Annotated in this window: 82 protein-coding genes and 2 pseudogenes (1 of these 84 only partly in view); 29 read left to right on the top strand and 55 right to left on the bottom strand. The window is 39.4% G+C overall.

Going from position 1 to position 102,653, the window contains the following annotated elements; genetic code table 11:
• The 3 genes from PL9631_RS08985 to PL9631_RS08975 form a co-directional block, all read right to left on the bottom strand.
• On the bottom strand, positions 1-749 hold a 749-nt coding region (locus PL9631_RS08985), incomplete at its 3' end, for an alpha/beta hydrolase (RefSeq protein ID WP_083619146.1).
• Positions 750-916: 167 nt separating this feature from the next.
• Positions 917-1,813: a type II secretion system F family protein gene (locus PL9631_RS08980; RefSeq protein ID WP_083619145.1), complete on the bottom strand. Its 897-nt coding sequence runs from the start codon at positions 1,811-1,813 to the stop codon at positions 917-919.
• Positions 1,814-2,047: 234 nt separating this feature from the next.
• Complete coding sequence (locus PL9631_RS08975) at positions 2,048-3,742, bottom strand: tetratricopeptide repeat protein (protein WP_083619143.1); 1,695 nt, start codon at positions 3,740-3,742, stop codon at positions 2,048-2,050.
• Between the two features lie 382 nt (positions 3,743-4,124).
• Between PL9631_RS08975 and PL9631_RS08970 the strand changes: the two genes are divergently transcribed.
• The gene (locus PL9631_RS08970; RefSeq protein WP_156090491.1) at positions 4,125-4,493 is read left to right on the top strand and encodes a Mo-dependent nitrogenase C-terminal domain-containing protein; all 369 of its coding nucleotides are present in this window, start codon (positions 4,125-4,127) and stop codon (positions 4,491-4,493) included.
• Between the two features lie 45 nt (positions 4,494-4,538).
• Here PL9631_RS08970 and PL9631_RS08965 read toward each other — a convergent pair whose 3' ends face one another.
• The 4 genes from PL9631_RS08965 to cbiD form a co-directional block, all read right to left on the bottom strand.
• Positions 4,539-4,892: a Dethiobiotin synthetase gene (locus PL9631_RS08965; protein ID WP_083619650.1), complete on the bottom strand. Its 354-nt coding sequence runs from the start codon at positions 4,890-4,892 to the stop codon at positions 4,539-4,541.
• A 153-nt stretch (positions 4,893-5,045) separates the two neighbouring features.
• Positions 5,046-6,632 (bottom strand): SDR family NAD(P)-dependent oxidoreductase, encoded by a 1,587-nt coding sequence (locus PL9631_RS08960; RefSeq protein ID WP_083619141.1) that lies wholly within the window; start codon positions 6,630-6,632, stop codon positions 5,046-5,048.
• A gap of 103 nt (positions 6,633-6,735) precedes the next feature.
• The gene (gene guaA / locus PL9631_RS08955; protein WP_083619139.1) at positions 6,736-8,355 is read right to left on the bottom strand and encodes a glutamine-hydrolyzing GMP synthase; all 1,620 of its coding nucleotides are present in this window, start codon (positions 8,353-8,355) and stop codon (positions 6,736-6,738) included.
• Between the two features lie 77 nt (positions 8,356-8,432).
• Positions 8,433-9,575, bottom strand: coding sequence for a cobalt-precorrin-5B (C(1))-methyltransferase CbiD (gene cbiD / locus PL9631_RS08950; RefSeq protein ID WP_083619136.1), 1,143 nt, complete (start codon positions 9,573-9,575; stop codon positions 8,433-8,435).
• Positions 9,576-9,677: 102 nt separating this feature from the next.
• On the opposite strand from cbiD, the gene PL9631_RS08945 reads away from it, so the two are divergent.
• The gene (locus PL9631_RS08945; protein ID WP_083619134.1) at positions 9,678-11,021 is read left to right on the top strand and encodes an FAD-binding oxidoreductase; all 1,344 of its coding nucleotides are present in this window, start codon (positions 9,678-9,680) and stop codon (positions 11,019-11,021) included.
• Between the two features lie 270 nt (positions 11,022-11,291).
• Here PL9631_RS08945 and PL9631_RS08940 read toward each other — a convergent pair whose 3' ends face one another.
• Together PL9631_RS08940 and PL9631_RS08935 are read right to left on the bottom strand one after the other, a co-directional pair.
• The gene (locus PL9631_RS08940; RefSeq protein WP_083619133.1) at positions 11,292-13,277 is read right to left on the bottom strand and encodes an FHA domain-containing protein; all 1,986 of its coding nucleotides are present in this window, start codon (positions 13,275-13,277) and stop codon (positions 11,292-11,294) included.
• Between the two features lie 33 nt (positions 13,278-13,310).
• Positions 13,311-13,823, bottom strand: coding sequence for an FHA domain-containing protein (locus PL9631_RS08935; protein WP_083619132.1), 513 nt, complete (start codon positions 13,821-13,823; stop codon positions 13,311-13,313).
• A 197-nt stretch (positions 13,824-14,020) separates the two neighbouring features.
• Between PL9631_RS08935 and PL9631_RS08930 the strand changes: the two genes are divergently transcribed.
• The 3 genes from PL9631_RS08930 (at position 14,021) to PL9631_RS08920 (ending at position 17,561) form a co-directional block, all read left to right on the top strand.
• Positions 14,021-14,887, top strand: coding sequence for an SDR family oxidoreductase (locus tag PL9631_RS08930; RefSeq protein ID WP_083619131.1), 867 nt, complete (start codon positions 14,021-14,023; stop codon positions 14,885-14,887).
• Positions 14,888-15,080: 193 nt separating this feature from the next.
• The gene (locus tag PL9631_RS27375; protein WP_083619130.1) at positions 15,081-17,060 is read left to right on the top strand and encodes an IS701 family transposase; all 1,980 of its coding nucleotides are present in this window, start codon (positions 15,081-15,083) and stop codon (positions 17,058-17,060) included.
• Positions 17,061-17,093: 33 nt separating this feature from the next.
• Positions 17,094-17,561 carry a hypothetical protein gene (locus PL9631_RS08920; protein WP_083619129.1) on the top strand — a complete coding sequence of 156 codons (468 nt, stop codon included), beginning with the start codon at positions 17,094-17,096 and terminating at the stop codon, positions 17,559-17,561.
• A 76-nt stretch (positions 17,562-17,637) separates the two neighbouring features.
• On the opposite strand, the gene PL9631_RS08915 is transcribed toward PL9631_RS08920, so the two are convergent.
• From PL9631_RS08915 to PL9631_RS08905, 3 genes are read right to left on the bottom strand one after another with little or no spacing between them, the layout of a single operon-like run.
• Positions 17,638-17,820: a hypothetical protein gene (locus tag PL9631_RS08915; RefSeq protein ID WP_156090490.1), complete on the bottom strand. Its 183-nt coding sequence runs from the start codon at positions 17,818-17,820 to the stop codon at positions 17,638-17,640.
• A gap of 16 nt (positions 17,821-17,836) precedes the next feature.
• A complete protein-coding gene (locus tag PL9631_RS08910) occupies positions 17,837-18,163 on the bottom strand; it encodes a hypothetical protein (protein ID WP_083619128.1) in 327 nt (108 codons plus the stop codon).
• Positions 18,160-18,621 (bottom strand): type IV pilin protein, encoded by a 462-nt coding sequence (locus PL9631_RS08905; RefSeq protein ID WP_083619127.1) that lies wholly within the window; start codon positions 18,619-18,621, stop codon positions 18,160-18,162. Before PL9631_RS08905 ends, PL9631_RS08910 begins: the two co-directional genes overlap by 4 nt.
• A 228-nt stretch (positions 18,622-18,849) precedes the next feature.
• On the opposite strand from PL9631_RS08905, the gene PL9631_RS08900 reads away from it, so the two are divergent.
• The 6 genes from PL9631_RS08900 (at position 18,850) to PL9631_RS08875 (ending at position 24,383) form a co-directional block, all read left to right on the top strand.
• Positions 18,850-20,217 carry an NB-ARC domain-containing protein gene (locus tag PL9631_RS08900; protein ID WP_083619126.1) on the top strand — a complete coding sequence of 456 codons (1,368 nt, stop codon included), beginning with the start codon at positions 18,850-18,852 and terminating at the stop codon, positions 20,215-20,217.
• A 138-nt stretch (positions 20,218-20,355) separates the two neighbouring features.
• The gene (locus PL9631_RS08895) at positions 20,356-21,450 is read left to right on the top strand and encodes an ATP-binding protein (protein WP_083619125.1); all 1,095 of its coding nucleotides are present in this window, start codon (positions 20,356-20,358) and stop codon (positions 21,448-21,450) included.
• 126 nt (positions 21,451-21,576) lie between these two features.
• A complete protein-coding gene (locus PL9631_RS08890) occupies positions 21,577-22,452 on the top strand; it encodes a hypothetical protein (protein ID WP_083619124.1) in 876 nt (291 codons plus the stop codon).
• Between the two features lie 72 nt (positions 22,453-22,524).
• Complete coding sequence (locus PL9631_RS08885; protein ID WP_083619123.1) at positions 22,525-22,818, top strand: DUF433 domain-containing protein; 294 nt, start codon at positions 22,525-22,527, stop codon at positions 22,816-22,818.
• Positions 22,815-23,159 carry a DUF5615 family PIN-like protein gene (locus PL9631_RS08880; protein WP_083619122.1) on the top strand — a complete coding sequence of 115 codons (345 nt, stop codon included), beginning with the start codon at positions 22,815-22,817 and terminating at the stop codon, positions 23,157-23,159. The genes PL9631_RS08885 and PL9631_RS08880 overlap by 4 nt, the downstream gene beginning before the upstream one ends.
• Before the next feature lie 69 nt (positions 23,160-23,228).
• The gene (locus tag PL9631_RS08875; protein WP_083619121.1) at positions 23,229-24,383 is read left to right on the top strand and encodes a DNA cytosine methyltransferase; all 1,155 of its coding nucleotides are present in this window, start codon (positions 23,229-23,231) and stop codon (positions 24,381-24,383) included.
• Here PL9631_RS08875 and PL9631_RS08870 read toward each other — a convergent pair.
• From PL9631_RS08870 to PL9631_RS08860, 3 genes are all read right to left on the bottom strand, one after another.
• Complete coding sequence (locus PL9631_RS08870) at positions 24,352-24,918, bottom strand: Uma2 family endonuclease (protein WP_083619118.1); 567 nt, start codon at positions 24,916-24,918, stop codon at positions 24,352-24,354. The genes PL9631_RS08875 and PL9631_RS08870 overlap by 32 nt on opposite strands.
• A 55-nt stretch (positions 24,919-24,973) precedes the next feature.
• Positions 24,974-26,368, bottom strand: coding sequence for a DUF1800 domain-containing protein (locus PL9631_RS08865; protein WP_083619116.1), 1,395 nt, complete (start codon positions 26,366-26,368; stop codon positions 24,974-24,976).
• A gap of 225 nt (positions 26,369-26,593) precedes the next feature.
• A complete protein-coding gene (locus tag PL9631_RS08860) occupies positions 26,594-28,243 on the bottom strand; it encodes a CHAT domain-containing protein (protein ID WP_083619114.1) in 1,650 nt (549 codons plus the stop codon).
• A 308-nt stretch (positions 28,244-28,551) separates the two neighbouring features.
• Here PL9631_RS08860 and glgX point away from each other — a divergent pair, with 308 nt between their 5' ends.
• On the top strand, positions 28,552-30,648 hold the full coding sequence (gene glgX / locus PL9631_RS08855) for a glycogen debranching protein GlgX (protein ID WP_156090498.1): 2,097 nt from the start codon (positions 28,552-28,554) through the stop codon (positions 30,646-30,648).
• A gap of 337 nt (positions 30,649-30,985) precedes the next feature.
• Here the strand turns inward: glgX and PL9631_RS08850 are convergent, their stop codons facing one another.
• The 7 genes from PL9631_RS08850 to pedR form a co-directional block, all read right to left on the bottom strand.
• The gene (locus PL9631_RS08850; RefSeq protein ID WP_083619110.1) at positions 30,986-31,762 is read right to left on the bottom strand and encodes an endonuclease/exonuclease/phosphatase family protein; all 777 of its coding nucleotides are present in this window, start codon (positions 31,760-31,762) and stop codon (positions 30,986-30,988) included.
• 9 nt (positions 31,763-31,771) lie between these two features.
• Complete coding sequence (locus tag PL9631_RS08845; protein WP_083619108.1) at positions 31,772-33,193, bottom strand: dihydrolipoyl dehydrogenase family protein; 1,422 nt, start codon at positions 33,191-33,193, stop codon at positions 31,772-31,774.
• 493 nt (positions 33,194-33,686) lie between these two features.
• Positions 33,687-35,453 carry a formylglycine-generating enzyme family protein gene (locus tag PL9631_RS26675; protein ID WP_231516681.1) on the bottom strand — a complete coding sequence of 589 codons (1,767 nt, stop codon included), beginning with the start codon at positions 35,451-35,453 and terminating at the stop codon, positions 33,687-33,689.
• 238 nt (positions 35,454-35,691) lie between these two features.
• Positions 35,692-36,156, bottom strand: coding sequence for an ABA4-like family protein (locus PL9631_RS08830; protein WP_197046302.1), 465 nt, complete (start codon positions 36,154-36,156; stop codon positions 35,692-35,694).
• A gap of 341 nt (positions 36,157-36,497) precedes the next feature.
• Positions 36,498-37,781, bottom strand: a complete 1,284-nt coding sequence (hisS, locus tag PL9631_RS08825; RefSeq protein ID WP_083619106.1) for a histidine--tRNA ligase — start codon at positions 37,779-37,781, stop codon at positions 36,498-36,500.
• Positions 37,782-37,799: 18 nt separating this feature from the next.
• Positions 37,800-38,111 carry a hypothetical protein gene (locus PL9631_RS08820; protein ID WP_083619104.1) on the bottom strand — a complete coding sequence of 104 codons (312 nt, stop codon included), beginning with the start codon at positions 38,109-38,111 and terminating at the stop codon, positions 37,800-37,802.
• Positions 38,112-38,134: 23 nt separating this feature from the next.
• Positions 38,135-38,437, bottom strand: a complete 303-nt coding sequence (pedR, locus tag PL9631_RS08815; RefSeq protein WP_083619639.1) for a photosynthetic electron transport-dependent transcriptional regulator PedR — start codon at positions 38,435-38,437, stop codon at positions 38,135-38,137.
• Positions 38,438-39,032: 595 nt separating this feature from the next.
• Here pedR and PL9631_RS08810 point away from each other — a divergent pair.
• On the top strand, positions 39,033-39,263 hold the full coding sequence (locus PL9631_RS08810) for a photosystem II protein, Psb35-related (RefSeq protein ID WP_083619102.1): 231 nt from the start codon (positions 39,033-39,035) through the stop codon (positions 39,261-39,263).
• 170 nt (positions 39,264-39,433) lie between these two features.
• Here the strand turns inward: PL9631_RS08810 and PL9631_RS08805 are convergent, their stop codons facing one another.
• The 4 genes from PL9631_RS08805 to PL9631_RS08790 all read right to left on the bottom strand — a co-directional run bounded on the left by PL9631_RS08805 (position 39,434) and on the right by PL9631_RS08790 (position 44,890).
• A complete protein-coding gene (locus PL9631_RS08805; protein WP_083619100.1) occupies positions 39,434-40,393 on the bottom strand; it encodes a F510_1955 family glycosylhydrolase in 960 nt (319 codons plus the stop codon).
• A 24-nt stretch (positions 40,394-40,417) separates the two neighbouring features.
• The gene (locus PL9631_RS08800; RefSeq protein ID WP_083619098.1) at positions 40,418-40,939 is read right to left on the bottom strand and encodes a cupredoxin domain-containing protein; all 522 of its coding nucleotides are present in this window, start codon (positions 40,937-40,939) and stop codon (positions 40,418-40,420) included.
• A gap of 101 nt (positions 40,940-41,040) precedes the next feature.
• Positions 41,041-43,311 carry a heavy metal translocating P-type ATPase gene (locus PL9631_RS08795; protein ID WP_083619096.1) on the bottom strand — a complete coding sequence of 757 codons (2,271 nt, stop codon included), beginning with the start codon at positions 43,309-43,311 and terminating at the stop codon, positions 41,041-41,043.
• A 139-nt stretch (positions 43,312-43,450) separates the two neighbouring features.
• Entirely contained in the window at positions 43,451-44,890 is a 1,440-nt protein-coding gene (locus PL9631_RS08790) for a sensor histidine kinase (RefSeq protein WP_083619094.1), read from the bottom strand.
• Between the two features lie 64 nt (positions 44,891-44,954).
• Here PL9631_RS08790 and PL9631_RS08785 point away from each other — a divergent pair, with 64 nt between their 5' ends.
• A complete protein-coding gene (locus tag PL9631_RS08785) occupies positions 44,955-45,530 on the top strand; it encodes a Uma2 family endonuclease (protein ID WP_083619092.1) in 576 nt (191 codons plus the stop codon).
• A gap of 103 nt (positions 45,531-45,633) precedes the next feature.
• Here PL9631_RS08785 and PL9631_RS08780 read toward each other — a convergent pair whose 3' ends face one another.
• From PL9631_RS08780 to PL9631_RS08725, 12 genes are all read right to left on the bottom strand, one after another.
• The gene (locus tag PL9631_RS08780) at positions 45,634-46,413 is read right to left on the bottom strand and encodes a hypothetical protein (RefSeq protein ID WP_156090489.1); all 780 of its coding nucleotides are present in this window, start codon (positions 46,411-46,413) and stop codon (positions 45,634-45,636) included.
• Positions 46,406-47,518, bottom strand: coding sequence for an AAA family ATPase (locus PL9631_RS08775; RefSeq protein ID WP_083619088.1), 1,113 nt, complete (start codon positions 47,516-47,518; stop codon positions 46,406-46,408). Before PL9631_RS08775 ends, PL9631_RS08780 begins: the two co-directional genes overlap by 8 nt.
• Positions 47,518-48,594, bottom strand: a complete 1,077-nt coding sequence (locus PL9631_RS08770; RefSeq protein WP_083619086.1) for a DUF262 domain-containing protein — start codon at positions 48,592-48,594, stop codon at positions 47,518-47,520. Before PL9631_RS08770 ends, PL9631_RS08775 begins: the two co-directional genes overlap by 1 nt.
• Before the next feature lie 20 nt (positions 48,595-48,614).
• Positions 48,615-48,839 carry a type II toxin-antitoxin system HicA family toxin gene (locus tag PL9631_RS08765; protein ID WP_083619083.1) on the bottom strand — a complete coding sequence of 75 codons (225 nt, stop codon included), beginning with the start codon at positions 48,837-48,839 and terminating at the stop codon, positions 48,615-48,617.
• Positions 48,836-49,051: a type II toxin-antitoxin system HicB family antitoxin gene (locus PL9631_RS08760; protein ID WP_079680165.1), complete on the bottom strand. Its 216-nt coding sequence runs from the start codon at positions 49,049-49,051 to the stop codon at positions 48,836-48,838. The genes PL9631_RS08765 and PL9631_RS08760 overlap by 4 nt, the downstream gene beginning before the upstream one ends.
• A gap of 83 nt (positions 49,052-49,134) precedes the next feature.
• Positions 49,135-50,541: a ferredoxin:protochlorophyllide reductase (ATP-dependent) subunit N gene (locus PL9631_RS08755; RefSeq protein WP_083619081.1), complete on the bottom strand. Its 1,407-nt coding sequence runs from the start codon at positions 50,539-50,541 to the stop codon at positions 49,135-49,137.
• A gap of 119 nt (positions 50,542-50,660) precedes the next feature.
• A complete protein-coding gene (locus tag PL9631_RS08750; RefSeq protein ID WP_083619079.1) occupies positions 50,661-52,130 on the bottom strand; it encodes a DUF5331 domain-containing protein in 1,470 nt (489 codons plus the stop codon).
• A 36-nt stretch (positions 52,131-52,166) separates the two neighbouring features.
• Positions 52,167-53,033, bottom strand: coding sequence for a ferredoxin:protochlorophyllide reductase (ATP-dependent) iron-sulfur ATP-binding protein (gene bchL, locus PL9631_RS08745; protein WP_083619077.1), 867 nt, complete (start codon positions 53,031-53,033; stop codon positions 52,167-52,169).
• A gap of 549 nt (positions 53,034-53,582) precedes the next feature.
• Positions 53,583-54,380: a ParB N-terminal domain-containing protein gene (locus PL9631_RS08740; protein WP_083619075.1), complete on the bottom strand. Its 798-nt coding sequence runs from the start codon at positions 54,378-54,380 to the stop codon at positions 53,583-53,585.
• Positions 54,373-55,725, bottom strand: coding sequence for an AAA family ATPase (locus tag PL9631_RS08735; protein WP_083619072.1), 1,353 nt, complete (start codon positions 55,723-55,725; stop codon positions 54,373-54,375). The genes PL9631_RS08740 and PL9631_RS08735 overlap by 8 nt, the downstream gene beginning before the upstream one ends.
• Before the next feature lie 430 nt (positions 55,726-56,155).
• Positions 56,156-58,108 carry a ShlB/FhaC/HecB family hemolysin secretion/activation protein gene (locus PL9631_RS08730; protein ID WP_083619070.1) on the bottom strand — a complete coding sequence of 651 codons (1,953 nt, stop codon included), beginning with the start codon at positions 58,106-58,108 and terminating at the stop codon, positions 56,156-56,158.
• A 134-nt stretch (positions 58,109-58,242) separates the two neighbouring features.
• Positions 58,243-59,163: a DUF928 domain-containing protein gene (locus PL9631_RS08725; protein ID WP_083619068.1), complete on the bottom strand. Its 921-nt coding sequence runs from the start codon at positions 59,161-59,163 to the stop codon at positions 58,243-58,245.
• 216 nt (positions 59,164-59,379) lie between these two features.
• Between PL9631_RS08725 and PL9631_RS08720 the strand changes: the two genes are divergently transcribed.
• From PL9631_RS08720 to PL9631_RS08705, 5 genes are all read left to right on the top strand, one after another.
• A complete protein-coding gene (locus PL9631_RS08720) occupies positions 59,380-61,071 on the top strand; it encodes a transglutaminase-like domain-containing protein (protein WP_083619065.1) in 1,692 nt (563 codons plus the stop codon).
• A gap of 131 nt (positions 61,072-61,202) precedes the next feature.
• Positions 61,203-61,352, top strand: a complete 150-nt coding sequence (locus PL9631_RS26055; RefSeq protein WP_197046301.1) for a hypothetical protein — start codon at positions 61,203-61,205, stop codon at positions 61,350-61,352.
• A gap of 318 nt (positions 61,353-61,670) precedes the next feature.
• Positions 61,671-62,213, top strand: coding sequence for an LptA/OstA family protein (locus PL9631_RS08715; RefSeq protein WP_083619063.1), 543 nt, complete (start codon positions 61,671-61,673; stop codon positions 62,211-62,213).
• Positions 62,214-62,235: 22 nt separating this feature from the next.
• Complete coding sequence (lptB, locus tag PL9631_RS08710; protein ID WP_083619061.1) at positions 62,236-62,964, top strand: LPS export ABC transporter ATP-binding protein; 729 nt, start codon at positions 62,236-62,238, stop codon at positions 62,962-62,964.
• Positions 62,961-64,139, top strand: coding sequence for an LptF/LptG family permease (locus PL9631_RS08705; RefSeq protein ID WP_083619059.1), 1,179 nt, complete (start codon positions 62,961-62,963; stop codon positions 64,137-64,139). Before lptB ends, PL9631_RS08705 begins: the two co-directional genes overlap by 4 nt.
• A gap of 305 nt (positions 64,140-64,444) precedes the next feature.
• Here the strand turns inward: PL9631_RS08705 and PL9631_RS08700 are convergent, their stop codons facing one another.
• Positions 64,445-72,763 carry a glycosyltransferase gene (locus tag PL9631_RS08700; protein WP_083619056.1) on the bottom strand — a complete coding sequence of 2,773 codons (8,319 nt, stop codon included), beginning with the start codon at positions 72,761-72,763 and terminating at the stop codon, positions 64,445-64,447.
• Positions 72,764-72,974: 211 nt separating this feature from the next.
• On the opposite strand from PL9631_RS08700, the gene ftsH3 reads away from it, so the two are divergent.
• Positions 72,975-74,813 carry an ATP-dependent zinc metalloprotease FtsH3 gene (gene ftsH3 / locus PL9631_RS08695; RefSeq protein ID WP_083619054.1) on the top strand — a complete coding sequence of 613 codons (1,839 nt, stop codon included), beginning with the start codon at positions 72,975-72,977 and terminating at the stop codon, positions 74,811-74,813.
• Positions 74,814-75,022: 209 nt separating this feature from the next.
• On the opposite strand, the gene PL9631_RS08690 is transcribed toward ftsH3, so the two are convergent.
• Both PL9631_RS08690 and pgeF read right to left on the bottom strand, forming a co-directional pair.
• A complete protein-coding gene (locus PL9631_RS08690; protein WP_083619052.1) occupies positions 75,023-75,628 on the bottom strand; it encodes a CPP1-like family protein in 606 nt (201 codons plus the stop codon).
• Between the two features lie 74 nt (positions 75,629-75,702).
• The gene (gene pgeF / locus PL9631_RS08685) at positions 75,703-76,473 is read right to left on the bottom strand and encodes a peptidoglycan editing factor PgeF (protein ID WP_083619050.1); all 771 of its coding nucleotides are present in this window, start codon (positions 76,471-76,473) and stop codon (positions 75,703-75,705) included.
• Between the two features lie 68 nt (positions 76,474-76,541).
• On the opposite strand from pgeF, the gene PL9631_RS08680 reads away from it, so the two are divergent.
• The 5 genes from PL9631_RS08680 (at position 76,542) to PL9631_RS08660 (ending at position 80,745) form a co-directional block, all read left to right on the top strand.
• Positions 76,542-77,363 (top strand): biotin--[acetyl-CoA-carboxylase] ligase, encoded by an 822-nt coding sequence (locus PL9631_RS08680; protein ID WP_083619048.1) that lies wholly within the window; start codon positions 76,542-76,544, stop codon positions 77,361-77,363.
• 30 nt (positions 77,364-77,393) lie between these two features.
• Positions 77,394-79,019: a M23 family metallopeptidase gene (locus PL9631_RS26670; protein WP_083619046.1), complete on the top strand. Its 1,626-nt coding sequence runs from the start codon at positions 77,394-77,396 to the stop codon at positions 79,017-79,019.
• 560 nt (positions 79,020-79,579) lie between these two features.
• Positions 79,580-79,801 (top strand): hypothetical protein, encoded by a 222-nt coding sequence (locus PL9631_RS08670; protein WP_083619043.1) that lies wholly within the window; start codon positions 79,580-79,582, stop codon positions 79,799-79,801.
• Positions 79,798-80,220, top strand: coding sequence for a type II toxin-antitoxin system VapC family toxin (locus tag PL9631_RS08665; RefSeq protein ID WP_083619041.1), 423 nt, complete (start codon positions 79,798-79,800; stop codon positions 80,218-80,220). Before PL9631_RS08670 ends, PL9631_RS08665 begins: the two co-directional genes overlap by 4 nt.
• Before the next feature lie 165 nt (positions 80,221-80,385).
• On the top strand, positions 80,386-80,745 hold the full coding sequence (locus PL9631_RS08660) for a hypothetical protein (RefSeq protein ID WP_083619039.1): 360 nt from the start codon (positions 80,386-80,388) through the stop codon (positions 80,743-80,745).
• Positions 80,746-80,811: 66 nt separating this feature from the next.
• On the opposite strand, the pseudogene PL9631_RS08655 reads toward PL9631_RS08660, so the two are convergent.
• From PL9631_RS08655 to PL9631_RS08640, 4 genes and pseudogenes are all read right to left on the bottom strand, one after another.
• Positions 80,812-81,862 (bottom strand): annotated as a pseudogene (locus tag PL9631_RS08655) (transposase).
• A gap of 248 nt (positions 81,863-82,110) precedes the next feature.
• A complete protein-coding gene (locus PL9631_RS08650; RefSeq protein ID WP_083619037.1) occupies positions 82,111-82,731 on the bottom strand; it encodes a J domain-containing protein in 621 nt (206 codons plus the stop codon).
• 120 nt (positions 82,732-82,851) lie between these two features.
• Positions 82,852-83,466 (bottom strand): ATP-dependent Clp protease proteolytic subunit, encoded by a 615-nt coding sequence (locus PL9631_RS08645; protein ID WP_083619035.1) that lies wholly within the window; start codon positions 83,464-83,466, stop codon positions 82,852-82,854.
• Between the two features lie 29 nt (positions 83,467-83,495).
• On the bottom strand, positions 83,496-84,182 hold the full coding sequence (locus PL9631_RS08640; protein WP_079676660.1) for an ATP-dependent Clp protease proteolytic subunit: 687 nt from the start codon (positions 84,180-84,182) through the stop codon (positions 83,496-83,498).
• A gap of 55 nt (positions 84,183-84,237) precedes the next feature.
• Between PL9631_RS08640 and PL9631_RS08635 the strand changes: the two genes are divergently transcribed.
• Both PL9631_RS08635 and PL9631_RS08630 read left to right on the top strand, forming a co-directional pair.
• Positions 84,238-85,476: a vWA domain-containing protein gene (locus PL9631_RS08635; RefSeq protein ID WP_083619033.1), complete on the top strand. Its 1,239-nt coding sequence runs from the start codon at positions 84,238-84,240 to the stop codon at positions 85,474-85,476.
• 97 nt (positions 85,477-85,573) lie between these two features.
• Positions 85,574-86,512 carry a DUF29 domain-containing protein gene (locus PL9631_RS08630; protein ID WP_083619032.1) on the top strand — a complete coding sequence of 313 codons (939 nt, stop codon included), beginning with the start codon at positions 85,574-85,576 and terminating at the stop codon, positions 86,510-86,512.
• Positions 86,513-86,568: 56 nt separating this feature from the next.
• Here PL9631_RS08630 and PL9631_RS08625 read toward each other — a convergent pair whose 3' ends face one another.
• The 4 genes and pseudogenes from PL9631_RS08625 to PL9631_RS08610 form a co-directional block, all read right to left on the bottom strand.
• Positions 86,569-87,069, bottom strand: a complete 501-nt coding sequence (locus PL9631_RS08625) for an MBL fold metallo-hydrolase (protein WP_083619030.1) — start codon at positions 87,067-87,069, stop codon at positions 86,569-86,571.
• A 28-nt stretch (positions 87,070-87,097) separates the two neighbouring features.
• Complete coding sequence (locus PL9631_RS08620) at positions 87,098-88,180, bottom strand: IS630 family transposase (protein ID WP_083616166.1); 1,083 nt, start codon at positions 88,178-88,180, stop codon at positions 87,098-87,100.
• A gap of 58 nt (positions 88,181-88,238) precedes the next feature.
• A pseudogene (locus PL9631_RS08615) lies at positions 88,239-88,532 on the bottom strand (MBL fold metallo-hydrolase); the annotation flags it as partial.
• A 119-nt stretch (positions 88,533-88,651) separates the two neighbouring features.
• Positions 88,652-90,721 (bottom strand): thioredoxin domain-containing protein, encoded by a 2,070-nt coding sequence (locus tag PL9631_RS08610; protein WP_083619027.1) that lies wholly within the window; start codon positions 90,719-90,721, stop codon positions 88,652-88,654.
• A 191-nt stretch (positions 90,722-90,912) separates the two neighbouring features.
• Between PL9631_RS08610 and PL9631_RS08605 the strand changes: the two genes are divergently transcribed.
• Positions 90,913-92,478: a hypothetical protein gene (locus PL9631_RS08605; RefSeq protein WP_083619024.1), complete on the top strand. Its 1,566-nt coding sequence runs from the start codon at positions 90,913-90,915 to the stop codon at positions 92,476-92,478.
• 33 nt (positions 92,479-92,511) lie between these two features.
• On the opposite strand, the gene PL9631_RS08600 is transcribed toward PL9631_RS08605, so the two are convergent.
• From PL9631_RS08600 to PL9631_RS08585, 4 genes are all read right to left on the bottom strand, one after another.
• Complete coding sequence (locus PL9631_RS08600; RefSeq protein ID WP_197046300.1) at positions 92,512-94,833, bottom strand: type ISP restriction/modification enzyme; 2,322 nt, start codon at positions 94,831-94,833, stop codon at positions 92,512-92,514.
• 29 nt (positions 94,834-94,862) lie between these two features.
• A complete protein-coding gene (locus PL9631_RS08595) occupies positions 94,863-95,945 on the bottom strand; it encodes an IS630 family transposase (protein ID WP_083616166.1) in 1,083 nt (360 codons plus the stop codon).
• 233 nt (positions 95,946-96,178) lie between these two features.
• Positions 96,179-96,589 carry a type II toxin-antitoxin system VapC family toxin gene (locus PL9631_RS08590; protein ID WP_083619022.1) on the bottom strand — a complete coding sequence of 137 codons (411 nt, stop codon included), beginning with the start codon at positions 96,587-96,589 and terminating at the stop codon, positions 96,179-96,181.
• Complete coding sequence (locus PL9631_RS08585; protein ID WP_083619633.1) at positions 96,576-96,839, bottom strand: AbrB/MazE/SpoVT family DNA-binding domain-containing protein; 264 nt, start codon at positions 96,837-96,839, stop codon at positions 96,576-96,578. The genes PL9631_RS08590 and PL9631_RS08585 overlap by 14 nt, the downstream gene beginning before the upstream one ends.
• 353 nt (positions 96,840-97,192) lie before the next feature.
• Between PL9631_RS08585 and PL9631_RS08580 the strand changes: the two genes are divergently transcribed.
• Complete coding sequence (locus PL9631_RS08580) at positions 97,193-99,730, top strand: glycogen/starch/alpha-glucan phosphorylase (protein WP_083619019.1); 2,538 nt, start codon at positions 97,193-97,195, stop codon at positions 99,728-99,730.
• 151 nt (positions 99,731-99,881) lie between these two features.
• Here the strand turns inward: PL9631_RS08580 and aspS are convergent, their stop codons facing one another.
• Both aspS and PL9631_RS08570 read right to left on the bottom strand, forming a co-directional pair.
• Positions 99,882-101,684, bottom strand: a complete 1,803-nt coding sequence (gene aspS / locus PL9631_RS08575; RefSeq protein ID WP_083619017.1) for an aspartate--tRNA ligase — start codon at positions 101,682-101,684, stop codon at positions 99,882-99,884.
• Positions 101,685-101,769: 85 nt separating this feature from the next.
• Positions 101,770-102,653, bottom strand: the 3' portion of a protein-coding gene (locus PL9631_RS08570; protein WP_083619015.1) for an ATP-binding response regulator. Its footprint extends 250 nt past the window's final position; only the last 884 of its 1,134 coding nucleotides appear in the window; its start codon lies beyond the right edge, outside the window; its stop codon occupies positions 101,770-101,772.

Raw genomic sequence — 102,653 nt, 5'->3', positions numbered from 1 at the left:
GGGGGTGGGAGTGGGGGCCGTGGCGTTGGAGGCGGTGCTGGGGGTGCTGCCGGGAAATCTACTTGTTGTAGAGAACACCCGCCTTTGCCAAATTGAGAAGCCTTTTTAAACAGAGAATCGAGATTCCCCGCTAGGCCTTTGACTTTATCTACCGTCTCAGGAATATTACCGACATCAATATACATTCCCGGAACAGGATAGTAACTCACAATATCCAAGAAGGAGAGTTTACCATCTTCACTCAGGGCATTAATTAGAGCCGCCCGAATCGCTTTACCATTGGCAACGCGACGATGGGTTCTAATGGTTGTCCCGATGGTATCGGTTAATTCCTGACCTTCTGGGGAATAGATAATGCAAGCAAAGGGAACTAAATCAAAGCCGACTTCTAGGCTCATCAGACCGCGAAGGGTATCCGGCTCAATTTTAGAAGCCTTAACGATTTGGCTAATCGTTTTGGTCATTTCCCCAGTTTCAGCGAAATTCTTTAATTCACTGACCAAGATCGGAACTTGGAAGGGGCCATAGGTGAGAATCACCCGATCTTCTCCACAGAATACCGTGCGATCCGGGTTAGGAAAGTTGGCAATCGGTGAAGGAGTTTGGGCATAATCCGACGACGGCGGACAGGAGCCGGGGTGGTGAGCTTGGGCTTGGGGAATGGGAACAGCAGCGTTGCTAACTAATGCTCCAGCCAGTATCCCCAAAATCCATTTTGGTTGTAGTCTTTGAGGTTTTGGTCTTTTCATATCAACTGAACTAACAAAAAAATTAGTGCGTTTTGACTTAACAGCTTAAAGGGTGTTGCTTAGTTTCACAAGAGCAAAGTCAAACTTTTTGGTAAAAATTGGGAATCAGACCTGGGAAATCCTTTGGGAGTGGGGGGTGTGGCTAAAAAGAAACTTAATTCCCCAGATCACTTGGGTAACAAAATTAATAGGGATTTCAGAGCTTGTAGTGCTAACAGCAGGACAACTGTACCTGCCATAACAATTGTGGCCGGAACTAAAACACTTTGTAGACGGCGCAGGGTTTGTTCAAGTTCCTCCTCATAGTAATTTGTCAGTTTTTGCAGGGCTAAATCTAATTGTCCGGTCGCTTCCCCCGTCCGTAACATTTGCAGGGCTACCGCAGGTAAACGACCTTCTAGGCTTTGACTGAGGGTTTTTTCGGCGGGAATTTGTCCTAATGCCATGGTAATGCTGGCTTTCATTTCCGATTTAGGAATATGGGCGCGAACTAATTCCAATCCAGCTAACAAGGACATCCCACAAATTAAAGGTAGTTTTAATTCTCCTAAATACAACATCATCCGGGCGGTAGAAATTTTTTTAATAATTGATAAACGGGGCAAAATTTTAGGAATTGCTAATATAATTAGCGCAAAAATTCCTAATATCAAAAACCACCACTGACCTGATAAACCCGATAGATAAAATAGGGTCAGAATCAAAAGGAGAATACTAATGCCAGTGGTAATTGCCGCAAGGGTTACAGACCGATATAGATTTTGATGGCGAGCTTTTCGTTCTTCGATCTCAGAAATTCGATAGCAAATTTCGGGTAACATTCCTTGAGATTCGCCCAAGGAAATTAGACCAATTGTCCAACGATCAAAATATCGGGATGCTAAAGCCAAGGCTGAAGCTAAATCGCCCCCCCTGGATGTTGCTGCTGTCATTTTGTTGAGATAGCGTCCGAGTTGTGGATAACTATCTTTCCCCACCAAAGTTAAGCTCTGTTCTACAGTTAAACCGGAGTTTAACAAGGTTGCTAATTGAAAGAAAAAAAGAGCCTTTTCGCGGGGATTCATTCGGGAACAGGGTATGACTGCATTGGGCAGAGGTTTGACTGAAGGCTCTATTTTGCCAAAAAGGAACCCTAGAATCAAGAGGTATTGACAACGCAACGTAGTAAGCCCTTCAGGGCTATCTTTTCTCAATTGAGTTAAGACAGGCGTGAACGCCTCACTACGAACGTAGTAAGCCCTTCAGGGCTATCTTTTCCCCATTGAGTTAAGACAGGCGTGAACGCCTCACTACGGGAGTTAGTGTGGATTATTTTTTAACTTTAGATTAACTCGATTTCGATGAATAACTGCTTCAGCAGAATTGGGTTGCATTTCCAACGCTACACCATAGGAAGAATTGGCATCTTGATAGCAATTCATCTGTTCAAAAGTCATACCTCGACGAATCCAAACGGCATAATAATCGGGTTTTCTTTGAATAATTTTATCATAAACACTTAAGGCATCCTGATAACGTTGGGCTGATTCTAAGGCGAGTCCCCACTGTAACCAAGTAGAATAGGAATCGGGCCAAATTTTAACAGCTTGATTAAAGGCTTCGGCGGCTTCGGAATGCTTTTGAACCGCTTCTAGGGTTTTCCCTAAATGTACCCAGGCTTCAAAATTATCCGGTTGCACCCTAATCACTTTTTTATAAGCAATAATCGCCTCATCATAACGTTCTAATTTTTCTAAGGCTTCTCCCCGTTGGAGTCCTGCTTTTGTGGCTAATTCCGTATCTTCTGTGGTCATTTGTACCACTTTATCATAGGCAATTAAGGCTTCTTCAAATCGATCTAATTTTTCTAAGGCTTCTCCCCGACAATTCCAAGCATCCATGAAGTCGGGTTGAATTTGCAAGGCATTATCATAGGCGATAATTGCTTCTTGATATTGTCCTAATTCACATAAACATTTTCCTCTACCTAACCAAGCTTCGGGAAAATTAGAGTTTAATTGAGTAGCTTTATCAAAAGATGCGATCGCGGCTTGATATTGTTTTAATTCTAATAAAGTTTGAGCGCGACTAATCCAAATTGCGGCTAAATCGGGATTAATTTGTAAGGCTTGATTTAAGCAGGTTAAGCCTTCTTGATGCTGTTGACTATTTAACAAAGCCATACCTTTATAAAACCAGACTTCATAATCCTGGGGTTGCAGTTGAATTACGGTATCATAGGAGGTAATAGCTTCAGAATATCGGCGGATTTTTTGTAAGGAAATTCCCCGATTAAACCAGGCTTGATAACTTTTGGGTTGCAGTTTAATTGCTTGATCATAAGATGCGATCGCATCGGCATATTTTTGTTGACTTAATAACATTTCACCCCGATTAAACCAGGCTTCATAATTAGCAGGTTGCAGTTGAATTGAACGATCATAAGAAGCCACGGCATCGCTATAACGTTCTTCATTCATTAAAGCATTACCTTGATGATACCAAATCGCGGAAATATTGGGTTTAATTTCAATTGCTCGCTTATAAGAAGCCGATGCTGCTTTATATTGTAATAACGTTTCTAATGCCAACCCCCGTTCATACCAAGATTCAAAATTTTCGGGTTCAATAGTAATAGCTTTATCAAAGGATGCCACCGCTTCTTCAAATCGTTCTAATTTGGCTAAAGCAATGCCTCGAAATGTCCAAGCCCAATAATCTTCGGGTTTAATTTTAATTGCCCGGTCATAGGAAGCTAAAGCATCTTTATATTGTTTTAATTTGCGTAAACTATTACCCCGTCGTAACCAGGCAGAATACCAATTGGGTTTAAAATTAACAGCTTGATCATAACGTTCAAAGGCAAATTCATAGCGCCCTAATTTATAGAATCGATTGCCTTGATTATATTGCGGCCATGCTTTAAAAATGCCTAAAAATCCTAATCCCGAAGCGGGGGGAGTTTGTGGGGGGGTTTCCACAGGAAATAAGGAGGAGGTTAGTTCTTCCGACATGGGATGGTTGACTCCTGACCATTGAGTAATAGTTCAATTTTACTAGGGTTGCAGTCTGACTGTTACAATGTTTCGTTTTTATACACATTTTAATGTTTTTGTCAATCCTCGAAATGCGATATGTTATTTGTATTTATTATAGAAAAAATTTTTGATTTAAATAAAACTTATGAGAAAACTCTGGAAATTTAGGGCATCATGATCACAGAAGGATAAAAACCTTTGCAAAGGACTAGATTCTGGCCAGATATCTTGTTGCTTAGGCTTTAAAACCTTTAATCTTTGTGGTGGACTACAAATTTTCTACGGGAACTTACAACGGTATTTCGTAGACACTACATAGACGGCTGCCCACGTTGGGTTTTAATCCCAAATGAGAACAATGAATAAGGTTAATGCTACCATGTCCTACCTCACTTTCCTGATTCGCGGCATCACATCTGTTGAACCCGCTCCTGTGTCCCAGTCTGGCCCTTTTCCCCCACAACGTCGATTTACACCCCTACGTCCGCTTCGCCATTGGTTAGAAAGTATTAAAATCCAAGACCCCAAATTAGCCCACCGTTTGTGTCAACTAATTCCGGCTCAATGTCCATTTGAACGAGATATTAAAGTATTAGGTCGGGTGATTTTTCATATTCCACCTTTATGTAAACTCAACCCTTTTTATGAAGAATTAGTCTATCTCCGGTTTCAAGCATTGTGTTATTTGGCGGATGAATGTGGAGAAGATATTTCGGCCTATTGTTAGAATAGTTGACGGTTGATTGTTAACAGTTAACCGTCAACTTCTTTTTTATTTTTCAACTAACCATTGACCGGAAAAAATACTTTTAACCGCTAGGGAAATACGCTGTAAATCTTCTTGTAATAACGGTGGCCATTCAACGCCTCGGTTACGACCCGCGGCAAATTGTTGCTGACTTTCCATGACTAACTGATGTAGGGCTAAGACTAAAATTTTCTCAAAACTTGTATTATCTTTTAAGGTATCATAAGCAATTTTTAAGGATAATAAAATAGAGGTGACTTGACCAGGGATAGGGGGTTGGCCCTGTTTCAAACGAATTAAAAACGCATCGGGGTTTTTTTTGGTTTCTAATGCCATGCCTTGGTCAATTAAAAAATTATAGGCTGTTTTGTAATCCATTGCAATTAATTTGTGAAGTTGTCTACAGTCAAATTCTATAGCAATAAAGCCTAATTTTACCACAAAGACACGAAGACACAAAGAAGTTATAAACAATCATTTGCTTATTGATATAATGGGGGATGGGCAATAATATTATACTTGATAAAATGATTATAAAAACAGAATCGGGGATTGGAGATTAGAACTATAATTTCCTTGGATTTTGACGGTAGATTCGGCTAAACGTAAGGTTAAGGATAGGCGAACTTTACCACTAATATTACAGATAGAGCGATGAATTAAATCATCGGTAAAAAAGATAAATTCTCCGGGTTTTAAAATTATGGGTAAGGCGGATTTTTCGATTTCTGTTTTGACTTCAAAAAAAGGATTTCCACTAAAGGGATCATTCATTTTTACAGGGCATAAATTATGATATTTTTTCGGTAAATATTCAAACCCATTTCCGGCATTGACTTCGGTTAAGGCAATATAAACATTAATTGTTTTTCCGGTTTTTGTTAATAATTGAGGATATTGATCTTGATGCCAAAGGGGAATTAATTGTTTTGCTGGATAATTAGCCCATAATTCTGAACGCCAAAGAAAGGGCGATTCTCCTAAATATTCCCTGGCTTTTTCTAGTAAATATTGATTTTGACATAGTTCTAAAATTACGGGTGAATCTAAGTGTCTTTCCATATTAAATTGTCGTTTATATCCTTGAATTAACAGTAATATTAATGATCCAAAATCCCTTTTTTTTATAAATTGATAACTATTAGAAAATACATGAATCGGAGAACGGGGTAAAACTGTAGTAAAGATCTGTTTTTGAATTTCTTGTAGTTGGGTTTGGGTTAAATTTAAAGAATAGGGCCCCCAGATGCCATCCTCTGAATTATAAATAGTTGGGGTTTGGGAAATGGGGTTAGATAATCCTGTCCAGAATAAACTTTTTTGCCATAATTCCTGAGCTAAATGATCATTTTGCGCCAAGTTTGTTAAGGGCATGGGTTGAAAATTCAGATTTAAAAATTGACCATTGATTAATTTATATTCGGGGGTTGTTAAAAATTTAATCAGATTACGACTAACTTTTTGGGGAGAGTTTCCAACCTTTAAAAATTGGCTTAAACGATGGGATAAACTAATATTTGATCGGACAAAACCTGGATGCAAAGCATTAACTCTGACGGAGGTTTGATGTAAGCTATTTTCCAGCAGATATTGCATTAATAGTAATAAACAAACCTTAGAATCAGCATAGAGTTTGAGAAAGTTAAAGGGTGTTTTTTGTATCCATAATTTCCAGCCTAGATTTTTTGACCATAGGGCCATATCGGAGGCGATAAATAAAATTTGACTCGCTGGTGATTCCTGGAGTTTATCTAATAGTAAATAAGTTAGTAAAAAATGTCCTAAATAATTAGTTCCCCAAATTAATTCAAATCCTTCTTGAGTGGTTCCAGATTGATTAAAAATTCCAGCATTATTAATTAATATATTTAAAGGAAGTTGACGTTCTAAGAATAAATTAACACAGGCACGAATTGAATCTAAAGAGGCTAAATCTAAGGGTAAAAATTCAACTTTTCCTTGATTTGTTTGTGTTATAATATAATTAATAGCTTGCTGGGCTTTTCGTTCGGAACGACAGGCAATAAAAACATGATTTCCCTGTTTGGCTAGTTCTAAGGCTGTCATTAAACCGATTCCAGAACTTCCTCCTGTGACTAGACAAATTTGTGGGTGCATATTCTTTTAATTCAACAAAAATAAATAAACAAAAATAAATAAACAAAAATAACGCAGAGACGCGCCGTGGCACGTCTCTACAGGGATTTAGGGCAGGTTTATTCTATTCCCATTCAATGGTTCCAGGAGGTTTAGACGTAATATCATAAACGACCCGATTCACGCCCCGAACTTCATTCACAATCCGATTAGAAATCAATTCTAATAAATCATAGGGAACCCGTGACCAATCGGCGGTCATTCCGTCTTCACTACTAACAAATCGTAGGACAATCGGATAGGCATAGGTACGATGATCTCCCATGACTCCCACACTTCGCACCGGAAGTAATACGGCAAAAGCTTGCCAATAATCGTGATAAACCCCACGTCTATTGATTTCTTCTCGGACAATTAAATCCGCATCTCGCAGGATATTTAACTTTTCGGCGGTGACTTCTCCTAATATCCGAATTGCTAAACCTGGGCCGGGAAAAGGATGACGCCGGACAATTTCTTCAGGTAAACCAATCGAACGTCCGACTTTTCTGACTTCATCTTTAAACAGTTTTCTTAGGGGTTCTACTAATTTAAACCGTAAATCTTTTGGTAATCCCCCCACATTATGATGACTTTTAATTTTAACCGCCACCCGTTCCCCACTTTTCGGGTCAACATTGGTATCTGCGGACTCAATAACATCAGGATATAAGGTACCTTGAGCTAAATAATCAAAGGGCCCTAAACGCACGGATTCTTCTTCAAAAACTCGAATAAATTCTGCACCAATTCGTTTGCGTTTTTCTTCCGGGTCGGTAATTCCTTCGAGTCGTTTTAAAAACCGTTCCCGGGCGTTGACATATTCAACGGGAATGTGAAATTGTTCATGGAATAGTTTAACTAATCGTTCGGGTTCTAGCTTCCGCATAAACCCTTGGTCGATAAACATACAAGTTAACTTATCACCGATGGCACGGTGGAGTAAAAATGCTAAAGTTGAAGAATCAACTCCTCCAGAAAGTGCTAATAAAACCCGTTTATCCCCAACTTGCTTACGAATTTCTCGAATAGATTCTTCTACAAAAGCTTCGGTTGTCCAGGTAGGATGACAGCGACAAATATGGTAAACAAAATTACGAATTAGGGCTTGACCGCCAATAGAATGAACGACTTCGGGATGGAATTGTACTCCATATAATTTTTTCTCATGGTCAGCAATCGTCGCCGAGGAAGTATTCTCGGTATGGGCTAAAATCTCAAATCCTGCGGGTAACTGGGTGCAGGAGTCGCCGTGACTCATCCACATGGTCGCCCCCTGTTCCACGTTGGTCAGCAGGTCTGTGGGGTCATCAATCTGTAGGGAGGCTTTTCCGTATTCGGCTCGTTTAGCCCGTTCTACCGTGCCTCCTAGCTGTTTGACCATGAGTTGCATTCCGTAGCACACCCCTAAAACCGGAATTCCTAACTCCCACAATTTCGGGTCACATTCGGGCGCGCCGTCATCATAGACGGAATTTGGGCCACCGGAAAGGATAATGCCCTTGGGGTCGAGTTCCTTGAGTTTTTCGGCCGTTGTCCGGTAGGAAATGACTTCGGAATAAACCTCGGTTTCCCGAATGCGGCGGGCGATTAACTCGGAATATTGGGAACCGAAATCGAGAATCACGATCATTTGTCGGTTCAATTTTTCTACTGAAATATCAGTATTTTCGGTTTGAGTTGGGGTTTGAGTCTGGGGAGACATATTGAGTTTAATGGGTTTTAATTGTAAGGGTTAACCAAGTATAAACTTGATGCTTGTATCCAGTTACCATAACAAATTTACTCTAAAATTATATCAGCATTTTCACTTTTAATGATAATTTTACGCTGGCGGTCGAACAGGACTGAACCCACCTTGACGTTTTTTTCGCATTGGGTGTAAATATAGGTCTGGGATCGTTGATCAATTGTCTTTGCCATTTCTCCATAGACCCGATTGACCCAATTTTCTCCTTTGATTGCGTCTAATTCTCGCAAATATTGTAAAGCATCCTCGGCTGTTGAACAATTAAAAATTCTTTGTAGATCGAAGGTCGGTAATCCTAAGTTAGCACAATGGGCGGTTAATATTTCTAATCGTCCATCGGCAATATGATGGTGGGTATGGAAAATTCCTCCGGCTAATTTGATTAATTTGCCATGATAACCAAATAATAGGATTGACTTAACTTCTGCTAGGGCGGCACAGACTAACATAGGCCCTAACCAATTGGCGGTTTTAATCATTTTTTCGGGAGAAATCCCCATTCTTGCTGCTAATTCTAGTCCATTTTCGCCAATACAAAATACCAAAGAATCAAATTTTTTTGCTTTTTCTTGGAGTTGAATTTTATATTGTTCTAATTGTTCGGGAACGGTTAAGGGTTGAGAAATACCTGTGGTTCCCAGTAGAGATAATCCTTCAACGATGCCAAAGGCAGCATTAGAAGTGCGGGTTGCTAGTTGTTTTCCTTTGGGTAAAATAAAGGTAATTAAAATAGATTGATTGGGGGGTAATATTTTCTCAATATTGGCTAATAATAGGGTTTTTGCATAACGATAGATCGCTGTTTTTCCAGTCTTTTGATCATAGCCAATTCCTTCTCCTCCTTTAATAAAAATAGCTTCGGAAAGTTGATCCCCGTGACCCGCAAGTTCCATCGGTGAACTATCCAACCATTCCACCATCGCCCAAATCGGAGTATTTCGGGTTAAATCTAAATTATCCCCCGGATCGGAACGGGTAATAGATAAAGCCGAATTATCGGTTAAAATCGCTATTTGTTCAATCGGAATATTAACGGTTTCTGTCGGTTCAATTAAATCAATAGATACCTGTTCAATGGACTGATTTCTACTGTTTAAATATTCCAAAGCCGCCACCGCCGCCGCGCAAGCAAAAACGGGTAGAGTATATCCAGAACGAGGTTGATTTGTGGTCATATTTAAGCCGTTAACCTAATATTTTAAGATTTTAGACTATTTTGAGTAACTGTTACCACTAATCCGTTATCCTAGAATTTGAACAAATTACTCTGAAAAATTATGACAACTGATATTAACTGGGATAACTTCTGTGCTGAACTCTCAGGAATTGAAATGATTACGGATAAAACTCAAGTCAAAAAACTATCCCAAGACTATTATCATTTTAGCCCAATTTTGCAACCGTTACTCCAGGATAAAACCGGAGATATTGTGGTACGTCCGGCAACGGAAGCCGAAATTTTACAAGTGGCTAAAATTTGTGTAAAATATAAAATTCCTCTAACAGTTCGGGGAGCGGGAACGGGCAATTATGGACAATGTATTCCCTTGGAAGGCGGGGTAATTTTAGATATTTCTAAATTGAATAATATTAAATGGATAAAACCGGGTTTAGCTTGCATGGAACCTGGGGTAAAAATGGCAACATTTGATAAACAAGCGAGGGAAATGGGCTGGGAATTACGCATGGTTCCTTCTACCTATCGGACAGCAACTATTGGGGGATTTATTGAGGGGGGAAGTGGGGGAATTGGTTCGATTAATTATGGACAATTACGCGATCGCGGCAACTTACAAGCAGCACGAGTAGTAACCCTAGAAGAAGAACCAAAAATCATTGAATTAAGAGGAGATGACGTACAAAAAGTCAATCATGCCTATGGGACAAATGGGATTATTACCGAGTTAGAAATACCCCTAGCTCCCGCCTATCCTTGGACAGAAATAATTGTCACCTTTAATGATTTTATGACCTCGGCTCGATTTGGTCAAGATTTAGCTTTATCCGATGGAATTATTAAAAAATTAATCTGCGTTTGTGCCTCTCCTATTCCGTCCTATTTTGCAGCATTTAAAGATATAATTCTAGGGGGAAAACACGCAGCATTATTAATAGTATCTGAAACCAGTTTAGAACCCTTTCAAGAATTAGTAAAGGAGTATCAGGGAGAAATTTGTTATCAAAAGTCATCCCAAGAAGCCGGGAAAGGAACAACAATCATAGAATATAGTTGGAACCATACTACCTTACACGCTCGCAGTATTGATCCCTCTATTACCTATTTACAAACCCTCTTACCTGCGGATCAAAAATTAGAACTATTGGAACATCTCTATAATCATTTTGGGGATGAAGTGATGCAGCATTTAGAGTTTTTAAGACTACATGGAGAAATGCACCCCGCTTCTTTACAGTTAGTGCGATTTACCACAGAAGAAAGGTTAAATGAAATTATTCGTTATCATGAAGAACGGGGGGCGGTTATTTTTAATCCCCATACCTATATTTTAGAAGATGGCGGGATGAAAATGGTTAATTTAGAACAATTACAATTTAAACAAAAAGTTGATCCCTATGGGTTATTAAATCCCGGGAAAATGAGAGCTTGGTTAGAACAATAAAAACATCTTTAACTATAGCAATCCTATTTGAGTTGTGTTCAAAATTCATGATCAAAAGGGAACAGGGAACAGGGAACACTTCGACAAGCTCAGTGCAAAGCAGGGAACAGGGAATAGGGATAATACTTCTGGCTGTTTCATATCAGTATTGAAATGTTACAACCTATTTATGATTGCTGTAGCAACTCCTAAAAATCGGGTTTCTGTATAAACTTTGATTTTTAGTAAATAACGGTAAATAGAAACCCCGTTTCTCTGTACTTAGGATTTTTAATTTGGAGGTTGATTATTTACCCATTTAAACCATTGTAAAAGCGATCGCCATCCCTTTAATTTTCCTACCCCGGGCGCCGAAATAGCAGCCAAACTTTCCAGGGAAATTAACGCCGCATATTGTAATCCCAAAAAGCTATCGACGGCCGCATAGGGGCCGCCCAAAGTAATTGCACCCGAGGCATAAATCCGACCCCCTAAAACATCATTTTTCACCGGATAATTACGCAGTTCCACCAGTTCAAAATCATTCGCCACACTCAATCTTCCTAACGCATTTAATGGCAAATTGTAATGAACTACTAAATCCTTTAATAAGGGATTTGTATTAACTTTAGCCTCTAATCCAGTCGCATCAATAATAAAATCCGCCTCTAACTGAAGGTGAGCATTTAACCCATGTTCTCGAATGGTCGTTAAAGTGCGACCTGTAGGGCTAGGTTCCACCCGTTCAACGGTTCCAAAAGTAATCCGATACCACCCTTGTCGCAGTCCTTGATTAACAATATTTCGCCAGTCGGTTCGGTTAGCGGTGGTAGTTCCTCCCCACTGTTCTAAGAGTTGTAATCGTTCTTGGGGATTAGCTACTTCTAATTGTTGGCGTAAGTCACCACCCCAACAGGATTTAGGCCAGTTAAAAGGTTGAAATTCAAAATGATTTTCAATAGTTCTTTTAGCTTTTTGAAATTGATTTCCTTGGGCTTTAGGCGATCGCATTAAATGTAAAATTTCAATCTGAGAATTTTTCGCCCTCGCTTCATAAAGACGCTGTAAAATTCGAGAAGCCACAATTCCCCGACCCCGGATAATAACTGTTCCCCCCGATTGTTCTAAATGATCATAAATATGTTGATGATATTCATAGGCATTGACAACGGATTTAAAATCTTGGGTTTGTTCTCGATAAGTCTGTAAATCTGGAAGAAATTGAATCGCCGGATAACCCGTTGCTAAATGAACATATTGGGCAATAACAAAAGCATGATCTCGACGATTTTCTGTCGAACGAGAATAGGCAATCACATAACGTCCATCGGTGGTCTTTCTAATATTTTTTACCCGTCCATAGCGATAAATTTTTGACCAGCCAATCCGATTAGCTTCTCGATCAATTGCTTGAAAAACATCACCGGAACGGGGGGTATAGGTTTGGGAAAAAGTCGGTTCACTAAATACTTGCCAAAGCAAATTTAAAGCGGTGAAAAATTTACCTTTACGCCATTCTGTATAGGATTCTCGTAGGGCATAACTCGGCCAGCCCCAAAGATTATCGGGACAGGAATCGGAGTTAGACCGCAACCGTTCATAGGTAGGAATTTGAGAATTTAAACACAATCTTTGATAACGGGTATAGGGTTGATCTTCCATCCCTAACGCCATAATTTGATTAGATTTAACACCGGAGATTCTCAGGCAATCAACCCAAATAAAACTCCCTAATCCTGCCCCAATAGTTAGATAATCTATTTGCTCAATTGGTAATCCTGTGGCTTGTAATTGAGTTAAAGAAACTTGATCAGGATCAAGAAAAAATTGGGGGGGAAAACTCTCCTGATAGGGTGGGGAAATGGTTGGTAAAGAAATACCTGAATCGGGTAAATCCGTTTGAGGACTAAAGGAAATTTGAGATGATTTTTGATTAGGAACTGTAAAAGTACGGGTAATAAAAGAAATCGTAATATTATATTCACCAATTTGTAAAGTATCTCCCTCTTGAATAGAACAACGATTTTGCATGATTCCATTGACTAAAATACCATTGTGACTTCCGGTATCTGTCACCATCAAGTTTCCTTGTTCCCGGGTAATTAACCCATGAAAACGGGAGACTTTTTCCCCCGTTAAAACAATCCGAGAAACCTTTTCTCCATTCACCGTAGAAGGCATTCGTTCAAAAACCCTTCCTAATGCAATGGGTAGGGTTAGAACTGGGGTTCGCCATTCTCCTGTTTCTAAGTTTTGCCAACTCAGTCGAATTTGCATCCGTTTTTTGTCTTAACTTTTTAGGTTGATTGATTAACTGGATAAAACCACACTCACTGCCGCTGCTAAGGACGTTCCACACCAAGGACAACCTATATTTAACTGTTCATAAGAGGAAACGCGATCGCACTTAGGACACTGTAAACCATATTGTACAGGATTGGGATGAACAGGGGCTTTTGGTGTTAATTCATCGGGGGAAAATAATCGGGTTGGTGTTATTAAAAAATGTTCAAAGTCAATCGCAACAACTTCTAATTCCTGCTCTCCTAATTGTATATTATTTCCTGAACTTAACACAACTTCACCCGTCATTAACTTTTGATTATTAATTATAGGTGGGTTAGTTTCTCGTAAATTTTTCAGATAGAATTTATGATTAGCTGGATGAAAAAAAATTTCAATATGTAATCCCGATACCGTTGGATGGGATAATACAATATCACAGCGTGTCGGATCTCGTCCAACCCGATAGGTTTTTTGATCATTCAGGATGTGGGTGTGGGACTGACCTGCTTCTGTCCACTTTAGCGTCAGTTCATTCATGGGTATTAATATTTAAACATCAAGGGTTTTTATTCCAGTTGACTGAATACTATTTTAGGTGATCCTTAACGTTCAATTCTATCCTAATTTTCTGATATAATTGGTTTTATGGATCAAAAATGATCACGCTTAGATCTTAATGATTTGGGATAGAAGAAGCGATCGCCGTTCAGACTCTATAGTCTATCATATTAATCATGAATAAACTCTTAATTACGGGAGCTAGTGGTTTTTTAGGATGGCATCTTTGCCAACTTGCTCAAACTCAATGGCAAGTCTACGGATTAACTCATTCTAAAACTATTACTATCCCTAATATTAATTTTTTAAAAACAGATTTAACCGATATTCAAGCCCTTAAAACTCTGTTCCAAGACCTTAAACCAGATGCTGTTATTCATACGGCTGCTCAATCTCAACCCAACTTCTGTCAACAGTATCCTGACATCTCCTATCAAATTAATGTTATCGCTTCTTTAGCAATTGCCAAGCTTTGTGCTGAGTTTAATATTCCCTGTGTCTTCACTTCAACGGACTTAGTATTTAATGGTTTAAATCCACCCTATACCGAAACCGATCCCGTATCCCCGATTAGTTATTATGGGGAACAAAAAGTATTAGCTGAACAGGGAATGTTAGAACGCTATCCTCGAACAGCAATTTGTAGAATGCCCTTAATGTTTGGGGATGTTCCTAACCATGCTACCAGTTTTATTCAGCCTTTTATTAAAACACTAAAAGAGGGAAAAGTATTAAATCTATTTGTCGATGAGTTTAGAACTCCCGTAGGGGGAAGTACCGCCGCCAAGGGATTATTATTAGCCTTAGAAACCACATCAGGAATTCTGCATTTAGGAGGAAAAGAACGGATTTCCCGTTATGACTTCGGCTTACTCATGGCTGATATTTTAGATCTGCCAAAACATTTAATTCAACCCTGTTCTCAAGCAAATATTAAAATGTTTGCCCCTCGTCCGCCCGATGTTTCCTTAGATAGTTCTAAAGCCTTTAATTTAGGCTATCAACCTCTATCAATTGGGAAAGAATTAAGCAGATTATTATAAATAAATCAAAACAATATTTCAAATTTTTGCTATTTTTATAATGGCTCTTTAGAAAAAAGGGCGATCGCAATAAAAAGTAAGTAATTTTTTTTGCTACACTCAAGGTATCATCCTAGTGGGACTTAAACAAAAATAAGGAGGGAAATAGATGATAATGATTATAGAGCAAGCAGATAACGTTAAAGAATAACCCATGAAAGAGACAACCCCGGCAGCGATGCCCCCTTGCTTCGATAGATGGTGTGGTCGATTTGACGATATTTTCGGCCATCAAGCCCAAAAACGGGAATTTAGGAACTATTTAGGGGGATTATTGGGAGAAAGTGAGCGAAAAAACCTGTCGCAAATGGCGAATAACGCCGTAGGGGTAACTTACCACCGATTACACCACTTTTTAACCGAAGCTCCTTGGTCAGCAATGAAACTAAATCAGCGTCGGCTGGAGGTGATGAATCAGTGTAAGCAAACCCAGATTAGTCGGGGATTTGCTCTAATTATTGATGATTCAGGACATCGAAAAAGCGGAAATTTTACCGATGGAGTCGGACGACAATACATCGGAGAAATCGGAAAAACCGACAATGGAATCGTAGCAGTAACGAGCCATCTATACGATGGCAAAAAAAGCTTACCATTAGATATAGAATTATATCAAAAAGCCGAGTCATTACCCTTAGGAAAAGCTGACCCGGAATTTAAAAAGAAACCAGAAATAGCATTAGAATTAATAGAGAGGAGCTTGGAGAGAGGATATCGACCGGGAATTGTGCTAACAGATGCCGGCTATGGAAATAACACAAGTTTTCTACAAGAGTTAGAGAAAAAAGGATTAAAATATATAGGGGGAGTCGCTAAGAATCGAAAGGTAATCCTCAAAAAAGGGGAAGATGAAACAGAGGAAACTCGATTAGATAATTTAGCTAAATCGTTGCCCCAAGGAGCTTTTAGTGAAATTCAACTCCCAGTAGAAAAAACCAAAACTGTGTGGGTAGCAACACAAGAAATTGAATTATCAAAGTATGCCGGGAAGAAAGTAATAGCCATCGTCATGAATGCTGCCACTTTCGACCAAGCCAGTGATATTGATTATTTAATGACTAATGTTGAGGTTTCAAAAGCCACAGGAGAATGGATAGTAACGACCTATTCACAAAGAAATTGGATAGAAGTTTTTTACAGGGAAGCTAAGGGGTGGTTGGGGCTCAAAGAATATCAAGTCCGAGATAAAAGAAGTTTAATCAGACATTGGATTTTGGTGNGACGACAATACATCGGAGAAATCGGAAAAACCGACAATGGAATCGTAGCAGTAACGAGCCATCTATACGATGGCAAAAAAAGCTTACCATTAGATATAGAATTATATCAAAAAGCCGAGTCATTACCCTTAGGAAAAGCCGACCCCGAATTTAAAAAGAAACCAGAAATAGCATTAGAATTAATAGAGAGGAGCTTAGACAGAGGATATCGACCGGGAATTGTGCTAACAGATGCCGGGTATGGAAATAACACAAGTTTTTTACAAGAGTTAGAGAAAAAAGGATTAAAATATATAGGGGGAGTCGCCAAGAATCGAAAGGTAATCCTCAAAAAAGGGGAAGATGAAACCGAGGAAACTCGATTAGATAATTTAGCTAAATCGTTGCCCCAAGGAGCTTTTAGTGAAATTCAACTCCAACTGGAAAAACCCAAAACTGTGTGGGTAGCAACAAAAGAAATTGAATTATCAAAGTATGCAGGGAAGAAAGTAATAGCCATCGTCATGAATGCTGCTACTTTCGACCAAGCCAGTGATATTGATTATTTAATGACTAATGTTGAAGCTTCAAAAGCTACAGGAGAGTGGATAGTAACGACCTATTCACAAAGAAATTGGATAGAAGTTTTTTACAGGGAAGCAAAGGGCTGGTTAGGGCTAAAAGAATATCAAGTCCGAGATAAAAGAAGTCTAATCAGACATTGGATTTTGGTATTTTGTGCCTATACTTTTATTCTCTGGCATAGTTTAACTGGAGGGTTAAGACGTCGATGGGCGAACAAACCCTTAAACACATTTGTTGATGCCCTTGAAGCCTTTCGCACAGCGATTTCTTTTCGATTTGTGGAGTGGCTCCAACATAATAGGGATGTATTTGCAGCCTACAAAGCAAGTTTAGGCTTGATTTGGGCTTGATTTTTGTTTAAGTCCCACTAGTTTGTAATCCAGATGAACACGATCTCGATCGCTATTTCAGATGAGCGCCTTCTCAAGTTACAACAAGTCGCCAACGAACTGAATCTGTCGATAGAAGAATTAGTTTTAATAGGCATAGAAAACTTCCTCGCACGGGGAGAATTTTCTTCACCAAATACTGCTAAAAATAGCCTTAACAACAATGCTGAAATTTCCACAGAGGTAGTTGAGAAATTTTATGTACTAGCCTCCGATTGGGAGAAAGAGGTTTCTGGACTGTCTTCAACTGCCCAAATGTCTGAGCATCCGGCTTATCAGGAAATTATTAATATGGGAACTAAAATAGTGCCGCTTTTGCTATTAGAACTGAAAAATAATCCGCTTTACTGGTTATCCGCGTTGAGTGCAATTACGGGTGAAAATCCGATTAAACCAGAACAAAGGGGGCGGGTAAAACAGATGGCATCAGCTTGGATAGAGTGGGGTAAAAATCAAGGTTAGCTGGGCTGGTTGGAAGATATTGAACACGAACTGGATGGATTGAAGGGAGATAGGTACGGAGTTGTCGCTCAAATTCTCAAACGTGCGGTAAATTAGGAAAGGGCGATCGCACTTTCGGAAAAAAAGGGCGATCGCATCTTCTAAATAAAAAAATGATCGCCCGATAAAATATCAAAAGGGCGATCGCATCTTCTAAATAAAGAGCGATCGCTACTTTAATGGAGGCTCGGCCTCTTTTTGGTATTTTGACGTAGACCATCGGAACGAGTCAATCATTAAAATCGACAACGCCATGAATAAGGATTTGTCCAGTTTGTTGTTTCAGCAAATGCTTTTGGATTATTATATTGGACTTTGCAAGCTTTTGTCATATCAACTGAAAAATTCCGTAATGGGATTAAATTAAAAGCATCGTAGACACTACATTTCCAAGAATAAGCATTGGAACCCGCTAACCTTGCTTTTATGGATGGGTATAGGAGGTATTGATTTTTGCAAGCTTTTTGTACATCAATACCGCCAAGGACTCCAGCCTCCGCAGGTAAAGAAATAAGACTGGATGCTAAGATAGTTAAAACTAGACTCGGTAATTTTTTCATCATGGTTTAATAGATGCTACTTGATTACAAGGAATTGAAACGACTTGATTTTGATTGGTGTAAACTAAAGCTTGTGCATAAGAAGATCCGTTTTCTTGTTGTGAATTTGCTACACAACAGATTATTGTTTGAATAAAATCTTCAGAATTTTGTGATTTATACAAGCTGGCGTTCACTTTATATTTATTGTCTTCACTCACTAGCTGTTCTTCTAACTGGGAATTTTCATCTCCACTAATTGTTCCAGTTGCTTCATAATTTGCTTGTTGAACGTGCAAACAACTGGATGTATAGATCTTGGGTTCAACTTCTTTCGCTTTTTGAACCTGCAACCAATAAATTGGTACTCCAATAGCAGCTAGAGCTCCCATAATTAGTATTACAACTAAGAGTTCTATTAAGGTAAAACCTCCTTCATTTAGATTATGGATAGGAAATTTAGGCTGATTTTTTTTAGCCATTTCACAATAAATACTGGTAATTGATTAACTTCAAGTTATTTAAAAGATTAACTTTAAGTTATTTAAACTATGAATCAAAAAACTGTTTTTGTCAAGCTATAAAATATCACTTTTAAGCAGATAATTAAAATTGTTTTCGTCATAAATTGTCATAATATTTTGAAAAATGTCAGGTGAAATCACAAAAAGTCTGATATCCTAGTGAAAATACTGATATTTTGTGGAGTTATGGACATAGAAGAATTCTTAAAGTTAGCAGACAATGTGGTTTTTTCGGAGACAGAAAAACATCTGGATGATCTGCAAAAAGCCGTCTTGCGCGGTGTATGGGATGGCCAAAAATATTCTGAAATCGCAGAAGAATGTTATCGTACCGAGGCTTATGTGAGAAATTTAGCCTCAGAATTATGGAAAATATTTTCAGGTATTTTAGGTGAAAATATTAGTAAATCGAATATTAGATCGAGTTTAGAACGATTACAATCAGCTTATTTTTTGAATTATAATGAGTCTGTAAATCTTAGCCATGTTAATATATGCAATAATAACTCATCATCAATCATACCAACAGAGCGATCGCCTTCTCCCCCAAAACAACAACAAATTGACTTAGGGACAGCACCGGATCTTAAGAAAATATGCGATCGCACTCACGAACTAAAAACCCTACAAAATTGGATTATTCAAGAAAATTGTCGCCTAGTTTCTATTATTGGATTAAGTGGAATTGGTAAAACTACCCTAACTCGTTATTTGATTCAAACCTTACAACCGGAATTTGAAGCAATTATATGGCGAAGTTTTTGTATTTCTCCCAGTTTAGAAATTACCCTCAAAAATTTATTATTATTTTTATCTAATCAATCCTTAACAGAATTACCTGTTAGTTTAGAAGAACAATTATCTTTATTAATCGAATATCTGAGAACAAAACGCTGTCTGATTATTCTGGATGATCTGCAAACCTTACTCAATCAAGGAACCCTAGCCGGACAATATCATCCTGACTTTAAAAATTATAGCCTATTGTTTAAATTAATTGCTGAAACCTCCCATCAAAGTTGTTTAATTCTCAATAGTTGGGAACTTCCCCAAGATATTGTTACTTTAACTGATGATAATGCACCCATTCGCTGTTTAAAGTTATCGGGTTTGGGTTCAGCAGCAATGGAAATTTTACGCGAAAAACGATTAAAGGATGAGGAACAATGGCATCTGTTAATTGAGACTTATCAAGGAAATCCCCTATGGTTAAAAATCGTTGCCAACATGATTCAAGATATTTTTAGGGGAAAAGTTGCAGAATTTCTCAAATATGATAATCTATATTTAGGAGAGGAATTAATCGAAATTTTAAAACAGCATTTGGATCGGTTATCAAAGATTGAAAAAACCGTAATCATAACTCTGAGTCCAGAAAATCAACCGACCGGAATTGCAGAATTAATAGAAATATCTAAATTACCTGCAAAGGATGTGTTTAAAGCTATACAATCTTTAGAACGCCGTTGTTTAATAAAAACTGAAGAACAGCAACAGCAAACCTACTTTAAGATTTCTCCCCTCCTGAGACAATTTGTTCTTTCAAATAACTGAGATAATCTGTTAATTTTTAATTACTATAGTCATTATTGATGATATAATAATTGGTAATTTTAGAATAAAATTTATATTTTGATCGGGGATTATCCCAAAAATGGTAATATCAGCAATTAGCTGGTTTAATAGACACCGATGGATATAGCAGAGTTAGCAGCCCCCTTAGAAACCTTTGGACGGCAAAGCCAATTTCAACAGATCACCCAGGCCTTAGCCCGTGATCGAGATTTGTTAATTGCCGGAGTGCCCGGTAGTGGCCGCCGAACCCTGGTTAGAAGGGCAGCGACGGAAGTTGGGGCAAAAATTATCGAAGTGGACTGTATTCGGGCAACCGATGGCCAGCGCTTGACGCAACTGTTATGTGAGGGCATATCCCAGGCGGTGAAAAGTCCCCAAGCCATTGAGTGTTTGCAACAGTGGACAAGTACGGAGGCGGCTCAATTTTTTGCCTGGCAGGGAAATTTGGCCAAAAGTTTACGGTTAATTGCCAAACCGGAAGATGTGTGGCAAGCCTATCAATTATTAATTCATTTTCCCCAACAATTAGCGGAATTTGTGGAGCGACAAGTGGTATTAATTTTGCAAGGATTTCCCCATATTCGCTCTTGGGATCGACAGGGAGATTGGGAAAAGTTATTACGCCAAGAAATTCAACAGCAAAGTTCTGTAAGTTATGTTTTAGTTGCTACTTTAGCAGAAACAAGCAATCAAGAGGAGTTTCATCAAAATTTAGATATTGTGCAGTTAACGCCCTTATCAAATGATGTGGTTGCAGCTTGGGCTCATGGGGTTTTACATCGAGAAAATTTGACGTTTGATCCGCGATCGCAAGCATTACAATACTTTTTAGAAGCGGTACAAGGACATATTGGAGATGCTTCGGCGTTAGTCCGTCGGTTGTGTAAAGTTAAAACTACAAATGGCTTAATTGGAGATAATGAAATTGAAGAAACTTTACAGGAATTATTGGCAGATTTTTCAACGGTATTTGAGTCCTTATTAGTATTACTTCCATCTTCTCAAGCTCAATTATTAGAGTCTTTAGCCTTAGATCCAACGGACAAACCCCAAAGTCGAGAATATATTACTAAACATCATTTATCGCGAGGTGGCAGTTTACAAGGAGCGATTATTGGTTTACAACATAAAGGCTTAATTTATGGTTCAGAATTAGGCTATAAATTAGCGTTACCTTTATTTGGTTTATGGATCAAACAACGGTTAAGTTAAATTAAAATTTATAGAAGTTGGTTCTGGGATCTTGATCCGGGTTAAGGCTAATTGAACCACAAAGACACAAAAGACACAAAGAAGTTGTAAATACGCTGGCTGCTCATTCCTATAGGATAAAAATTAATGTCTACTGATATTATTATGAAAAAAACGGGTTTATTTTTATTATTGTTTTTATTAACAGGTTGTGAAATTTTATCGGAACATTGGCGACAACTTTCGACGACGATGAATATTGTTAACTCCAGTTCATCTAATAAAATTGAACAATGTGGCGAACAACCTTCTGGAAATATAGCTCCTCCTAATATTAAGTTAATCAATTTAACGGCGGTTAATACTAAGGAATCGGGCCAAATTCGCCAAGGAAGTTATTTAGGTTATCAATTTCCTGCTAAAGCGGGTCAACAGTTAAATTATCGGACGGAAGATAATTTATGTATTTGGGTTTATGCACCCGATAGACAACTAATTAAAACCAAAGATTTGTCCCAAACGGGTCAATATACAATCGTTTTAACGGCTTTAAAAGGGGCGACAACCTTTGATCTGAAAATGAGTTTAAGTTCTCGCGGCGCCACAGGAACACAACCCTTACAACCCCTACCTCCTTTTGCTAATTCTCCCACCACTTCCCCCACCACTTCCCCCACTCCTTCCCCTACTCCAACTCCTTCTATTTCTCCTCAAGCCAATAACGCCACCGAAAGAGTTACATTTGACGCAGGAGAGACGGGAGCGACGGTTACAGGTATGATTAAACCCGCAGAAAAACGACAATATAAATTAGAATGTGCCGCCGGACAAAAGATGTCGGTTGATGTGACGGAAGGAACGGTAGATATTAATATTTTAGATCCGAATGGTAAAAATATTGGTACTATTAAAAATAGCAAAAATTGGCAAGGGGAATTACCTCTTGATGGAGATTATACCATCGAAGTTTCTGGCTCAAAAGCAGCTAATTTTAAACTTAATGTTGATGTTCCTGCATTGTAACTCTATTCCTGAGATTATGATGTTAGAATATGATATTATAGAGGTATATAAAATTTTGTTGTATGAGTTGATATGACTGTACAATCGGTTTCTCGTTATGTGAGTCGTAACCCTGAAATTCTTCAAGGTGAACCTATTATTTTAGGAACTCGAACTTCAGTACGAGCTATTGTTGGGTTATGGCGTTTAGGAATCTCTCCTGAAGAAATCCCGATACATTTACCCCATCTAACATTAGCACAGGTTTTTGATTCCTTGAGTTTTTATTTAGATAATCAAGAGGAAATTAATCATTATATTGAACAAAATCGCATTCCTGAAGAATTAGTTCATCCTGCTGTTAAAGCGGCTATGAAAAAAACATGAAATTATTTGCAACACTATATACAGATGAAGATGTTTCTGTTTTAGTTGCAACTTTACTCCGTAGTAGAGGTTTTAATGTGACAACATCACTAGAACAAGGAATGTTAGGAAAATCCGATCAAGATCAGTTAATTTATACAGCAAAATCTGATCGATGTTTACTAACTCATAACCGAGTTGATTTTGAACAGTTGCATTTAGAATATATGGCTAAAAAACGGAACCATTCAGGAATTATTATTGTCCCTCAAAAAAGTCCTCATGAAATCGCTCAACGGGTTGCTATTTTATTAGATACTCTAACTGCTGATGAAATTTTTAATCAACTTTTGTATGTTTAAATTGACTTTAATATTGCAGTGTTAAAAAAAATATTATAATTAATTATATTATCTTATTAAGTAGAAAAAATGAAAAACTTTATTGATTTATTCTCTGGCGCCGGGGGAATGTCCTGTGGGTTAGAAATGGCAGGATTTAACTGTTTATTGGGAATAGATTTTGATAAATATTCCTTAGAAACCTTTCAAGCTAATCATCCCCATTCTCAAACGATTTTAGGAGATTTGCGGGAAATTAAAACCGAATCAATTCAAGATATTATTGGGAATCAAATAATAGATTTAATTTGTGGTGGCCCTCCTTGTCAGGGCTTTTCAACTATTGGGACAAACGATAAAAAAGATCACCGAAATTTTTTATTTTTTGAATTTTTGAGAATGGTAGAAACCTTTAAACCTAACTTTATTATTCTGGAAAATGTTACCGGGTTATTGGCAAAAAAGAATGAAAGTACATTAACATTAATTATTAATAGTTTTAACCAATTGGGTTATACTGTGGATGTTAAGGTATTATCCGCCCATCATTATGGTGTTCCCCAAGCCAGACGACGGACTATTTTATTAGGAAATCGTTTCGGAGTTGGTAATATTTATCCAGAAAAACGATTTAAAGACTCGGAAAAAGATCCTGATCTTTTACCCTTACCTCGCACCGTTGAATGGGCGTTTAATACTTTATTAGAGTTTGCAGGTCAAAGTTTTAACCATGATTTGAAAACAGCCCAAATTAAAAACGAATTAGAAAGAGAAAGAATCCATTATATCCCTGAAGGGAAAGGAATTCGTTATGAACGGGATCAGTTAGCCTATCTCCCGCCTTCGTTATGGTATGATGTAGATTGGAAAAAGATTCGAGAAGAACGATTTCGAGAAACGAAATTAAAGCGTTTAGATAGTAATTACCATTCCGGGACAATTAACACCAATAAAACCACCTATTATCATCCCACAGAAGATCGTTATCTCACCCCCAGAGAAGCCGCCGCTATCCAATCTTTTCCACCTGATTATGTTTTTTATGGAACATCCTCTCAACAATGGCGACAAATTGGGAATGCAGTCCCGCCGTTATTAGCTGCATCTGTAGGAGAGGCTATTTTAAAGTTAGATAAACTCAAAGATAACCTAGAAAAAACCTATTCTATCCCAGATTTTCAAGCAGTACGTTCCCAGGCGTTTAATTATCGGTTTAAGGAAAAAATAACCGAACAACAGCACTAAATCCAGGTAATAACGGGGATGTGATTTCATCCGTTTCTAATAATGTTGCAACTTTAACTAATTGTGCTTGTTCCCGGCGATAAATTTCAACTTGTTTCGTGAAATAATTAACAATCCAATATTCCTGAACTCCGGTAATAGAATAGAGTTTTAATTTAGCTTGTTTGTCACGGCGTTCGTTTTGTTTTCCGGGGGATAAAACCTCAATCACTAATTCCGGTGCTCCGGTTAAATGTCCGGCTTCATCTTCAATTTGTTCGAGTCTTTCATGACTTACCCAAACCACATCGGGAATAACACTATCAATATCAGAAAAGATTAAACCAGGAGCAAAAATTGTGACGCCTAAACCGCTTGACTGTGAGGCTGTATGAAGTAGCGCAGCAATATTAACACAAGCCTGTTGATGGCGACGATGGGGAGAGCGAGTCATAAAGAGTTCTCCATTGAGGATTTCATAACGTATCCATTCGTTTTCCGGTAGTCCTTCGACATCTTCAATTGTCCAACGTATTTGTTCTAGGGTTTGACTCATCATGACCCCCTTTTTAGGTTTAATCGTTTCAATTATAGCAGAAAATGGTGTATTTTCAATACATCATAAATTCAGGACTTCCTAAAATTAATGCTCCTCTTAAATTCGGGGCAGTTTTATCTAAAACGGAGCGAGTTTGAGGGGAGAAATTATTTTCTAATGTGGAGGCTAAAAAATTAGCATCAATGGGTTTTCCCTCGTCAAGTAATCCGTTAGATAAGGGAACAGATAAACTACTGCGTCTTACCATGGCGTCGGGATTTAACCAAGCGGATTGAATATTTTTATACCCATCGGGAGACGGACAACCATAGAGGGGCATTCCTAATTGATTTAGGATACCATCTAGGGGTTCAAAATTGGTGACAGTACCGATAATTCTCATGACTGAAACTAGATATCGATAGGGGGTTTTAAATTTAGTTTGATAAATATTGGTTTGCCAAAACTCGGCACTTGCAAATAGGGTTTGCAGAACAGTTGCAATATTTCCATTGCTATCTAGGAAGGTTTTAGCTAATTTTTTAACTAGGGAATCAGGAGGAGTATCACTAACAAAATTTTGAGCTAATTTATAACTAATATGTTGGGCTGTAGAAGGATGTTTGGCTATAATATTAAGAGCTTCTTCCCCTTCATTTATCCCACTGCCTTTAATTGAATTTCCTAAAAACATTTTATCACTAAAATCATGGCGGGTTTCATCAAAATAAAATCCCGATTTAGTTGAGGTTTTTTCAATCGGTTGAAATAGTCCCCATCCGGTTAAAATTTTAGCTAATTCAATAATATCTTTTTGGCTATAACCGCCATTTACTCCTAAAGTATGTAACTCTAATAATTCCCGAGCATAATTTTCATTTAACCCTTTAAATGCGCCCTTTGCGCCCGAACTTCCCGGGGCAGTATTTTGCCAATTATCTAAATAGACTAACATGGCGGGATGTTTGGCAGTTGCCCCTAATAATTGTCTAAAGTTTCCTAAAGCATGGGGTCGGATAGCGTGTTGTTCATAGGAACTAAAAAACTGTCGAGTTAAATCACCTTTAGTCGCCAATACATTAAAATGGTTATACCAAAAATCTACCATTACTTCTTCTAATTGACGAGGACTGGCAAAAGCTCTTAATAAACGCCCTCGTTTGGCTTGCTGGATGATTTTTTGATTAAAACTTTGCTTAATTTTAATCATGGATTTACTATCTAAACCGAGGTTTTTGGCTTGTTCTAGGGTTTGTTTTTCGGCTAGAATAACTTCACCCGGTTGCCAAACCAATGTATTTAACGGATTGAGTTTTTCAGTTAAATCGGCCGGATAGGGAATTGTTTGCGGTTGCAGTTGGGTTTGAATATAGGCTTCAATTCCCATCTGTTGTACCTGTTGAATTTGTCCCGGGGTGACACCAAAACTTAAACGATTAATTAGATGAAAAATTTTAGGTTCAGTCATAAATCAGTTAAGTAGTTGCACAAAATAAATTACCTAGTTGAGAGAGGGAACAGGGAACAGGGAACAGGGAACAGGGAACAGGGAACAGGGTAGAGGATTTGTAATTAATTTTGTTTAGGTACTTATCAGTTAACAGTTACCAGTTATCAGTATAAGAGTTAATACTTGATTTCTTCCCCATTACCCATTACCCATTACCCATTACCCATTACCCATTCCCCATTATTACCCATTCCCTTCAATAATAAATTCTAACAATTGCCCCTGAGAACTGCCAAATTTTAACTGCATTCCCGATATTAACGGAATTTCTTGATGGTGGATGCGTTGCCATTCTTGAGTATGAAAAATTAAGGTTCCATAGCGAGAAAAATCCCTTAAAAAATAATTAGGTTGGGTTTTTCCATCGCAACTATGACGACAAAAAATTTCCGCGTGTTTAGAAGAAACCCACTGTTCCGCAACAATCACATCATTCCCTTCTCCGCGACCCACCCGCATTAATCCGGTATCAATGGGCCAAATCTGGGCAGGGATAGGACTCGCGGGACTATAAAGCCGTAGCCAGGCCCGAGGAACATCCCCAAACCCCGTCACCGAACTAATTGGCATTTCTGTCTTAATCTTTTCTAGCGGCTGGACTAAGACCCCGTTAAATTCCGGGTGCATATATAGTATCGGTAACGTCCAAGCGGGTTGATTAAACTTATATAGGGCTAACAAATGCTGACGGGCCATGGCCACGGCCTGATCCACGGGGAGACGTTCCCCTAAAGCTCTAGCAAAGGCTTGAATAAAGCTTAACGCCTCGGCGTCGGTAATGGAGTCCCGCATTCCCAACACCGCCGGAACCCCGTGATGAATTAATACTTTAGCTAAACTACTACTAGGAATAGCTTGAAATAGGGAATTAGAGGGGGTTGACACCGTTTCTACGGCTGGGTGAGCGCTCCAACAGGCGTTAAACACCGCTAGGATAATCCCACATCGGACTAAGACCTGGGCCAGTTCCGTCCCATTAATAGTAGTATCGGGACGCAGAAATAATAACCCACCATCGGGGGCGGGCATTCCATGTCCAGCATAAAATAAAACGTTATAGCGGTCGGTTTCTAATTCGGCAATCAGTTGTTCAACGGTCGGTTCAATTAGGGTTTTAACGCCGCAGGAAATCTCGCTCTCGACTCGATTTCCCAGGGTATCCATGCCACATTGTTCAAAGGCTTTACTGATGGCGATCGCTTCTTTTTCTAAAGCCAATTTAGATAATTCAGAATTAGGAGACACCCCAGGGGTTTGACTTTCCCCCAACACCAATAAAATATTTAACCCTTGGGCGGCCAAACGCTGGGGCAGAGGGTTAACATCAAAGGTCGTGCGACTAAACCACAGATGTTGACTCAGGGAAATCGCCGGTTGACCGCCTTGGGATTGCATCGTTTCCCAGGGAATAGGGATTAAATCCGGGTCTCGTAGGTCTAAGCGAATGCGGAGGGGTTGATCCTGGCCAATGGCAATCCCCTGACTTCGGTGTAAACTAGCTTGAATTGACCCCTGAAATAACCATTGCCAGAGATTAATCCCAAATTGCTGCATTAAACGGGTAGTATAACTAAGTTGTTGCCCCGAATTGGAAGCAGCAGTTAAGGACAAATTGGCAGGAGGAGAACACAAACCATTGGGAATACTATGGGGCGAAAATAGTTCTAACCACGCTTGCCAAGTTTGGGAAAGGGGTTCGGGCCAGCTACTATCATGGTGAACATATCCATTCCAGTCGGGAGATTGTACCACCCAAGTTGCAAAATGATGGGCAACGGAGGTATTCATCCGAGCGATCGCAATACTTAAGCAAGGGGTTTCTGAGGGGGGCATTCAACTGAACACACAGTTTTATTGGGATTTTCTGCTAGTTTATCGCGTTTTTAGCACTGGCGATCGGTTATTTATGCCAATTAACGATAATCTAGGTTAAACATTATCTCAAAGGCAAAATTTTTTTGTGGGGGGACGGCGCGCCTTGCCCCTAGGATGAATTAGATTTGGTGATTCCCAAACCGACAGAGTTCATTCTTTCTGCTCCGATGTTTCCTATTCCACAACAGAATTATTCAACCAGAAAAGGAGTTAGACCGTTGAATACAGCAATTGATAATCGAGAAAACTTGCAAGGAGTGAAAGGCGTGCATCTTGATATTTTATCTGGTCAAAGCTACCCCTTGGGAGCCACGGTTTATGCCAATGGGGTGAATTTTTGTATTTTTTCTAAAAATTGTACCGCTATAGAATTACTTTTATTTGATACCCCCGATGCCCACGAACCCACCCAGGTGATTCCCTTTAATCCTAAACATAATAAAACCTTTTATTATTGGCATATTTTTGTGCCGGGAATTCAAACCGGACAAATTTATGGCTATCGAGTTTATGGCTTATATGAACCGGAATTAGGCTATCGTTTTGACCCTGAGAAAGTATTATTAGATCCCTATGCGAAAGCCATTGTTAACACTGAAAATTATAGTCGGGCTGCGGCTTCTGTTCCCGGGGATAATTGCGCCCAAGCCTTAAAAGGAGTGGTCGTTGATAAGCGAGGTTATGACTGGGAAGGGGATAAACCTTTGGAATTGCCCTACGCCCAAACGATTATTTATGAACTGCACGTTGGGGGTTTTACGCGCAATCCTAACTCGGGAGTTGCCCAGGAAAAACGGGGAACCTACGCGGGATTAATTGAGAAAATTCCCTATTTAAAAGATTTAGGAATTACCGCCGTTGAATTACTCCCAATTCATCAATTTGATGAACAGGATGCGGTTCCTCCTCGGAGTAATTATTGGGGATATAGTACCATTTCCTTTTTTGCTCCCCACCGCGAATATAGTTCTAATCGAGATGCTATTGGCCCGATTAATGAATTTCGAGATATGGTCAAGGCTTTTCATAAAGCTGGAATTGAAGTGATTTTAGATGTGGTTTATAACCATACCGCCGAAGGGAATGAAGAAGGCCCGACGTTATCCTTTCGCGGATTGGATAACAGTATGTATTATATTTTAGAGAAAGATAATCCGGCTTATTATAGTAATTATAGTGGCTGCGGAAATACTATTAAAGCGAATCATGAAATCTCAGGACAGTTAATTATTGATAGTCTGAGATATTGGGTTTCCGAAATGCACGTCGATGGATTTCGCTTTGATTTGGCTTCGATTTTATCCCGGGATAAAGAAGGAAATCCGATTGAAGATGCCCCGATTTTATGGATTATTAAATCCGACCCCGTATTAGCCGGAGCAAAATTAATTGTTGAAGCCTGGGACGCGGGAGGATTATATCAAGTTGGCTCTTTGGCAGGCGATCGTTTTGGGGAATGGAACGGACAATTTAGGGATGATGTCCGTCGTTTTGTCAAGGGAGATGAAGGACAAGTTGAAAAGTTAGCCTATCGAATTATGGGGAGTCCTGATATTTATCCCCATCCCGATCGAGAAGTGCATTGTAGTATTAATTTTGTGACCTGTCATGATGGTTTTACTCTGCAAGATTTAGTTTGTTATAATGAAAAACAGAATGAGGCTAATGGAGAGGAAAACCGAGACGGTTCGGAATATAATTTTAGTTGGAATTGTGGCATTGAAGGGCCAACGGATGACCTCTATATTCAAGCATTACGCCTGCAACAAATTAAAAATCTTTGGGTGATTTTATTATTATCTCAAGGGACTCCGATGATGTTAATGGGGGATGAGGTTTGTCGGACACAATTGGGAAATAATAACGCCTACTGTCAGGATAATCCTTTGGGGTGGTTTGACTGGAGTGATGTGGGGAAAAATCCTGATGTCTTGCGGTTTGTAAAAAGTTTAATTCGCTTTAAAAAAGAACTCCATCTCTTTCAATTAGATGATATTTTAGAAATGAATGTAGAGAGTAATTCTCCCTATGTGATTTGGCATGGAGTGAAGATGGGAAAACCTGACTTACATGACAGTTCTCGCACCATTTCTTTTAGTTTATATCATCCCCAAAAAGGCGAACATCTCCATATTATGTTAAATTCCTATTGGGAACCCCTGAACTTTCAATTACCCCCCCTATTCAAAGTGGGAGAACGTTGGCATCGTTTGGTAGATACGGCCTTAGCCGTTCCTAATGATATTAGTCGCTTAAAAGTTGCCCCTCCGATCACAGGAAGATATTATCATTTGAGCGCCCGTTCTGCTGTGGTTTTAATTGCTATGGTAGGGAAAACTGGAACACCGGAACACCGGATATAACTACAAGATGTGGGGGTAATTCATGAATTATCCCCACATTTTTAAAAGTGCTTAATCACTTAGTCGCTAAAATAAACGAACTTTTTTATCTGTGCGAATAATTATGACCACCTACTGATCTACTTAACAACTATAGCAATCCTAAATAGGTTGTAACACTTTAATACTGACATGAAATAGCCAAAAGTATTATCCGGTATTCCCTGTTCCCTGCTTTGCACTGAGCTTGTCGAAGTGTTCCCTGTTCCCTGTTCCCTGTTCCCTGTTCCCTGTTCCCTGTTCCCTGTTCCCTGTTCCCTTTTGATCACGAATTTTGAACACAACTCAAATATGACTGCTATAGATTAAATTCTGCAATGACTGGAAAATGATCCGACGGCCAAATATAATTAACTTGATTAACGTCAATGTTCACAGATTTTAATAACATCCGATGATCATAATAAATCGTATCGACCGAGGCGATCGCTTCACCTGTAAAATCATGAAAGGTTTGTTGAAATTCTAAGGGAATATCGGATAAACTATCGAGTAATTGAATGCCATTAGCAAGGGGTTTTAATAAAGTTTGACGTTCTTCGCTATGGGGTTCAGCGTTAAAATCTCCGGTTAATATTAATAAGGAATGTTCGAGATTAACTTGATTTAAGTATTTTTGAATTAACGGAATACTCAATTTTCGAGATTGTTGACTATAATAATCTAAATGGGTATTAAAAACGGTGATTCGTTGTTGGGTTTCGCTGGAAATAAATACGCCACAACTCACACATTTAGGAGCCGTATTTCCCCAGTCTGAACTTATACTTCCGACCAATTTAGGAGTATCACTTAACCAGAAATCTTTTGATTCAATACATTCAAATTTTTGGGTTTGATAAAAAATAGCACAATGTTCTCCAGTTCCATTGCCAATTTGATCCGTACCAATACTTTGATATTCGGGTAATAATCTGTGTAAATCTAAGATTTGATGGGCTTTTCCTTCTTGAGTTCCAATAATATCAGGGTTATATTTTTCTATTAATTTAGCGATCGCATAACGGCGAAAATTCCAGTCATTATTGCCTTGATCTGGCTTGTCATAACGAAGATTTAAAGTTATAATTTTCATAGGGTAAGATTAAAGCGATCGCCTCCATTTAAAAAACCGTTCTAAAAGCGTTTGTTGCCAAGTATTTGCTGCATATTTTTGTTTTTGTAACAATAACGCTGCCTTACTATTCACTTCTGATAAAGTCGGATAAATATGAATCCCTGTTAAAGCCGAAACCTTCAAACCATGAGACATCGCTAAAACAATTTCATGAATTAAATCTCCGGCGGATGCCCCCACCAAATGAGCACCCAAAATTTCACCATTACTCCGAGTAATAATTTTAGCAAATCCTGGGGTTTTTGCTTCAGCAATCGCCCGATCAACCCCCGCAAAAGGTTGTTTTAAAACACAAATATCCTCGCCATACTGTTCCTTTGCTTGTTCTTCTGTTAACCCGACTCTAGCTAATTCAGGGTCGGTAAAAGTTGCCCAAGGTATGACCCGATAGTTAACTTTACTAAGGGGAAAAAATAGCGCGTTCGTTAACACCACAACGGCCTCATAACCCGCAACATGAGTAAATTGATACCCCCCAATCACATCCCCACAAGCGTAAATATACGGATTAGTGGTTTGGAGTTTATCATTAACTTTAATCCCCGATTGATTAATAGTAACACCCGCCGCTTCCAAATTCAAGGATTCAATATTCGGAACTCGTCCCACGGAAACTAAAATTTTATCAGCTAAAATAATATTGTTCCCCGCAATAATTCTCTTTTTGCCATTTTCAATTTCTATGCGTTCCGCTTTGGTGTTATTTAAAATAACAATATCTTCTAATAATAATTGATCTTGAACTACCTTTGCCGCTTCGGGATCTTCTTTCGGTAAAATCTGATTTCGACTCGATAAAATTGTCACCTTTGACCCTAACCGAGAAAAGGCTTGTCCCAATTCACAGCCAATTGGCCCTCCTCCAAAAATTGCTAAGGATTCAGGACAATCTTGTATAGAAAATATCTGTTCATTGGTAAGAAAACCCGCTTCATTTAACCCCGGAATATTAGGAATAGCCGATCGGGAACCCGTGGCAATTACAAAAGCCCTAGCGGTTAGTTTCCGTCCATTAATACTAAAGGTTTTTTTATCTAAAAATTCACCCTGTCCAAAAATAACTTCCACCCCTAAAGATTCAAAGCGTTCGGGAGAATCATGGGGCTGAATAGTAGCAATAACCTGTTCAACATGACTGGCAGCTTTAGCAAAATCAATGTTATAATTATCCGTATAAATCCCAAATTTAGCCGCATTTTTAACTTCATAAGCTACCCGGGAAGCATGAATTAAAGACTTACTGGGAACGCAACCAAACCATAAACAATCGCCTCCTAGGCGATCGCGTTCTATTAAAGCAACTTTTGCCTTTAATTGTGCCGCAGCACTGGCAATTACTAACCCCCCCGAACCGCCCCCAATTACCACCAAATCATATTCAACTGCCATAATTTTACCTTAAAATTGTAGAAACTGGGTTTCTTCAGCTATCTTTCTATTATGCAGCAAAGGTTAAGGCAAAAACCCGATTTCTTGGAATACTCAACATTTAACACTTGTGCTATCGTTTAATGTCCTATCGATCATAAGGTAGAAGTTTCTATGAAAGAAAGAGGGTATAAATCTAGTCAGCAATATGCAGTCGGATTATTTTAGGACGGAATGTTTGATCAGGAAAATGACAGTGAACCGCATCTTTTTCTTCTAAAGTCTTTCCTGTAGAAATACAACCGGGTAAATCAGGAACATAAGCAGAATAATTGCTCTCAGCCTATTCAAAAATTGCAATATATTCTTTCATTGTTTATCCTTTAATTGTGGTTGTTTCCAAATATTTTTGAGTCTCGATACAACTGTGGGGGCTCAGAAACCGGGTTTCTTCAACGAGATTTCTGTTATGCAGCAAAGATGACGGCAGAAACCCGGTTTCTCGGTAAAAGGGCTAGAGAGTCCACGCAGGCGGGAGGGAAACAACACGAAAACCGTGGTACTTGCTCCGATGGCCCGGCCCGTGCCAGTCAAGACAACTGGCACTGCGACAATCCCGGGGATGATTGGCCCACGAACCTCCGCGCATCACCCGGCTATTAGTATTTCCGCCTGACTCCCAAACACTGCCATCTGTCGGCGCACCCTTATAATTTTCATGCCAAGGGTCGGCGCACAATTCCCAAACGTTGCCGTGCATATCGTATAATCCAAAGGCATTTGGAGGGAAACTACCGACATCGGTGGTTTGTCCACGATCGGTTCCTTTTGGCCCACTGCCGTAAGTACAAGTTGCGGGATAATTAGCTAAATCGGCTGTAATGGTTTCGCCAAAATGGAAAGGACTTGTAGTTTTAGCACGACAGGCGTATTCCCATTCCGCTTGACTGGGTAAACGATAGGTTTTGCCTGTTTTTTGGGAAAGTCGCTGACAGAATACCTGCGCGTCGTTCCAATTTACCATCTCAACGGGTCGGTTTGCGCCTTTAAAATTAGAAAAGTTATATCCCATAATAGCTTCCCATTGAGCTTGAGTAATAGGATATTTTGCCATAGAAAATGCAGCAATATTAACCTGATGTCGGGGATATTCGTTGCTTAGAGCATTTGCTTCATTTTGGGCTGCACCCATCATAAAATTTCCCCCAGGAATGGATACCATTTCTAAACTGATATTATTGCCTAAATCTTCTTTAAAAAATTCAGCCCGACAGTGTTCTCGTTTGGTTTCATTTCCTTGGGCGTTAACAGTAATTACATCAAACTCAAATTCCTTTTGCTGACGTTTTGTTTCTTCCTCCTGACCTAGGTTATATTGATAGGCATTGTCAGGATGATTATTCATCGCTATTTTCCAAAGGGTTTGATTTGATGAGGAAACAACCCGCAATCCGATGTTCTTGAACGTACCGGTCGGCCAGGTCTTGAAACGAGTGGCACTGTGACAAGACCAGGGATCGTCGTTCCACGAACCACCGCGCATCACCCGGCTATCAGTATTTCCGCCTGACTCCCAAACACTGCCATCATCTGGCGCACCATTATAATTATCATGCCAAGGGTCAGCGCACCATTCCCAAACGTTGCCGTGCATATCGTATAATCCAAAGGCGTTGGGCTTCTGGAAACTACCGACATCGGTGGTTTGTTCACGATAGGTTCCGTCTGTTCCGTTATAATTAGCTGAATAGAAGTGAATGCTTTCGCCAAAATGGAAAGGACTTGTAGTTTGAGCGCGACAGGCGTATTCCCATTCCGCTTCACTGGGTAAACGATAGGTTTTGCCTGTTTTTTGGGAAAGTCGCTGACAGAATTCCTGCGCGCTGTACCAATTTACATTCTGAACGGGTCGGTTTGCGCCTTTAAAATTAGAAGGATTATATCTCATAATAGCTTCCCATTGAGCTTGAGTAATAGGATATTTTGCCATAGAAAATGCAGCAATATTAACCTGATGTTGGGGATATTCGTTGCTTTTAGCAAAGGCTTCATTTTGGGCTGCACCCATCATAAAATTTCCCCCAGGAATGGATACCATTTCTAAACTGATATTATTGCCTAAATCCTCTTTAAAAAATTCAGCCCGACAGCGCTCACGTTTGGTTTCATTTCCTTCGGCGTTAACGGTAATTACATCAAACTCAAATTCCTTTTGCTGACGTTTTGTTTCTTCCTCCTGACCTAGGTTATTTTGATAGGCATTGTCTTGATGATTATTCATGGCTATTTTCCAAAGGGTTTGATTTGATATTGTAGCGTAGTCATCTATAGTTGTGTCGAGTCCCGACCCGGAACTAAAAATTAATTTTTATTAACTTATAGAAATCCGTGTAGAGGTTGTAATATTTTATCGTAGGAGTTTAGTTTCAAAACCCTATTCCCCTTGGGTTTAAAAACCAAACTCCTACAGTTTTTTTCACTCTATCAGCTTGCAACTTTTCATTTTATTCCCTTTAATATTAAGGGTTGGATACCGGATTAATATCTGATTGCGGTTGAGCAAAAAACAGCTTACTAATCCAACTGGTCAGAATATGAGACAATAATCCAAACGGCCCAGCAAATAAACAAAAAGCTAAGGAATGACTTGTCCAAATTCCGGTTTTTTGTCCATCCCAATAAATCCAACGTCCCACAAATAAATCCATAACTAAAAAGTGAATCCATCCCGTGGCGGCGGCGTTTTCATCGGCAAAGAAATGGGCAATATCTGATAATTTGGGATTAGATAAGGCGGCTGCATTTTCGGGGGTAATACTGCTAATGAATAGATATAAATAAACGCAAGCTAACAACACAAAGGGAAGATAGGACTCCATGACTTTTCGAGTGACTCCCCAGTTAGGCAAAATAATCATTAATGCCCAAAAGGGAAGGACAAAAATATTGGCGATGTTAAAAATTTGATCAATGGCAATAATCATGGTTAGAATTTCTTAGATCAAGGGTTAAAATATCCCTATTCTAAAATATTTTTTAAATTTAAGCCACTTTAGGGAAATTTATGTTATGCTACGCGCAAGTTAATCTAGCTAATTTTTTGCTATGAATGCCCACGATCTGTTTCTGTTGTTGATTTTATTGTTCCCAGGTTTAGCCCTATCTATTATTATTATGGGAAGCTTTGCCGCCGGAGGTTAAGAGGTATTTTTTACCCCACTATCGGGTGCGTAGGCTCTATGCAACACGCACCATTCGATAATTTTTGATTTATGAGAGGCAGAGCCTCAATATGGCATTCCCATGCAGAGCATTGGAACGAGGGTTAGGCTCCTTTAATAGTTTGGATTTGTTGACGAAATTGATCGATTTTATCAAATAAATCCCCTTGATTAAGGGTAGTTTCTTCCCCTGTTTTCAACCATTTTAACTTCAGGGTTTGCTGTTCGGCTTCGGCATCTCCTAATACTAAACAGGCGACAGCACCACTGCGATCGGCTCGTTTAAACTGTTTGGCGAAGGCACTACCGCTTAAATCCAGTTCCACCGCCAAGCCATTTTGACGCAATTTTTGGGCTAAAATTAAAGATTGAGATTCGGCTAAATTCCCCCGAGAAACGATATAAAAATCTAAGCTAGAACTAGCAAGAGAGTTTAATTGTTGTAATAGAATTACTAACCTTTCTAACCCGATCGCCCAACCTACGGCCGGAGTTTCTGGCCCCCCTAATTCTTGAACTAAACCATCATAACGACCGCCCCCACAAACCGTTGCTTGAGCCCCTAAATCATCGGAAATAATCTCAAAAGCCGTATGGGTATAATAATCCAATCCTCGGACTAATCTCGGGTTTAAACTGTAGGGAATTTCTAAGGCCGTTAATAGCTGTTTAACCTGTTCAAAATGGGCGCGAGAATCTTCTCCTAAATATTCTAAAATACTCGGAGCCCCTTGAACAATTTCTTGGGTGCGCGGGTCTTTACTATCTAAAATTCTTAAAGGATTTCGAGATAATCGATCTTGAGAATCGGGATCTAATTCGTCTTGATATTGAGTTAAATAATCAACTAACGCTTGACGATAGCTTTGGCGATCTGTTGAATTTCCGACGGAATTTAAGTTAAGGTTTAAATTCTTTAATCCCAAGGTTTTTAATAAATTTGTGGCGATCGCAATCACTTCCACATCAGCCCTAGCGTCCCGACTTCCTAACACCTCAACCCCAATTTGATGAAACTGTCGTTGACGTCCGGCTTGGGGTCGTTCATAGCGAAACATCGGCCCGGTGTACCATAATCTTTGCAGCCCTCCCGTCCCATAGAGTTTGTTTTCAATAAAGCTACGAACCACTCCAGCAGTTCCCTCTGGACGCAGGGTAACTGAACGTTCACCCCGATCAACAAACGTATACATTTCTTTCCCGACAACATCGGTCGCCTCGCCGATACCCCGTTCAAATAAAGCCGTTTGTTCAAAAATTGGCGTGCGAATTTCTTGATAATTTGCCTTGAATAAAATATCTCGGGTGATAGACTCAATCCATTGCCAGTATCCGATTTCATCAGGCAGAATATCCCGAGTTCCTCGTAATGCTTTAATCAGTTCCATTAGTTTCCCAATTAATCGTTAGTCCTGTGGCAAATCTATTGTTTCCCAGGCACCATAACGATCGTTATAATACGCCAAAATTTGATCAATCCGTTGACGAATTTCCCGATTTGGGGTGTGATCATATTCAATCCATAAACTACCCACCTGACTTTGGGTATAATCAAATTCCGGCGGGACTTCATCGGGACTAATATGGGTGGGAATTAACCCCGTGTCCACTCCTTCCACCTGTCGTAAATGGGCAGCCACTTCTCTATAAACTGTTAAGGGAAGTTTCGGACACCGAACTTGATAGCGGAGTCGTTGTTTTTGTTTAACTGTTTGCATTCAAAATTAACCTATTTTTTCCGCTATTCTACCGAAGAAGAAACGATCACTTCTGTTTCATCGTCAGTGGTCACAAGCGGTAGAGAACAACAATTAATATCATCCAGACAAACCTTTCCCCATTGCAATGCCCAACGAACTAAGGAAACTCGGTTTTCCGTTGCAGTTTTTGTCAGAATGTTACTGATATGATTATCAACGGTACGCTTACTAATTTCTAGTTTCTCTGAAATCTCTTGATTCGTTAATCCGCTTGCAACTAGCTCTACAACTTGCAGTTCTCGATCTGAGAGTGAAACAGGTCTGTGAGAATTGCGTTCCGTCATATTAGCTTCCAATTTCTGCATAACTACCTATTTATTATTCTAAAGGGAACCGTCAACAATATCCTTTATTTGATCAAACTCAGGAATTTCTAATAAGCTCTGGCTTTACAAGACATATAGCAGGGAACACCGCAACAGCGCAACACCAAAACAGGGAACAGGGCCGAAAACTTCACTGTAAGGGTTGCTGGATCAGTCTTTTCCTAACCGTTGGGCGCGACCGTTATAACTGGTGTATATCAAATTTAGCAGAAATGCTTATCAATGTTTTGTTAATTTTTTCTCGATTTCGACCAAGGAATTACGAATTACGAATTACGAATTACGAATGGGTAATGGGTAATGGGTAATGGGTAATGGGTAATGGGTAATGGGTAATGGGTAATGGGTAATGGCAAGAGTTTACCCCCCCTCCTACCCTGCCCCTCTACTCCCCTGCTCCCCCTGCTCCCCCTGCCCCCTGCCCCTTACTCTCCACAAACAGGTACGGTAAACACGCCAAAAAAATTTTGTCAAGCTATTGCAATATTTTTTAACTATCTGTTACAATCGTTTACATAAAGAACAAACTAAGTCAGCTTAGGAGAAAAATAATATGTTTACAGTTTTAATCTCTTTATTCGTCGTCGGTTGGGTTGCTGCTGCGGTGATTGGGACTCAGGCTTACTTCCTGGGTGAACAAACCAAACCCATTCACCAACGGAACTGGAATTCTGCCTCCTTCGAGCAAATCGCCCAGTCCGTCACCGGTCACGAAACCGACTATGCTGTCCGGGTTCCCGCCTATAGTTTGGATGCTTACGCCAGCAATAATTTAAGTAATTAATTCCCAAACGCTTCAGCTATAAAGACAAAAATAAGTAACGTTTTTACTCCTTCAATTAGTGGAAAATTGAAGGAGTATTTTTTGAGAATTAGTAAAAACCGGGTTTCTCAAGAAAAATTTTTGATTGTTACCAATAGATAACCGCCAGAAACCCAGTTTATTTGTTTAGTTTAAAGGGAATGCCAAATTTTTCCGCCATCAGAAGAATGAAAAACAGCATTTTGCTCATTTACCCCATAAATAATCTGGGGATTTTTAGGATGAGTTGCCAAATATAAAATAACACCTTCAGTTCCGGTTCCAAATTTTTCCCAAGTTTTGCCACTATCAGAACTTTTATAAATTCCAGGGTCAGATTCTAACAACCGATATCCAACCATCAGCATTTTATTATTCTCTGGAATTAAAGCCAAACCAGTAATTAAACTGGTATCCGTCCCAGGAATTAATTCCCAATTTTTACCCCCATTTTTACTTTCATATAAACCTCCTTGAGTAGTCGCGAAAATCTGTTCAGAATTTTCCGGGTTAACGGTTAAACTAAAGACCGCATTACCCAAACCAACCGGGGTAATCGATTCCCAATTTTTACCGCCATCTTTTGAAACTAAAAATCCCTGTTCTCCCGATGTTGCCCAACCATAAATCAGATTAGGATTACTGCTAGAAATGGCTAAAGCATGAAAATCAACCCCGGATTTAGACAGAACTTTCCAAGTTTCCCCGTAATCTTCTGTAACTCGAAATCCTAAATTTCCTCCGGTGTGGGGATGTCCGCTAGAATAGAGACGGTTACTATCAGTGGGATGGGCAGCAAATCCCATATAATCGGAACGATCTTTACCTACCCAAGACCATTTTTTATCTTTAGAATATTGGATTAATCCATGATGGGTTCCAATATATAAAATATTAGGATTATTTGGATCAATTGCTATCCCATGAATATGATTCTCCGTTTGCCAATCTGTTGCTGGAGTTAGGGTAACTGTAGGTGGTTCTGTTGTAGAAATTTTAGGGGTTGAAGTGGCAACAGCATTAGGTTGAGTTTCAACTTTAGGCTGGGGAGACGAACAACTAATTAGAGATAACGTCAGGATCAAAATTGCCAAATTTTTTAAGGTTTTCATGATTTTTTCCTGGTGATAATTGGGTTACGGTAACTGATGCTGAACTTCTAGGACTCCTCGAATCATATTCATCCCACAACTAAAGGCATATTCTCCCGATTCTTCAGGAATAAACTCAATAGTTGTGGTTTGATTTATCGGTAAATCTTGAGCAATATTAAAGTCAGGAAACAGAACTTTATCTAAGCAATGACTGGGATCTTTACGAATAAAGTTGAGACGGACTTTTTTACCCAATTGAACGGTAATGCGGTTAGGTTGATAGCCTCCATCCACTAAAATATCTAATTCTTGAGTATCTTGATTAATTGTTGCTTTTTTGGCTTTGGGTTTACTCAATAAAAACCACCAAAGTTCTAATCCAATTAAGGCTAACCCCCCCGCAGTCACCGCCATTTTAGTTGATAAGGGCTGTTCAATAGTCCGTAATTGATTGTTAGCGGGTTCTGTATGGGATTCCATTGACCGAACTGGGGCAGAATTTCCCATTAAAATCGATAGGAAAATTCCGCTCAATTGTAATCCGATTTTTAGTTTTTTGTTCATGATTTGTTCTCCTGATTCTAATAATACTCAAACCCAAAGGGTGAAATTTTTTCTTCCCTATTCCCTATTCCCTGTTCCCTGTTCCCTATTGTTTTTAGAAATTAATTCAGTTTAAACTGACGTAACCTTAACGCATTCGTAACAACAGAAATTGAACTCAGTGCCATGGCTCCTCCAGCAATAATTGGGTTCAGTAACCAACCCGTTAAAGGATATAAAATTCCTGCTGCAATGGGGATTCCCGCCGAGTTATAGATAAAGGCAAAAAACAGATTTTGGCGAATATTATTTAAGGTAGCTTTGCTAAGTTTAATAGCCGTAACTATCCCCATTAAATCCCCTGAAATTAAGGTAATATCACTCGCCGCGATCGCCACATCTGTTCCAGTTCCAATCGCCATTCCCACATCTGCTTGAGCTAAAGCGGGAGCATCATTAATTCCATCCCCCACCATTGCTACAATTTGATACTGTTTTTTTTGCCCTTTCCGTTCAGCTTGCAGGGATTTAATTATATTGGCTTTTTGGTCGGGACGAACTTCTGCAAAGACCCGTTTAATTCCCACTTCCGAGGCGATAGCTTGGGCAGTTTTTTGATTGTCTCCCGTTAACATTACCACCTCTAACCCCATTTTTTGTAAGGCTTGAATTGCAGGCTTTGAAGTGGGTTTGAGTGCGTCTGAAATAGCAAATAACCCTTCGATTTTTCCCTCAATTGCTATCCAAGCAGTTGTTTTTCCTTCTGACTCCCAACTTGATTGATACTGTTGCAAAAGTTCGGTTTTAATTCCTAATTCTTCCATCCAGCGAGAGGTTCCGATTTGTACTAATTGATCCGAAATATAACCTTGAACACCCATTCCGGCTAAGGCTTGAAAATCATTAATTGCAGGTAAGGGAAAATTAACTCCTTGGGTTTTAGCATATTCAACAATTGCTTCTGCTAAGGGATGTTCCGATTGTTGTTCAATAGCTGCGGCTAATTGTAACAATTTTAATTCATGATCGTTGTTCGTTCCTCCAATCGTTATATAGTGAGTAACCGTGGGTTTTCCTGCGGTTAAAGTTCCGGTTTTATCTAATACAATCGTTTGAATTTTATGGGCTAATTCCAAACTATCTGCTCCTTTAATTAAAATCCCATGTTCTGCCCCTAAACCCGTTCCCACCATCACAGAAGTCGGTGTGGCTAATCCCAATGCACAGGGACAAGCAATAATTAAAACTCCGACGGTGGTGGTAATAGCTAAAGTTAGATTTCCCGTTAAATTAAACCAGAGAATAAAAGTAGCGATCGCGATCGCAATTACAACCGGAACAAACCAACCTGTAACCTGATCTGCTAATTTTTGAATCGGCGCTTTTGAGCCCTGCGCCTGTTGAACTAACTGCACAATTTGCGCTAATACCGTATCTTTTCCCACCCGTGAAGCTCGAAATATAAAACTTCCAGTTTTATTGATTGTAGCTCCAATTACTTCATCCCCAGGATATTTTTCAACGGGAATACTTTCCCCCGTCACCATTCCTTCATCAATCGTTGAATTTCCTTCAATTAATTCTCCATCAACGGGTATTTTTTCCCCGGGACGCACCCGAATAATCTCCCCTACTTTCACCGCTTCAATGGGAATATCAATTTCTTCTCCAGACCGAATTACTCGGGCAGTTTTAGCTTGTAATCCCATTAATTTCTTAATGGCATCGGAGGTTTTTCCTCGGGCGCGATGTTCCAATAATTGACCCAGTAAAATTAAGGTAATAATTACAACCGCAGATTCATAATAAACATCCGCCGATAGGCCTTGATTGAGGAAAAATTGCGGAAAAAAGGTAACAAAAACAGAGTACAAATAAGCGGCTCCTGTTCCTACTGAAATTAAAGTATTCATATCCGCCTGATGACGTTTTAACCCTTTCCAAGCTCCCAGAAAAAAGGATTGACCTGACCAGAATAAAATCGGCGTAGTTAGGATTAATTGTAACCAAGGGTTGTGCATCCAGGGGGGAATAAAAGGTAAATTTAAACCCGTCATCATTGGTAATCCTCCGATGACTAAAAACACACTGACAATGGCACTGATTAAAACTTTTTGGGTTAACTTTTTCTCAATTTCTCGGTTATCTTTTTCGCTATTTTGAAGATCAGATGTTGTATCTTCTATGGGTTGAGCGGTATATCCCGCATCTGTAACCGCTTGTTGAATTTGATCAATAGTTGTTTGATGCGGATCAAATTCAACCGTTGCTTGTTCCGCTCCAAAATTAACGTGACAAATTGCCACCCCAGCAATATTTTGAATCGCCGTTTCGATGGTATTGGCGCAGGAGGCGCACCCCATTCCTTTTAATCGCAAATAGCTTGTTTTCATGGTTGAAACTCCATTTTGAGTTCAGTTCAGTGGTGCGTGTCTTCGGTTTAAACACCCCACAATGTTCTTGACTTTTATTCTAAAGTCTCCTCTCCACTGGAGTGTCAAGGGGGGAATGGAAAATTAAATTCCCCATCGCCTATAACCCGCTAAAATGCAGGGGTAAAAGGACTGTAGCGGTTGTTCCTTGGTTAATTTGGCTGTCTAAATAAATTTGGCCGTGATGGTTTTCCACAATAGCTTGAGCGATCGCCAGGCCCAAACCAGACCCCCCACGATGGCGATGAGTCCGAGAGGGATCAACCCGATAAAACCGATCAAAAATATTAGGTAATGCTTCAGTTGGAATCCCAATTCCTGTGTCTTTTATTATAACTTGTAATCCTTCAAATTTCAAGATAGAATTTGATTTTTCCCAGGATTCTGTCACCTTTCCTAATGTAGCTTGTCGTTTAGGTTTAGCAATAGGTTTTAATTCAATTTTAATTGCACCGCCCGAAGGAGTATACTGTATGGCATTACTGACTAAATTAGTAAATAATCGCACCAATTGATCCCAATCTCCCTCTAAAGTAAAGGGTTCATTTTCCTGGGAATAATTGCTATCAGAATTGAGAATAATATCCTCAAGATTCTCAATAAAATCTAAGGAAAGTTGAATTCCTTCTTGAGTTGCGATCGCTGTTTGTTCTTCAACTACTTCCATTAATAAACCATCCAAGGGGAGAGAAATAAATTGAGGTTGAACAATTCCGCTATCCTGTCTTGCCAAAAACAATAAATCATCCACTAACCGACCTAAACGGCGAGTAATTCGTTCAATAACTTGTAATTGTTGTTGTTCTGAAGTGGATAAATTAGGTTCAGCTAAAGCCACTTGTACATTAGTTTGAATCATCGCAATCGGACTTCTTAATTCATGGGAAGCATCGGCGGTAAATTGTTTCAATCGTTGGTAAGAATCCCGCACAGGTTCTATGGCTAAACCCGATAAAAACCAGCCAATGGTAGCAACACCAATTAACATTAAAATAGTACCCAAAACCAAATCAAAAATTAACTGTTGAATGGGTTTTGTAACTTCAAACCAAGGATGACTAACTCGTAAATAACCCAATACTTGTCGTCCGATTTCCACCCGATCAGTAACTTGTCTTAAAATCATTTCTGAAACATTATTATCTTCAGAAATATGTACTGTTTCCCCGTTGCTGTTCGGATGAAGCGGAATATCTAAAGGTTGGGAAAAAGTAGACCATAATAATTCTCCTGTTTGATTAAACCATTCAATATCAATATGATCGTCTTCAACGGTATTCAAATTATTTCTAAAACTCGCTTCAACATTCACTTGAAATTGACCTCCTAAAACCGCCGGAGACATAGCTGGAGGAGTCGTTACGGGTTCAATCACTAAAGAACGTTCCACCACCTCCACAACGTGATTTAAGGTATCATCAATCCGTTCAATTAAGGTATTTCGCACATAGAAATAAAATCCACTGGCGAATAGTAATAATAAAATAGCGGTAACTGCGGTATACCAAATCGCTAACCGTTGTCGGGTGGCTTGAAACATAAGTTTAAAAAATTTGCTAATCTATAAATAGGTTACAATTCTATTTTAGGATAGGGAAAATACAATGATTTTACAAGTTGAAGAAAAAAAGATCTATACTCTGGAAGAATACCTCGATTTTGAAGTTAATTCTTCAGAACGCCATGAATATATCAACGGTGAAATTAGACCCATGACCGGCGGAACTCCCAATCATAATCAAATAGCCCTTAACTTGAGTGGAACACTTAACCTTGCCCTGAAGCGTCAACCCTATCGCGTATTTGTTACCGATCAACGTCTTTGGATTCCCACAAAACGCCTCTATACCTATCCTGATATTATGGTAATTCAGGGTGATATTCAACTCCAAGAAGGGAGAAAAGATACAATTACAAATCCGTTAATTCTTGTAGAAGTATTATCCGCATCAACCAGAAACTACGACAAAGACGAAAAATTTGCAGCCTATCGCACCCTTCCCACTTTTCAAGAATATATTTTGATTGATCAATATAATATTCAGATTGAACATTATTATAAAACCGATCAAAAACACTGGATATTTATGGAGTATAATAATAGCAATGAAACCTTAGTATTTAACTCGATATCTTTTGAAATTGCCGTTGCTGATATTTATGATAAAGTTGAGTTTTAATCCTAAATATTATATAAGCGTGCTAACCTGGGTGATAAAAAAACATGATTTAAGTTATTAATTACCGAGTTTTAATTCTACTATATTTAACCTAATCTATAGTTTATAGTTTCATCTTTTTAAGAACCCGACTAGGAACTTCTTTACGTTCAACAGGATATCCATGATAACCACCAACATTATCAGGTTGAAATTCATAAAACTTACCATTTTTATATCCATAATATTGTTTTCCTTCAAACCAATTATTACGATAGCTTTCATTAAAAACCTCTTTAGCGTCTTCCTTACTTAAATTCATCAAGGTTCCGTGGCCTCCTGGCTCATGTTTTTGACTAGCTTCGTATTTAGGTAGTAACTTTTTAGCTTGACTAACATCATTAAAATTAGGAATTTCTATGAAATGATATTTTCCATCTGTAGTAAATTTGATTTTAAGAGATTCTTTTGAGAAAGCAGGAGCTTTTGGTAAACTAATAATTTTGCTCATAATCTGATCATAGATTTGGAAATATATAACACCTGCTAAAGAGCTTTTAGAAACATCTTTTTCATGGAATTCACATTTAAAAAAAGCAATTTCTTCTCTTTTTAATTTGTCCTCAAGTTCGTGATCAATAAAAGGGCCTTTCCAAGTTATTTCTAAGAACAGGCTAACTTGATTATTTTTTTTACCCTCTAACTTTTGTTTGTTCTGCAACCATTCTCTTACTGTTAAATTTTGTGAAATTCGACAAGTCCAAAAATTACTATGTATTCTAACTGGAATTCCTTTATCAATTTTCTTAAATTCTTCAATTATTTCAAATACAGCAGTCATCAAGTTATCTGCTTCATCATAATTATTTTCTGCTTGTCCAATAAATGAAAGTTCATTAATCACGAGGCGCATTATAAGTTAACTCCATTAAGTCATTTTCACGTTGATCAAAAAAGCCTTCAGGGGATTCATCAATCCGCCCGTCTTGATCAATATTAGGAGATATTATTTCTGTTAACATTTCTCCTTGTATTTTTTTCCGTTTAAAATAGTGAATTTGTACTTCTTTAGAATTTATTTCACCATGTTTAACAGCTAAACAAATCCCATCCAAAACATGATCACTATGGGTTTCCACAACAACTTGAATCCCACAACTCGCTGCAATTCCTAACAGTTCACCAATATGAGATTGTCCTTTAGGGTGGAGATGAGATTCTGGATTTTCAACAAGAATTAAAGTTTCAGGTTCAGCAGCCAAAATAGCCACTAAAATGGGTAAAGTGTAGGTGACTCCAAAACCCACATTAAAGGGACTATAACCTCTACTTCCTTTAAAAGAATATTTAAGTCTTACACGCTGGGTTTGTAAGTTTGGTTCAGTATTAATTAAAATTCCAGGGCTTATTTCTCCCATCCAAGCATCAACTTGATCTTTTAAACTAATTGATTTTGCCTTGGGATGACTTAATTTTTGATTGTGAATATCTTTATTTCCAAAAGCATCTAAAAAATAAGTTGCATACTCTCCATTTATTCCAAGTTGTTTTCTTTGAATTACATCAGACTCTGACATTGGGTATGATATTTGAGGCCCAATTCGTTCTGCTTTTAAGTAATAAAAATTATCCTTAAAAATGCTAGATTTATAAATTTCAGGCTCAACTTTCTCTGATACCACTTTTAAAATATCTAATTCTTTAGAAGAACTAAAGCACCATATTCCTTTCTGTTCATTTTCTAAATCTATTTCAAATCCAATTAATTCATCTTCTGCATACTCAAAAAGTGCGTCTTGTCCTGCACCAATATATACTTGTTCATCATTTAAAATTAAACCCTTGTTAGGAAGCAAGTCTTTCTGGTATGAACGACGTAACAGCATCAAAGCTTGTAATACTGAAGATTTTCCTGTACTATTCAAACCTGATAATAAAGTCAAAGGTTTAAAAGAGAAGCTTTGATCTTGAAAAGATTTAAAATTGATTAGCCGTAAATTTTTAATCATTACAACACTTCCTTAATAATTTTTTCAATATGGGCTAAACGTTTTTTTACACTTTCTTTATTTCCTGTCTCTCTATAAATTTTAGCATCAAAGTCACCGTTTTGTTTTCTATTTAAAAGATTATAATATAAATTATCTTTGCGATCAGCTAAAATTTGTATAGCATGATCATCTAATCGATCTAAGTTAACAGACCAAGCCTCAAATAGAGCTTTATTGATAGGATAGCGTCTTTTCTGCTCAGGTGACTTGGGTTTACGAAAAGCATCTTTACCGAATATTTTAAAAGCTGCATCCATCGCTCGTTCAAAACGCTGTCTTAATAATTCAATTTCTGGCTCACTCATTTGGTTTATCTGAGCCATTTTGTCATTTAAAAAAACATCATAATCTTTAAAATTATATTCAAAAGCATGACTATCAGTTAAAGCTAAAAATCTCAAAATACACTCCTGAGCCAACATTCTTTCATCTTTTAAACTTTTATCAGTAGCGTTTTTAAAAGGCTTTGATTTTGTTAGATATTTTAATAAATTTGTCGCTTGACCTGGATTTTTCGCATAACGTATTTCCTGTGATGATAAAGGAAGACCACCTAGATTAATTCGCTTATATAAGCTAAAAATAACATCTTTAGATGTTCCTCTTAAGATTAAAAATATAGTTAATTCTGTTTCTCTAATTCGTCGCTTTAAATAATTAGGAATATCGGAAGATTTGGCTCCATTAAGCTGATCTAAAAATTCCAAATTTTTTAATTCTAAGGTTTCTTCTATTAAAAATTCTTTAAAAGTTGTTAACCGTTGTATTCCATCAATAACAAACCATTCTTTTTCATTGGTTGCATCAATATAAAACGGTGGAATTGGAAAACGAATTAAAACAGATTCGATTAATCTACTTTTAGCTACTTGAGTCCAAATTCCTTTATTTCTCTGAAACTCTGGAGCTAAATTCAGTTGATTATTTTCCAATCTCGTTAGAAGTTGCTGAACCGTCATGGGTCTAGTTGAAACACTAATAGAATCAGGATCAAAAAACTCTGAAATTGTTAGTTCATCATTGTTAAATAACATAATAATAAACAAAAATTAAATTATAATAGATTCTTAAATTCGTCTTTTGTTAACTGACAATCACGCAAAATCTGAGAAAGCAATCCAGTTCCTATCGTTTCACCTGAGTGCACAGGTACAACAGTACGTCTACCATCAGGATGAATCAGAATATGATGAATACCTTTCACCCTAGCAATAACAAAACCTATTTTTTGTAAAGTTTTGATTACTTTAGTTCCTGTCAAACTAGGTAGCTTACTCATACTTGCACTGAAACTTTCTGAATACCAATAAACTCTAATGATTCATTTTCAGAATTTTCAAATTCTAGGCAAAGTTCTATCGCCTCTTGAATCCGTTCTATAAGCTCATCAAGGGATTTTGCTTGTGTATGACAACCTTTCAAACTAGGAACTGAAGCCACAAAGTAACCATCAGAATCTTTTTCAATCAGTACATTAAATTCTTTAATCATTTTCTAACCTCTAGTAAACCAAAATAGGAGCAAGTCTTACCTTGCCCCTATAATCATAGATTGATTTTGGCTAATTTTATCAATTAAACCTTTGCATCTTCCTTAACTAACTTATCCCAACCCAAATCCTTGAGACTGTTATTCCGACGTAACGGCCGAGTTACTAACTCCAGAATATCCCGTGCATTGGTAAACCCGTGCATTTGGGCAAAGGTGAATTCCACCGACCATTTAGTATTAATACCCCGAGCTTCTAAGGGGTTAGCGTGAGCCATTCCGGTAATGACTAAATCCGGTTTTAAATCATAAATCCGTTGAATTTGATTGTAATTATCTGGTTTTTCCACAATTCTTGGCAGAGGAACACCCATCTCATGACAGGTTTTTTCTAATAGTTTTAACTCCGCATCTTGATAGCGTTTATCCATATAAGGAATCCCAATTTCTGGGCAAGTCATCCCGCACCGAATTAAAAACCGGCCCAAGGAAACCTCCAATAAATTATCCCCCATGAAAAACACAGATTTTCCCCGAACAATTTGAAGATAATCTTCCATACTCGCCCAAATTTGAGCTTCCCGTTCATCTAAACCCTGGGGTTCAATATTAAAAACAGAACAGATTTTTTCAATCCAAGCTCGAGTTCCATCGGGGCCAATGGGGAACGGCGCACCAATTAATTTACACTTGCGACGCCGCATTAATGTGGTGGCAGTTCGAGATAAAAAGGGATTAACTCCTGCTACATAATACCCTTCTTCTAATACAGGTAATTCTGTATAGCGTTTTGCCGGTAACCACCCGGAAACTTTAATTCCCTGTTTCTTCAATTCTAAGGTTAAATTAGTAACAACTGGATCAGGTAAAGACCCAAATAAAACTAACGGCGGATGATTTACATATTCCGATTCTTCTTGAGCAACATCTTCTTTTTGTCTGCCAAAATTCATTAATTTTTGAATGGCATTCCGTTCATTTTTTTCCGTTTCTGCTACGGGTGCTTTATCGGGACAACGGGCGGCCATGGCTGCTAATACCGTATCTTCCCCTTGAGTAAAGGCATAATCTAACCCATTAGCCCGGGCAACCACAATCGGAATTCCCAGTTCAGATTCTAATTTCGGCGCTAACCCTTCCAAATCCGTTTTAATAATTTCAGTGGTGCAAGTACCGATCCAAACAATCACACTGGGGTTGCGATCGCGTTTAATTTGTAAACACAACCGCTTTAATTCATCATAATCATTGAGTTTAGCGGAAATATCCCCTTCTTCTAATTCCGCCATCGCATAACGGGGCTCGGCAAAAATCATCACCCCCATGGCATTTTGCAGAAAATAGCCGCAGGTTTTTGTCCCAATTACTAAAAAGAAACTATCTTCAATTTTTTGGTATAACCAAGCGACACAACTAATCGGACAAAAGGTGTGATAATTTCCGGTTTCACACTCAAAGCTTAAACCTTCCGGTTGTGGTTGAGCAACGGTCATAATGTTCTCCTCTTAATCGGATGTTTTGTACTCAAAATTTGACAAGAATATCTATGACTTTGAATCGGCACGATCCAAAGTCCAAACCCGATTAAGGATTAGGAAACTAAGTCGGGAAATTATTTAAAATCCGACAGGGAAATTTCATCATCATCGGAAGAACCGGTTAACCCTTCGATATCGATATCATCCATATCCCCGGTGGTTAAATCCCCCATATCGTCGAGATTAAATTCCCCTAAATCATCATCTCCTAATCCCAAATCATCTAAATCGCCTCCAGCATCCAGACCTAAGCCATCGGAGGAACTATCTTCTAACCCGAAATCACCGAGATCATCATCCAGACCGGAATCCGTATCTCCTAATTCCAAGCCTCCGATCCCGTCTGAACCGAGGTCGTCCCCTTCTAACCCAAAATCATCCATCCCGCCTAAACCGATATCATCGGAGGAGTCTAAGCTCAGATCGAGATCGGCTGAACCATCATCTTCCCCCAGTTCGGTCTGAACCTCATCGTCCCAGACATCGGATTCGGTCTCCATGTCCAATTCCGCCGATGTTGTTTCCGACTCTAGCCCAAAATCCAAATCATCGGACTCCAAACTCATATCCAAATCATCGGATTCAAGTTCATCGGACTCCAAACTCATATCCAAATCATCGGATTCGAGTTCATCGGACTCCAAGCTCATATCCAAATCATTGGATTCAAGTTCATCGGATTCCAAGCTCATATCCAAATCATCGGATTCAAGTTCATCGGATTCCAAACTCATATCCAAATCATCGGATTCGAGTTCATCGGATTCCAAACTCATATCCAAATCATCAGATTCGAGTTCATCGGATTCCAAGTCCATGTCTAGGTCATCAGTCCCCAGGGGTTCTGATTCATCCTCCAACCCCAAATCAAAGTCTTCCTCGGCGGCGGTAGCGGTCTCTGTGTCGATATCTAAATCCAGATCCTCATCCAGATCCCCCATGCCCAAGTCATCATCGATGGCGATATCTTCTTCGAGTTCGATCTCGAATTCATCTTCATCCAGGGTTTCCTTCATCACCACAGCCCCGCCTACAACTGCCGCAGCCCCGCCTACAGCCGCCACAGCACCCGCAACATTGAGTTTTTGTGCTGGGGTGATGTCCTCCTCCAAACTCAATGTTTCTGGAGGTGCTGGAGGATGATATCCAGGGACAGCCTTGGCCACGGATAGGGGTATTTCCGGCGAGGGAGCATAACCCGGGGCAACGGCTGGGGCTTGATAGGCTGGAACCACAACGGTTGCAGGCTGTTCCGATGTAGACCTACCCGCCAACGCCAAATCCGGGTCAAAATGTAGCCCTAACACCTCAATCAGTTTTTCGGGATCGGGATTGAGCCTCGAAAATGGCAACATCAATTGGGCTGCCTCGGGGTCAAGCGCGTTGATCGTTCCCAAAATGAGGGATGAGGCAGGTCTTCGACCGCCATCTGGGGTCGGGATTGAATTCAAATCCATTTGCAGCACCAGCCAATCCCGATTGGCCTGGTAATATTGCAACCACTTATCTTTAAGTGCGACGGAAAAGTCTTTGAAGAAAGCCATAACCTCTATATCCTCATCCTGAGATAGCTAGACATATTAAACCATCATCAGGTCTAGCTCAGGATCGTGACTTTGAACAAGGGGTTGACTCGGATTTAGATAAAAATCTGATAACAATGAGAACAATTCCCGATCCGGGGTGTCTTGGGGGACGACTCCTTCGGGTTGGGATAATAGTTGGTCGGCAATATTTAGGTAGTAGTCACAGACATAGTTGAGGGAGGGATCGGTTTCGGCCATCTCAAATAGGGTTTTTCCTTTGACCCGAGAGACACGAATATCTTCGATTAAGGGCAACACTTCTAAAACGGGCATGGGAACAGTTTCAATGTATTTTTCAATCAAATCCCGTTTGGATGTGCGGTTGCCAATTAAACCGGCTAACCGTAGGGGGTGAGTCCGGGCTTTTTCTCGGACTGAGGCGGCAATCCGGTTGGCAGCAAACAGGGCATCAAAACCATTATCGGTGACAATCACGCAATAGTCGGCATAGTTGAGGGGGGCAGCAAAACCACCACAAACCACGTCCCCTAAGACATCAAACAGGATGATATCGTATTCGTCAAAGGCGTTGAGTTCTTTCAGAAGTTTAACGGTTTCTCCCACGACGTAACCGCCACATCCTGCACCCGCCGGAGGGCCCCCAGCTTCGACGCAATCAACCCCGGCATAGCCTTTGTAGATCACATCTTCTGGCCAAATATCTTCGTAATGAAAGTCTTTTTCCTGCAAGGTATCAATAATCGTGGGAATTAAAAACCCCGTGAGGGTAAAGGTGCTGTCGTGTTTGGGATCGCAGCCAATTTGCAGGACTTTTTTACCCCGTTTGGCTAAAGCGGCAGAAATGTTACAGCTTGTAGTTGATTTACCGATTCCGCCTTTACCGTAGACTGCTAATTTCACGATTGTTTCTCCTTATCGGTTTTGATTAAAAATTGTTGATTGGTGGCAGTGGTTTTCTTGGTTTGATACAGCCATTATTGTCTAACTACCCCAGAAAGGAAAGGGGTGATTTGAATGGATAGGGCTATAAATTCAAGATTTATCGCGTATTAATGATTAATTTTAATTATATCAAATCAGAATCAATTTTAAGACTCAAAGTAATAATTTTTTAATTTTTTATGTTATTTTTTTTATAAAAATAGTTACAATAAGCAAAAAAATAAAGACTAGGTTGGGTTGAAATGTCCAAAAGTTACCTCCATAAAACCCTTTACCCTAATCAGTCATCAGTTAAAGAGTGATCATTGACTCTGGTATCCCATCGTAATTCAGGAATTTTTGGCCCAAAGGACTAAGCAATTTTACTGATTATTTACCCTAAAAATTCCTTGATCAAAACTAACCCCGTTAAATGTTAATTTTTGCAAATTTTTCCGCAGAGGATTAAAAACCTAGTTTCTTGAAGAAACCGGGTTTTTGGGGCGTACCTCCATATTTCAGCATAATTTATAAAGAGAATACGGTTTTTAGAGTTTTAATCTGATTTTTACTAACTCCACAGTCAAGGTTTGAAATAGGATTTAAACTTTTCCATTTACCTTTAGGGGTTGTAAACAGAGTATCAGCTAATTGATCCGGATCTATTTTATCAAATTTATCTATTTTATTAATAGATAAATAATTAACTCGATCAAAAATTTGATCTCGGTTGGCTTTTTTAATAGATACACGTTCAGGTGCTGGCAGTGGCGGTGGCAGAGGTTCTGGTTTACAGTAAAAGACTTGTTTTAAACAGTCTAATTGGTTTTCTTTTGTAATTCCGCATTTTAACTTTGTAAGTTTATTAAAATCAGCCCAAGTTTCTCGATCAGATTCAAGAATACGGTCTGTTACTTTAATTAAATCTACTTTTTTTAAAGGACTGGTAGATTCAGATTGTAAATAGCCGAGTGCTGCTAGAATTGTATCTCTGGAAGCTGTACATAAATTAACAAGCGGATTAGTTTCTCTTGTTAAAATTTTAGCTTGTTCAATATTAGAAGGTTTGGGATCAATAATAATACACCAAACCCGCTCTAATTGTGCTTTTTGAGCCGCTGCATAGACAAAATGGTTACTCACCGCTTGATACTGATAATCTGCAATTTCCTGCACAATCACCGGAACCCAATTTCGTCCCTCTGCTTGTAAAATAGCTTCGGCTGCACCTAACACTAAAAATTCTTGTTCCGTAATTTCTTGTCCGGGTTCAATATCAATTAAAGGCAAGTGCATTAATTTACCAATATTATCAAAATCACTCATAAAGAAAATACTCCTGTGCTAAAGAAAGATAATAATTGTTTACAGTTTTATGCTTAAATACGGCAGGTATGCGTTCAAAAACGGCACTTGCAACAATAGCATATTCTGGAATACTGAATATTGTTTGATCTGGGGCACCTTTTGTATATTTCGGATAAAAGTACGGTAATAAATCACGATTCAAAGAAATGATCGACTTAATTTCACTGTTTGCACGTTTCAATGAAGTCTCTGTTGGTTTATGTTCATTAAAAAAAATAGGCAGAGGAATCGGGCCATACTCTCCTTTTTTATCTCTTACTTCTTGAATTTCAGGAATAAATTCTAGGATGACTTTCCTGGCATTTTTTAATGAGGCAAAATTCGTGTGTTTAGTTGGGATTAAAACAACATCAGAGGCATAAACACAACTTTGGCTAAAAAACGTCCAGTTTGTCGGTGCATCGATTAAAATATAATCGTAATTACCTTTTAAAGTATCTAATAAATCTTTTAACCTTGCAGGCCCTTTTTGAACTTTGACGTGTTGGTCATCAAGCATAAATTTATCTAAACCCGAATCTGAAGGGATAACGTCAAAAACTCGAACCTCTCCAGATTTAGTTTTAATTTTAAAAGGCTGAATGGCATCTTTAATGTTTAAAAACCGATCAATTAAACAATCAGATAACTTGGTTTTTGTAGGTTGTAAACCCAGTAAATCTGTTAAGTCTCGCTGTTGAGGATCAAAGTCAATGACTAAAACATTCTTTTTCTGTCTCCGTAAGATAGAAGCTAGATTGATTGTAGTTGTTGTTTTGCCCACACCTCCTTTATCATTGTAGAGACTAACGACTAAAGCAGGTAAAGGATTCTCGATCAAATCTTTAATACGAGTAACAATATCTAGGATATTATCATTTTTAATTAGCCAACAAGGTGTGGCAGGATGAACAACCTTCCCATGTCGCCGAAAAAGTTGAATATGGATTGAATTTGTAATAATTCCCCATTCAGCAGTTTTACAGTTAGGGGATAGCAAATATTGTTTAATTTGGTTGTGAGTCTTTTGATAGGTTGGTGTTTTCTCCAGAAGATTTATTCTCGCTCCCGTACCAATAGCTCGACCTTTAACTTCTACCAGTAGATAAGGATTGGTTTTTGATTGATTAAAAGTATCACTGCCTTGGTTTTTCCGAGAGGCAAAATCTACTGTCCCGGAACCCGTAGGAAATTCGGGGTATTGTTCCTCAATACTAAACCCTAGAGCCTTTAACAAGGGCTTAACAAAGTAATCGCTAACAATAGCTTCTGAAGCTAGATCGGGTATACTGTCTAAAATTCTATTCCAGTTTACATCAGTCATATAAGTATAGATAAGACTATGGGAGATTGCATTAATTTATCTCAATGTAAAAGACAATCAAAATTTAGATCCACTTTGATTATTATTTGAGAATATTATACCAATCTAAGTGTTGATAAGTAATAATTTTTTCTCAGATCCTCATAATTGGGTGATAATGTTAAGTTACTAATATTTTGTTCCCTCGTCCCTCGTCCCTTAGTCCCTCGTTCCAATGCTCTGCATTGGAATGCCAACTTTGAGGCTCTGCCTCAAACAAAAGGAGGCGGAGCCTCCATTAATATCATTTCTAGGTAGAACCTAGAAACGAGGAGATTGAGGTTAATTATTTTTATTTGAAATGATTTACCCAAGAATATCAAGACAAGGGAAATACGGTCGCAGAATTTAATCAATTGAAAAAGTAGCTTCATCATCATCCGTTTATTGATTAAGGAGTATAAGTCACGCTAAAATAAATCCCATCATCTTGAATATTATTACCCCGATCGCTAATACTAATTAAGGGAATTCCATAGTCTAGGCGAAGATTTAACCCGTTAACGGGTTGCCAAATTACTCCCAGTCCTGCACCTGCTAAAAAGGTTTTACCAATAATTCGGTTAGGGTTGCGGTCGTGGTTCCAAACCCCACCAAAATCGAGAAATGGCGCCAGTTGAAATACGGGTTCGGAGTCCTGATTGCGATCGAGGGTAATCCGATCTTCCAGGGAAATCCGAAAGCCATTATCCCCAGCCCGCACATTTTGACGATATCCTCTGAGGGATAGGGCACCACCTATAACGAATTGTTGCGAGGGAAATAACGGATCGGCCGATAATTGAATATCCCCTTGGGCAATTAGGAGATTATTTTCCCCTAAACGTTGTACCCGTTGGACTTGACCTAACCAACTTAAAAACGCTGCATTGGGGGTGCTGACATCGGTGGCGCCGAGGATATCTAAACCGAGGTTAAATTGCGATCGCAAGGCCCAAGCCCCTTCTGCGTCCCGAACCACATAGTCCTGTCCAAATTTCAGTACACTGGTACGAGTTACCCCCCGATTATCAGGCCCGGAGGCAAAGGGTTCTCCGTTATTATCTAAAAAGGTTTGACTATCTTGGAAGGCAAAGCCAAAGGATAGGGCAAATTCAGAGATTGGGTTACGGATAATTGGTTGACGATAGCTAATTTCATACCGTTGGGATTTCCCCTCAATATTCAGGGCGTTGAAGGGCTCTTGGGTAATCCGATTTTGGTAAGGTTGAACTCGCAGTTGTATCGTTCCGTTCATGGGGTTAATCGGAATACTATACAAAGCATCGATAATATCCGATTCCCCATCGGCAATTAGGCGAGTGGTATTATAAGATAGTCCCAGGAAGTCTCCGCGACCAGTGAGGTTGAGATGGCGCACACTCAGGCCCATGCGTTCAGACCCAATACTCGGCGGCGAATAGTTATCCACATTCAAACTCACCCCAAAGGGAGGGGCTTCCACAACCCGCACAATCAGAATACTCTGACCTTCTTGGGTTCCAGCCCTGAGACTGGCTTCTATGGTTTCAAACAGGGGGTTAATCCTGAGTAGTCGCAATTGGTCTTCTAAGGCGGCGGTACTCAGGGGTTTAGCAGCACCTAAATTAATTCGACTGGTGATATAGGAGGGATGGAGGCGTTTGATTCCTTCGACTTCAATATTTTCTAAGGTTCCTTCAATCACCTGAATCTGTACAATGCCATTATTGATGGTTTGTTCGGGAACAATTGCCCGAGAGGTAATATAACCCCGTTCTAAGTAAATGGCTGTAATTTGATCGGCGACTTGCCTCAGTTGAGTAAGAGTAAGGGGGCAATTCTCTAGGGGATTAACTAAGGTTTGAATTTCCTCTAAGGTGAGAATAGTGCTACCCGTCACGTTAATCCGTTGAACCGAAATCGGGGTTTCATCCGGGGGCGGGGTCGGGGCGGGGGTCGGGGTGGGAGTTAATTGATCCGGGGACGGGGGTTCGGGTTTGGGGGGAATCGGAGGTCGAGGTAAAAAGCGATCGCGATTCGGATCGGGTTGGGGTACCTGGGGCGGAATATTAATCGGTGAGGCTTGGGCGAAGGTAGGACAAGTGATCAGATCACAAAATTCCCCGGAGGCATCTGGTCGGGAAAAATCCCCAAACCTCAAGGTATGTAGCGATCGCTGGGAAAGAACATCACGAGGTTCAGAAGGCGTAAGGGTTGAGGAGGAAATCTGATGCTCGAGGGTTAGAGATTCCGCAGCCAAAGAGAGTGGCGTCGGAGATTCTTCAGAAAGACTTTGACGAGGAGGGGACACTACCAGCAGTATGGTACTAGCTACTATTGCCCCGCAGTGACGAAATTTTGTAAAATTTTCACTCCTACCCATAGAATGCCTATTTTTTTATCAGTTATTAGTCAACAGTAATCAGTTATTGGTCAACCGTCAACTGTTATTAGTTACACCCGTAAAATTATAAATTTTGTCCGGTTACAATGACTGTATATTTCCGATTACGGAGATTACTGATTGGTTTGAATTTTTAGGATAGGAGCATCGAGAATAGCTTGAGCTTTTTCCTTTTCAACTTTAGTTTGTTTTTGAGATGGATCAAAGCCAATTGATTTTAATAGATTGTCCCACTGATTATTAACGGATAGATTTTCCGAATCGTTCAATTTTAAGGTTGCTAAAGTTGATATTGTTTCATGCCAAAGTCCTTGTTGAGCATATATTTTTAAACGTTCTAAGGGATCTTGAGTTTGTCCTAATTGGAGTTTTTGAGACGGACTCAAAGCAACGGAATTGATCCATCCACTGACCAGACGATCATTAGAAGGAGCATTAGAAGGATCATTAGAAGGATCATTAGAAGGATCATTGACCTTACATTTAAGGGTTATATACCAACGATAATTTTTATTGTCTTGTAAGGCCAAAAATTTAGAATTCTCAGACCATTGAATTCCCACAATACCAGGACGATCAGTGCTGAGGGAAAAGGAGGTTTTGTAAAGGGTTTTATCCGCTTCATCTGCGATCTCAAATTCCACTGTCTGTTGATCGATTATCCCGGGAATATAAAGAAAAAATGCGGGTTTACCGGATGCCGTGCGCCCCATTGTAGACTCGGGAATTAATGCGGTCAGACTGGGACAAGGCCCACGAGTTCCGCCGCCTTCCCGACGTCCGGGGACTCCCCGTTCGGGTGGGGTAAAGGCATTCCAGTTTGTGAACGGTGAATCACTACTTGGGCTGGGTTGTTCAGGTTGCTGAACCCGTTGCTCTGTCCCGAAATCAACCGGATTCTGTTCATTTCCCCAATTTTGAGGCAAAGACGCTGAACGGCCTGGGGCTACACTTGAACTAAAAACAACCCCAATTTGTAACAATAACGTTAGTCCAAGGGTTGCACGGTGGAGGAAAAACATTGGCATAGCCATAATTAGTCACGCTTGCCGATGGGCAGAGTAGCATTTATTGACATTACTATTGTATCTAATGTTCCTGCAAAAGTTGTCAAAATCTGTGCTTAATCTTAAATGTTTGAGTCTGAATTGGATTTTAGGAAAGTTTGGGCTTTGTCTCCTATCCTAAGTCGCAGGTTTGACATCATTCGAGCAATAAATATCCGGATTTCATCTATAATCACAGTTTCTATGAATCTTAACTCATTGACCTTTGGGAAAAATAGCAGTTTTAAACCTCGGACAATTCGACCCATTGGGGTTTCTGCTTTATATGGTCTAACCGGTTTAGGAAATACCCTCTTGGCGATTGATACCTCCCGAGGATTTTTACTTCAAATTGACCCCAAAACCGATAATGCCACGGTGGTTAATCCTGATTTAACTTTGGCCTTTAGAGATGTGACCGGTTTAGCAATTGGGGGTGATAACCTCTGGTTTACTCGCGGCAATGAGGTCTATTTTTGTCCGGGGGTTGTTCAAGGTAATTCTATTATTAATCTTGAACCTCAATTGTTTATGCAATTACCCGATGTAGTTACCGGAATTGCGGTTTATGAATCTACTCTTTATTTAGCCTGCGATCGCATTGCTTCTATTCTGGTTTATAGTCAAAATACTAAACGGGAAATTACCCGCTTCTGTGCTCCAGGAATTGGGGTAGAAAATCTAACAATTAGAAATGAAGAATTATGGGTTTGCGATCGCGAAGAACAGACGGTTTATTGTTTGGAAAGAGCCACAGGAGAAACTCGATTTAGTGTCTTAACTCCTTTTGAATCTCCCAGTGGTTTAACATTTCATACCGATCCAGAAACGGCAGAAGAAGTTCTCTATGTCGCCTATGCGGGCACTGAACTTTATATCCGAGATAATCCCAGTTCCTATGATCAATTTGAATTGGCAAAACGCGATCGCACCTTTATTCATCCCCTCTCTTTTCATTTTAATTCTCAAGAAAAATATGCCACCTCTAATGGCTATTTGATTGAAATGTCCTATGTAGAGGAGTTAGAACCCTTAGATGCGGTTCATATTGAAAATTTAGAATGGCGCATTGCCTTACCTTCTAATACAAATCGTCAGAAGGTTTTAGAGGTTTCTGCCATTGGAATTCCTTTTCGAGAAGAAGTTGAAGATGGGGAAAAAGTGGCGGTATTTCAATTTAATCCTTTGACTTCGACGGAACGTTTGATTTTTGGTTGGAAAGCATTATTAGAAGTTCGGAGTATTAAATATCAAATTCATCCCCGTCAGGTGGAAAGTTTACCTAAGATTCCCTCAGATATGCCTGAAAAATATTTGGTGGATGATGATCATTTAGCCATGGATACTGCTACGGTTAAAGCCGCTGCTAAAAATGCTATTCGCAACGAAACCAATTTTCTACGAAAACTTTTAAGTATTCGTAATTATGTCTATGATCAGTTATCCTATAGTCTGACTTCTAAGATTGAAAATCCCGATGTAGTTCTGGAGCGAGGCATAGGTTCCTGTGGGGAATATGTGGGGGTTTTATTAGCTTTATCCCGATTAAATGGTATCGCTTGTCGAACTATTGGACGTTATAAATGCCCACAATTTGCTGACCGTCGAGGAGTGCCTTTACAACCGGAATATAATCATGTTTGGCTGGAATTTTATATCCCGGGTTTTGGTTGGGTTCCGATGGAATCTAACCCCGATGATATTCAAGAAGGTGGGCCCTATCCCCTACGGTTTTTTATGGGATTAGCTTGGTATCATATTGAAATTGGCAAGGGTATTCGTTTTCAACGATTGACCAGTGAAGGGGTTGATGTTGACCGCGAAAAAGTGTCTTTGGGAACCTTAGCCATTAATCATGTTCGGTTTACCATTTTAGATGAGTTACCTGCGGTTTAAACCTTAGAAACCTAGTTGATGGATTGATACTTTTGCCAAATTGTTGTAGGGTGAGTGACAATTAATAAATTAATTTCACGCGCCCTACCGTTTGAATTAAAATAGATAAAAACTGGATTTTTAATTGACCTATGGAAGTTTTACAAGAGTTAACTCTGATTGAAATTTTGGTATTGGTGGCTTTTTCCATGTTGATCATTTTTACCGGGGGTGTTCTATATTTAACCGTAGCGGAATGGCGCGATCGCCGACGTCGAGAAGATGAAAAACGTCAAGGTTAAATAATGGGTAATAGCTAATTACGAATTACGAATTACGAATTACGAATGGGTATTCGGCTGGGGTTTGGGCGGGTTTTTATAATTTGTTGATGGGTGTTAAATATTCAGGTGAACCCGCCCCTACAGCAATTATTTGCTGCAATCCGCGTGAATTCGGCATTTCTGGTGTGTGTGATGTGGAGTTTATTTAAGTAGGTTGGAGTCAGTTTCATGAAGCGGATAGAGTACAATGGGCACACAGACCTATGAGGGTTCAATTTCAGCGTCCACTACTCAATTGCACCAACCAGTAGCTATTTTAGAGTTTCCAACGTCATAATGCTGATTGCCAAACTGTTAACTTCCATCTCCCTTTCCTTGGGATTCACACTCCTGTTACCCATGGCCCTAGTCAGTAGTTTGATCACAGAGAGTGTCGTCGGTGCTGGGCCGAGTTATGCCCAAGCTCCCCCAGCCAAAAACGCCGTCGGGCGGGCGATGACCGTGCGCTCGGATATTCAGGAAGCTGATGCTCAAACGGGAATTGTCACCGCTCGGGGTAACGTTCAAATTAATTATCCCGCCCGCAGTATTCAGGCTACCGCAGCCCAAGCCCAATATTTTAGTCGAGAACGTCGAATCATTCTCAGTGGAAATGTATTTGTTTTGCAAGAAGGAAATACCATTCGCGGGGAAACCGTTACCTATTTAATTGATGAGGGGCGGTTTATTGCTCTACCACAGGGGGGTGGACAGGTGGAATCGATGTATTTAGTCCCCGATGAAAGTGCCGGCCCGAAAAACGCCACCGTTGAACCTTTTAATCCTAAACCTGCTTTTAAAACCCCATTAAGCGCGCCTTCAGCACCGCGTAATCCTTAAATTATTTCTAACAAATCTGGTTATGAAAATAGTGCTGGAGAATATTCACAAATCCTACCGTAAACGCATTGTTGTTAGTCGAGTCAATCTATCCGTTTCCCAAGGAGAAATTGTGGGATTATTGGGGCCCAATGGTGCAGGTAAAACCACAACTTTCTATATTGCAACGGGATTAGAAAAACCAACTCAAGGAAATGTTTATCTAAATGAAATTGATATTACCCATTTACCTATTCATCAACGCGCCCGTTTAGGCATTGGTTATCTGACCCAACAGGCGAGTATTTTTCGACATCTGAGTGTCAGGGATAATATTTTGTTGGTGTTGCAACAAACCCATGTTCCTCGTCACTTGTGGCAAAAACGTCTCCATACTTTACTAAGAGAATTTCGCTTAGAAAAAGTAGCCTCGACTTTAGGTTATCAGGTTTCTGGGGGAGAACGACGGCGGACGGAATTAGCCCGGGCTTTGGCGGCGGGATTAGAATTACCCCAGTTTTTACTATTAGATGAACCCTTTGCTGGTGTTGACCCCATTGCGGTTTCGGAAATTCAAGAAATTGTAGCCGCATTACGCACCCGCAATATGGGAATTTTGATTACTGATCATAATGTTAGGGAAACTTTAGCTATTACAGACCGAGCTTATATTATGCGCGATGGGCAAATTTTTGCCTCGGGAACTGCTGAAGAACTCTACAATAATCCCCTGGTGCGACAGTATTATTTAGGTGACAATTTTCAAGTATGAAAATTACTCTTTCTAAGTCTTTGATTTCTGGTAAATTTTTCCCTCCCTATATTTCAATTTTAGATCGCTATTTAATTCAAGAATTGATTCCACCGTTTATTTTTGGGGTAGGATTATTTAGTTCCGTGGCTTTAACTGTGGGTACGGTTTTTGAGTTAGTTCGACAGGTGGCAGAGTCTGGTTTATCAGTAGGGATAGCTGTTCAGGTATTTCTCTTAAAAATGCCGGAATTTATTGTTTTAGCTTTTCCCATGGCGATCATTTTAAGTACCTTAATGGTTTATGGACGCTTATCAAGTGATAGTGAATTAATTGCCCTGAAAAGTTGTGGAATAAGTTTATATCGGCTATTAGTTCCCACATTAATTTTTAGTTTAATGATCACAGCTTTAACCTTTGGGTTTAATGAAGTAATTGTTCCGGCGGCTAATTATAAAGCCTCTGTAACCTATGAACAAGCATTAAATGAAGGCGACCTTCCTATTCAAGAGGATAATATTTTTTATCCCGAATATGAAAAGATTAAAATAGAGGGAACGGATAAAAAGTTTAGTCGCTTAGTCCGGCTATTTTATGCCCAAAGATTTGATAATGGTCAAATGTTGGAAGTAACAATCTTAGATCTTTCCCAACCGGAGTTAACTCAAATTATCTCGTCAAAATCTGCTAATTGGAATTTTTCTGCCAATACCTGGGATTTCTTTAATGGTACGGTTTATATTGTAAATCCCGATGGTTCTTATCGGAATATTGTGCGTTTCGATCATAAACAAATTCAACTGTCTCGAACTCCTTTAGATTTAGCTTCACGGAAACGGGGTTTTGATGAGATGAATATTGCTCAAGCTCAAGATTATTTACAATTAATGAAATTGAGTGGAGATCAACAAAAAATCATTAAAACTAAAGTTAGAATTCAACAAAAATATGCTCTACCTTTCTCCTGTGTCGTCTTTGCTTTATTGGGTGTGGCATTGGGCAGTAGACCCCAAAGCACCAGTAAAGCTACCAGTTTTGGGATTAGTGTAATTGTGATTTTTGGTTATTATTTACTATCTTTTATTACTGGAGCATTAGGTCAAAAAGAAATTCTGACTCCCTTTTTTGCCGCTTGGTTGCCGACATTTTTAGGAATTGGAATTGCGAGTTTTTTATTGGTTCGTTCTTCTAAGTAGGGCTTGCTGAAAAAAGGCGAAAAGCCAGAACAGACGGGAGGAGAAGACAAGAAAAAATGAATCAGGTGCAAGGGATAGGTGTAAAATAGCGCAAAAACCTTATTAGTTGGGATAATTTTAACGAATCATCTGACTTAAAAGCACAAATAGAGGCTTTTAAAGAATATACAGGCTATTTCTTTTCCTTTTCTGTTACTTTTTCAGCAAGCCCTAATTATTCGCATTTATAGAAAAATTGTTGTTGATGTTTGAGGCTTTATAAGAGATGCGCTTCAGCGCAACAACGGCGCAACAATCTTATTGGTTTATTGATGGCTTAACTGTTCATAATCTGGACGAAACCATTGCGGTAAACGGGATAAATCTTGAATTTGTAATTGTTCAGGGCGACAATATAATAACACCGCCAATAGAGGTTTAATCGTCTCTATTTGAGTCAATCCTTGATTCATTTGAGAGGCTAAGGTTTTAATGAATTGCTGTTCTGTAGTTGTTAAAGTTTCTTGAGAAAACCCACTATATAATAGGGTTCGATAGGTTTGACCGACTGAACTTTGATAAACCGATTCTAATTGTGTGGTTTCCAAACCTAACCAAAAATCAGCAAATTGTCGGCGAATTTGACGTAAATCCTCAACAATAGCAACGTTAGCCGGATCAATTTTATATAAATTCACACATCCAATTAACCGATTTTGGAAGGATTCAATAGGAGTTAAGGGTTGATTTTTGCCAACATCCGATACCGTTACCTTTTCTAAAGCTGACGGATTTTCAAATACCCGTTGATATTCTTTTAATAACCATTCAGGTAAACGGGTTTCTGCATTTGCAACTACCATTTTTCCCGGGGGATAATATAACATTAATACCATTAAATGATTTAAAGAATCAGACTGTTTAAGTCCAATCGCCTGTTGAGTAATTTGGTTAACTAATTGTTCTTCTTCAGTGGTTAAAGGTTCCCCTTGAATCCCTCGATTTAAGAGAATTTGATATCCTTTTCCTAAATCCGTTGTATACATTTTTTCTAAATGTTCTGCTGGAATTTTCAACCAATGTTCCACCATGATTTTCCGAATAGAACGCAACTGATCAACAATAAGTTGATTATTTCGTTCTAATTCATAATAATTAATATTAGTTACCAAAGCCGATAAATACTGTTGAATTGCTTCTCGACTATTGAGTTGAATAGATGGCGAGTTTGGTTGGTTTTGTTGCCAAGTTTGGAATAACTGTTGGAAAATTACACCCATTTTAGCCGAGTAGGTGCGACTATCCAAAAATTCAGGATTTTGCTGCATTTTTTGTTGAATTTCCTGGCGTTTTTGTTGTCGCAGTTGAGGATTATTAGCGAGAGTTGTAGCTAAATTAATATAGGATTCTTCACCATTGGCAATTAAATCATCAAGAGAGAGCGATCGCAACAAAGAAGCCGCCATCAAGGAACGGAATGACCCACTATCTCGCACCACAAAAATCTCTCCCGCTTGGGATGTGGTGGGAGAAAAATTAGGAATCACATCCCCATCACGGACAACAGGAACTAAACCCACTTCTAAGGGATCAACTAAAGAATTGACCCCAGAAAAAGGGTAGGAATCTAAATAAATATCCGCTAATTTCAGATATTCTTTAATATCACTACGACTTCCTTGGGGTTTAATGAGAATTAAACGACTCGGATCAACCCCATATTCTGCTAAAACTTCTTTAAAATTATTAATCCAGGGAAGCGCCCGATATTGGGATGCCCAATTGGGGTTAAAGGGATATAAAACTAATACAGAATCAGGAACTTTTGCTAATAGTTTAGCCCAGGTTTCTCGGAGTTCAGGAATAATTTTATAGAAATTTGCACCGGAGATAAAAACAACCGCTTGTTCAGAAATTCCTAAACTAGAACGATGGGGAATGACTTGGGGAAGTTCCGGGGGAGTTGCATAATAACTAAAACAGTGGGCTGTCCCTTCTAAAAGAATTAATTTTTCCCGATATTGGGCTTGGGGATTCTGTTTTATTTCCGTTAAAGTTCCTGAAATATAGTAATCCATATTCCGCATTCCTGTAGTTACGCAGGATGATGTTGATGTGACTTGAATGCGGGCTAACCGATGTAATCCTAAGAGCGTTATCCCGTGATTAACAGCCGTTACATTAGTTCCAATTAAGAGAATATCTAAATCATCATTCCGAATTAATTGAACCTGTTCTGAGATATTTTTAGGCAGTTTTACAAAGCGTTCTACCCGACTTTGGCAATACTTTTCTAGGGGATGATTATTTGATTGTAGAGTATATAAAATCACCTCAAATTGAGTTGAATCTAAATACTCAAAAACTGGTAGAGTTGAGTAGGTTTCGGTTTGAGGTAGGAAATGGTTACTTAGAATTCCTAAGCGAATTTTCTGACGAGTTGGACGCTGGGGAAACTGATAATCTAAGGAATACCCCAAATGAGTTAGGGCGAATTCGATAATTTCCGCCCGTTTAATATAAATATCTTTGAGATTAGCCGTATTAAAATATAGGGGAATAAAGTTAGCTATTTGGGTGAATTTCCACGCTAATTCCTGCCAAATTGGAAACTCAGGATGACTGATAAACCGCTCATGAATATAGTGAATCCAATTTTCTAAATAACGATAATATAGTTCAGCTTCTCCTAACTCTTGGAAAAACTGAGGGACGGCTAACATAAACTCAAAATAATCCGGTAAAAACCATTTAGGAATCGGAGCTTGAATATACCAATTAGCTGATAATTGATAGGGATAACTATATAAAATAATTGCCAATAAATGCTGTATGCTTTTAGGTTGATTTAACCCTTGTTTTAGATAAGCATACCAATCTTGAAGTTGAGCTTTTTCTAGGGATGTTAAGGCTTCATTTTTTAACCCACTATTGAGTAGGATTTTATGGGCTTGACCAATTTCTCCGCCATAGGTTTTTTCTAAATTATCTGATTCTAAAGCCAACCAATATTGAGCGACAATTTGCCGAATTTGACGCAGGGAATCTGGGTTATTTGTTTTCTTGTATTCTTCAGTTAAACGGGAAACTTCCGCCAAAATTTGAGCCGGAGTTAAGGTTCTGATTTGAGCTTTGGGTTGTTGAGGACTAAATAACTCAATAATAGCTTGTTTAACAACATCAGATTGACTACACTTTAATGCCTCTTGAATTTGAGCAATTACGGCTTTAGCATCACCATTAACTAATAGTTGTTGAGCGGTATTAATAGCATATAAACCATAGTGTTCTCGGGCTTTATTTGATAAATTAATCGCTAAATTTTCGGGTAAATAGGATTGAGAGAGTTCAATAGATTTTAAAGTATCTGAAATATTAGCCCCAATGGAAATTAACTTAGAACTTTCTGAAGTTGAATGTAAACGATAACAGGCTAAAGGTTGAGATTCATAGGCTACAGGATAATAGGCGGCAATTCGTTTCCACATTTCCCAATCTGCTGCGGAACCTGCATTATCAGAAAATCCTCCTAATGTTTCATAAACACTGCGTTTAACCACCATCGCAGCAAATTGAATGCGCTGCATCACAGCAATGCGTTCTAACCAATTAGAAATAATCCCATTTGTTTGTTGTTCTAACGCAGAAAGGGAGCGTTGTTTTCCCTGTTCATCAATATAATAATGGCGACAAAATCCAGCCCCGGCGGTGGGTTCTTTTTCTAGTAGTTCTCGCATCCGAGTATAAAATCCAGGGAGGACTAAATCATCCTGATGTAAAAGATGAATCCATTGCCCCGTAGACCGTTGAATACAATCATTCCAGTTAGGAATTAACCCTAAATTTTGCGGTTGTCGATAGAATTTAACTCGATTTTTACCGATGTTTTTAACGATAGCTTCAATCTCTGGATGAGTTGAACAATCATCAACAACAATAATCTCCATTTCTTCAGAACTGGGGGCTTGACTCAGAACACTATTTAACACCTGTTCGATATATTTTTCACCGTTATAACTAGGAATAATCACCGACCAACAGGGTCGAGGTTGAGGGGAAAAAACCGGATTAATTTTAGGTGAATTAAGTTGACTGAGTTTAGATAAATTAATATAAAGTTGAGACTCATCAATTTTTTCCATTCCCTCCCCTTTGAGTTGAATTTGCTCATCACAAGTTTCTATGATTTGGGGTGATAATGTTTTCATAAATTGAAATCGGGTGGCGGGGTCAGAAAAACGGTTCCAAATTCTTAATAAATTAGTTTGTACTGTTTGTTGATAGGTTCCCAATTCAACTACAGAGTTTAATAATTCCGTGATTAATTTGATATAAAAGGGTAAATGAAACTGTGATAAAACCTGATTCGCTAAATCACAGGATAAATTATTGACTAAAATTTGATAGTTTTGATCCGTGGGTTGAATTTGAGCATGATTCAAAAATTGAGCTAATTTTTCCCGGGAGGAGGTATATCTTTTAAAGATTAAAACTTCTTCTTCACGACTTAAATCTTGTTGATGACTTAAGGAATTTTCTGATAAGTTCAAAGTCCCTAATATTTCGGGAATAAAATGGAATTCTCCCCCATTAGCAATTCTAATATAAAAGTCTTGATCTCCTCGAACTTTCAAGGTTTGATCAAATAATCCATAATTATTATGTAGGGATTTTCGCCACATTGGTTGAGAACCTACTTGGGCTGAAAATAATAATTTTAAACGACAAAATTCCGGCCATTTCCAGTGAGGTTTGCCATTTAATTGCTCTAAATTAACAGTTTCTCCTAGTGATACCGCTTGCTGATCGGCGTGTACTAATACGACTTCTGAATGTTCATCTAAATAGTTAGATAATCGTTCTAAAGCATTTAATTTGAGACGATCATCGGTATTTTGATTGGTGATATATTCACCCCGGGCGATCGCAATTCCCCGGTTCCATGCTTGATAAATGGGTTCCCTTGCTTCAGTTTTAATATAAATAATCGAGTCAGGATATTGTTGTTTAAACCTAGAAACAATCTCTCGTTCATTTTCCTGGGAACCGGAATCAACAACAATAATCTCTAATTTTCCTTGTTGAAATAAAGTTTGATCAACTAAATTTTCTAACCTTCCCGACATCATTGATGCCGAATTATAGGTAGAAATAATCGCAGATACTTTAATTTTAGGGTCGGTTAAAGCCTTTTGTTTTAAGGCTAAAAATTGATGATCTTCCAACACAATTACAGGGGGAGATGGTTGATCAGAAATATATTTTCCTTGCTCAATTAATTGCAATTCCTCTTGAACAATTTGCTTAACTTCTTGAAAATATTGCTCTCGATAAATTTTAGAACGTTGGGTATCATAGGTACGAAATCCGCCGATTAAACTTCTTAATAAATACAAAGGAGCATAACGAGAAAAACGCAACCACAGTTCAAAATCCCCCGCTAAATTGAGATTTGTTTGTAATTTTGATCCGGCTTTTTCCCAGAGCGATCGCGTCCAAAATGTACTTTCTTGTTGAATCCAAGTATGTTGTAATTGTTGATATTGTTCGACCCATTGTTTATCTAAAAGCATTTTTCTTGACCATAAAGGCGTCTGCATTTGACTATGAATATGTCTTCCGTTTCTAGCCCATTCCGTCGGAATTCCCATCACCCATTCCACCTGTTTATTGTGACCAAATGTTGCCGCCAGTTTATAAAAAGCATCGGGATGATATTTGTCATCGGAATTTAACCATCCCATAATTTCACCGGTTGTTTTTTGAAATCCCGCATTCACCGCCGCATAATGACCGCCATCCGCCTGACTTTGCCAATGGGTTAAATATTTCTCATGTTTTTTAATAATTTCAACGGAATTATCCGTACTTTCCCCATCCATAATCATGTATTCTAAGTTAGGATAATTCTGACTCAAAATAGAATCAATACACTCCTCTAAAAATTCACCTTGATTTAAAGACGGGGTAACAATAGAAATTTTAGGTAAAGATGAATAAACTAAAATTTCAGGAGATACAGATCTGACATTGGTGGCGGATTTTTGCCAGAGGATATTATAGGAAATCGGTTGACCAAATTCTTGATAGGATTTTTGGGTTGTGGGTTGCCAAAACTGGCGATAGGCTGTTTCTGACATTCCATATAAATCAGGATCACGTTTAATTTTATCAAAATCAATTCTGGAATTTAAGGTTTTTTGGGTCTTAAATAAATAGGGTAAAAATTGATTTGTCCAAACTTCGCCGGGCTTCACCACCACATCAAAACAATGTAAGGAAAACCCCAAGGGTTTTAAAATTCGATCCATATCTTGAGTGATGTTTTGAAAGGTTGTTTCATCCTCCATAATATGTTCCAGGGTAGAAATACTAAAAACACAATCAAAATATTGATTAGGAAGTTCAGGGTTAAAGTTACCAATATAGTCTAAAACAATCCGAGAGTTGGCATAATTTTGAATTTGATTGGGGCCATTTCCTACGCCTTCAAATTTATCTAAATTCCAGCATTCATAGTCCTGTTTTAATGCTTCTAAAACTCGAGAATTTCCCCCACCAATTTCTAACAGTTTTGAACCTTTAGGGAAATTTTGGATAATAAAATTATAGACCAATAAATCTTGATAAATTTTCAGATCACAAGCATCGGGATTAATATTACTATAGGCTTTAAACCGTTTAAATTGATTAAAATGACTGCGTTTAGAATAGGTAAAGTCTTGAAAATCCAGTGATTTTGTTGATGTTTTTAAATTTTGCACGGTTTGAATTAAAGTCTGTTGAATAATGTCAGCCATTTTTGACCAGGAATATTGAGAAGATTGTTGTAAACCCGCTTGAATTAACGGTTGATAAATTTCAGGTTTTTGAATTTGTTCTAAGGCTTGTAACATTTCTAAAACCTGGTCTTCATCCACATAATAAGCGGCATTCCCCGCGATTTCTGGAATTGAACCTTTTCGACAGGTAATCACCGGACAACCGCAAGCCATCGCCTCTATAATTGGCATCCCAAACCCTTCATATTTAGAGGGATAAACTAATGCAGTTGCGCCGGAATAGGCCTGTTTTAATTCTTGATCACTGAGTTGTAATAAATGAATTCTAAACTGTTGAGTATAGGAATAAAATTCAGCTTCTAAAGTGGGCTCTCCTCCCACACAAACAATTTCAAAATCCCGATTATTTTTCAGTTGAGTTAGTGCTTTAAAAAACAATAGAGTATTTTTATATCCTCCCGCACCTAAGCGTTGACCGACTAAAATAAAATAGGGTTTATTGATGCTATATTTGAATTTAAACTGTTGAATAGCTTCCGCTGTTGCGGGGGAAAATACAGCCGGGACACCACAATGGGCGACGGTAATTTGATCTTTATTAATCTTAGGGAAAAAGTGAATTAAATCTTGGGCTGTGTTTTCAGAAATCGTAATATAAGCCGATGCGTGTTCAATTCCATGATGTTTTTCTTGCCACATGGGAATCGTTAAATCCAGTCCTAACTGCTCTGGAATCATATCATATCCCATAAATACTGAAGGAGTTGTTAGGGGAGTCGTATAATAGGTGGAAATAAACAGATCCGCATTTTCTTGATCACAGATTTTTTGTAATAGTTGGCGATCTTCTACAATTTTATCATAACTATATTCGGGAATCTGATAATATTTAATCCCAGGAATTTTAGGGGTAGTCCCTTCTCGGTCTAAAACAATAATTTGTTGAGCAAAATCTTTTGTAGACCATTCTTCTAGTAAAGATTTCCACACCCTGGCAATTCCCGTGTTACGAATTTGGAAAAATACCCCATCAATAATAATTTTAATTGATTGCTGATCAGAATTTATCGATTGACGATTGGCCACAGCTTTTAAAAAATCTTGTTGCGTGAGTGAGGGTAAAGTCTGGGGGGAAATTTCTATAGATATAGCATTTTTCCATGCTGATCCTGATATTTTATGTTCGGTTAATAGATGTAAACTACTACCATCAGAATATAAATTTAACTTGAATTTTTCAGCTATTTTTAATAACGATTGATAGGTATAAATTCCAATATGTTGACCTTCATGGAGAGCATAATACCACCATTGATCCGGTTGAGGATGATCCGCCGGAAGCAGTTGGGTACTGAATAATAAATTTTTAGAAAACTTTAATAATTTTTCAATCTCCTCCAGGGGATTAACAAAATGTTCAAACACTTCAAAAGCCGTAACTAAATCATATTTTTCTTGTTGATTTCCTTCAAATCCCTGATAAAATATATTTTGACAATATTGATCATAACCATAAAAATCAAACCCCAAATCCCGCATCAACCGCACAAATAAACCATAACCACAGCCATAATCTAAAAACTTGCCTTGAGGATTAAAACAGGATATAATTAACTCTTGAGTGATTTGAGAAAATTTAAAATTTCGGGCTACTAATCCCACATCACTCATGGCAATCGGATCAGCATAGGCCTCATCTAACCAATAGGGTTTTTCAGTTTGGACAAATCCACAAACCGAACATTTAAAATAATCAACACTATAGCGATTTAAGACCGTAGCTTGAGCAAAATAAGGGGATATAGAACCACAAACTTTACAAAAGGAATTTTGGGTAAATTTTGATTGACTTTTAACTTGCACTGTGGTTTGACCTTAAACTCAACTGAGGGAAAAATCTTTTACTATATTACTGCGCGCGAGTGCCAAAACAATCAAGGGCTGAACGCTTGAGTGATTGAGATCACCAAACAAGACCCGATGCACTGTTGATGAAAAATACGTTAAGATTAGTAACAATACCATAACTAATGAGTCCTGTGGACTCGCCGCAACAGTAGGAGGATAGACCTCGGTGAATAAACGCTGGAGAAATGCGGGGTTATACGCCCTGCTTGCCATTGTCGTCTTAGCATTAGCAACTGCCTTTTTTGATAAACAGCCCCAAACTCGGGAAAGCTGGAAGTATAGTACCTTTATTCAAGAAGTCAAGAGTAATAAAGTTGAACGGGTCAGCCTCAGTTCTGATCGCTCCAGAGCCCTAGTCACGGCTCAGGATGGGAATAAAGTTATTGTTAACCTTCCCAACGATCCGGCTCTGATCGATATCCTGACCGAAAATAATGTTGATATTTCAGTTTTACCCCAAAACGATGAGAGCTTCTGGTTCAAAGCCCTCAGCAGTCTGTTTTTCCCCGTTTTACTCTTAGTGGGGTTATTCTTCTTACTCCGTCGCGCTCAAAATGGCCCCGGTAGCCAAGCCATGAACTTTGGCAAGTCTAAAGCCAGAGTGCAGATGGAACCCCAAACCCAAGTCACCTTCGGGGATGTGGCGGGTATCGAGCAAGCTAAACTAGAACTCAGCGAAGTCGTGGACTTCCTGAAAAATGCCGATCGGTTTACCGCCGTTGGGGCAAAAATTCCTAAAGGGGTGTTATTAGTCGGCCCCCCAGGGACAGGTAAAACCCTCCTAGCCAAAGCCGTCGCCGGAGAAGCGGGCGTTCCCTTCTTCAGTATTTCCGGTTCGGAATTTGTAGAAATGTTCGTGGGTGTGGGTGCGTCCCGGGTGCGTGACCTGTTTGAACAGGCGAAAACCAATGCCCCCTGTATCGTATTTATCGATGAAATTGACGCCGTAGGTCGTCAACGGGGTGCAGGTTTAGGCGGTGGTAACGATGAACGCGAGCAAACCCTGAACCAATTATTAACGGAAATGGACGGGTTTGAGGGCAATAACGGAATTATTATTATTGCTGCTACCAACCGCCCCGACGTCCTCGACTCCGCCTTAATGCGTCCGGGTCGCTTTGACCGTCAAGTGGTAGTTGACCGTCCCGACTATAACGGCCGGGCAGAAATTCTCCGCGTCCATGCCCGGGGCAAAACCTTGGCTAAAGATGTGGACTTAGATAAAATTGCCCGTCGTACCCCTGGGTTTACCGGGGCGGACTTATCCAACCTGTTAAACGAAGCCGCTATTTTAGCCGCCCGTCGTAACTTGACGGAAATTTCCATGGATGAAGTCAATGATGCCATTGACCGGGTGTTAGCTGGCCCCGAGAAGAAAGATCGGGTGATGAGCGAAAAACGCAAAACCCTGGTGGCTTACCATGAAGCCGGACACGCCTTAGTGGGGGCCTTAATGCCCGACTATGACCCCGTACAGAAAATTAGTATTATTCCTCGCGGTCGGGCTGGGGGGTTAACCTGGTTTATGCCTAGTGAAGAACGGATGGACTCCGGTTTGTTCAGCCGCTCCTATTTGGAAAATCAAATGGCCGTGGCTTTGGGTGGCCGGGTCGCCGAAGAAATTATCTTTGGAGAGGAAGAAGTCACCACTGGCGCTTCTAATGACTTACAACAGGTGACTCGGGTGGCTCGTCAAATGATTACCCGTTATGGGATGAGCGATCGCCTTGGCCCGGTGGCTTTAGGGCGTCAACAGGGGAATGTGTTCCTGGGCCGGGATATTATGTCGGAACGGGATTTCTCCGAAGAAACCGCCTCCACCATTGATGCTGAAGTCCGTGTCCTGGTAGATGCTGCCTATAAACGGGCAAAACAAGTATTAGTAGAAAACCGCCATGTTCTCAATCAATTAGCTGATGTTTTAATTGATAAAGAAACGGTGGATGCCGATGAATTACAAGAACTGTTAGCCAATAATGATGTCAAAATGGCGGCGGTTGTTTAATTCGATTTCTAAAAATTGAATCCGTTTAAATAAAAATAGGGCTATTTCTGTTTTCAGAAATATAGCCCTATTTTTATGGAAGTCGCCCCTAACAGTTAGGAAAAAAACTGCTAAATTCTTTTCTTCACTGTTGCCTGTTGCCTTTTCCCTGCTTTGCACTGAGCTTGCCGAAGTGTTCCCTAATTTTGGTAACTTTGAACCCTTGGGAATTAACGCAGAAAGCAAGCCACAAGCCACAAAACAATAAAAGTAATAAAAGCAATAAATCGTTCTACCGCGATCGCTCCTGCTAGTGAACTCAATAAACTTCCTAATATTAACCCTCCAATTAAACCCGCAACGGTTAGCAAAACTGCTCGACCAAACTTATTTTCCTTACGGTTGAGAAAATAAAGACAAGATCCCACACCCAGGGCTAAAGTTAGCTGTAATAACGAGATCCCAAAACCCGAATACAGACTCAAACCCGCCAATGTAACATAGGCGCCAGAAGGCCATAATAAATCAGCCCGACTGGGAGTATCCAACAGTTGGCTGAACCAATTCGGTTTTGAATTCGCCGCAGGTTGAACACCAGAGGGCGGAGTTGGAGCTACTCGTTCGGGAAAACGAATTCGTTCCGGGACTTTAATTTTGCCCTCTTGTCGCATTTTTAACCGATCCATCAAAATGGCATCATAGGCTGCTTCAATCGATTGCAGCAGCTTAACTTCGCCACTATATTGCTGTTTTAGGCGATCCCGGGCTACCTGAATTTCATCAAAGGAGGCATCAAGGGTAACCCCAAGCTGTTCGTAGGGACTTTGCTCGCTCATCAGACTTTTTCTTATACCGTTTTATTTATTGTAAGCTTAACTCAATCTTGATCCAAACCGTTGATCGATTAATCCTACTGACTGACAATCCCTGACCACTGCACCCGTTTTAATTGTTCCCGACGGTAGGAGAAAAAAGCCTCCGGGTCTTGATAGGTACAATGGGGAGCGATCGCCACCTGTTCCGGTGCAATTCCTAACTGTTCTAGTTGTAGGCTATTAAATCGTCGCACATCTAAACGGACTTTATTCGGCTCCGGATCGGGAAGTAGGGGGGAATTGGGGAGGTGATAGACGGGTTCTAGTCCCTCGGTATCAGAAATCAAACTTTGGGCTAACTGGGTCGCCACATCTAAGGAAACTTGATACACCTGTCCCGAAATAGCTGGCCCTAATCCTATCCGTAAATCCTCTAATTGACTCCCCTGGGCTTGAAAATGAGCGATCGCTTCAGGAACAATTTTAGCCGCCGTCCCCCGCCATCCGGCGTGAACCGCCGCTACCTTCCCCGTTTGAGCATCGGCAATTAACACAGGAACACAATCGGCCGTAGCTACCCACACCGCCTCCGAGGAGTTTTCCGCAAATAAACCATCCGCTTCCGCCAGGAGTTTATCTTCCAATGCTAAATGATCCACGGGGTCAACGGTTCCGGTTTTCAATACCCGATTTCCGTGTACCTGCTTGACTCGATACACATTCACCCCAGGTTGTAAAACATCCACTAAGTCCGAGGGAGTTCGAGGACTAAAGGAACGGGTAAAAAACCCATGTTGCCAATCTTTGAGCAAACTACAGGTTAAATAGGGTAATCCATCCCAGGTTTGCCAATGCCAAGTGTGCATAAGATTATGATTACGAACTGTTGCGACTACAAACTGCCTTGATTTTAACCCTCGATTAAATAACTTGCGTGACCTTCAACTTATCCCGTTTAGAATCTGCCCTACAAACCCTCGTAGAGACGTGCCATGGCGCGTCTCCCCATGGTAAGTCTCTACCGAATATTCATTATTTTGATAGCTTAATTTCTACTAATCAAACCGCCTGGGAACTCTTAGAACAGGGGGAACCGCCCGGAACTGTAGTTATCGCCGGACAACAAACGGCGGGACGGGGACAATGGGGCCGACAATGGCAGTCGAGTCAGGGGGGGTTGTTTTTATCAAAAATTGTTGAACTCAGGCTTCCCGTGACTCAAAAAGCCCAATTGAGCATCAGTTCCGCTTGGGGTATTGCCACAGTTTTGCGCGATCGCTCCTGTCCCGTACAACTTAAATGGCCGAATGATTTAATCTTAAATCAGCGCAAACTCGGCGGAATTCTTACCGAAACTAAAATTTCGGGACAGCTTATTACTCAAGCGGTGATCGGAGTTGGTTTAAACTGGGAAAATCCCGTTCCTGAAATGGGGATTAATTTACAAACCTTTTTTGCCCATTCTGCAACACCTCCGGCGATTCAATCCCTAGAATTCCTTGCTGCCCTAGTTTTACAGGGATTAGACATCGGGATTCAACACTTATCCGATGCTAAGGTTAAGAAAATGTTAAAGAGTTATAATCAACTCTTAACCTGTATCGGAAAACCGATCAAAGTTGGGGATCAAATCGGTGAGATTATCGGAATTTCGGAACAGGGGAACCTACGAATTGGTCTTTATCCCAAAACCGAAATCGGTTTTTATCGAGAAATTGACCAACAGCCCGGTACAATAAGTATCGGCTACAGTTAAACGCTTAGATCATCATTGGTTGTGAGGAAGATGACGGAACAGAAAAAATATCCAACATCCGATACCCGCCAAGGACGTTGGTGCTTGGGTTTAGGAAGTTATACCCTTTTGGGTTTAGGTTGTCTAACAGGTTTAGTTCTATTCAGTAGTCGGGTAATTGCTACGGATGAATTTTCTATCCCTGTGGAAGCTGAACCCGTGGAGGCGTTTGTTCCCAGTGTTCCTGAAGCGACTACGGGATACAGTGATAGCTTTATTGAACCTGATCTTCAACCCGAGCCCACCTACAGCGAACCTGACGCTGTTCCAGACTACTCTACACCTGATCCAAGTTATTCTGAACCCGCTTATAATCCTGAACCAGAATATTATTCGGAACCCTACACCCCCGAAATTCCTAATATTGTTCCCGCACCTGAACAGGAGATTGTTTTTCCAGACATACCCCCGGCGGCCGAGTCCCCAGCCAATGCTTATATCGATCCCACGGATTACCAAATCGGCGCGACGGAGGGATATACGGACGGCTATGAAGCTCCCTCTACGGTAGTATTCTCCGAACGTTCAACCGGATGCGAAGCAGCTTTGGAATTGGGACAAGCCGCCGGAGATTTATGCGCCCCGGTTTATCCCTCGCCAATTTATCAGGCTGAAAATAATCAAGTTCCCTACATTGGTAATACTCCCTACATCGGCAATACTCCCTATACTGGCCATACTCCCTACATTGGCAATAATAATTTAGGCTCCATTCCCAACCCCTTACTAGACGGGGGAAATACCGCCTATACTCAGCCCAATTCCTCCTACTCTAATGGGTTTGTTGCCAACTCCCCAGCCTATACGGGTGGCGGTTATGAAGCCAACTATACCGACACAGAGCAACCTCAAGCCGTTGATTATGGTTATGGCGGGTCATACTCCGGGGAAGTAGCCGTTACCGGGTTTAGCCCGATTCAAGTTGGCCCCATGGTGGTCAGCAGCATGAGCAATTCCGGTTTGACCTATTATAATCGCACCCAACGTCCGGCGGCGGTGCGGGGAAATGGCAATAGTAGCCTACTTTTTCCCTTAACTATTCCCTCCCCAATTACCTCTTTATTTGGTTGGCGTCAGCACCCGGTTTTGGGTTATGGCCGTTTTCACACCGGGATTGATTTAGGTGCCGATGAAGGGACTCCCGTTGTGGCGTCCTATTCGGGGCAAGTGTCCGTCGCCGATTGGTTAGGCGGCTACGGGATGGCAGTGGTACTAAACCACTCGGAAAAATCCCAGGAAACCCTCTATGGTCACCTATCGGAATTATTTGTTAAACCCGGAGAGCAGGTTAAACAGGGGGAAGTGATTGGACGGGTCGGAAGTACGGGGGTATCAACCGGGCCCCATTTACACTTTGAGTTACGGAAGTTAACCAGTCAAGGTTGGGTAGCCATTGACCCCCGCAATGATATTGAGGTAGGTCTGGCTCAACTATTAAATACCATGAAGGTAGCCCAGGTTCCCTCCTCGGAATTTATTGCCAAATTAACAGAAGATGTGGAAACCGGAATGCCTAAATTACCCCCGTTACCGCCCGGTGTGGATGTGATGATTCCTAATTTAGAACCTCCGACCCTTAACTTTGGATTTGTAGAGAATCTTAAGAGTCCCAGTTAATTTATCAGAAAAATGGGTTTAAAACCTCGTCCTTCTAGGAGGAATTTTTATTAATATAAATAACAAAACTACCGAATTACTTTGGTTTTTTGTTAATATATTAGTGGTTGTAAAAAGACCCGCCCGAATCAAAGATACTCCGAAATAAATAACAAGGTTGAAAGTCCTGCGGGGTTGAGATTAGAAACTGGGGAAGCGGATGTAAGGCAACGGGAAGTCCATCCTTGAACGCATTAATTAACAAATCAAACAAAAAGTTTAACTTGTGAACGAGGTTAAACTTAAGTCGCGGGAGGGCATTTCGAGACTTAAAACGGACGTGGAGACAGTGTAAGACTGCTTTTAAAGTAGCAACAGTCTGCGAAGCGTCAACCCCATTCAACGACCATCCTCAAAAGGTGGCGTGGTGAGGAATCCCCGTCCGTTTACGGCGGGGAGGATGTCAAAATTCACCAGAAATTTCTATTTTTTGGCGGGGTTGTTACCCCGTCAGTTTTTTTATTTCTATTTTGGTATTTTCTGTTATAGTTAATCATCAAAAAATTCAGGAGGTTATAGTTATGTTTGTTAAAGGAATTAAAAAAGGCAAAATTATTGAGTTGTTGGAGGAAGTAGATTTTCCTGATAATCAAGAGGTTTTAGTAGAAATCAAAAAAGTTAATAATTTTTGGACAGCTTACCAAAATTTTCGAGCTAAAATAGAACAGGAAGGGATTATTTTTGATGATGAGGATTTTGTAGATTTACGGGATAAGTCACCGGGGAGAGAAGTTAATTTATGAGTTTAATCTATTTGCTGGACACAAATGTTATTTCTGAATCTATGCGTCCTGTTCCGAATCCCCAAGTCGTAGAAAGATTGAGGATTAATGAATTAAAAGTTTGCACAGCTACCGTGGTTATTCATGAATTATTATATGGGTGTTTGCGTTTACCGGAATCGAAAAAACGTAGCTTTTTTGAACAATATATTAATGATTTAGTAGTAAATGTTCCTTTATTTGATTATGAGTTAAAATCTGCGCAATATCACGCACAGCAAAGAGCAAGATTATCTAAGGTGGGTAAAATTCCTGCTTTTGGTGATAGTCAAATAGCTTCTATTGCTTTTACTAATGATTTAGTTTTAGTAACTAATAATGTCTCCGATTTTCAAGACTTTGATGGGTTGAAAATAGAAAATTGGTTTCATTCTCTTTAAAGGAATGGTTTGACTATCGGAGTTCAATGGCGCGATCGCCTCTAGCAGCGCGTAGCTCATCGCATCATTCAAAATTGATCGGCGAACCCGCCCTTACGGGTTGAGGAATTAACGTATTATACCAATAGGGAATAATCGGAAATTATCTTAAGAACAAATATCAACATGACTAATGAAATTGTAGTTGTCCGAACAGGTATCCCCCCCGAACAACTTCAGGCTAGATACTCCGATAACCTAACTACGCTGAATGAATCACCTGAAGGGTTACGCACCTTGGCAATTTTAGGCAAGACTTTTTACTGGCTTTTGAACTTAGAACGAGTTCAATCTTGTCAAGAAGTACATATTTATAATTGGGAAGGAACCCAAAGGATTGTTGCACCGATTACACCAGAGGAATGTTATACTATTGAATTCCTGGGTAGATCTAAAACTATTATTGCTTTTAATCCGAAAGCGGTTTGCTTTCAGATTGTCGATCCTCCTAAAAGGTTTGGGCGAAGTTCTGCTTTTTATGAATAATTAGGGCTTGCTGAAAAAGTAACAGAAAAGGAAACGAATGATTAACTAGCTAATGAAGTCAGAAGGTCAGATAAGTTTTTTTCGAGGTAATGAGTTAAGAGATAACTTGTCATAATCAATGACTTGAAAAAAGTAATGGAATAAAAAAATTGACCCCAAAATCTGTCTAAGAATCACAGAGAGATTCATGACTAAAAAAGTAATAGCAATTGCCGTTTCGGAAGTATGAGCTAGTTTATTCATAATCCGATTCAGGCTAAATCTTCTTTTTCCTTGGCCAAATTTGCCTTCAATAGAATTCCGAATCTTTTCATCTTCTGACGCCTGCTTCTTAGTAGCTTTACTAATATTTACTGGAGGTCTACCTAACGGGGGGCCACTCATTCTAATCCCCTTTTCTTTACACCAAGCTCGGTTGTCTCTAGTTCGGTAAATTTTATCTACATGGACTGACTCAGGATAATGTCCCGTATATTCTTTAAAAGCCTCTATTTGTGCTTTTAAATCACATGATTCGTTAAAATTATCCCAACTAATCCGGTCAAGAAATACATATTCATCCAGACAACTAGCAGACAATTTGGCTCCAAATTCTACTGACGTTCCGGCTTTTCCTCGGACAATTGGACGAATATGGGGTTGGCTTAAACTTACGATTCTGTCGGAAATACTTTGTTTGTTATGATCATACATCCATTGCTGTTGACGATAAACTTCTGATACCACTAATAAACTCTTATATTGTCTGTCATTCAATTCATCCAGCCTCCCTCTATTGGCGATTATTTGGTCTATATGTCCTAAGTTTCGTTTAATATATTGCATCGGACAACCCAATAAAATACTGCAAGTAGGGATTTTCTTTGATTTGTTCTACTGTCTCTCTATCACTTATCCCTAATTTTTCTTTAATGATTAAGGCTCCCAATGCCATTCTAAATGTTTTGGCTGGTGCTCCCATAACAGATGAGAATAATTCTGCGTATTCCGCTTCAAATTCTGCCCACGGTATCCATTGGGCCATGATTACCCACCGATTCTCTTCTGAGAGTTTTCCCTCAAATGGCAGTTTGAACTCTTCGGGTGGTGTCCTTGGTTGCTCGTCTTTACGGTACATTTTCACCGACTCATGCAAGGTTTTTGCGTTATTTTACACCCATCCCTTGCACCTGATTCATTTTTTCTTGTCTTCACCTCCCCTCTGTTCTGGCTTTTCGCCTTTTTTCAGCAAGCCCTAGGTAGAACCTAGAAACCAGGGGCCGAGGAGAGTTTTAGGAGGAGATCGCTATGAGTACCAGAATATTTTGACGACTTGTATGCAAAATATCAATAATTTTTATAGATCACAGATTGAGTTTTTTAAAATTAATAAATCTTTTCCAATTGTCTAAAATCCCGTTCCACTTCTGCCCATAATGCCCGATTATGGGGATCAGTTTTTAAGGCTTTTTTTAAATAATTTCTCGCCTTTTCAACCTGCTTTTCCGTAATTAATTGTCGTCCCCAACGCTGATAGGAAATCGCTTGCCATTGGCGAATTTCGGGATCATGGGGAATACGTTGGGCTAACCCTTCAATTAATGCGATCGCCCTGGGAAAACGCTTAGATTTTAATAGATTTTGTAACTCTAAATAGAAATTTTCCTTGATTTTTTGCTCCTCCGGCGTTAATTCAGGATTAAACTCAATCGGCGGACTTTTGGAGGTAATTTTAACTTTTGTTGATTGATATTGGGGAACTTTAAACCCCGATGTCACGGGTTTTGTGGAAGCCGTAACGGGTTCTAATTCTGCTTCGGGTTTAGCAATAGTTAATAAAAATTTATAGGCTTCTGTAATCGCCATAAACTTCTCTCGGGCGATTTCATTGCCAGGATTGACGTCAGGATGATATTGTCTGGCTAGTTTACGATAAGAGGTTTTCACGGCCTCCAAACTTGCCCCGGATCTTAATCCTAATTGTCGATAATAGTCAGTTATATCCATCACTAATTTTATCAGTGACTCAATTTAATAATATGGGAAGTAAATTGCACAAATAGAAAAACAATTAGAGGATAAATGGATGGGAAAAACCCATCCAATATTATAGTGAATTGTTAACCCTTAACCTGCGGTTAAAGCCACGGTAGCCCGTTCTTCAATCACCTGGTCAATTAAACCATAATCCTTGGCTTCTGGCGCAGAGAGGAAATAATCCCGATCCGTATCTTTCTGAATTTTCGCCAAAGTTTGCCCAGTGCGCTGCACTAAAATATCATTCAATAAACTGCGGATTCTCAAAATTTCCCTGGCTTCAATTTCGATATCCGTAGCCTGCCCTCTTGCCCCGCCCAAGGGTTGGTGAATCATAATTCTGGCATGGGGTAAAGCCAAACGTTTTCCGGGGGTTCCTGCGGCCAATAGAAAAGCTCCCATGGAAGCCGCTAAACCCACGCAAATTGTGACCACATCGGCCTTAATATATTGCATGGTATCGTAAATCGCCATCCCGGCTGTTACCGATCCCCCGGGAGAATTGATATACAAATAAATGGGTTTATTAGAATCTTCCGAATCTAAATAAAGCATTTGTGCCACAATTCGATTAGCCAAACTATCGGTGACTTCTTGACCCAAAAACAAAATCCGTTCTACACCTAAACGGGTATAAATATCAATCCATCTTTCGTATTGACTACCTGGAAGACGGTAAGGAACACTCGGAATCCCAATCGGCATAGCTTTTACCTTTTTAACTTCAATTAATTTTAAACCGTTGCTACCAATGCGGGCAGTTCTTTGCGACTTTTTAACACCTTATCAATTAAGCCATATTCCTTGGCTTCTTCTGGTGTTAAATAGAACATCCGATCGGTATCTTTAGAAATTTTTGCCACCGTTTGTCCGGTACTTTTTGCTAAAATTTCTAACATGGTTCTCTTATTATCGAGAACTTCCTTCGCCCGAATTTGGATATCCGTTGCTTGACCTCTTGCCCCACTTTTGGTTTGATTTAAAACAATGGTGGCATTCGGTAAACTTGCCCGAAAACCTTTAGTCCCGGCAGCTAAAATCATGGCTGCGGTTCCCATCGCTTGACCGATACAAATAGTATGAACTGGAGGCTTAATATAGCCCAAAGTATCGCAAATGGCAAAAGCTTCAGTCTCAAACCCAATTGCATCTCCTCCATACCAGGAAGTTCCCGTAGAGTTGATGTAGAAATAGATAGGTTTATCAGGATCGTCGAACTGTAAGTAAAGCAGTTGAGCGATAATTAGTTCAGTAACATCAATTCCGACTTGACGTTTGATGTCATCGGACGAATACAGGGGAAGTCCCAGATAAACAATCCTTTCCTTCAACAGAAGGGATTCTAAGTCTGGCGGGGGAGTCCGAATTGGGCTATCGGTGTAAGAATATGCCGATTGCACAGCTTGAATGGGTTCTCTCATCAGGAATTCTCAACCTTAAACTTATAAAAATAGTAGCGCAACTTCAGGTAATCCTATGAAACTCAGTTTACAAGCAATTCTTAGTGATCCCAACTTTGATCTGTCCGTTGGTAACAGTCAACGTCAGTTGGCGATCTCCATTTCGGCTTTTCCCTCCCAAAGTGATGCCGATGTTCCTTTGAATTTGTGCCTGATTTTAGATCATAGCGGTTCTATGAGTGGAAAACCCCTAGAAACCGTGAAACAGGCAGCAATTGAGTTAGTCGATCGATTAAAACCGGGCGATCGCATTTCTATTATAACCTTTGATCACCGCGCTAAGGTTTTAATTCCCAATCAAGATATTACGGATTTGGAAAATATTAAACGGAAAATTCAAGGCTTAAAAACCTCCGGGGGAACGGCCATTGATGAAGGGCTAAAGTTAGGGATTGAGGAATTAGGAAAAGGTAAACAAGAAAGAATTTCTCAAGGGTTTTTATTAACCGATGGGGAAAATGAACATGGAGACAATAATCGCTGTTTGAAACTCGCCAAACTCGCTGCTAGTTATAACTTAACTATTAATACTTTGGGGTTTGGAGAAGATTGGAACTCCGATGTTTTAGAAGAAATTGCCGATGCTGCGGGGGGAACTTTAGCCTATATTGAACATCCCGAACAAGCCTTGGATCAATTCAGTCGTTTGTTCAATAAAATGCAGTCGGTGGGGTTAACAAATTCCTATTTATTATTGGATTTAATGCCCCATGTCCGGTTAGCCGAACTCAAACCCATCGCCCAAGTTGCCCCCGATACGATTGAGTTACCGATTCAAAAAGAAGGAGATAAATGGATTGTCCGTTTAGGGGATGTGATGAAAGATATAGATCGGGTGGTTTTAGCTAATTTATATTTTGATAAATTTCCGGCCGGAAAACAAGCGATCGCCCATGTTCAAGTCCGCTATGATGATCCTTCCTTAGATTTAAAAGATTTATATTCTGATTTGGTGATTGTAGAAGGTAATTTTGTGAGTTCCTATCAACCCAAAATGGATGGGTTTGTGCAACAACAAATTTTAACCTTAGCCAAATATCGTCAAACTCAAATTGCTGAAACTAAACTGCAACAAGGCGACCGGGCGGGGGCAGCAACCATGTTACAAACCGCCGCTAAAACCGCTTTACAAATGGGGGATAAAAACGCAGCAACAGTTCTACAAACCAGTGCAACTCGCTTACAATCAGGAGAAGAATTGTCCGAAAGTGATAAGAAGAAAACCCGGATTGTGTCTAAAACCGTGTTGAAATAATCCCAGGAGTTGCCCAGGTAGGGGTAATTCATGAATTACCCCTACCTGGGTTACAGTCCAAAACGACAAACGAACAACCAAACGGAGCCAAAACATCATGACCGCTAACAACCTTAACAACCAACCCGAATCACTTGACGATCAGATTGCTGCATTTGAAGATTCTATTGAGGCAATCAAAGCTAAAAAATTGGCTATTGTGTCGTCGCTTGAGTCGGAATATGCTGCTACGATTGCACACTGTAAGCAAACTATGGATACTATGATTAAAGCCGGGTTAGACCCCCGGACGCTCGCCCGTGATATCACGGCACTTTATGCTCCTTCTGTTACAACAACACGGGCAACAACGACCCGCACAACAGCAACCGACGGAACAAAAGTTAACCGTAAGTTAAACCGTCCCGGCCCGCATACAAAAGGGGGTAAAAATTGGGCAATCTGTGATGATATCCTCCAACAAAATTACGGTGACCTCTCAAAAGTCACCGGCGCGGAAGTAGCACGTCGGGCCGAGATTGCTTTCGGTGAGATTGCCACAAATGCTAAGTGGCATTATGGTAATTGGAAAAAAGCACAAATGATTGCTATTTCCCCCGCTCCGATTGTGGAACCGTATGATTGCGACTTTTTAAAATGGACAGAAGAAACTATCACCCATTTACAGAATCGAGACTTTAAACAGTTAGATATTGCCAACTTAATAGAGGAAATAGATTCTTTGGGGAAAGCGCAGAAAAATGCCTTTAAAGGACAAATTAGGGCATTAATAGAACATATTATGAAGCGCTACTATGTTGATATGCCCCTAGAATATCATGGCTGGGAAAGGACAATTCGCAATATTCGCCCCGAAATTGAAGACTTGATTGAAATTTCTCCTAGCTTACAGAATGACTATCCCCAAGTCCTGGATACAGTTTATCAGCAATGTCTGAAAAAGCTGCAACCCGAATATAAAGACACAAAATTTCCTGATACTTGGCAATTTACCCGCTCCTTAGATGACCTTCTTAACCTAGATTTCTGGGAGTAAGGCAAAGCAGTTAGGAAGCGAGGACGTATGAATACGCCCCTGCTATACGTTGTGAATTAAACACCCACCGGACGCCGTTCTAATACCACTTCAAAACCTTCTCCGGGCTGGGGATTGAGTACCCGGGTGGATAGATTTTCTTTAGCTAACATAGACCGAAAATCCTCTAAATTACCACTGACTTTTAATAACGAAACTAACCACCCTTCATAAACCACATCCCCGGCGGCGGCCGTGGGTAACATCACTTGGGGACTGACTAATTTAGCTAACTCCAAGGCTGTTTTTTGTCCGCGAATAATTGGCCCAATTAACGGTAAACTAATATCAATTAATGGGGTAATAACGACATCAATGGGGGCTAGTTCTTTTAATAGAGAATCATGATATCCATGGGGTTCATAATAAACAGTATTTTCTGTTATTAAATCTTTTAAAAGATAGGCATTTTCAAGAGTTGTTGGGCCGATGGGAGAACCTCGCAAGGATTTAATTTCTACCTGATTTTCTAAACAATAGGTTTGTCCATGTTCCAAAGCTTGTAAGTAGGTGGTCATAAATAAAGTCAACAATAGAAAAAATTGTTTAGGATAATTCTTGAGAGTTACTCAGGGAATTAAATCGCAAGCGATCGCAGGTACAATCATTTCTTTCGTTTCTATCTTCAATGGCTTGAATCACAGCTTGGCTCAAATCATATTCATCTTCAAACATTCTTCCCGCCAGTTCATGAGTTTTTAATTGATGCCATTCTGGTTCGATTTCATTCAATTCAGGGCTATAAGCAGACAGGAAGAAAAATTCTAATTTTTTGTCTTGCCACTCCCTTTCTTTTTCTTGTATTTTTTGACTTTTATGGACACTGTAGTTATCTTGAATCAGTACGGTAATTTGTCGAGTATTTTGAAAATGCTTTTCAGCTTTTTCCGCTTGCCAATCTATAAATTTTATGTAATTCTCACTTGTAATTCCTGACAAACTTAAACCGTACTCAAAACTTTTTCCTTTTTCTAATACTCCAATTACATTCAATCTTTTTCCTCGCTTTTTCGTCTGGTTTATTTGTTTCTGCTTCCCCTTTTTTACATAGGTGTAACTCACAGGACTCCATAAACAAAAACCTGCCTCATCTAAATATTTTAATCTGACCAAACCCTCTTCTTCATAACGCTTTAACGTCTCCAAATCTCTTTTCTTGCTCGCTGTTTTTTCGGGATTCTGTTTTTTCTTTAAACTGGCTTTTGTTCTTTTCCAGCGCCAGTCTTTTTTTTTTAAGATTTTTCTAATTCTTTCTGCGCTTAGTGCGATCGCTCTCTCTCGCAGAAGTTTTTCCGACAGTTGACGGCTATTATAAGTTCTTTCATCTGACTCTATACAAGTTTCTAAATATTCTATATCTTCTTCTTTCCACCTCCGTTTTCTTCCCGAACGAGGAGCATCAAATAATCCTTCTTTTTCTTGATTTATCCATCGAGTTATTGTTTTTCTTACCATGGCTTCTGAACACCTTAAAGTCTGGGCTATTTTTGAGACCATCCATCCTCCATCACTAAACATTAATATATCTATTCTCTGCCTTGTTCTTTTCGGAACTTTCTCTTGCTGATACAGAGTTAGTAGCTCTTGTTTTTCTTCTTCTGTTAGTTGAATTCTTAACCTGAGTGGCATGACTATTCCTCTGATATTTATTCATTTCTTATTTTAACTCTATTTATGACCACCTACTTACTTGAGTATATCCCAACTCCTGAACAAGTTTTGCCGCACTAGGAGAGCCGACAACGGGGATATTTTTGTTCAGTTGTTTTAAGGTTTCAGGATGGGCGTGATCTTCCAATCCCTGAGATAATAAAATTAAGTCAATCTTTTCAGGAATGGGTCGGGAATTTCGTCTTTCCCCCTTAAATAACCAAGTTTGATTCCCAAAGGTTAATGCACCCACTAACCAAGGGTCAATCAAAATTTGTTTTCCGCCTATTTCCAGTAACCAAGAGTTGCTATCGAGCCAAGTAAAATACATAGAGGTTGATTCCATTAAAACACTACTATTGTAGAAAAAAATCAAAAAACTGGCGAGTAATATTAAATCCCTATTAATTGGCTGGTAAAGATATCAACTTACACAGCCAAAAATTCAAGTTAAGAGCGAGTTTGACTGGCTTGCAACTGTTGTAACAGTTCTTCGGAGTTTTTGGCAGGTTTATTACATTTTAATCCCTGACAAACTAAGCCAATAATATCATGAGAAAGCGTGTTATCAACTTTAAAAATAGTCGATGGGAAATACTGCACACCTAACCCTGAAGTTTGTTCGGTAGAAGTTCTCACCAGGGTATTATTTCGATACCAGTCTAAGGCTGTAAATAAACTAGGACAAGCTTGGGGGGATTTTTGGATCACGGAACTAAAGGCAGTTAAACCTTGTTCGGCTTGGTCTAAAAATTCCAGATTTTCTGTTAATAAAAACAGCCGCACTAAATTAGCAATAGCTACCCCATTTGCCGAAGGAGTGGCATTATCAATATAACTGCGTTCTCGAACTAATAAGTCTTTTCCGGTGTCTTGGGCGGTATTAAAATAGCCTCCCAATTCCACACTCCAGAGTAAATTATTAAATTCTTCTTGAACTTTTTTCGCCTGTTCTAACCAATAATCGGGTGATATTAAAGCAGGGGTTACGGTTAAACTGGCTTGGTGTAAATCAATCAAAGATTTAACTAATAAGGCATAATCTTCAGATTGAGCTACAACATCGGGTTCTCCTTCATAATTGACTCGATGTAAACGTCCATCTACCCATTGATGATTTAGGATAAATTGAGCCGCTTTTGTGGCTAATTCTAAATATTGAACTTCCCCAAAAACCTTCGCAGCTTTGGCTAAACCGGAAATCATTAAACTATTCCATGCTACAATCATTTTAGTATCTGTAACCGGAGGAATTCTACCTAACCAATCATGGGTTTTTGCCTCCTGATTATTGCGGGCGGCGGTAAAGAGTTTCAAGGTTTCTGGCATTTCCCCATACCGGACTTGAAACAGTTTTTCCAAACCAGATTCGATGATATTACTTAACTCATCTGCATTGCAACGTTGTAAGACATTTTTACCTTCAAAATTTCCCGATTTTGTAATAGTAAATTGTTCTTGTAGGGCGGCATATTCTTCTGGAGTTAATGTTTTTTCCAGTTCACTATTATTCCAAACATAAAAAGCTCCTTCTTCCGGTTCTAACTCCTCGGCAGTAGTAAAATTATCGGCATCTTGGGAAGCATAAAAATACCCTTCCGGGGCGGTCATTTCCCGTTTTAACCATTCAACAGTTCCCTGAATTGAACGTTTAAAGGCAGGTTTTTGAATACCAGCACTCCATAAATCCGCTAAATATTCAACAATTTGCCCGTTATCATAGAGCATTTTTTCAAAGTGGGGAACTGTCCAAGTCGGGTCAACCGTATACCGATGAAATCCCCCGGCAACGTGATCATAAATTCCCCCTAATGCTAAGTCTAAACCCCGTTGGGTACAGGCTTCTTTGCCATCATATTTTGACTCAAGATTAAACCTAATTCCCCGTAATGCCATCTCGGAATAGGGAATCATGGGAAACCTTGGCCCCCCATATTCATGGCGACTAATCACCCCAGTATTGGCATCTAATCCTATTTTTAATAAATCTTCGGTTAATTCAGAAATGGGTAAAATTGTAGACCGTTGCAAGTTCGTCATGATTTCATCTTTAAACGCTTGCAATTTGGTTTTTTCTAAGTCATAAAATCGACGAATAGCTTGTAAAACTTCTAAAAATCCAGGTCTACCATAACGGGGTTCTAAGGGAAAATAAGTGCCGCCATAAAAAGGGATTCTTTCATCAGGAGTTAGGAATATATTTAACGGCCATCCCCCCTGACCCGTCATCATTTGTAGGGCTTGCATATAAATACTATCAATTTCTGGCCGTTCTTCTCGATCAACTTTAATTGGCAAGAAATTTTGATTCATATATTGAGCAATTCCAGGGTCAGAAAATGCCTCTCCTTCCATGACAGTACACCAATGACAACTAGAATAACCAATCGAAAGAAATATGGGTTTATTGTTCTGATTTGCTGTTTCTAAAGCCTCATCACACCAGGGCCACCAATCAATGGGATTTTCTGCGTGTTTACGAAGATAGAGACTTTTGGATTCAGAAAGACGATTAACCATGAGATATACCTAAAGATGTTTTGAGAGTTTAATATTAAGTAGAGACGTGCCATGGCGCGTCTTTGCCAGGATTATTAATTATATCAAATCTGGGTATGGATTTTTTGATTAGCAATTCATGGTTTAATATGTAGAGACTTTGCCTGCAACGTCTCTACGGGGATTATTGATTATATCAAAAATTTAAAATTATGGTTTCTCGACGACGGTTTAATCAACTTGCGGCTTATTTTTCTTTGGGATCTTTACTTCCTTCTGGTGTTTCTGAATTGTTTGATTTTAACACAACTGAAGCAGAAATTCAAGAGAAATTTAAAACTTTATTATCAATTTTAGATCCAGAAACTGAGTTATTAATTCCGACCTATTTGGGAAATGATCAACGGCGTTTTTATGGGCGAGGAATTCCTGAAAACCTGAAAGAAATTCATAAATTCCCATTAGGAACAGGGGTAACTTATGTGGGACGTACCCGTAAAGTTTGGAGTGGGGCGGGATGGACAGGACAACCAACTATTACCCGCGATCGCGGCAAAACCTATTTAATTATAGGAGCATTTGACCATTATTTAAGAAAAATAGAATTAGATACTCAAAAGGAAATTTGGAGATATAAATTTGATGATGTAGTTAAAGGAACCTCAAGTATTTATATTGATCAAACGGCAACGGATGAGAACCGAATTGTCGTTTTACAGGGGAGTCGTAGCAGTATGTCAAAAGGAGGATTAGCCACCAGTTTTCGGGCAATTTCCTTTAGGACGGGAAAAGAAATCTGGAAGTTAAATTTACGTTCTACCCCCAGTTATAGTCGAGATAATGATAGTTCGCCCTTATATTTAGGGGATGGAGTTATTTTTAATGCGGGGGAAAATGCGATCGGTTATTTTCTCAATAGTTCGGTGAAAACAGCCGAAAAAAAATCAGGATTTTTACAACCTAAAATTTTATCAGAAGTCAAACTTTATCAGGATGGAGATAGTAGCAGACATGGGGGAAATTTAGTTAGTGAATCCTCTCCGTCTCGGTTAGATAATCGGATTTTTATGGCATCGGGTTCGGGACATATTTATGGAATTGATCTAAAAACTAGACAAATTATTTGGGATTTTTATACGGGTTCCGATATTGATGGGTCGGCGGTTATTTCTCAAGATGGTAAGTTATTTTGTGCTATCGAAAAACAATATATACCGGGAAATGGAGGCGTTCTTAAACTCAATCCTAACCGAGAACCTCAAGATAGTTTGGAATGGTTTTTACCGACAAAAAATCAAAAGTTTAATACCTGGGATGGTGGTATAATAGGTTCTGTGGCGTTAAATGATGAATATAACCCCGATGGATTTCCGGCTATTTTTGCCACCAATGCCATTGACGGTTATTTATATATTGGTTCTCAAATGATTACTACCGGAAAAACCGTAACCGGGCCATTAGGAAAGGGAGAATATAAAACCCCTTTAATATTAGTCCAAGAAAAAATCGGAGCCTCGATTTCAACTCCTATTTTTACCGATGGTTATAAATTAGTAACGGCGGGATATAATGGGGTTTATTTATTTAATTTATATTGGGAAGAAGCCAGAGCAAATCAAAGCAATGCTATTCCTAACCAACGGGGGGAATATTATCGGTTAAGAGTCGAAGAAACGGGACGATTTAAACCGGAAGTTTCCTTCGAGTCAACTCCTGTGGTTTGGAATAATCAGGTGATGATTTGTGGACGGGATGGGGGATTATATACGTTAGGTTAAAACATCAGAAACCGGGTTTCTGGTACTTATACACTACTCGATGGCAATTTTATCAATCTCTTTCATTAGTCTATCAGTCTCCATCAAGGCAACAATAATTTTTTGGTAATGGAATATGTCTTCAATTTCTAATTTTCGGTCTTTGCGGTCTTTGAGCCATTTTTGAGCGGGTTGATAGCCACCAATATAAAAGTTATAAGCTATTTCAGGAACATGATTAAAATATTGGGTGTTGTTGATGTAAACTTTACCGTCTTGATACTTTGGTTTTGTGACAATATTATCTCCGTCTATAGGATATTGTGTAATATATTTTTCAACCGTTGGGCTTTCTAATAAATGGATTTGTCTAATTTCTCCACCTAATTTGACCAATTGCCAAAAAGTGTTTTGGTCTTTGGGATAGGGGACTCTGGGAAAATCAATTTTTAGAAACTCTTTATATTTTTCTCGGTAATTTGGCGAGTGTAAAACTGCATAAATATAGTCTAAAATATCTAGGGGTGCAAATGTGTTTTCTGTCGTTTCTTTCTCGTTAGTAAAAGTTAATCCTAATTTTTCTGCTATTTGCCTTACAATTTCTGTATTTAGGTTTGGTGTTCTTTCGGATGTTTGCCCGATGGTTTGTTGTTCGTTGGTTTCGGGATAGAGATATAAGGGGAATGTATTTGCATTATCAAGCGAAGAAATTATACTCTTATCCGTTACATTATTTGTAATATAATAATTCTGAGCATCTTCATTTCTGCCAATTTTAACAAGATTTAATGCAAAGTTATTTGACTTTAAAAGATTGTCCATTACCTGTTTCCTACTTCTAAAAACTATGTTGTCTTGAAAGTAGATATATCTTATATCAAAGGGACGATAAGAAATTTTTTTAAGAAAGATTTCATCAAAAGCGGGTACTAAATTTCTTTGTTCAGCAACCTTCCATTGGTAATTATCTTTTAAATGATATTTCGATTGAAACTCAGTTGTAATAATATTTTTATCACAAAAATCCAATATCCTTTTACTTAAAGTTTCTTTGTCAAAGTCAATAACAAAACCATCTCTTGCAGATGTGATGCCCATAGATTGAACTTTCAGTAAATCACTTACAAGAAATCCTTTATTATACTCTGAAATTTGACTATTGCTTTTTGGCACAAAGAATAAATTCGGTTTAACGGGACTTAATTCATTGTAATCAATAGTTTTTATAGAATTTTCAATTAAAAAATCATATTTAAATTCTCTTTTGCCATACAAGTCAAAATGAAATACTTTTCCTAATTCGTTTGCCTTTTTCTTTCCTGTTTTTACGAAAATATTAATTGAAACACCTTGCATAATGTCAAATACATTAACATCAGCATTTCCATCAGGTGCAGTTTCTTTTTTCTTGCTATTTCCGTGTAAGTCTATAGTATAAATTTTGTCATAAGTTTTTAGCAAATTCCAACGCATTCCCCGAAAAGTTGGGTTGTCTAAAAATCCGTGGGGATTGATAAACGCCAAAACACCACTTCCATTTTTTTCAATAAAATGCTGTCCGTAACGCAAGAATTTAACATAGTCATCATTTAACCAATGTTTGCGTTCATTAAAATGTACGCCATCAATATATTTATAATCTTCAATTAGTTTACTAATCCATTCGCCATTATTAGATGAAATTCCGCTATAAGGTGGATTCCCAATAACACACATTACAGGCGTATCTCTTTTAATATAATTCGCTTCATTCGCTTCGGCACTTAACCAACTTGCAAAAAGCGTTCCCGTGTCGGGGTGCTGTTCTTCTAAGCTGTTAGTAAGGTAAACTCTAAACCGTTGATTTGTAGTCGGTTTGTAGCCCGTTTCTGTTAATAGTAAATCTAATTGAAGATGTGCCATGGCATAACTCGCCATCAGCAACTCAAAACCGTTGAGACGGGGCAATAAATGGGTTTCTACATAATTGCTCCAAATCCCTTGTTGTCCGACAAATTTGTTATGAATATGTTTAATAACTTCCGCCAAAAAAGTTCCAGTTCCGGCGGCGGGGTCAAGGATTTGGACTTTGTGAACTTCCTGCTCAACCTGTTTTCCCTGCACATCAACCTTGATTTTAGTTTTGCTAGAGTCCGCCAGTCCTTGGGGTAAATCAAATTCGGTTTTTAAAATATCATCAACCGCTCTAACTATAAAATTTACAACGGGTGCAGGTGTATACCAAACACCACGAGCTTTACGCAATTTTGGGTCGTATTCACTTAAAAAGGTTTCGTAAAAATGGATAATTGGGTCTTCCATTTTTGTAGATTTACCGTAATTCTTTAAAATTTCTCCGACATTACAAGCTAAAAATATTTCTAAGTAGGTGGTCATAAATAAAGTCAATAATAGAAAAAGATTGTTTAGGATAATTCTTGAGAGTTACTCAGGGAATTAAATCGCAAGCGATCGCAGGTACAATCATTTCTTTCGTTTCTATCTTCAATGGCTTGAATCACAGCTTGGCTCAAATCATATTCATCTTCAAACATTCTTCCCGCCAGTTCATGAGTTTTTAATTGATGCCATTCTGGTTCGATTTCATTCAATTCAGGGCTATAAGCAGACAGGAAGAAAAATTCTAATTTTTTGTCTTGCCACTCCCTTTCTTTTTCTTGTATTTTTTGACTTTTATGGACACTGTAGTTATCTTGAATCAGTACGGTAATTTGTCGAGTATTTTGAAAATGCTTTTCAGCTTTTTCCGCTTGCCAATCTATAAATTTTATGTAATTCTCACTTGTAATTCCTGACAAACTTAAACCGTACTCAAAACTTTTTCCTTTTTCTAATACTCCAATTACATTCAATCTTTTTCCTCGCTTTTTCGTCTGGTTTATTTGTTTCTGCTTCCCCTTTTTTACATAGGTGTAACTCACAGGACTCCATAAACAAAAACCTGCCTCATCTAAATATTTTAATCTGACCAAACCCTCTTCTTCATAACGCTTTAACGTCTCCAAATCTCTTTTCTTGCTCGCTGTTTTTTCGGGATTCTGTTTTTTCTTTAAACTGGCTTTTGTTCTTTTCCAGCGCCAGTCTTTTTTTTTTAAGATTTTTCTAATTCTTTCTGCGCTTAGTGCGATCGCTCTCTCTCGCAGAAGTTTTTCCGACAGTTGACGGCTATTATAAGTTCTTTCATCTGACTCTATACAAGTTTCTAAATATTCTATATCTTCTTCTTTCCACCTCCGTTTTCTTCCCGAACGAGGAGCATCAAATAATCCTTCTTTTTCTTGATTTATCCATCGAGTTATTGTTTTTCTTACCATGGCTTCTGAACACCTTAAAGTCTGGGCTATTTTTGAGACCATCCATCCTCCATCACTAAACATTAATATATCTATTCTCTGCCTTGTTCTTTTCGGAACTTTCTCTTGCTGATACAGAGTTAGTAGCTCTTGTTTTTCTTCTTCTGTTAGTTGAATTCTTAACCTCAGTGGCATGACTATTCCTCTGATATTTCTTCATTTCTTATTTTAACTCTATTTATGACCACCTACTTAGGAACCAAATTTTCAATCAGTTGTTGTAAATCGCCCCGAAACGTATGTTCAGTTGCATTACCTAATTGATAACGCTTATTGATATTTTGAATGTATTTTTCTATCATTAGTTAATTCATTAAAGATGATCGCCTTGCTTCTATAAGCCCTAGTCTAGCTTGAAAAACTGATAATTATTCAGGACTATCAATTAAGTTTGGATTTTTAACAAAATTTTGCCTTAATTCTTGAGCTTTTTTAATAAACTTTTCATCAAAAGTATAGAACTCCAAACAATCTTGACTAGCTGCTAAATGAAAAGCATCCGCAAAATCCAACCCTTGCTCATGCCATGCTATAGCTTGTGCAATTAATCTAGCATTATTCAGATGAACATTGGGCAATCCAAACAACATTTTAAAGGATTGACAAATGGCAGCAGGTTTAAACTTGTAAGCAAAACGTAATACCCACTCAGTCTCTAAAATAACCGTATCAGGAATAAAAATATTTTGAGTTTGAAAGAGATCTCGACTTTTTTCAAACTGGAACTGATCGTCTTGAGTTAAAAAACGCACCACAATATTAGTATCAACTGCGATCATACCATACTTCCTCAATACCCTGACGAATTGCATCATTAAATGCTTCAATAGATTGGGGTTCACCTTGATACTTTAAACAACCTGCCACCTGCTCTAATCGTGTTTCTGGAAAAGGTTTTTTTGCTTTTAATAAAATACCTTCTCCTGTGTCTATGACTAGAATTTCTTGCCCTTCTTGCCAACCATATATCGTTTGTAAAGATGGCGGGATTTGAACTAAACCCTGACCAGATAGTTTTGTGATTTCCATAGGTTCCATTGTTTACTCGATAAAATCATAACCATATTATAGAAAAGTTGTTCTATTTTTTAAAATGCGATCGCCCTTTTCCCCACACCCAAAACCGTAACAGACATCGAATCAACCCCCCCCCCAATGTCAGGATTTCCCCAGGGGGATGATCGGGCCAGGATAAACCCGCTAAAATATTGTCCAATTTCAGCAACCCTAAGTTCTTATTAAGTTTTGCGCTATCGGAAACATCCAGAGGGAAAATATCAGCAAACCGTCATCAATACAACATCACGAACTCAGCGCGAGTCTGTATTCTATATACCTGGATGATCCTTTACCATTGATTGATGCCCACCCAAGGAGAATAAATGCCTGAATCGTTAATTCCGATGAATGAATGTCCCATCCAAATCGAGGATGATCGGACTGGAACCAGTGTGCCAACGCTGAAACGGGCGTTTGCCGATAATCTATTCTATGAGCTTGGCAAATATGAAGCCATTGCCTCCAAGGAAGATTTTTATATGGCCTTGGCCTATACCCTGCGCGATCGCCTGTTAAGCCGTTGGTTAAAAACCTTTAAAACCTACGATGACAATAACGTCAAAATCGTTTACTACCTATCGGCCGAATTCCTGATGGGGCGACACCTGGGGAATAGTTTAATTAACCTCCACCTGTACGATCGCATCCGTCAGGCCGTCGAAGAATCGGGACTGGATTTAGATGAACTCCTCGAACAAGAACCCGATCCCGGCTTAGGAAATGGGGGTTTAGGACGATTAGCCGCCTGTTTCCTCGACTCCCTCGCCACCTTAGAAATTCCCGCCGTGGGCTATGGAATTCGTTATGAATTCGGGATTTTTCACCAAATCATGCAAGATGGCTGGCAAGCCGAAATCCCTGATAAATGGTTAAGATTTGGTAATCCTTGGGAAATTCCTCGCCCTGACCAGGCGATTGATGTCAACTTTGGGGGCCATACCGAAACCTATCACGACGAAAAAGGACGGGAACGGATTCGTTGGATTCCCGCCAAAACCGTGATCGGGATTCCCTACGATACGCCCGTTCCCGGCTATGATACCAACACCGTCAACCCCCTGCGACTGTGGAAAGCTGAAGCCAGTGATGCCTTTAACTTTGACGCCTTCAACGCCGGAAATTATGATGGGGCGGTCGCCGATAAAATGCGATCGGAAACCATCTCTAAAGTCCTCTATCCCAATGACAATACCCCCCAAGGGAAACAATTGCGCTTAGAACAACAATATTTCTTTGTGGCCTGTTCTCTGCGGGATATTATCAAACGCCATCTCAAACACAACACCAGTCTTTATAACCTGAATGAAACCGCCGCCATTCAGTTAAATGACACCCACCCGGCTATTGCGATCGCGGAGTTAATGCGATTATTGTTAGATGAATATGGCATCGATTGGGATTCCGCCTGGCGCATCACCCAAAAAACCTTTGCCTATACCAACCATACTCTATTACCCGAAGCCCTAGAAAAATGGTCTGTGGGTTTATTTGAGTATTTGTTACCCCGTCATCTGCAAGTCATCTATGAAATTAACCGCCGTTTTATTGAAGATGTGCAGCGTTGGTATCCCGATGATGATCAATTAGTCGGACGCCTATCTTTAATTGAGGAAAGCGGAGAAAAATACGTCCGCATGGCCCATTTAGCCTGCGTCGGTAGTCATGCGGTGAATGGCGTCGCCGCCCTACATACGAAATTGTTGAAACAAGATACCCTGCGGGACTTCTATAAACTCTGGCCGGAGAAGTTTTTCAATAAAACCAATGGTGTCACGCCTCGACGGTGGATTTTATTAAGTAATCCCACCTTGTCGGAGTTTTATAGTTCTAAAATTGGGGACGGTTGGCTCAAAAATTTAGACAAACTGCGTCAATTAGAAGCCTACATTGATGATCCTGAATTCTGCGAACAGTGGCATCAAATTAAACTGTACAACAAGAAACTGTTAGCCGATTATATGTTGAAATTTAATGGGATTGAAGTTGACCCCCATTCTATTTTTGATATTCAGGTAAAACGGATTCACGAATACAAACGTCAACATCTGGATGTTCTGCATATTATCACCCTTTATAACCGGATCAAACAGAACCCCAATATCAACATTTATCCCCGGACTTTTATCTTTGGGGGGAAAGCGGCTCCGGGTTATTTCATGGCAAAATTAATCATTAAATTGATTAATGCGGTTGGGGAAGTTGTGAATAAAGATCCCGATGTCCGGGGACGCTTAAAAGTGGTATTTTTATCCAACTTTAATGCCTCTTTAGGTCAACGAATCTATCCAGCGGCGGATTTATCCGAACAGATTTCCACAGCCGGAAAAGAGGCTTCTGGAACTGGAAATATGAAGTTTGCCATGAATGGTTCCCTCACGATTGGAACTCTGGATGGAGCAAATATTGAAATCCGTGAAGAAGCGGGTTTTGAGAATTTCTTCCTGTTTGGATTAACCGCAGAAGAAGTTCATAATTTGAAATCTAATGGCTATAAACCCAGCGATTACTATAATCATAACCAGGAATTGAAAGCGGTAATGGATCGCATTTCATCTGGTTATTTCTCCCATGGTGATCAGGAAATGTTTAAACCTTTGGTAGATTCCTTGATGTACCACGATGAATATATGCTTTTCGCTGATTATCAATCCTATATTGATTGTCAACGACAAGTGAGTCTGGCATTTCAAGATTCCAAAAAATGGACACGAATGTCAATTCTCAATGCCCTGCGGATGGGTAAATTCTCTAGCGATCGCACCATTAACGAATATTGCAACGAAATCTGGAATGTTAAATCCGTCCCCGTAGAAATGGAAGGATATAACCCAGAATCCGCCGGATTACGAGTGGGAATTTAATCCAAAAGCTAATTAAAATCAGGTGAATTTTATCTGATAGATTTCTGATAGTTTCCCTCCCCTTTTATTAAAAAAGCACTCCTTGATCTCAATCAGGAGTGCTTTTTTACTGTTACCTATTACCTATTGCCTATTGCCTATTGCCTATTGCCTATTGCCTATTCCCTGTTCCCTTTTCCCTGCTATAAGTCGAAGCAACGTGCAATTCCTTTAACTGTTTTTGATCCACGCCCGAAGGAGCATTAGTTAATAGACAACCCGCTTGCTGGGTCTTAGGAAATGCAATCACATCTCGAATCGATTCCTCTCCCGATAATAACATTACTAACCGATCCAAACCGTAGGCAATGCCACCATGGGGGGGAGTTCCATACTCAAATGCCTCTAATAAAAAGCCAAATTTGTTATAGGCTTCTTCCATCGTTAATCCAATAGTTGAAAATACCTGTTCTTGAATCTCCCGTTTATAAATCCGCAGACTTCCGCCGCCAATTTCATAGCCATTTAAGACTAAATCGTAGGCTTGCGCCCGGGCTTGGGATAAATCATTAATATCATCGGGATGGGGGGCCGTGAAGGGGTGATGGAGGGCTTCTAAGCGGTTTTCTTCTGCATTCCATTCAAACATCGGAAACTCAACAATCCACAATAAATTATTTTTACTCGGATCAATGAGTTCTAATTCCTTCCCAATAAATAGACGTAAACGGTCTAAGGTTTTATTAACTGTGGCAATATCCCCTGCCCCAAATAAGAGTAAATCCCCCGGCTTGGCATGGGTGCGGGTTAAGATTTCCTGTTTTTGTTCGGCGGTTAAGTTATCTTTAATTGCGCCAATCGTATCAATCCCATCCTCCCGGACTCGGATAAAAGCTAACCCTTTAGCCCCGGCTTCACTGGCTTCTTTAAACAAATCCCCACCGGGTTTAATTCGCATATTAGAAATCGCATCATTTCCACCAGGAATCGGTAAAATTTTAACAATTCCTCCCGATGCTACTGACCCGGAAAATACCTTAAATCCACAATTTTTAACAATATCAGAAACGTCTACTAACTCTAAACCAAAGCGGGTATCGGGTTTATCACTGCCATAACGATCTAAGGCTTCTTTATAGGTTAAACGGGGGAAAGGATGGGGAATTTCAATCCCTTTAACGGTTTTAAAAATATGGGCAACTAAGGCTTCATTTAACGCCAGAATTCCTTCCTGGGTCATGAAGCTCATTTCCATATCTAATTGGGTAAATTCCGGTTGGCGATCGGCGCGTAAATCTTCATCTCGGAAACACCGGGCAATTTGATAATAACGATCAAATCCCGATACCATTAATAATTGTTTAAACAGTTGGGGCGATTGGGGTAGGGCAAACCATTCCCCAGGATTAACTCGACTCGGCACTAAATAATCCCGCGCCCCTTCAGGAGTAGAACGGGTTAAAATCGGGGTTTCAACTTCGATAAACTGTTCCTGATCTTCTAAAAACCTTCGCATGGCTTTGACGACTTCATGGCGCAGGTGTAAATTCCGACTCATGCGTTCTCGACGCAAATCTAAATAGCGATATTTTAGGCGTAAATCTTCCCGAACTGTTTCGGTTTCGGAGATGGAAATTTGAAAGGGTAATTGTTTTCCCAGTCCATTCAAAAGTTCAATCTGTTCGGCGTAAATTTCGATTTCCCCGGTGGCTAATTTGGGGTTGAGGGACTCGGGAGGACGTTGGGAGACTCGCCCGGTGATTTTCACCACATATTCATTTCGCAGGGTTTCAGCGATGTTGTAGGAGTCGGGGGTTCGTTCGGGGTCGCTGACAATTTGAACAATACCCGTGCGATCGCGTAAATCCAAAAAGATTACACCCCCATGATCACGGCGTCGATCAACCCACCCGCAGAGGGTGAGAGTTTCGCCAATATGGGTTGATCGTAGATTGCCGCAGTAGTGGGTTCGCATGACTCTTAATAAAAGCTAGACTAAGGTTTAAATCAGGGCAACTTATCAGTATAGGTGAAAGGTTGTCGCCCGTGATCACAAATCCCTAAGATTTAGGTATTTCCACAGGTAAACAAACCCTAAAGATACTTCCCTGACCGATTTGAGATTGCACTTCAATTGTGCCTTTATGGGCCTCTACAATTAATGAAACCAGGTGCAATCCTAACCCACTCCCCGATCGCTTATTATTACCTTGGCGGAATCGTTCAAAGATCAGTGCTTGATCAGCCGTAGAGATGCCGATCCCGCTATCTTCAACCTCCAAAATCATCACTTTTTCCGGGTGAAGGTCGGAGCTTCGCTGCAAACGAATTTTTACAACCCCCTGATCCGTAAATTTAACCGCATTCCCGACTAAATTTGTCACCACTCGTCGGATTTCTAAGGGATCGCCCAGAATTATCGGGGGATGGGTCAGACTATCCGGGGGAGGGGTAAACTCAATCACCAATTCTTGATTTTGAATCAGGGGGGTGAGTTCGGTGATCACTTCCTGAATCAGTTGACCCCAATCAAAATAGGAGAAGGTTAAGGTTTTGCGACCCGCTTCATACCGATAAACTTCCAGTAAGGTGTTGACCATTTGCAGCAGGTTTTGGTTACTTTTAATCATCGATGCGATCGCTTCTTGCATCGTGGGGGAGATTTCCCCTAAAGCACCTTGTCCGAATAGATGTAACATTCGATCGGCAGCGACCAAAGGAGTTCGCAGATCATGGGTCAGGCGGGAAACAAAGTCTTCCCGTTGTCGAGACATCGCCTTTTGTTGATCAATGCTATGTTTAAGTCGAAGCAGTGATCGGACTCGGGCTAGAAGTTCATCCACCTCTACGGGTTTGCGAATGAAATCATCCGCCCCGGCATCTAATCCCTCAACCACACTAGAATGGTGATGGGCGGTAATTAATAAAATGGGGATAAAGGGAA

This window comes from Planktothrix paucivesiculata PCC 9631, assembly GCF_900009265.2.
Taxonomy (GTDB): domain Bacteria; phylum Cyanobacteriota; class Cyanobacteriia; order Cyanobacteriales; family Microcoleaceae; genus Planktothrix; species Planktothrix paucivesiculata.
Note: the sequence above shows the minus strand (reverse complement) of the source record. Positions and strands in the feature narration are given on the sequence as shown.

What these genes read in the sequence shown, in the direction of transcription:
- PL9631_RS08980 (WP_083619145.1), bottom strand. Translation starts at nt 1,813, where the DNA reads ATGAATCCCCGCGAAAAGGCTCTTTTTTTCTTTCAATTAGCAACCTTG.
- PL9631_RS08975 (WP_083619143.1), bottom strand. Translation starts at nt 3,742, where the DNA reads ATGTCGGAAGAACTAACCTCCTCCTTATTTCCTGTGGAAACCCCCCCA.
- PL9631_RS08970 (WP_156090491.1), top strand. Translation starts at nt 4,125, where the DNA reads ATGAATAAGGTTAATGCTACCATGTCCTACCTCACTTTCCTGATTCGC.
- PL9631_RS08965 (WP_083619650.1), bottom strand. Translation starts at nt 4,892, where the DNA reads ATGGATTACAAAACAGCCTATAATTTTTTAATTGACCAAGGCATGGCA.
- PL9631_RS08960 (WP_083619141.1), bottom strand. Translation starts at nt 6,632, where the DNA reads ATGCACCCACAAATTTGTCTAGTCACAGGAGGAAGTTCTGGAATCGGT.
- guaA (WP_083619139.1), bottom strand. Translation starts at nt 8,355, where the DNA reads ATGTCTCCCCAGACTCAAACCCCAACTCAAACCGAAAATACTGATATT.
- cbiD (WP_083619136.1), bottom strand. Translation starts at nt 9,575, where the DNA reads ATGACCACAAATCAACCTCGTTCTGGATATACTCTACCCGTTTTTGCT.
- PL9631_RS08945 (WP_083619134.1), top strand. Translation starts at nt 9,678, where the DNA reads ATGACAACTGATATTAACTGGGATAACTTCTGTGCTGAACTCTCAGGA.
- PL9631_RS08940 (WP_083619133.1), bottom strand. Translation starts at nt 13,277, where the DNA reads ATGCAAATTCGACTGAGTTGGCAAAACTTAGAAACAGGAGAATGGCGA.
- PL9631_RS08935 (WP_083619132.1), bottom strand. Translation starts at nt 13,823, where the DNA reads ATGAATGAACTGACGCTAAAGTGGACAGAAGCAGGTCAGTCCCACACC.
- PL9631_RS08930 (WP_083619131.1), top strand. Translation starts at nt 14,021, where the DNA reads ATGAATAAACTCTTAATTACGGGAGCTAGTGGTTTTTTAGGATGGCAT.
- PL9631_RS08920 (WP_083619129.1), top strand. Translation starts at nt 17,094, where the DNA reads ATGAACACGATCTCGATCGCTATTTCAGATGAGCGCCTTCTCAAGTTA.
- PL9631_RS08915 (WP_156090490.1), bottom strand. Translation starts at nt 17,820, where the DNA reads ATGGTCTACGTCAAAATACCAAAAAGAGGCCGAGCCTCCATTAAAGTA.
- PL9631_RS08910 (WP_083619128.1), bottom strand. Translation starts at nt 18,163, where the DNA reads ATGATGAAAAAATTACCGAGTCTAGTTTTAACTATCTTAGCATCCAGT.
- PL9631_RS08905 (WP_083619127.1), bottom strand. Translation starts at nt 18,621, where the DNA reads ATGGCTAAAAAAAATCAGCCTAAATTTCCTATCCATAATCTAAATGAA.
- PL9631_RS08900 (WP_083619126.1), top strand. Translation starts at nt 18,850, where the DNA reads ATGGACATAGAAGAATTCTTAAAGTTAGCAGACAATGTGGTTTTTTCG.
- PL9631_RS08895 (WP_083619125.1), top strand. Translation starts at nt 20,356, where the DNA reads ATGGATATAGCAGAGTTAGCAGCCCCCTTAGAAACCTTTGGACGGCAA.
- PL9631_RS08890 (WP_083619124.1), top strand. Translation starts at nt 21,577, where the DNA reads ATGTCTACTGATATTATTATGAAAAAAACGGGTTTATTTTTATTATTG.
- PL9631_RS08885 (WP_083619123.1), top strand. Translation starts at nt 22,525, where the DNA reads ATGACTGTACAATCGGTTTCTCGTTATGTGAGTCGTAACCCTGAAATT.
- PL9631_RS08880 (WP_083619122.1), top strand. Translation starts at nt 22,815, where the DNA reads ATGAAATTATTTGCAACACTATATACAGATGAAGATGTTTCTGTTTTA.
- PL9631_RS08875 (WP_083619121.1), top strand. Translation starts at nt 23,229, where the DNA reads ATGAAAAACTTTATTGATTTATTCTCTGGCGCCGGGGGAATGTCCTGT.
- PL9631_RS08870 (WP_083619118.1), bottom strand. Translation starts at nt 24,918, where the DNA reads ATGAGTCAAACCCTAGAACAAATACGTTGGACAATTGAAGATGTCGAA.
- PL9631_RS08865 (WP_083619116.1), bottom strand. Translation starts at nt 26,368, where the DNA reads ATGACTGAACCTAAAATTTTTCATCTAATTAATCGTTTAAGTTTTGGT.
- PL9631_RS08860 (WP_083619114.1), bottom strand. Translation starts at nt 28,243, where the DNA reads ATGCCCCCCTCAGAAACCCCTTGCTTAAGTATTGCGATCGCTCGGATG.
- PL9631_RS08850 (WP_083619110.1), bottom strand. Translation starts at nt 31,762, where the DNA reads ATGAAAATTATAACTTTAAATCTTCGTTATGACAAGCCAGATCAAGGC.
- PL9631_RS08845 (WP_083619108.1), bottom strand. Translation starts at nt 33,193, where the DNA reads ATGGCAGTTGAATATGATTTGGTGGTAATTGGGGGCGGTTCGGGGGGG.
- PL9631_RS26675 (WP_231516681.1), bottom strand. Translation starts at nt 35,453, where the DNA reads ATGAATAATCATCAAGACAATGCCTATCAAAATAACCTAGGTCAGGAG.
- PL9631_RS08830 (WP_197046302.1), bottom strand. Translation starts at nt 36,156, where the DNA reads ATGATTATTGCCATTGATCAAATTTTTAACATCGCCAATATTTTTGTC.
- hisS (WP_083619106.1), bottom strand. Translation starts at nt 37,781, where the DNA reads ATGGAACTGATTAAAGCATTACGAGGAACTCGGGATATTCTGCCTGAT.
- PL9631_RS08820 (WP_083619104.1), bottom strand. Translation starts at nt 38,111, where the DNA reads ATGCAAACAGTTAAACAAAAACAACGACTCCGCTATCAAGTTCGGTGT.
- pedR (WP_083619639.1), bottom strand. Translation starts at nt 38,437, where the DNA reads ATGACGGAACGCAATTCTCACAGACCTGTTTCACTCTCAGATCGAGAA.
- PL9631_RS08810 (WP_083619102.1), top strand. Translation starts at nt 39,033, where the DNA reads ATGTTTACAGTTTTAATCTCTTTATTCGTCGTCGGTTGGGTTGCTGCT.
- PL9631_RS08805 (WP_083619100.1), bottom strand. Translation starts at nt 40,393, where the DNA reads ATGAAAACCTTAAAAAATTTGGCAATTTTGATCCTGACGTTATCTCTA.
- PL9631_RS08800 (WP_083619098.1), bottom strand. Translation starts at nt 40,939, where the DNA reads ATGAACAAAAAACTAAAAATCGGATTACAATTGAGCGGAATTTTCCTA.
- PL9631_RS08795 (WP_083619096.1), bottom strand. Translation starts at nt 43,311, where the DNA reads ATGAAAACAAGCTATTTGCGATTAAAAGGAATGGGGTGCGCCTCCTGC.
- PL9631_RS08790 (WP_083619094.1), bottom strand. Translation starts at nt 44,890, where the DNA reads ATGTTTCAAGCCACCCGACAACGGTTAGCGATTTGGTATACCGCAGTT.
- PL9631_RS08785 (WP_083619092.1), top strand. Translation starts at nt 44,955, where the DNA reads ATGATTTTACAAGTTGAAGAAAAAAAGATCTATACTCTGGAAGAATAC.
- PL9631_RS08775 (WP_083619088.1), bottom strand. Translation starts at nt 47,518, where the DNA reads ATGATTAAAAATTTACGGCTAATCAATTTTAAATCTTTTCAAGATCAA.
- PL9631_RS08770 (WP_083619086.1), bottom strand. Translation starts at nt 48,594, where the DNA reads ATGTTATTTAACAATGATGAACTAACAATTTCAGAGTTTTTTGATCCT.
- PL9631_RS08765 (WP_083619083.1), bottom strand. Translation starts at nt 48,839, where the DNA reads ATGAGTAAGCTACCTAGTTTGACAGGAACTAAAGTAATCAAAACTTTA.
- PL9631_RS08760 (WP_079680165.1), bottom strand. Translation starts at nt 49,051, where the DNA reads ATGATTAAAGAATTTAATGTACTGATTGAAAAAGATTCTGATGGTTAC.
- PL9631_RS08755 (WP_083619081.1), bottom strand. Translation starts at nt 50,541, where the DNA reads ATGACCGTTGCTCAACCACAACCGGAAGGTTTAAGCTTTGAGTGTGAA.
- PL9631_RS08750 (WP_083619079.1), bottom strand. Translation starts at nt 52,130, where the DNA reads ATGGCTTTCTTCAAAGACTTTTCCGTCGCACTTAAAGATAAGTGGTTG.
- PL9631_RS08740 (WP_083619075.1), bottom strand. Translation starts at nt 54,380, where the DNA reads ATGAGTGATTTTGATAATATTGGTAAATTAATGCACTTGCCTTTAATT.
- PL9631_RS08735 (WP_083619072.1), bottom strand. Translation starts at nt 55,725, where the DNA reads ATGACTGATGTAAACTGGAATAGAATTTTAGACAGTATACCCGATCTA.
- PL9631_RS08730 (WP_083619070.1), bottom strand. Translation starts at nt 58,108, where the DNA reads ATGGGTAGGAGTGAAAATTTTACAAAATTTCGTCACTGCGGGGCAATA.
- PL9631_RS08725 (WP_083619068.1), bottom strand. Translation starts at nt 59,163, where the DNA reads ATGGCTATGCCAATGTTTTTCCTCCACCGTGCAACCCTTGGACTAACG.
- PL9631_RS08720 (WP_083619065.1), top strand. Translation starts at nt 59,380, where the DNA reads ATGAATCTTAACTCATTGACCTTTGGGAAAAATAGCAGTTTTAAACCT.
- PL9631_RS26055 (WP_197046301.1), top strand. Translation starts at nt 61,203, where the DNA reads ATGGAAGTTTTACAAGAGTTAACTCTGATTGAAATTTTGGTATTGGTG.
- PL9631_RS08715 (WP_083619063.1), top strand. Translation starts at nt 61,671, where the DNA reads ATGCTGATTGCCAAACTGTTAACTTCCATCTCCCTTTCCTTGGGATTC.
- lptB (WP_083619061.1), top strand. Translation starts at nt 62,236, where the DNA reads ATGAAAATAGTGCTGGAGAATATTCACAAATCCTACCGTAAACGCATT.
- PL9631_RS08705 (WP_083619059.1), top strand. Translation starts at nt 62,961, where the DNA reads ATGAAAATTACTCTTTCTAAGTCTTTGATTTCTGGTAAATTTTTCCCT.
- PL9631_RS08690 (WP_083619052.1), bottom strand. Translation starts at nt 75,628, where the DNA reads ATGAGCGAGCAAAGTCCCTACGAACAGCTTGGGGTTACCCTTGATGCC.
- pgeF (WP_083619050.1), bottom strand. Translation starts at nt 76,473, where the DNA reads ATGCACACTTGGCATTGGCAAACCTGGGATGGATTACCCTATTTAACC.
- PL9631_RS26670 (WP_083619046.1), top strand. Translation starts at nt 77,394, where the DNA reads ATGACGGAACAGAAAAAATATCCAACATCCGATACCCGCCAAGGACGT.
- PL9631_RS08670 (WP_083619043.1), top strand. Translation starts at nt 79,580, where the DNA reads ATGTTTGTTAAAGGAATTAAAAAAGGCAAAATTATTGAGTTGTTGGAG.
- PL9631_RS08665 (WP_083619041.1), top strand. Translation starts at nt 79,798, where the DNA reads ATGAGTTTAATCTATTTGCTGGACACAAATGTTATTTCTGAATCTATG.
- PL9631_RS08660 (WP_083619039.1), top strand. Translation starts at nt 80,386, where the DNA reads ATGACTAATGAAATTGTAGTTGTCCGAACAGGTATCCCCCCCGAACAA.
- PL9631_RS08650 (WP_083619037.1), bottom strand. Translation starts at nt 82,731, where the DNA reads ATGGATATAACTGACTATTATCGACAATTAGGATTAAGATCCGGGGCA.
- PL9631_RS08645 (WP_083619035.1), bottom strand. Translation starts at nt 83,466, where the DNA reads ATGCCGATTGGGATTCCGAGTGTTCCTTACCGTCTTCCAGGTAGTCAA.
- PL9631_RS08640 (WP_079676660.1), bottom strand. Translation starts at nt 84,182, where the DNA reads ATGAGAGAACCCATTCAAGCTGTGCAATCGGCATATTCTTACACCGAT.
- PL9631_RS08635 (WP_083619033.1), top strand. Translation starts at nt 84,238, where the DNA reads ATGAAACTCAGTTTACAAGCAATTCTTAGTGATCCCAACTTTGATCTG.
- PL9631_RS08630 (WP_083619032.1), top strand. Translation starts at nt 85,574, where the DNA reads ATGACCGCTAACAACCTTAACAACCAACCCGAATCACTTGACGATCAG.
- PL9631_RS08625 (WP_083619030.1), bottom strand. Translation starts at nt 87,069, where the DNA reads ATGACCACCTACTTACAAGCTTTGGAACATGGACAAACCTATTGTTTA.
- PL9631_RS08620 (WP_083616166.1), bottom strand. Translation starts at nt 88,180, where the DNA reads ATGCCACTCAGGTTAAGAATTCAACTAACAGAAGAAGAAAAACAAGAG.
- PL9631_RS08610 (WP_083619027.1), bottom strand. Translation starts at nt 90,721, where the DNA reads ATGGTTAATCGTCTTTCTGAATCCAAAAGTCTCTATCTTCGTAAACAC.
- PL9631_RS08605 (WP_083619024.1), top strand. Translation starts at nt 90,913, where the DNA reads ATGGTTTCTCGACGACGGTTTAATCAACTTGCGGCTTATTTTTCTTTG.
- PL9631_RS08600 (WP_197046300.1), bottom strand. Translation starts at nt 94,833, where the DNA reads ATGACCACCTACTTAGAAATATTTTTAGCTTGTAATGTCGGAGAAATT.
- PL9631_RS08595 (WP_083616166.1), bottom strand. Translation starts at nt 95,945, where the DNA reads ATGCCACTGAGGTTAAGAATTCAACTAACAGAAGAAGAAAAACAAGAG.
- PL9631_RS08590 (WP_083619022.1), bottom strand. Translation starts at nt 96,589, where the DNA reads ATGATCGCAGTTGATACTAATATTGTGGTGCGTTTTTTAACTCAAGAC.
- PL9631_RS08585 (WP_083619633.1), bottom strand. Translation starts at nt 96,839, where the DNA reads ATGGAAATCACAAAACTATCTGGTCAGGGTTTAGTTCAAATCCCGCCA.
- PL9631_RS08580 (WP_083619019.1), top strand. Translation starts at nt 97,193, where the DNA reads ATGCCTGAATCGTTAATTCCGATGAATGAATGTCCCATCCAAATCGAG.
- aspS (WP_083619017.1), bottom strand. Translation starts at nt 101,684, where the DNA reads ATGCGAACCCACTACTGCGGCAATCTACGATCAACCCATATTGGCGAA.